Origin of the sequence: Actinoplanes sp. NPDC026670 (assembly GCF_040638175.1) — a bacterium.
Taxonomy (GTDB): domain Bacteria; phylum Actinomycetota; class Actinomycetes; order Mycobacteriales; family Micromonosporaceae; genus Actinoplanes.
The window spans coordinates 170,359-285,701 of the sequence record NZ_JBEZXU010000004.1; the positions used below are offsets into that span (position 1 = coordinate 170,359).

Here is a 115,343-nt window from a genome sequence, read left to right on the forward strand (position 1 = left end):
CCTGGACCGAGACGTCGCGGCTGCTCTGGGACGCCTCACGACCGGCCAGCACGGCGCGGCCACGGTTCCAGAAGGCGGCGATCACGAGCAGGACGATCGAGGTGATGAGCATCGCCCAGGCCTCGGCGCGGCGGTAGTCGAGGCTGTCGGTGCGCTCGTCGAGCATCGTCGACATCTCCTTGAGCAGGACCGTGGCCAGCGCCTTGAGCGCGTTGGTCAGGGTGCTCTGCGCGGTCACCAGGATGGAGACGTCCGGGGTGTTGCCGAGGTTCGCGCCACGGTTGGCGGCCTCGACTCCGCGGCGGAACGCGTCCAGGTTGTTGACCGTGTTGCTGGCGAGGGTCGAACTGTCGGTGTCCTCGGCCGCGGCCTGGAGGTGGTCGGTCAGCTCGGCGACCGCCTCCTGGACGGCCAGGATCTCGGCGCCGAACTGGACCGCGAGCGCCGCGCGCTGGTTGTTCTTGGCGGCGGCGAGCATGTTCGCCAGGTCGCCCATCCGGCTGACGTGGGTGACCGCCTCCGGCATGTCGACCGTGATGGTCTCCTGGAGGTACCAGATGTCGCTCTGCTGGTCCTGGTTGAGCTTCGAGTTCTCGCGAACCTCGTTGTAGAGCTCCAGAGCGAGGTCACCGACCTCGACGTGCGCCTGGTAGACGTCCTCGGCCGTGCCGCTGACGCCGGGCAGGCGACCGATCTTCTCCTTGAGGCCGGCCCAGCGGCTGGTGGTCTCCAGGTCGCCGCCGAGGTTCTCGTCGACACCCTGCACTCGCGCGACGGCGGCGGTCAGCGAGGCCGGCTCCTGGGTGACACCCTGGAGCGCCGACGACTGCGACTCGGCGAGCGCGCTGATCAGTGGCGCCAGCTCGGCGAGGTATTCGACTCCCTTGAGTTTGAGAGCCGTCTCGTCCCGCTGAGTGGTGTTCTCGTTCAGGACGCGCAGAAACAGGACTGCGGTCGGCAGCACGACGAGAACCGTCAGCACCACCGCGAGGGCGGAGCGTAAACGGGATCGCCGGCTCTTCACCGAGACTGACATTGCTTTAGTCCTCCGCCATGCACACGCGATGGGCCAGTGGGGGGCTACGGACAGTAGCCATGCGGGCGCACCGATCCGGGTCAATCTATCCGAGAAATCCTCAGAAAACCCCTTTCCAAGGGTCAGAGTTCGCTCGGCTGATCGGGGGATACGCGGTACTCCCGACTTCGCTGTACGAGCGGCCACGCTGCAAGTCCACGCGGTTTTCGGGCAAAGTCAGGGGTGCCGCGGGAGATCGTATCCGCCGCCCCGGCGGGACGTGAATATGAGTTCTACTTCGGATTTGTTACGTCTCGGCGTCTTTGCATTGACCGAACGTGCCTGCGCGATTGCTCTGCGGAATTTATCGACGCAGAGTAGTTAAGCGAATACAAAAATACGGGCCTCTCCGACCGGTTTCGGTACGGAGAGACCCGTATGACTCAAATCCTGGCCAGTGCCTTACGAAGCGGATCCAGGCCGAGCGAGCCGAGGTTCAGCGCGTCGCGGTGGAACGTCTTGAGGTCGAAATCACTTCCTTTGCGGGCCTTTGCCTCGTCCCGGGCCTGCAACCAGATGCGCTCACCGACCTTGTACGACGGCGCCTGCCCGGGCCAGCCCAGGTACCGCTTCCACTCGAACCGCAGGACATCCTCCTGCATCCGGCTGTGCGCCCGGAGGAACTCCCAGCCCAGCTCCGGCGTCCATCGTTCGCCCGGGTGGAAACCGAACGGATTGTCACGCGGGATCTCCAGCTCCAGGTGCATGCCGATGTCGACGATCACCCGAGCCGCCCGCAACGACTGGCCGTCGAGCATGCCCAGCCGGTCACCCGGATCACCCAGGTAGCCGAGCTCGTCCATCAGGCGCTCGGCGTACAACGCCCAGCCCTCGCCGTGCCCGGACGACCAGCAGAGCAGCCGCTGCCAGCGGTTCAGGGTGTCCGCCCGGAGCAGGGTCTGGCTGATCTGGAGGTGATGGCCGGGCACACCCTCGTGGTAGACGGTGGTGACCTCACGCCACGTGGAGAACAGCTGCTGCGACTCGGGCACCGCCCACCACATCCGGCCGGGCCGGGAGAAGTCCTCGCTCGGCCCGGTGTAGTAGATGCCGCCGTCACTGGTCGGGGTGAGGCAGCACTCCAGTTTCTGGGCCGGCGGCTCGATGTCGAAGTGCGTGCCGTTCAGCTCGGTGATCGCCCGGTCGGAGAGCGCCTGCATCCAGTCCCGGAACGCCTCCTTGCCCTTGATCGAGCGGGCCGGGTCGGCGTCCAGCGCGGCCACCGCCTCGTCGATCGAGGCGCCCGGCCCGACGATCTGCGCCGACACCGCCCGCATCTCCCGCTCCAGGCGGTCCAGCTCGGCGAAGCCCCAGAGGTACGTCTCCTGCAGGTCCACCTTCGCGCCGAGGAAGTACTGCGAGGCCAGGGTGTACCGGTCCAGGCCGGCGGCCTCCTTCTCGCGCCCGAGCGGAGCGAGCTCGTCACGCAGGAAGGCGCCGAACGCGACGGTCGCGGCGGTGGCCGCCTCGGCACCGGCCCGTAGCTCGGCGGCGAGCGCGCCGGAGGCCTGAAGCCGGCCGGCGAGCGCGTTGAAGAAGTCGTCGCGGGCCGGATCGGTCCACGCGTCGCACTGATCGGCCACCGCCGCCAGCTGCTGACGTGCGCTGACCCGGCCCTCCGCGGCACCCTCCAGCAGGGTCCGCCGGTACTGCTCCAGCGCGCGGGGGAACGCGTTCAGCCGGGCGGCGATGTTGGCCACCGCCTCCTCACCCTCGGTCGGCATCACGTCGAGCACGATCCGCAGCTCGTGCAGCCCGCTGGTGATGACGCTGACATCGGTGCTGACGTAGCCCGCGTCGTGCTGGGCCAGCTGAAGCCCGAGGCGCTCCATCATGGCGTCCTTGGCGACCTGTTCGGACTCGTGCTCCGGCTCGATCACGTCGAGCTCGTTGACGGTCCGCCGGATCAGCTCGGCCTGTGCCGCGAAGCCCTCCGGTGAGAGGTCGTCGGTCTTGTCGTCGTAGCCGGTTATGCCGGCTGAGGTGGCGCCCGTCGGATTCAGGGCGGCCCAGTCGTCGACGTAGCGGTTCGCGAGTTCGTCAATTCGTCCCACGGTTGCCGACCCTACGGGACGTCACCGGTGTGACGCGGTCCACCGGGTGAGGCGTTCGGCGGTCCACGTGTTCACGATCCGGTCGGCCGGGACACCGCACAGCGCGGCCCGCTCGCAGCCGAAATCCAGCCAGTCCAGCTGGCCGGGGGCGTGCGCGTCGGTGTCGACGGTGAACAGGCAGCCGGCCTCGCGGGCCACGGTGAGCATCCGCTTCGGTGGATCGAGCCGGTCCGGCCGCGAGTTGATCTCGATGGCCTTGCCGTGCTCCAGAACCGCCGCGATCACCTTCTCCAGATCGAAGTCGCTCGGTGGCCTGGTCCGGGCCTTCCGGTGGGCGGCGTCGCCCTCGCCGGGCGCCGACACCTTGCGGCCGGTCATGTGCCCGAGCACGTCCAGGTGCGGGTTGGCGATCGCGGTGACCATCCGCCTGGTCATCCGGGCCGAGTCGTCGCGCAGCTTGCTGTGCACCGACCCGACCACCAGGTCCAGCCGGGCCAGCAGCTCGTCCTCCTGATCCAGGCCGCCGTCGTCGAGGATGTCCACCTCGATGCCGGTCAGGATGCGGAAGCCGTCGGGCAGCGCCGCGTTCAGCCGGTCCACGTGGTCGAGCTGTCTGCGCAGCCGGTCGGCGGTCAGCCCGCGGGCCACGGTCAGCCGCGGTGAATGGTCGGTCAGCACGAAGTACTCGTGCCCGAGGTCAGCCGCGGCCAGCGCCATCTCCTCGATCGGCGAGCCGCCGTCGGACCAGTCGGAGTGCACGTGACAGTCGCCGCGCAGGGCGGCCCGGATCGCGGCCGCCTCGGCCGGCAGATCGGCGCCCTCGGTCGCGGTGATCCGGCGCAGGTAGACCGGCTCCTCACCGGCCAGCGACTCGGTCACGCAGCGGGCCGTCACATCGCCGACGCCCGCCAGTTTCGCCAGGGTGCCGGCCTCCGCGCGGGCGACCAGCTCGTCGTGCGGCGTCTTCGCGATCGTGGCGGCCGCCGACCGGAACGCGCGCACCCGGTAGGTCGCCTCGTTGGCCCGCTCCAGCAGGAACGCGATGCGACGTAGGTCAGTGACCGGATCACGCGACGAGGCCATGCGGCCAAGCCTAGGCGTCAGCGGCCGAAGGCGTACGCATCCTTGCGGGCCTCGACGAATCTCCGCGCCTCGTTGCCGCTGGCCGTGATGTAGTTCCACGGGGATCGCGTGACGTGATCGCCGATCAGGTCGAAGACCCGGGCCGCCCAGCCGTACTCCCCGGCCATGAACAGGGTCATCGCGAGACCGTTGGCCCGGCCCGGCCAGCCGAACACCGGCCGGAAGGCCGCGTTCAGCACCGAATGCTGGGCCGCGACGACCAGGTCCCGGCGCGCCGCCGCGCTCCGGATGTGCGCTTCGTCCTCACCGGAGGGCAGCCTCGCCCAGTACTCCAGGTGGGCGTCGACCATCAGGGTCGCCAGCAGCCCGCCCGGCGTGGACCGGGCGAGCGCCTCGTGGGCGAAGGCGAACATCTCGCCGTGACTGCCGGACCACTTCTCGCAGAGGAACTGGAGCCGCTGCCGATGGGCGATCAGATGCTCCGGCGCGTACTTGACGACGGCGTCGAACCGGGCCGCCGCCTCGTCCCGCCCGACCTGGGAGCCGCGGGCCGAGGTGGTCAGCCAGGTCCAGGCGGTGGTGTCCGAGGGGTCCCGTTCGGTGACCTGCTTGAGACACTTCTCGGCGAACGCCAGCCGCTCGAAGAAGCCGGCGAACTGATCCGCCGACGTGTCCTTCGCATACGCCCCGCCGCGGGCCTCCCACGCCCAGGCGACCGCGTGGCAGCCCTGGATCAGCAGCGGCAGCGTCGACCCGGGCTCGTCGGCGACCCACCGGCCGATCCAGTCCTGCACGCCGGGGACCTCGCTCGCGAACTCCATCAGGTACGCGCGCCCGTCCGGGTCGGGCAGTGACGCGAAGACACCCCGGACCGTCTCCCGGTCCTGGGCGCCCAGCGCGGTGATCAGTGCACGGGCCCGCGGGTCACCATGCGTGGGGTCGATGTCCGGCACCCGCGAGAACGGCCACATGTGTTGATCTTATTGGTCTTGCCCAGCGGATATCGAGATCGGTACCTTCCGACGGCCGCCCGATCGGGCGGCCACACGGGGGAGGAAACGAACGGTCATGTCAACCGCGCTGCGCGCCGCCGTCTCGGTGGCCATGCTGGTCGGGTTCTATGTGCTCGGCCTGCTCCAACTGGCCCTGGTCGGCTGGCTGATCTACGAGATCTGGGCCCACTCGCACAGCGCCGGAGCGGCCAAGCTGAGCTGGCTGCTGCTGGCCGCGGTCGGTGCGGTGCTGGTCGGCCTGTGGAAGGCGATCCGGGCGCAGCCGGGCGAGCCGGAGGGTCTGCTCCTCGGCCCGGAACAGGCGCCCGACCTGTGGCGGACGGTCCGCGAGATGGCCGCCGAGGCGGGCACCCGGGCACCCGACGAGATCCGTCTCGTCCCCGAGGTCAACGCCGCGGTCAGCGAGGACACCAAGGCACTCGGCCTGATCGCCGGCACCCGGCGGCTCTACCTCGGCATGCCGCTGCTCCAGACCTTCACCGTCGACCAGCTGCGCTCGGTGATCGCGCACGAGCTCGGCCACTACTCCGGTTCGCACACCAGGCTCTCCGCGGTCGCGTACCGGGGCCGGGCCGCCATGCACGAGACGCTCAGCCGGGTCGGCAAGTGGAACGTGTTCGGCTGGGTGTTCAAGGGCTACGGGATGCTCTACCTGCTGGTCAGCAACGCGGTGACCCGGCGGCAGGAGTTCGAGGCCGACCAGGTGTCGGTACGGGTCGCCGGTGTCGAGGCGGCGGTCAGCGCCATGCGCGAGCTGCCGGTCGTCGACACGGCCTGGGACTTCTACTTCGGACGATACGTCGCGTACGGCTGGGAGCACGGGTACGCCCCGGACGACATCTTCGGCGGGTTCGGGCAGCTCTACGCGGCGCGTACCGAGGAACTGGCCCGGCTGCGTGACGAGGAGCCGGACAGCGAGACCTCTCGCTGGGACACCCACCCGGCGATCGGCGTGCGGATCGAGGCCATGCGGGCCCTGCCGCCGGTGCAGCACGCGCCCGACCGGCGTCCCGCCTCGTCCCTGCTGCACCTGGACGGCGCCGGGCTCGCCCTCCAGGCGGCTGTCGTCGACTTCGGGCCGCGGACCGTGCTGCCCTGGGCCGACTTCACCGCCGCGTCGATCATCGCGGTCCAGCAGCGCCGCGCCGACCAGGTGTTCCGTTCGGCCGCCCGGCTCCTCGGCGTCCAGGAGGCCGGCCTGGCCGACATCTTCGACCTGGTAGCGGCCGACCGGCTGGGTGAACTGACCGCCGACCTGATGGACGACCTGATCACCTTGGCCGCGGTGCGTTCCGGCGCGGCCCGCTGGCAGCACTCCTGGTCGGCGCCGGCCCGGCTCACCGACGTGCACGGGCAGCCGGTCGACTACGCCGAGATCGCCAAACTGGCCGTCTCCCCGGCGACCGTCGGCGAGGCCCGGCAGCGGCTGGCCGCGATCGGCATCCACGTCGAGGCGGCCCGGGTGGTCGAGACCAAGGCCACCGCGAGCGGCTCCGACGTGATCGGCGCGATGGCCAACGTACGCATCGACGAGCAGGAGCACGACCTGATCCTGCTGGACCGGGGCTTCCTCTTCGTGCCGGCGCCGAACAGCACCAGCGAGGGCGAGCAGCGACTGCACCAGCTGCTGTCCAACAACGACCCGGCGGTCCTGGCCCAGCACTACCGGTTCGTCCCGTACGAGGAGGTCACCGGCGCCCGGATCACCAAGGCCGTCCCGATCAACGCCGAACTGGACCTGCACGGCGGCGCCACGGTGTCCATCAAGGAGCGCTGGTCCAGCGATCAGCTCGGCAAGAGCCGCGACACACTGGAAGCCGTGCTGAACCGGATCAATGGACGGGCGGAATAGTTTGCGGACCATCGATTGGGTCAACGGGGCCGTCGAGATCATCGATCAGACGGCCCTGCCGGGCGAGGAACGGGTGCTGCGACTGCACACCGTGGGGGAGCTGATCGCGGCGATCCAGTCGCTGGCGGTGCGCGGCGCGCCGGCACTGGGGGTGGCCGGGGCCTTCGGGGTCGCGCTGGCCGCCCGGATCCACGTCGACGATCCGGCGGCGCTCGCGGTGGCCGTACAGAAAGTCGAAACCGCACGCCCGACGGCGGTCAACCTGGCCCGCGGCGCGCTGCGGGCCGCCGCCCTGATCCCGCACGGGCCGGAGGCCGTCCTGGCCGAGGCGTGCGCCGTGCGGGACGAGGAGATCGCCGCGTCGGCGGCGATGGCCGGGCTGGGCGCGGACCTGATCGGTGAGCTGTGCGGGGCTCGCCCCCGGCTGCTCACCCACTGCAACACCGGGGCGCTGGCCGCGGTGACCGTCGGCACCGCCCTCGGTGTGGTCGGCGAGCTGCACCAGCGCGGCCGGCTGGCCGGGGTGATCGCCAGCGAGACCCGGCCGCTGCTCCAGGGCGCCCGGCTCACCTCGTGGGAGCTGACCCGCTGGGGCATCGAGCACCGGGTCGCGGTCGACTCGGCCGGCCCGTTCCTGATGGCCCGGGGCGAGGTCGACGCGGTGATCCTCGGCGCCGACCGGATCTGCGCCAACGGCGACGTGATCAACAAGATCGGGACGTACTCGCACGCTCTCGGCGCGCGGCGAGCAGGCATCCCGTTCGTGGTGGTCGCGCCGGAGTCCACAGTCGATCACGACACGCCGTCGGGCGCGCACGTGGAGATCGAGGACCGCGGCTCGGCCGAGGTCACCGCCTGGAGCGAGGCGGTGAACCCGGCCTTCGACATCACCCCGTTCGACCTGGTCACGGCGATCGTCACGGACCGCCGGGTGATCCGGGTCGACCGGGGCGAAAAGCCTTAAGCCTTCTTCCAGGGCTTCATCCAGGGCGACTCCGGCCAGCCTTCGGCGGCGGCCATCAGCGGGTACGCGGTGGCGCCGTCGACGGTCTCCCGGATGACGTCGGCGTGCCCCGCGTGCCGTGCGGTCTCCTGGACCAGGTGCAGCAGCACCCAGCGCAGCGACCAGAAGTCGTGCTCCTTGGGGTTCCACGGCACCGAGTGGTCGATCGGCACCTGGTGGTCGAGGTCGTCGATGTCGCGGACCGTCTTCTCGGTCGCCTCGGCCACCCGGTCGTACATTGCGAACAGGTCCTCGACGGTCTCGTCCTCGGCGAGCACGAAGTTGCGCTCGTACGCGCCGTAGTCGATCGGCTGTTGCTCGCCGCGTACCGTCGCCAGCCAGCCCTCCTCGGTGCTGGCGACGTGCTTGATCAGGCCGGCCACGCTGAGGGCGCTGGCGCTCGGCGTCGCCCGCAGCTGCTCGGGCGTCAGCCCGTACGCGGTCAGCTTGATCACGTAGCGCATCTGGGCGAGGTAGGCGAGCAGACCGTCCTGCTCGTCGGTGACGGGGCGGACCTGACCGGGCATCGGAGACTCCCTGTGGCTGGTGTCGTGAACACCGCTAACGCTAGGGAAGGAAGCGGTCAGTTTCTGGCCGCTTTACGACAACCCGGCCGGTTTTCACCTCGGTCACCCATCCGCCTGATCGGCCCAGGTGCAACAAGTCCGGAATGTCCGCTGGGATGGTCTCCGGGCGGCCGGGGGTGGCCGGCCACGCGCGCCGCGCCTCGGACGGCCGCCGCAGGTAGCCGGTCATCGCGCCGATCGGCTCGGGCCCCTCCAGGACGGCCTCCAGCTGCCGAAGCTCGCCGATGAGCCGATGCAACTCCCGCTGAACCGCCCTCCCGTTGCCACCACACATCGCCGCGGTCAGCTCCGGACGGGTCGCGGCCACCCGGGTGCCGTCCCGGAACGATCCGGCCGCCAGCGTTCCGGCCAGCGGATTCGACAGCAGCTGCTCGGCCAGGACGGCGGCGAACAGGTGCGGCACGTGACTGATCTGCGCCACCGCGGTGTCGTGCTCGGCCGCGGTCACCGGAACCACCCGCGCACCCATCCTGGTGAACAATCCGGCCAGCAGCAGCCAGTCGTCGAGGTCGGTCCCGTCCGGCTCCAGGCACAACACCCAGGCACAACCCCCGAACAACCCGGCCTCGGCCGCCGCGAACCCGGACGTCTCCTTACCGGCCATCGGATGCCCGCCGACGAACCGCCGACCCGCCAACAGGTCCCTGACGGGACCCTTCACCGACGTCACATCGGTCACCAGGCCGTCATATCCGTCCAGGTCAGCGACCACTTCCGGCAAAATCGGCAGCGGTACGGCCAGAGCCGCCACGACACTGCCGGCAACCGTCTCGCGAACCGACCCGCCGACCTCGAACCCGGCTGCCCGGGCCAGCTCACGGGTGGCCGGATCGGCGTCGAAGCCCACCACGTCGTGGCCGGCCGCGCCGAGCGCCCGCAGCAGAGACCCACCGATCAGGCCGAGCCCGATGACCGCAATACGCACGGCCCCGACTCTAGGCCTTGCAGTCGTTCTCCTTCGCCCAGGTGGCGACCGTGGCGACCGGGCTCTTCTGGCCACCCTTACGCCACGACGCGAGATAGGTGTACGGCCAGACCACCCCGCGCCGCACCTTCCAGTCACCGGTCTTCGCGCACGGCGGTGAGATGCCGTAGTGCAGGTGACAGACCCCGCTGGAGTTGCCGGTCTTGCCGGTCTTGCCGAGCAACTGCCCGCCCTTGACCCGGACCCCGGGCTTGATGCCGGACTGGACCCGGCTCAGGTGCGACCCGTAGTAGCGGACCCCGTCGTCACCCTCGATCGACACCGAGAGGCCCCCGTTGTTCGGCCCGTCCGGGTTCCCCTCGACATACCGGTCGGTGAGGCTGATCTCCAGGACCGTGCCGCTCGTGGTGGCCACGAAGTCCTCGCCACAGTTCACGAAGATGTCGGTCGCCGGGTACTTCGAGTGCGTGTTGCTCCAGTCCACGTTCGACGCGTCGACCGGGAAGACGTACTTCACCGAGGCCGCCTTGGTCGACTCGGACGCGCTCGGCGTCGGCTTCGCCTTGGCCGACGCGGCGGCGCTCGGGCTCGCCGGGACGGACGGCGCCGGAGCGGCGCTCGTCGCGGCCGACTCGGTGGTCGAGGACTGCGCGGCCGGATCCACGAACTTCGGGGTCGCGGCCGGGTCGGCCGACCCACCGGCGCCGCCGCAGCCGGCGAGGCAGACGGCCGCGATCGTCAGACCGGAGAGGGTACGGAGTAAACGCACCGCGCCATCCTGGCAGAAGACCGGAGATCGCGCAGACCTGACGATGGCTAGGCTGGGCAGGGCGAGTCCGTACGAGCACGCAGAGGTGGGAGTGAGATGGCAGACCGTCAGGTTTCCTGGCCCGCGGCCGCACCGCCGCCTCCGGGTTACGTGCCGCCCCGCGACCTGCCGCCGCCGCCGATCTTCACCGGTCTGCCGCCGCGGCCCGTCTACCGTGAGCCACACCCGGTCGCGGCCGGGCCGGTGGTCAGCGGCCTGGCTGCGACGACCCTGTGGTTCGTGCTGTTCGGCAGCCTCGGCAGCGGTCTCGGGTCCTACGCGTGGTGGACCATCGGCGCGGCCCTCGCCGCCTGGGGTGTCTCCGTGGTCCTGACCCTCCTCGGCGACCGTGGTGTGGCGGTCGGTGTGGCAGTGGCGAGCGGGGTCGCGCTGTCCCTCGCGATGTTCTTCGTCACCCTCGACTGGATCACCACCCTCGACTGGCCGTTGTGGTGATTTTCGCCACCCGACGTGCCCTTTTGGTAGCCCTGAGCAGTGGGTCTGCCGACATGCTCATCGACCCTTGACTAACGCCGCGCGGCTGACGCACTCTCGGTCGCATGGCCCCCTCGCCACAACGGCTGGACCCGGATCGCAGCCGTCGCCGCCTCGAGCTGCTGGCCGCTCTGGCCCAGGCGAAATCGACACGTGAGTCGATACCATCGCCCCGGCTGCGCGGTCTCCGGCTCCGCGAGTTGATCGCGACTCGCCGCCGCCCGGTGAACTGACTTCAGTTCCGTCAAGGCGTGGCGCGATGCGCCCGCCGCCGCACCCGCTACCGTCAGGCGCTGAGAGACAAAAGTCGTGTTGGGGGAAATCGTGTCGATTTTCGCTGCCGCCGTCGCCCGCAGCAAGAACGGTTGGACGGCGTCGGAGCTGGACCTTTCGGGCCTGGCCGACATCGACGAGGTGGTGGACGCGCTCCGGGATACCGAGCCGGACGCCGACCTCGCGTTGTTGTTCGTCGAGAGCGACGACGAGTACCTCGCCATCCTGCGCCTGGACGAGGGTGAGGACCTGCGGGTCTTCGGCTCGGACTCGGGGTTCGCCGAGGAGTCACGGATCGGTTCCGTGCTGCTCGGCGAGATCGAGGCGCCGGCCCTCGGGCTGGACGAATTGGCCGAGGGCCAGTACGAGGGACAGGACGAGGGAGACGACGAGGAGAAGCCGGTCGACCCGGACGCCGACCCGATCGGTGATGCCGAGTTGCTCGGTGACCTGGGCCTCAACGCCCAGCGGCTGCTCGCCCTCTGCGGTATGGAGGGGATGCTGCCGTCCGACGTCACCGCCGAGATCTGCCAGAAGATCGGCTGTGGCGACGAGATGGAGGAGCTGCGCGAGGCGTGATACGCCGCTTGCAGCATGAGGAGTGGATGCGGCGGGCGCTCGCCGTCGCGTCCACCTCACCCGAGGACGTCCCGGTGGGGGCGATCATCCTCGGACCCGACGGCGCCGAACTGGCCGCCGCCGGGAACGAACGTGAACTCACCGGTGACCCGACCGGACACGCCGAGGTGCTGGCGATCCGGCGGGCCGCCGCGCGCCTGGGCTCGTGGCGCCTCGCGGACTGCACTCTCGTGGTGACCCTGGAGCCGTGCACGATGTGCGCCGGGGCGCTGGTCCTGGCCCGGATCTCGACGCTGGTCTTCGGCGCCTGGGAGCCCAAGACGGGCGCGGTCGGCTCCCTCTGGGACGTCGTCCGCGACACCCGCCTCAACCACCGCCCCGAGGTCTACGCCGGCGTCCTCGAACCCGAGTGCGCCGCCCTGATGCGCGACTTCTTCCGCTGACCCGTCAGGCGTCGGCGATTGCGGTGTTCAGGCCGATTTTGACCATGTTGGAGAAGCCCTGTTCGCGCTGCGCGGAGTCCATCGCCTCGCCGCGCTTGATGTGGTCGCTGACGGTGAGGATGGTCAGGGCCTTGGCCTTGTAGCGGGCGGCGATCGTGTAGATCGCGGCGGACTCCATCTCGACCGCCAGGACGCCGTAGTCGGCGAGGCTGTCGTAGAGGTCGGGCCGGTCGGTGTAGAAGGCGTCGGCGGCCAGGATCGGTCCGACCCGGATCGGGGTGCCCAGGGCCTCGGCCGCCTCCACCGCGGTGCGCAGCAGGCCGAAATCGGCCACCGGCGCGTAGTCGACCAGGCCGTCGAAGCGGGTCCGGTTCATGTTGGAGTCGGTGGCCGAGCCGATCGCGGCGATCACGTCGCCCAGGTTCAGGTCCATGGCGAGGGCGCCACAGGAGCCGATGCGGATCACCGACTTCACGCCGTACTCGTTGATCAGCTCGTGGGTGTAGATGGAGGCCGACGGCATGCCCATGCCGGAGCCCTGCACCGAGACCCGGACGCCCTGCCAGGTGCCGGTGAAACCGAGCATCCCGCGGACCTGGGTGTAGCAGACCGCGTCCTCCAGGAACGTCTCGGCGATCCACTTGGCCCGCATCGGGTCGCCGGGCAGCAGCACCCGCTCGGCGATGTCGCCCGGCTTGCCGCCGATGTGCACGCTCATGTCTTTCCTCCGAAATCTTCGTCGACGCGTCGATCTTGCCAGGTCAGCGGCGTCGCGCTGGGTTATGGGTGACCCCGCGACAAAGCCGTTGAGGCGTCCGGTAACGTACTTCCCGGTGGTGTGTCCGAGTGGCCTAAGGAGCACGCCTCGAAAGCGTGTGAGGGTTTACGCCCTCCGCGGGTTCAAATCCCGCCGCCACCGCCATGCGAGAGCCCGATCCGACCGGATCGGGCTCTCTGGTTTTCTGCCCTGCGGGCTGTTACTGTCCGTGCCCGTCGGCCGGGTCATCCGAGCGCCGGAGCGGAGCCTCGTCCGTTCGGGTGTTCTCCATGATCAGCGCCACGGATGTAACGGTGGTGTTTCGTCCCAGGTCACGGCCAGGAATCACGCTGTGTAGCCGAATGCGGACGGCCCTAATACGTAGGGTGTTGCGCAAGTCACGCGAGCCAAATACACCGGATCAGACAATGTGGTTCCGACCGGGCGTCGAGAAACTTTCGCAGAATCGCCCTACGCAGATCCGTCGATGTCTGTCCTAGATTTGACATGTGAGAGTTGAGCATCACTGGTGGAATGGCGACGTCCGGCTCGCGCGCCGGGACGTCTACGTCCGCACCGACGGCGCGCTCTGGGAGGTCGAGGCCCAGATGGGCGGCCCCGAGGGCAAGTCGAAGGTGCAGCAGTGCCCCGGCAAGGCATCAGCGATGATCCTGGCCGACGCGTGGCGTGGTCCACGCTGGCGGTGGCGCGAACTCTGAGGTCGCGCCAGGAGCCCCCCTTCGGCTGCGCCGCAAATGCTTGACCGATCCCGGCCAGCCTCTGACGACCCGGACCCCTTGTGGGTCCGGGTCGTTCGCGTTGCCTGACACACGCGCTGTCCGATGTGCGGAGATGGTCGGGATCTAGGCTGAATATCCATCGCACGGGTAGGAAGCCGATCATCATGCACGCAACAGTCACCGACCACCGGGCCGAAGTCGCGGTACTGCACCTCGGCGGCGAGCTCGACGCCGACACCGCGGGTCAGTTGCATGCCACTCTGGCCGGTCTCCTGGAGAGACCCGTACCCCGGATCGTGGTCGATCTGACCGCTCTCAAGTTCTGCGACTCGATCGGGCTCAGCGCCTTCATCGTCAGCAAGCAGGTGATCGCGTCGCGTGGTGGCTGGCTGAGCTTCGCCGGCGCCAACCCGTTCCTGACCCAGCTTCTGGAGACGGTCGGGCTGGGCCGCTACTTCGCGATCTTTCCCGAGGTCGACGACGCGATAGCGGCCGCCCGAATCTAGACCGATACGGTACCGTCGCCACCTTCCGTCATACCGATCACGGTTGATATCCTCCGCGTCTAATTTGATCAACGGGGGAAGCCGTGAGGCTTTGGAGCGCCGCTCTGATGAGCGGCCTGATGATCGCGGCCGGGTTGCCCAGCGCCGCGTACGCCACCACACCGACAACCGCAGTCGCCGCAGCGGTGACCTGTGGCGGTGAGCTCGCTCTCGGGACACCTGCCACCTGCGACGAGATCACCGGCAAGACCCACCACCTCTACACCTTCCGCACCACGATCGCGGACGAGCGGATCCTCACCCAGTTCAACTCCACAGGCGACAGCACCCAGGCGTCGGTTCAGGGCGAGTCCTGCTTCCTCGGCCCCTACGCCTCCGAGTGTGTGATCGCCGAACCGGGCGTCCACACCATCGACGTGCGGCTGTACTCGGGTTCGGGCACCGCGTCGTACGGCATCGGGGTCGAATCCCGCAGCCTGCCGTCCAGTTGCACCACGCTGGACCCGGCCACCTTCACCGTCGACGGTCCACTGCGTGACGGGAGACTGGCCCGCGGCGCGGCCGGTGACTGCTACCGATTCGCCGGTACGGCCGGCCTGCGCCTGGACGTCGAGACCCAGGTCACCCCGGCCACCGAGGGGGCGGCCGCCTCGCTCGAAGGCTGGATCGAGGACCCGGCCGGCGAGCGTGTCTGCCCGATTCAGTGGGGCGGCGGCTCGTGCTCGCTGACCAGCGACGGCACCCACACGATCTTCCTCGCCGACAACTACGGCGGCGCGGTCGACTACCGGTTCCGGCTGGTCCGTACCGACGTGCCGCTCGGCTGCGGCACTCTGCGCCAGGCCGGATTCGGTGTGCCCGCCGCCGATCAGGTGGCCGAGGGCGAGGTTCCGGCCAACGGTTTCGACTGCTGGACGGTCACCGCCACAGCCGGGCTGAAGCGGATCCAGACGACCGACGGCGGCCAGCTGAACTGGCAGGTCAGCAACGCCTCCGGGGTCGTGTGCAGCGAGTGGGGCGACCCGTGTGACCTGGCCGAGGCCGGCACCTACACGCTCTGGCTGCGCAACACCGACTGGCAGGCCCGCGAGTACCGGGCGTCCATGATCGACATTTCCGGTGGTACCGGTTGTGCCGCGCCGGTCGGCACCGGCTGGGACCAGCCGACCGTCACGGCGCCCGCGTCGGGCGGACTCGGCGCGGTCTGCCAGCCGTTCACCGCGGCGCCCGGCGACCGGATCGTCACCTACGTGTCCGGCGGCGGCGCGTTCTGGGTCACCGACCGGACCGGTAAGGACATCTGCGCCGACCAGCGCTACGACGACCTCGCCGGCTGCGCGCTGCCCGGCGACGGGCCGTACCGGCTCGTGGTCCTGGCCGACGGCGACCGGGAACCGACGATCCAGATCCGTGGCCTCTCGACGCTCGCCGGCTGCCAGGTGATCACGCCGGGGACGTACGGCGCCGGACCAGCCGGGGCGCTCGACGCCAACCGCTGCCGTGTCCTCGACGTGCCCACCGCGGGCCGGCACCTGGTCCGGGTCGTCGACGACGAGAACTACGAGACCTGGTCGGCGATCTACAGCGCGGACGGCTCGCGGCTCTGCGACGCCGGATACCTCTGCGACTTCCCGAAGGCCGGCCGGTACCCGCTGATCGTCGGCGGGGCCGAGGGCAGCAGCGTGGTGGACAGCGAACACGCCGTCGTGTTCACGGCACCGACGGCGAGTGGCTGCGTGCGCGTCGGCGACCAGGGCTACGCCACGGGCGCGGTGCTCGGCTCGTTCGCCGTCGCCGGCGAGACCGACTGCCTCGAACTGGACAGCACGGCCGGCGCCACCATCGGCGTCACCCTGCCGCCCCGGGTCACCGGAGCTGCCCGGCCGGAATGGACCTTGATCAACGGAGACGGTACGAACCTCTGCTCCAACGGTTGCACGCTGACCGGCCCGGCGCCGTACCGGATCCTGCTCAACGCCCCCGAGGACTCGGCCGCCGGCGACTACCGGGCGGTCGTGCAGCGGGTCGACCGGGTCAGCGGCTGTGCCGTCCTGCCGCAGGGCGCGATCGGGAACACCGTCGGGGCGGTCACGACGTTCGCCGCAGACCGGTTCACCACCTGCTACAGCATCCCGGCGAACCAGCACAGCACCGCCGAGACCATCGGGTACGCGCCGGTCACCGGGCACGACGGGTGGGCCAACATCAGCGTCCGCGACGACAGCGGCAAGCAGGTCTGTGGCAGTGGGCTCTGGGCGTCGGCGCAGCTGGTGCGGTGCCGGTTCGAGAGCGGGAAGGCGTACACCGTGCTGCTGACCGCGGCCGCCACCGACTTCCAGTACCGGATCAGCCGCAAGGACACCAGCCCGGCCGGGGCGAAGTGTCAGACCCCGGCGAACACCGTGCTCGGTGGCCCGGCCGTGGCCGGTGACCTGCGGACCGACGAGGATCTGCACTGCTACCGGGTCACTGCGGCGGCCGCCGACAGCTACTGGCTGGGCGTACGCAGCACCGGGCTCGCGGCCCGCTACTGGATCACCGACGCGGCCGGCAACGACCGCTGCTCCGGATATGTGGTGCCGTGCCGGGCCAGCGGGTCCACCAGCTACCAGATCTTCGTGTGGCCGGCCGTGGACGGGCAGACTGTTCCGTACCGGGTGGACACCTGGCGGCTCACCAGTGGCGGGCAGCCCGTGGTGCAGTGCCCCGCGGTCAATGCGGCGCCGGCTTTCGGGCCGATCAGCGGGACCCTGAGCGATCAGCGGACCGCGGTCTGTGTGGCGGTGCCGGTGAACCGTAATTCTGTGTTCAAGGCGGCGATCAGCAACACCGGCGGGGGTACCGAGACGCCGGAGCCGTACTACTTCCAGACCCGGACCGACGGTGGGATCACCGGCTGCTCGTATGCCGAGGGTGGCCGCGGATGCCAGGTCAGCCTGCCATACGACAACCCGTCCGGGATGGCGCTGTTCGTGCTCGCCCCGGAGACCACGGACAGCGACCTTCCGTTCCGGGCCGACATCAAGTGCGACTACGACGCGTGCGTCCCGGGATACTCGCTCGGTTGGGCGACGCCGGCTTCGATGCCGAACAGCGGTCCCGTCACGCTGACCCTCCGGGGCTCCGCGTTCGCCGCCACCGACACCGTGACGTTCACCCGTAGCGGTTCGGCGTCGATCCCGGCGGTGGTGAAGAGCGTGACGGACGGCATCGCCATGACCGTCACGGCCGACCTCACCGACGCGACGCCGGGAGCATGGAACATCGTGGCGCGGTCGGCGAGCGGATCGGGCGCCACCCTCACCGGCGGGCTCACCGTCACCGCCGGGTCGCTGCGGGCGACCCGGGCGCCGTCGATCACCGGGACCATCCGGGTCGGGTCCACCGTCCGGGCGGCCGCTGGGAGCTGGACTCCGGCGCCCACCTCGTGGTCGTACCAGTGGGCGGCCAACGGGGTCGCGATCAAGGGGGCGACCGGGTCGGCGTACCAGATCCCCGCCTCTATCCGGGGGAAACGCCTCACGGTGACCGTTGTGGCCAAGCGGGCGAATCGGGGTGATACCGCGGCATCCTCGGCTGCGGTGACCGTCGGATACGGCGCGGCGCCGAAGGCGACCGCCCGGCCGAAGATCAAGGGCACGGTCAAGGCCGGGAAGACCGTCAAGGTCTCGGTGGGCGCGTGGTCGCCGCAGGCGACGTCTTATCGGTACGAGTGGCGCGTCAACGGCAAGCTCGTGGCCGTGACGTCCGCGCTGAAGCTGAAGGCGGCCTGGGCCGGCAAGAAGTTGACGCTGACCGTGGTCGCGAAGCGCACCGGGCACTACGACGGCCGTGCGACGAGCGTCGCCGTCAAGATCAAGAAGTAGAAGTAGGCGAGGGCCGGCTCCGATCGGGAGCCGGCCCTCGCCCGCACTGTTTTCGTTCCCGAGAATAGACCTGGCCCACAGAGGGTCGATCAGCGGGGCACAACGAGTGAAGGCGCTCAGTTCTCCAGGGCGCCCATCGACGGCGGGCAGCCGCGGCAGACCGCCGTGTAGGTGACCGTGATCAACCGTTCGCCGGGCGGCAGTGATCCGCCTGTCGATCCCGTGACCTCCACCGGGCTGAGCTGGTTGTTCTGCTGGCCGTTGCCGAGCTGACCGCTGGTGCCGTAACCCCAGCAGTAGGTCTTGCCGTTGTTGCCCAGTCCGCAGGAGTGGCTGTTGCCCGAGGTCAGCTTGGTGAGAAGCACGCCTCCAGGAACGTTGACGGCGCTGGGCGTTCTCAGGAGAGCGTTGTTGCCGTTGCCCAGTTGACCGAAGATGCCGGCGCCCCAGCAGTAGGTTCCGTTGTCGTTGCCCAGTGCGCAGGTGTGGTCGTAACCGGATTGGACGTCGGTGAAGATCACGCCGGTGGGTTCGTTGACGGCCACCGGACTCGACTGATTCGAGTCGTTGCCGATGCCGAGCTGGCCGTGTTCATTCAAACCCCAGCAGTAGGTCTTGGAGTCGTTCCCGCGATCGCAGGTGTTCGAACCGCCGGCGATGGGGTCGGTGAAGAGAACGCCCGAAGGGGCCGCCACCGCAGTCGGAGTCGACCGGTCCGCGGTTGACCCGTTACCTATCGTTCCGTCGCCGCCGTAACCCCAGCAGTAGGTCTTGCCGTTGTTGCCGAGCGCACAGGTGTGACCCAAGCCGGCGGTGATCCGGGTGAAGATCACGCCCGCTGGCAGGTCCACCACTGTCGGAATCGATTTCTCGACAAGGGTTCCGTCACCCAGCTGGCCGAAGTTGTTCTGGCCCCAGCAGTAGGTTTTGGAGTCGTTTCCCAACGCGCAGGTGTGATTGCGGCCGGCATCCAGTTGCGTGAAGATCACCCCCGACGGGACGGAGACCGGCCCCGGAACCGGCCGGCTGCTGTTACCGCCGTCGCCCAGCTGAGCAGGGCCACCCTGGCCCCAGCAGTAGGCCATGGAGTTGTTGCCGAGCGCGCATGTGTGGGACTCGCCGGCGGCGATCTGGGTGAAGATCACACCGGGTGGGCGATGGACCGACACCGGATTCATGCGGTCGAAAGTGGTGCCGTCCCCCAGCTGGCCGAAGCCACCGGCGCCCCAGCAGTAGGTGTTGGAATCGTTGGCCAGCCCACACGTATGGGCGCCACCGGCGGACAACTGCGTGAACTGCGGGTTGAACGGTGTGGTGGTGGTAGACGCCTCCACGACCTCGACCGGGGTGGACTGGTCGGCCATCTGGTTGTTGCCCAGCCGGCCATGCTGCCCGTTGCCCCAGCAGTAGATGTTGTTGTACGGGTTGGCCAACCCGCACGCGTGATCCATGCCGGGGCTGACCCGGTAGAAGTTCCAGTTTCCGGCCGGGGCGTCGATGGCGACCGGAGTGAGACGCTGGGAGAGGCCGCTCCAGCCCCAGCACCACGGCCTGCCGTCGCTGCCCATCGCGCAGCTCTGGGACCAGTTGGCCGTGACGTCGGTGAGGGTCGTCCCGCTCGGTACGTTGACCTCGGTGGGAGTCATCCGGTCGTTGGTGTCACCGGTGCCGAGCTGGCCGCTCGAGTTCCATCCCCAGCAGTAGGGTTTCGCTTCGTTGCTGACGGCACAGGTGTGGCCGTTGCCGGTGGCGATGCTGTGGAACGTCACCCCGGAAGGCACGCTGACCTCGGTCGGGTTCGACTGATCCGCTGTCGAGCCGTTGCCGAGTGCTCCGGAGTCGCCGGCGCCCCAGCACCAGGTCCGGGCATCACTGCTGAGCCCGCAGGTGTGTGCGCGTCCGGTGCTGATCTTCATGAAGAACGTGCCGGCCGGGTTGTTGACCTGCACCGGAGTCGATTGGTTGGCGGTGGTTCCGTTGCCGAGCTGACCGTCCTCGTTCGATCCCCAGCAGTAGGTGTGCGAGTCGTTGGCGAGCGCGCACGTGTGGAAACCGGTGGAGCTGATCTCCATGAAGATCGCCCCGCCCGGATTGGTCACCGCAACCGGAGTCAGCTGATCGGCGTTGCTGCCGTTGCCCATCTGACCGAGGTGGCCGGCGCCCCAGCAGTAGACCTTGGAGTCGTTGCCCATCGCACACGTGTGGCTGATGCCGGCGGCGATCTTCGAGAACTGCACGCCGATCGGCATCTGGACCGGGGTCGCTGCTGATCGGTCCATGGTGCTGCCGTTACCCAGCGCACCCGAGGCGCCGGCCCCCCAGCAGAACGCCTGACCGCTGGCTTTCACCGCGCATGAATGGTTGCTTCCGGCGGCCAGTTGCGTGAACTGGGCCATCGCGATCTGAGCTGTGGCAGCCGTCGCGGACACCACTGCCAGCATCGCCGCTAGGGGTATCGCCGCCGCCACCATCGAGGTAATCCGTTTCGACACACCACAGACCGCACCATGACCCCGTAGTGTCTACCGGCCTTGACCTGGGTGTTCACACCTTTAGGTGCTGTTCGCCGAAAGCGCTGCACACCGCCCGCCGACATGCCGCACCGGTCTACGGACTGAAGGCCGGACCCTTAGGGTCCGGCCTTCAACGCATGGATGCGCATCCTGTGAACGCGGGCTTCGCCCCTGAGCTTGAGCTGTCACGTCGCGGACGCGTCGTCGAGCGCGACGCCTCCCCGCGGCTTGTCGTCCGTGGCTCAGGGCTCGCCGCTCGCCGCTCACCGCTCACGGATCTTGCACGAATGTTCACCCTCGCGCTTGTCGCGCTTGCACGTCGGGTAAACGCGGGCGAACGAGACTGGAACTGATAGGTTCTCCGTCGAGTTCGCCCCGTTAAATCGCGGACCACGTCGTCGAGCGCGAGCGGTGTTTCCCGTTCATCTGTACAAGATTCTTGTCACGGAGGCTCTGGAGTGCTCGGACGACCTGATGATAAGCGAGCCCGGTAGCTGCTTCGACGCTGGCTCGTGATGTTTCAGCTCGGCGGACCACTTCAAACACCGCACGCTCATTGGCGGTCAGGTCGATGGGCGGCGACATTGTTTTGCCTGGCACTGGTTGGTCAAAGAGACTGGCTTCTTCAGTACGGGTTCCGATCAGGCGGTAGACGGTTGTCCCTCGCGTACCGGACTGTTCGATCAGCCTACGGTCGACTAGGTCCCGGAGATCACGGCTTGCCGCCCGGCTGTCCCGAACGCCGGTCGACGCGCGATAGCTGCTGTTGTTGAGAGCGATGCCGTTGCGCATCATCACCAGTGCGGTCATCTGGGCTCTCGTCAGGGGGTATCCATCGAGAGATCCCAGCCAGTTCAGGGCCTCTTCGTCCAGCAACGTGTGATTGGGAAACTCGGCGGAGAAGGAGGCTATATCATCGGCGAAACTGGGCGGCTCCATCCCTGCGTCAGTCAACGCCAGAAGCATTCGCGCGATGCCGGTTCCACGGTTCTCGCAGACCATATGACCGTCTCCGAAAGGTGTGTCCTCCAGAATCTTCAAGAGCGCCTTGTTGCGAGAGGACGTGACCGTGGTGACGCCTAGGGACCTGACATCGACAGGACCATACAGGCCACCGGGATTCCGGATCAGGAGGCGGTCGGGGTACATCTCGACTTGGACCTGAGTTCCCCTGGCAAATTCCGAGTAATCCCGGTGGACGAGCGCGTTGATCAGGGCTTCTCGGAGAACCTCCTCGGGATATTCCCATTCTTCGGTACGGAAGATTCCAGATATGATGCTGCGTCGTCGCATGTTGCGTTTCAGAAGACGAATGCATTCGGCGACCATGAAGGGGATGGAACCGTCAATCGATCTGTTCTCCGTGAAGCGCTCGCCGGAGCTGCCGAGAAGCCCGGCTTCGGAGGACGGATAAACGACGAAGGTGATGTCGAGTTGAGGCTCGAAGGTTTGTGGGTACAGGCCGAAAACGAGCAGGCCCGCGAGGGTGGGGACGGTCTGATCCCCCTGCGAGGTCAGAACGTTGAGCATCATCAAGGCACGCTCGTCGTCGACTCTGCGGAAGATTTCGCTCCTGGTGTCGCGGATTCGCCGAAGGAACGCGTTGACTAGTTCTGAGTCCAGATCGTCAACGTTCGCGCCTGGGACGGGCGACAGGTCGTGCTTCTGCTCGCGTCGGTTGGACAGCAGCACGCCGACCTCGTAGTCGGTAAGCTTCCTGTCGCCGTCGCTCACCCGGATGCGGGAACCCGCCCACGGGCCGAGGGAACGCTTGTGACATGGCCGCTGATCTCTGGGCGATTGCGGCACCTCGCAGACGACGACGATCTCGTCATCGATGGTGACGGAATAGATCTGTGCCCGTACCGGAGGCTCCATCTCGGAGCAGATTGCGGACAACTGCGATTCCTGGGCGCCGGCATCTGCCACGCCGCTGATCCGGAAGTCGTCCTTCTCATCGATCCCCAGGAGGATGCAACCGCCGGCCGCGTTTGCGAAGGCGCTGATCGTCTCCCAGATACTTGCGGGAAGCCCTCCGCGGGCTCGCTTCACCTCGCAGATCGACGTGTCGTTCCCGATGCTGCGGAGGCTGCTTACGAGGTCGATGATGCTGTCAGCGTTAACAGAGGCCTCCGAGTGCTCATCGACCAACCACCTGGAGCCGATCGTCCAGCGTTCCTGTACCACCTTCGTTGTACAGGATTGTTCTACAGCGTGCTACAGGCGAGTCGTAGTTCTACACGTTGGCGCGAGGAGGTATGCGTCCGCGGGCGTGACGCTGCGGCCGGCCGGGGCTCGCATTGACGCATGTTGGGTATCGCGAGCGAGCGAGCGAGCGATGATCAACTGAGACGGGCACAGCAAGAAGGCCGGACCCGATGGGTCCGGCCTTGTCGCGTCTGCCCACGTGAGGGCTGGCGGAGGATACGAGATTCGAACTCGTGAGGGTGTTAACCCAACACGCTTTCCAAGCGTGCGCCCTAGGCCTCTAGGCGAATCCTCCGTGCGCCAGAATACAGACTCTTTCGGTGGGCTCGCCCGCGGGGAGGGGGTCCGCACGCGGCTCGGTGCCGCCAGGTAGGCTCTCGGGTAGCCCCTCGTGCGGCGTCATCCTGTGAACCTCCCCAGGGCCGGAAGGCAGCAAGGATAAGCGGGCTCTGGCGGGTGCACGGGGGGTCCTTCAGTTTCCGGGTCACTTCCGGGGCACGGCGTTTGTTCTTGTCAGACCCTCGACGGAGAATGACGCGGTCGTTCAGGAGGTGGCAGGAGTGGCACTCGCCCTCTATCGCAAGTACCGGCCGCGCACCTTCGCCGAGATCATCGGCCAGGAGCACGTCACCGAGCCGCTGTCGCAGGCGCTGCGCAGCGGGCGTCTCAACCACGCCTATCTCTTCTCCGGGCCACGTGGCTGCGGCAAGACGTCCAGCGCGCGCATCCTGGCCCGCTCGCTCAACTGTGAGCAGGGGCCGACACCCGACCCGTGCGGCGTCTGCCTGTCCTGCCGATCGCTGGCCAACGACGGCGCCGGCTCGATCGACGTCATCGAGATCGACGCGGCCAGCCACGGTGGTGTCGACGATGCCCGTGAGCTGCGGGAGAAGGCGTTCTTCGCGCCCGCCAACAGCCGCTACAAGATCTACGTCATCGACGAGGCGCACATGGTCTCGTCGGCCGGCTTCAACGCGCTGCTCAAGCTCGTCGAGGAGCCGCCGGACTATGTGAAGTTCATCTTCGCCACCACCGAGCCCGACAAGGTCCTCGGCACCATCCGCTCCCGGACCCATCACTACCCGTTCCGGCTCATCCCGCCGGCGGTTCTTCGGCCGTACCTTCAGCAGCTCACCGAAGCCGAGGGCGTCACCGTCGAGCCGTCGGTGTTCCCGCTGGTGGTGCGAGCCGGCGGCGGCAGCGCCCGGGACAGCCTGTCGATCCTCGACCAGCTGATCGCCGGCTCCGGGCCGGACGGGGTCACCTATTCGCGTGCGGTCGGCCTGCTCGGTGTCACCGACGTCACCCTGATCGACGAGATGTGCGACGCCATCGCGACAGGTGACGGCGCCGCGGCGTACGCGACCATCGACCGGGTCGCCGAAGCCGGGCACGAACCGCGCCGTTTCGCCTCTGACCTGCTCGAACGCTTCCGTGATCTGATCATCCTCCAGCAGGTTCCGGACGCGGTCGCCAAGGGCTTGATCGACGGCCCGGCCGACCAGCTGGAGATGATGGCCGGGCAGGCCGCCCGGCTGGGCGCGGCCACGCTGTCCCGCTGCGGGGACATCCTGCACAACGGCCTGATCGAGATGCGCGGCACGACCGCGCCGCGCCTCCTGCTCGAGCTGGTCACCGCCCGCATGCTGCTCCCGGGCGCCGACGCATCCGCGTCGGCCCTGCTACAGCGTCTGGAGAGGCTAGAGCATTCGGGTGTACGGGGTGAGCGCCCCGCCGCTGACAACGCCGTCGACGCGCCCCCGCCGACGATCGGCGCGACCGAGAACGGTGCCGGCGGTGGAGCCGTAGGCGGATCCGGAGCAGCCGGTGGCGGTGGAGCCGCTGGGGGTGGAGCCGGTGGCGGTGGGAAGGCCGCGGCGATGGCTGCGGCCGCCGCTGCCCGGGGTGGTTCCGCGCGCCCGGCCGGCGGTGGTTCCGCACGTCCGGTTTCACCGGCCGCCCCAGCCCCAGCCCCGGCTGCCCAAGCCCCAGCGGCCTCGGCTCCGGCCGAAGCGGTGCCGTCCGCTTCTGAGTCCGCGCTGCAGTCCGGCCCCGGGGTGCCTTCCGACGCCCTGACATCCGCCTCGGGAGCGCCGTCTGGTCCTGCGGCGTCCGGTCCGGAGTCGCCGTCCGGGTCCGGGGCGGCGCCTGTTGGGCGCGGTGAGCCGGACTGGAATCAGGTCGCTGACGGCGGCCATCCGGAACCCGGCGACTACGACGACGAGCCGCCGCCCTGGGACGACGAGCCGGTGGACGAGGCGCCGTCCCAGCCGGAGCGCCGCCCGGCCGATCCTCAGCCGGCCGGTTCCGTCGACCCCCGGGACGAGCGGATCCGCGCCGCATGGCACACCCTCGGCCAGCAACAGCCGAAGGTCAAAGCCATGCAGGAGTACGGCATCGGCATCCGCGACGTCGAGGGCGACACGGTCGTGTTCGCCGCACCGACTCAGGCGCTCGTGGACCGATTCCTGAACTGGCGCGAGGCGATCACCACGGAGTTCCGGAAGTCCCCGGGCGGCGACTGGCGGATCCGCTGCGAGGTCGGCGAGGCCGGCCCGCCCCGGGGCCCCGCGCGCGCCGGCGAAGGCCGCGACCAGTCGGCGGGTCGTCGCGTGTCCGGCGGTTCCGAACGGCCGGCCCCGCAGGCGGGCACGGCGGCCACCGCACCGGAACGCAACTCGGGCCGCACCGAGTCACGCCCGTCACGGCCACAGCGGCCCCCGGCGGCCGACGCCGACGAGGATTGGCCGGCGGCGGCCCGTCCTCCCACAGCACCGAGCCGTACCGACCGGTCCGGCTCCACTCACGCCTCCGGATCACCGGGGACATCCGACACGGATGACACCGGCCGGCCCGGCTTTACCCGGCCGGGTGGCTCGCCCGTGCCTGTGGAGAACGAATCCGCCTGGCCGGAAGCTGCCGGTAGTTCGCGGGTTGCGCCGGCGAGCGCTGATGCCGCGCGGCCGGTTGGCTCGCGGGCTGTTTCCGCGGACGACGATTCGGGCTGGCCGGATCCGGTCCGGCCCGGTGGCTCCGCCGACGCGGAGTCGGCCTGGCCTGAGCCAGCTCGGCCGGGCGGTCCCGGGGGCGCAGCGGTCGGTAGCGACGATTCGGCGTGGCCTGAGCCTGTTCGGCCTGGTGGTGCGGCTTCCGCATCAGTCGGTGCGGGGGCTGGATGGCCCGAGCCTGCACGGCCGGGGTCGGCGGCTACCAGCGCGTCGAGTGCCACAGCGGGGGGCCACGGGGATTCCTCGGCAGACAGTTGGCCGGAGCCGGCCCGACCCGGCGGCGGATCGGTAGCTGCGAACGGAAGCGCGGGCGCCGGCTCGGCGGTGGTCGTTGGCGGAGTGTCAGCCGGGCTGCCGACTTCCGGCGCCGGTTCGGCCGGCGGGCTCGGCGGAGGTTCCGCGTTCGGCGGGGCGGCCGTTTCGACATCGCCGCCGAGTGCTGGTCCGCTGGGTGATGGTCCGCGCGGTCTCAGCCCGTCGGGTGCTGACGCTCGGAGTGCTGGTTCTCCGAACATTGCCTCGCCGAGCGCTGGTTCTGTGGGCGGGGGTGCAGCCGCAGCAGCCGCCGCCGCTCGGAGCGCTGCTGCTCCGGCGGCAGCACCGGTAACCCCTGCTGCGCCTGCCTCACCAGCGGTGCCGGCCCGGTCGGCTGCGATGGAGGCGGCGCGGGCAGCTGCGCGTACCGGCGTCGAAGGGGCGAGTGGAGCGGCCGCCGCGCGGGCCGCATTGGCCAACGCCCGCGGTGGTGGGGCCGCGCCCCCGGCGGGTCGTGCGGCGCCGGGTCGCCCGGCCGGAGCCGGAGGCGGCGCGGCGCGTTCCTGGTCCGACGCCCCACCGGTGGAGGAAGCCCCCTTCGACCCGGAGTACGACGGCCCGGCCGCCGCTTACGAGGGGTTCGACCCGGGCGACGAGCCACTCGACGAGGTGATCGACGAGAAGACCGCCCGCCAGAGCAGCGAAGAGCAGGCGATACAGCTGCTCCGCGAGGCGTTCGGGGCAGAGAAGATCGCCGAGCTCTAACCCGGGGCCAGCCGGCCAGCCGGCCAAGGCTCGCGTGGTGTCGTGTGGTTCGGATCGCGCCGCAGGTCGCCACGGTGTTGGGGTGCCGGAGTTGCGTGGTGTCCTGTGGTTCGGATCGCGCCGCTGGTCGGCACGGTGTTGGGGTGCGGGTGTTGCGTGGTGATCTGTGGTTCGGATCGCGCCGTAGGTCGGCACGGTTTTGGGTGCGGGAGCTGCGGATTGCGTCGTCGGCCGGCCGCGCGCGGTCGGGTGGGCGGGGTTGTCGTGGCGTCGGGGTGGGCATGGAGTGGGCGGCGGCTACGCTGGCGGCGGTAACTTCGACCGCCGCGCCGTATCGACGGTGGACAACGAACCGATTAGATGAGGAGCGGTGCCATGCGGCCCGGTGCACAGCCGAACATGCAGCAGCTCATGAAGCAGGCGCAGAAGATGCAGGAGCAGGTCGCTCGGGCGCAGGCCGAGCTGGCCGAGGCCGAGCTGACCGCGAGCGCCGGCAACGGCCTGGTGACCGTCGTGATCACCGGTCTGGGTGAGTTCAAGTCGGTCAAGATCGACCCGAAGGTGGTCGACGCGGACGACGTGGAGACGCTGGAGGACCTGGTGCTCGCCGCGATTCACAGCGCCGCCGAGGCGCAGCGTGAGCTGGCCGAGACGAAGATGGGCCCGGCGACCGGCGGCTTCTCCCTGCCGGGGTTCTGATCCCGTGTATGAAGGCGCCATCCAGGACCTGATCGATGAGCTGGGCCGGCTGCCGGGCGTTGGCCCGAAGTCGGCGCAGCGCATCGCCTTTCACGTCCTCTCCGCGGACCCGGCCGACGTGAACCGGCTGGCCACCGCGCTGCGCAAGGTCAAGGACCTGGTGCGTTTCTGTACGACCTGCTTCAACGTGGCCGAGTCGGAGCAGTGCCGGATCTGCCGCGATCCACGCCGTACCAACGAGGTGTTGTGTGTCGTGGAGGAGCCGAAGGATGTCGTGGCGATCGAGCGCACCGGTGAGTTCCGGGGGCGCTATCACGTGCTCGGCGGGGCGATCAACCCGCTCGAAGGCATCGGGCCCGACAATCTGAAGATCCGTGAGCTGCTGTTCCGGGTCGGGACGGGTGAGGTCAAGGAGCTGATCCTGGCCACCGACCCGAACACCGAGGGCGAGGCCACGGCGACCTACCTGGCGTTGCTGATCAAGCCGATGGGTCTCACGGTGACCCGGCTGGCCAGTGGTCTGCCGGTCGGCGGTGACCTGGAGTACGCGGACGAGATCACGCTGGGTCGCGCTTTCGAGGGGCGGCGCGCCGTCTGAGCGCTCTGTGTTGGGGTGGTTGCGTTACGAAGCAGCCCTGTAACAACACGATTGGATACCAACGGCTCCCCGGAAACTTACCGGGCCGTTAATGTCCGTCGCATCGGTGGCACACTCCACCGCGTTGACCACCCCCACAAGGCAGAGGTGAAGCACGATGCGTCCATCGAGGCGGAGGGCCGCGATCGCGGTTGCCGCAGTCGCCGTTCTGGCAGCTTCCGGCTGCGCCGAGAGTGAGCGTGACGGAGGTGGCAACACCGCAGTCAAGGACTCGCTGGTCTTCGGTGTTGCCGGCGACCCGAAGGTCCTTGACCCGAGCTTCGCCAGCGACGGTGAGTCGCTGCGTGTCGCCCGGCAGATCTTCGAGACCCTGGTGCGCCCAGAGGAGGGCGGCACCAAGCCGTCGCCCGGTCTGGCGGAGAGCTGGACCCCGGATGCGGCCGGCACCACCTGGACGTTCAAGCTCCGGTCCGGCGTGAAGTTCCACGACGGCACCGACTTCAACGCTGAGGCCGTCTGTGTCAACTTCGACCGCTGGTACAACTCGACCGGTCTGATGCAGAGCCCCGACGTCACGCCGTACTGGCAGGACGTGATGGGTGGCTTCGCCAAGAACGAGAGCGCGGAGCTGCCGCCGAGCCTCTTCAAGTCCTGTGCGGCCAAGGACGCGACGACGGTCGACCTGACCTTCACCCGCGTCTCCAGCAAGATCCCGTCGGCGCTCATGCTGCCGTCGTTCTCGATCCACAGCCCGGCCGCCCTCAAGCAGTACGAGGCGTCGACCGTGGCCGGCACCGCCGACGACATCAAGTACCCGTCGTACGCGCTGGAGCACCCGACCGGCACCGGGCCGTTCAAGTTCAAGACCTGGGACCTGCCGAACAAGTCGCTGACCATCGAGCGCAACGACGCCTACTGGGGCGACAAGGCGAAGCTGAAGACGGTCATCTTCAAGACCATCTCCGACGAGAACGCCCGTAAGCAGGCGCTGCGTTCCGGCGACATCCAGGGCTACGACCTGGTGGGCCCGGCGGACGTCGAGCCGCTGAAGACGGAGGGCTTCAACGTCCTGACCCGTCCGGCGTTCAACATCCTCTACCTGGCGATCAACCAGAAGGGCAACCCGGCGCTGGCCAAGCCCGAGGTGCGCCAGGCGATCTCCTACGCGATCAACCGGCAGGCCCTGGTCGACTCGAAGCTGCCCCCGGGCGCCAAGGTCGCCAGCCAGTTCATGCCGGACACGGTCGAGGGCTGGAACGCTGACGTCAAGAAGTACGACTACAACGTCGAGGAAGCCAAGAAGCTGCTGGCCGCGGCCGGCGCGAGCAACCTGAAGCTGAAGTTCCACTACCCGACCGAGGTCACCCGGCCGTACATGCCGAACCCGAAGGACCTGTTCGAGCTGGTCTCGGCGGACCTGAAGGCGGTCGGCATCGAGGTCGAGGCGATTCCGCTGAAGTGGAGCCCGGACTACCTGAACGCCACCACCTCGGGTAGCAACCACGACCTGCACTTCCTCGGCTGGACCGGCGACTACGGCGACGCCTACAACTTCATCGGCACCATGTTCGACCGGCAGAAGGACGAGTGGGGCTTCAACAACCCGGCTCTCTTCGCCCAGTTCAAGGACGCCGACACGACCGCCGACCAGGCGGCCCGTGTGGAGAAGTACAAGGCTCTGAACGCCGCGATCGCGGAGTTCGCTCCGGGTGTGCCGATCTCGCACTCGCCGCCGGCCATCGTCTTCGGTAAGGGCCTCACCGGCATCACGCCGAGCCCGCTGACCGACGAGCGGTTCGTCGGGGCCACCTTCTCCTAAGTCGTAGCCGCAACCCGGCATCTCCCTATTGCTCTACCGGCGGGCGGGCGTCATACCCTGACGCTCGCCCGCTGTCGACCTCCCACCTTACGAGGCGGCCTTGATTCGGTTCATCGTGCGACGCCTGCTACAGCTGATTCCGACGCTGTTCGGTCTGTCGATCCTTCTGTTCATCTGGTTGCGCCGCCTGCCCGGCGGCCCCGAGACCGCGATCCTCGGTGAGCGCGGCACCCCGGAGCTGCGTGCGCAGATCCGGAAGAACCTGGGCTTGGACGAGCCGCTGCTGATCCAGTACGGCCGGTTCATGAAGCGCATGCTCAAGCTCGACCTGGGCACCTCGATCTCGACGAAGCGCGAGGTCATGACGGAGTTCCTGGAACGTTTCCCGGGGACCGTCGAGCTCACCATCACCGCGATGATCATCGCGATCGGTGTGGGCATCCCGCTGGGCTATCTCGCCGCCCGCCGCCGTGGCAGCTTTCTGGACAGCGCCTCGGTGGGTGGCTCCCTGATCGGCATCTGCGTTCCGGTGTTCTTCCTGGCGTACGTGCTGAAGTCGATCTTCTCGGAGAACCTGCACCTGTTCCCGTCGAGTGGCCGGCAGGACCCGACACTCGGCGCCACGCGGGTCACCAACTTCTTCGTCCTGGACGGACTGATGACCCGGGAATGGGATGCCGCGCTCGACGCACTCTGGCACCTGATCCTGCCCGGCATCGCCCTGGCCAGCATCCCGCTCGCGATCATCGTCCGGATCACCCGGGCCAGCGTGCTGGAGGTGCTGAGCGAGGACTACGTCCGGACCGCCCAATCGAAGGGCCTGACCGAGCGTACGGTCCGCGGCCGGCACATCCTGCGTAACGCGATGCTGCCGATCGTCACGGTGATCGGCCTGCTCACCGGTGGTCTGCTCTCCGGCGCGGTGCTGACCGAGACGGTGTTCGCGTTCAGTGGCATCGGAGCGTTCCTGTACGAGGCGATCAGCAACCGTGACTATCCGGTTCTGATGGGCTTCATCATGATCATTGCGGTCTTCTACGTCCTGGTGAATCTGCTGGTCGACGTGTCGTACAGCCTGATCGACCCGAGGGTGAGGGTTCGATGAGCACCAAGACCGACAAGATCGACGCGCTGGGCGAGCTGTCCGCGGTCAAGCAGGACGAGCACGGCGTCAGCCTGTGGACGGAAGCGTTCCGCCGGGTTCGCCGCAACCCGAGCGCCCTCGTCGGAACCGGCATTCTGCTGCTCTTCGTCCTGGTGGCGATCATCGGGCCGATGCTGGCGCCGTACTCGCCGACCGACACGATGGGCATCCGGGAAGGCGTGATCAAGCCCGGCTCCATTCCGGGGCCGTCGGCCGAGCACTGGTTCGGTTACGACCACCAGGGCCGTGACGAGTTCAGCCGGATGCTGGTCGGCGCCCGGCAGACGCTGCTGGTCGGCGTCATCTCCACCCTGATCGGCCTCACCGTCGGCGCGCTGATCGGTGGTGTCGCCGGTGCCGCCGCGGGCCTCGGTGGCCGGGTCGGCCGGGCTGTCGACTCGGTGCTGATGCGTATCGTCGACATGCTGCTGGCGCTGCCCAGCCTGCTGCTGGCGGTCAGCATCGCGGCCCTGCTCGGCGCCAGCCTCACCACCGTGATGATCGCGGTCGGTGTGGTCTCGGTGCCGATCTTCGCGCGACTGCTGCGCGGCGCCATGGTCGCCCAGTCCGGTGGCGACTACGTGCTCGCGGCCACCTCGCTCGGTGTGAAGCGGCGGCGGATCGCGCTCACCCACATCGTGCCGAACTCGCTGGCCCCGGTGATCGTGCAGGCGACGCTGACGCTGGCCACCGCGATCATCGAGGCGGCGGCGCTGTCCTTCCTCGGCCTGGGCAACCCGGACTCGTCGACTCCCGAGTGGGGCCTGATGCTCGCCGACGCCCAGCCGTACCTGGACGCCCGGCCCGGTCTGGCGATCTATCCGGCGATCGGCATCATCATCACCGCGCTCGGATTCACCCTGCTCGGTGAGGCGTTGCGCGAGGCCCTCGACCCGAAACTGCGGAAGTGAGGCCGCGATGCCACTGCTAGACGTCAAGGATCTGTCCGTCACGTTCGAACGGCGCGGTCAGCGCACCGTACGGGCCGTCGACGGGGTGTCGTTCTCGGTCGAGGCCGGTGAGGTCGTCGGCCTGGTCGGTGAATCCGGCTGCGGCAAGAGTGTCACCTCGCTGGCCCTGATGGGCCTGCTGCCGAAGCAACGCGGCGTGAAGATCGGCGGCTCGGCGATGTTCGCCGACACCGACCTGCTCAAGACCGATGAGCGGTCGATGCGGGACATCCGCGGCCGGGACATCGCGATGATCTTCCAGGACCCGCTGTCCTCGCTGAACCCGGTCGTGCCGATCGGCGTCCAGGTGACCGAGGTGCTCACCCGGCACCGCGGCCTGACCGGTGAGAAGGCCCGCACCGAGGCCACCGACCTGCTCAACCGGGTCGGTATCCCGGACCCGTCGCGGCGGCTCAAGGAATACCCGCACCAGCTCTCCGGCGGCATGCGGCAGCGGGCGCTGATCGCCATGGCGGTCGCCTGCCGGCCGAAACTGCTGATCGCCGACGAGCCGACCACCGCGCTCGACGTGACCATTCAGGCGCAGATCCTGGAACTGCTGCGCGGCCTGGTCCGCGACTCCGGGACCGCGCTCGTCATGATCACGCACGACCTCGGTGTGGTGGCCGGCATGTGCGACACGGTCAACGTGCTCTACGCCGGCCGGGTCGTCGAGTCGGCCCGTCGCAAGCCGCTGTTCGCCGAGCCGCGGCACCCGTACACCACGGGACTGCTCGGTTCGGTTCCGCGCCTCGACTCGGGCAAGGGCGAACGGCTGCACGCGATCCGTGGTTCGGTGCGCGACGTCCTGCCGTGGCCGGACGGGTGCGCCTTCGCGCCGCGCTGCGACAGGCGCGTCGACGCCTGTGTCGGGGAGCCTCCGGCGCTGGTCGAGGGCATGCACCGGCACGCGTACCGCTGTGTCAATCCCGAGTCGCGGACCGTGGAGGTGTCGTCGTGACCGAGGTGCTGGTCGAGGTCGACGACCTCAAAGTGCATTTCCCGATCAAGCGCGGCGTCTTCCTGGACCGGGTGGTCGGGCACGTCAAGGCGGTCGACGGTGTCGACCTGCGGATCGAGAAGGGCCAGACGTACGGGCTGGTCGGCGAATCCGGCTGCGGCAAGTCCACCCTGGGCCGTGCGTTGCTCCAGCTCACCCCGCCGACCGGTGGGCGGGTGAACTTCGACGGCACGGAACTGACCACGCTGCCGGCCAACCAGCTGCGGACGATGCGCCGGCGCATGCAGATGATCTTCCAGGACCCGATGTCCAGTCTGGACCCGCGGCAGAACGTCGAGTCGATCCTCACCGAGGGCCTGCACGCGCACGGCCTCGGCGGCAACCGGGCCGAGCGCCGGAAGATCATCGCGAAGTCGCTCGACGCGGTCGGCCTGCCGCAGTGGGCGCTGTCCCGCTACCCGCACGAGTTCTCCGGCGGTCAGCGGCAGCGCATCGGCATCGCCCGGGCCGTGGTGCTCAACCCGGACCTGATCGTCGCCGACGAGCCGGTCTCGGCACTGGACGTCTCCATCCAGGCGCAGGTGATCAACCTGCTGGAGGAGCTCCAGGAGGAACTCGGCCTCACCTACCTGGTGATCGCCCACGACCTCGCGGTGGTCCGGCACATCTCGGACACGGTCGGCGTCATGTACCTGGGCGCCCTCGTCGAGGAGGCGCCGAGCGACGACCTCTACCGTCAGCCGCTGCACCCGTACACCCGGGCGTTGATGTCGGCAGTTCCGGTGCCCGACCCGGAGGTCGAGGACCGGCGCGAGCGCATCCTGCTCGCCGGCGACCTGCCGTCACCGGCGAACCCGCCGTCCGGCTGCCGTTTCCACACGCGGTGCCCGTGGGCGCAGCCGACCAAGTGCCGCGACGAGCGGCCCGGCCTGCGGATCATCGGTACCGGCACGCACCGGGTGGCCTGCCACTGGGCCGAGCAGATCGAGTCCGGCGAGATCCGGCCGCACGCGGTGAAGGCCGAGGTCATCGCGGACGGCGCCGGGGCGAAGGACGCCCACGGCGCCCTCCACTCCGCGTTGGAGACGCCCGGCGGTCCGGTGGTCTGAGAAACCCTTTCTGTGGTACGCGAAGAGGCCGCTCCCTGGTCGGGGGCGGCCTCTCTCGGTTCCGTTCTCAGAACATGAACAGCGGCCGGTCCGACTGCCGGAGGTACTCGCAGCCGACCCCGATGTCGGCGCCGGACGTCTCGGTGAACAGGATGCAGTTGTCGCCGAGCGAGGACCCGTCGGCGCCGCCGTCGACGGTGTCGATGCCGTCGCTGTGACCGGCGTCCAGGTAGTCGTCGCCGGCCTCGCCGTAGAGCTGGTCCCGGCCCTCGTTACCCTCGGCGGCGTCGTTGCCGGCGCCGCCGCGGATCACGTCGTCGCCCGAGCCGCCGGCGAACTTGTTGGCCGAGCCGTTGCCGGTGAGCCGGTCGTTGCCGCTGCCGCCGCGCACGTCCTCGACGTCCCAGCCGACCGTGTCGCGTTCCCCGGCCTGGCCGTCGTCCCGGGCGACACCGTCGAGATCCACGGTGACCGCCCGCGTGCGGTCCTGGTAGTCGACGAAGTCCTCGCCGGTGCCGCCGAACAGCACATCGGCGCCGGTCTCGGCGTAGAGCCGGTCGTCGCCGGCGCCACCCTCCAGCCGGTTGTCGCCCGGCCCGCCCAGCAGGATGTCGTTGCCGCCGAGGCCCAGCAGAGTGTCGTTGCCCAGGCCGCCCTGCAACTCGTCGGGACCGTTGGTGCCGGCCAGACGGTCGTTGCCGTAACCGCCCCAGATCCGGTCGATGCCGGTGAGGGTGTCGCGTTCGCCGTTGGCCCCGTCGTCGCCGGAGACGCCGTCGGAGTCCGCGCTGATCGGCTTGCGGCGGTTGGAGTAGTCGGCGAGATCGCTGCCCGCGCCGCCGGAGATCAGGTCGCGGTCCGAGTACGGCAGCGGGTAGTCGTCCGCCCCCTGGTCCCACTCCTGGTAGAAGTAGTCGTCACCGGCGCCGCCGTATTCGCGGTCGTTCCCGGCGCTGCCGACGAGTTGGTCGTTGCCGTCTCCGCCGGCGAGCGCGTCGTTGCCCCACTCACCGTTCAGGTTGTCGTTGCCGGCCTCGCCCCAGAGCCGGTCCGCGTCGTCGCCGCCGTCCAGCGTGTCGGCCCCGGCCCGGCCGTAGAGACGGTCCGCGCCGCCGGCACCGATCAGCCGGTCGGCTCGGGGGCCGCCGACCAGGGTGTCGTTGCCGTCGCCACCGTTGGCGGTGATCGCCAGGTCGGTGCGGTTGGTCACCGAGTCGTTCTTGGCGCCGAGGTAGAGCAGGACCCGGGTGGGCGTTCTCGCCGTTGTGCAGCGGACCCGGGTCTTGTCTCCCTTGACCGCCTTGCAGCCTTTGCCGGCTTTGACCGCCACCCGGTCGTCGATCGTGACGATGTTGCCGGAGCGGGTCATGACGACCCGGTTGACCTGCCCGGAACCGGCGACGAACTTGACCCGGGTGGAATCCACAACGGACGCGACACCCGTCGCCGCGGCCTGCGCCGGGACCCCGAAAGCGAACGTCGCGGTCAGCGCGGCGGTGCCGGCGCCGAGTATTCGAGATGTACGAGTCACAGTGGATCCTTCCCCCGTGCGGTGCTGATGATCGTAGATCCTCGTCGCAACGGAGGCGTTTCGTCCAGCGGCGGTGACCATCGCATTCAGCCCGGCGGTCGCGTTGCGGCCGTGCGCCGTCGCGGTGTCGCGGTGTAGGTGGGGAGCAGTGGTTTCCGGTGCGGCCCACGGCGTACCGAACAAGGGGTTATGACCAGGGGATCTCTGGAGATCGATGGAAACGTAGACCGTCGCGGACCCATCTCGGGCCGTAGGCGCCCAGGCGGGCCCGGAACGAGGGCCAGTCGTGGGTGGCCCGCGGTGACCAGCCGATCTCGGCGATGGCGACCAGGCGGGGGAAAGCCAGGAATTCGATGTCGTCCTCGGTGCGCAGCGTCTCCGACCAGAGGGGCGCCTCGACGCCGAGGATGCTCGCCTCGGGGATGCCGGGCAGCAGGGTCGCCGGATCCCAGCCGTAGGCGGTGCTCACCTCGATCGCTCCGGCCCAGTCGAGGCCGCCGGGGGTGAGGCGGTCGTACTCCATGTCGAGGTAGGTGCGGTTCGCCGGCGACATGATCAGTTTTGCGCCGGCGGCGACCGCGGTGGCGACCGACGGGTGGTTGCGTTCCCGGCCCCAGAATTGCAGGACCGATCGGGCGGCCGCCGGTGACTGGCCGATCTCGTGCCAGCCGTAGGGGATCTTGCCGTACTTCTCGACGAGCGGCAGCACCCGGCGCTGGAATGCCAGGTAGCTGCCGTGCGGTGTGGCGAACGACTCGTCGCCGCCGATGTGCAGGTACGGCCCGGGTGTCATCTCGGCCAGTTCACGAATGACGTCCTCGACGAACCGGTAGGTGATCTCCTCGCGCACGCAGAGGGTGCTGTAGCCGACCCGCATGTCGGTACGCGGCCGCGGCGCCACCCGGTCACAGGTCAGCTCGGGATACGCGGTCTGGGCGGCGTTCACGTGACCGGGCATGTCGATCTCCGGGACGATCGTGACGTTCCGGTCGGCGGCGTAGCGGACCAGGTCCCGGTAGTCCTGCTTGGTGAGGAAACCGCCGCCGTCTCCACCCACCCCGGTGCCCGGCGCGCCACCCACCTCGGTCAGCCTCGGCCACGCGTCGATCTGGATGCGCCAGCCCTGGTCGTCACTCAGATGCAGGTGCAGGTGGTTGATCTTGAAGCGGGCGATCCGGTCGATGTGGGTACGGATCTCGCCCGGGCTGTGGAAGTGACGGGCCAGGTCGAGCATGGTGCCCCGATACGCGTACCGCGGCCGGTCGTTGATCGTCCCACCCGGAATGATCCACTTTGCTCGCCGCGGTGAGTCCGCCTCGATCGCCGCCGGCAGCAGCTGACGTAGCGTCTGCACCCCGTTGAAGAGGCCGGCCCGTTCGGTGGCCAGCAACTCGACGCCGTCCCGGCGGACGGTCAGGCGATAACCTTCCGCGCCGTGCCCCGGCTCCCGCCCGAGCCGGATCGAGTTCTCCGCCGGTCCCGTGCTGATCGGCAGGGCGAAACCGGTCGCCGGCCGCAGGATCGCGGCGAGCTGCCCGCCGATGTCGGCGTCCCCGGTGATTGTGGTGCCCGACGTGATCCGGAAGTCGTCGCCCGGATCCGGTGTCGCCTCGGCCACCGCCGGAAGGACGCTGGTCAGGGCGATCGGCGTGCGCTCCGGGGACGGACCGGCCGAAGTGGACGCCGTGACCAGAGGCAGGGCCATGACCAGGGCTACGGCCAGACGGGAGACACGCACCCGCCCGACCGTAGCCACATCGGTCCAGCGATCAGAGCTCGCAGTTGGTCAGCACATCGTTCGTCGCACGCTCGCAGGTGTCACCGGTCGTGCCGTTGGCGCCGCCGTCCAAACGGTCCGATGTCCCACCGTCCGGCCCGCCGTAGAGGCCGTCGTCGCCGGCGCCACCCCACAGCCGGTCCCGGCCCTCGTTGCCGATCAGGGCGTCGTCGCCGCCACCGCCGACCAGGGTGTCGTCGCCCCGCGACCCGTACAGGACGTTACGGGCGCTGTTGCCGGCCAGCCAGTCGTTGCCGTCACCGCCCTGGATGTTCTCCACGTCGGTGCTGATCGTGTCGCCCTCACCGCGGGACCCGTCGTCCCCCTTGACGCCGTCGTTGTCCGCGGCCACCGCACGTTCGCGGGAGATGTAGACGACCTCGTCCTCGTCGGGGCCGCCGACGAACAGGTCGGCGTCGGGCAGATCCGGGTCGTAGGTCTGGTGGAAGTTGTCCACCCCGGGCCCGCCGTACTCGCGGTCGTTGCCGTCCATGCCGAACAGGCGGTCATGACCGTTGCCGCCGGACAGGGCGTCGTTGCCGCGGTCCCCGAAGAGCGTGTCGTCACCGTCGCCGGCCCACAGCCGGTCGTTGCCCTCGTCACCGATCAGGTCGTCGTTGCCGCCGTTGCCGTGCAACTGGTCCGCCCCGATGCCGCCGTAGAGCAGGTCGGAGCGCGGGCCGCCGTAGAGCTTGTCGTTGCCGGTGCCGCCGCTGGCCGTCATCCCCAGGCCGGTGCGGTTGACGACGGTGTCGTTGCGGTCGTAGGTGTAGACGCGGACCCGGGTGGGCGCCTTCGTGGTCGTACACCTGACCTTGGTCTTGTCGCCCTTGACCGCCTTGCAGCCCTTGCCGGCGGTGATCGCGACCCGGTCGTCGATCGTGATCGTGTTGCCGGAGCGGGTCAGCAGGACCGAGTTCTGCTTGCCGTTGGCCGCCTTGTACTGCACCTTCGTGACTTCCACGACCGAGGCGACCCGGGTCGTGGCGGCGCCGGCCGGAGCGGCGATCAGCGCGGTGGAGGCGATGGTGGTCAGGGTGAGCGCGGTGTGGAGCCGCCAGCGTGGACGTGACACCGGATCATCCTGCGACAGGCCTAGATGAGGATCAATCAGCCGTCCGGGCGGTGGAGGAGGCCGACGGCGATCGCGTGCACCGCGTCCAGGTCGGCCGGGTCGGTCAGCTTCACCCGGCCGCCGGTCACCGCGTACCACTCCTCGGCGTCCTTGTACTGCACGGACAGCACCGCCTCGCCGGCCTCGGAGAGCTCGGTACGCAAGGTGAGATTGCCGGTGACGACGCCCACCTCGTCGGTCATCACGCCGCCCGGCCCCGGAACGATGTCGGTGGTCTTGCTCATCAGCAGGTCCCCAGCATGTCGGTGAGAGCTTCCTTCTCCTTCTGCGTGACAGTCAGTTTCCAGTAGCTCTTCACCTCAATCCAATCCTTGGCGTACGTGCACCAGGCGTCCCTCGCCGGCGGCTTCCAGGTGGACGGGTCCTGGTCGCCCTTCGACCGGTTCGAGGAGGCGGAGACGGCGAACAGTTGCGGCCGGTCCAGGTCGTTGGCGAAGTCGCCGCGTTTGTCGTTGGTCCACTTGTCGGCGCCGGAACGCCAGGCGGCCGCGAGCGGAACCATGTGGTCGATGTCGACCTGGGTCGGCACGTCCAGCGTCTTGCCGTCGTACCAGCTGTCCCAGATGCCGTCGACGACGTTGCAGCCGGAGAGCTTGACCTGGTCACCGTCACGTTTGAGCACGGTGTCGCGGACGTCGCAGTTCTCGCCGGCGCTACGCCAGTGCGGGAACTTCTCCCGGCTGTAGCCCTTCATCGAACCGGACGCGGCGACGATCAGGGTGTCGAGGGCACTTCCGTCCCCACCGGAACTCGGCGGAGTGCCGGGATCACCGGCGGACGTCACCTCACAGCCGGAGGCGACGACGAGAGTCATGAACAGGGCGAGAACTGAGCTACGTGGGGCCACGTAGCTCAGTCTCGTACCGGATCTTGCAGTGCGCCAATCAGCGGGCGCGGTTGATCGCGCTCGTCACCGCTTTGATGGACGCGCTGACGATGTTGGCGTCGATGCCGACCCCCCAGACGGTGAACTCACCGACCTCCACCTCGACATACGCCGCCGCCTGCGCGTCCCCACCGGAGGTCAGCGCGTGCTCGTTGTAGTCGAGTACCCGGGCGGTGATCCCCAGCGGGGCGATCGCCTGCACGAACGCGTCGATCGGGCCGTTACCGACCCCGACCAGCGGCCGCCGCACACCGCGGTGGAACACCTGCGCGTCGATCTCCACCTTGCCGTCGACCGTGGCGGTGCTGTAGCTCTCCAGCTTGAAAGCGGTCGCCACCTGGTGCTCGACCAGGTACTCGTTGGCGAAGAAGTCCCACATCTGCTGCGGGGAGACCTCGCCGCCGTCCTCGTCGGTGTGCTGCTGCACCACCCCGGAGAACTCGATCTGCAGCCGCCGCGGCAGGTCCAGCTTGTGCTCTTCCTTCATGATGTACGCCACGCCGCCCTTACCGGACTGCGAGTTGACCCGGATGACCGCCTCGTAGGTGCGGCCCACGTCCTTCGGGTCGATCGGCAGGTACGGCACACCCCAGGTGAACTCGTCGATCTCGGTGCCCGCGGCGTCGGCGTCGGCCTGGAGCGCCACGAAGCCCTTCTTGATCGCGTCCTGGTGGGAGCCGGAGAACGCGGTGTAGACCAGGTCGCCCGCGTACGGGTGACGCTCGTGCACCGGCAGCTGGTTGCAGTACTCGACGGTCCGCTTGATCTCGTCGATGTTCGAGAAGTCCACCTGCGGGTCGATGCCCTGGGAGAACAGGTTCAGCCCCAGCGTCACCAGGTCCACGTTGCCGGTCCGCTCGCCGTTGCCGAACAGGCAGCCCTCGATCCGGTCGGCGCCGGCCAGCAGGCCCAGCTCGGCGGCCGCCACCCCGGTGCCCCGGTCGTTGTGCGGGTGCAGGCTCAGGATGACGCTCTCGCGCCGCGGCAGGTTGCGGTGCATCCACTCGATCGAGTCGGCGTACACGTTCGGCGTGGCCATCTCGACGGTCGCCGGCAGGTTGATGATCAGCGGCCGGTCCGGGGTCGGGTCGATCACGTCGATCACGGCCGAGCAGATCTCCAGCGCGTACTCCAGCTCGGTGCCGGTGTACGACTCGGGCGAGTACTCGTAGAAGATCTCGGTGTCCGGGGTGTGGATCTCGGCATACTTCTGGCAGAGCCGCGCGCCGGTCGTCGCGATGTCGGTGATGCCGTCCCTGTCCAGGCCGAACACCACACGCCGCTGCAGCGTCGAGGTCGAGTTGTAGAAGTGCACGATGGCGCGCTTGGCGCCCCGGATCGACTCGAAGGTGCGGTCGATCAGGTGCTCACGGCACTGCACCAGCACCTGGATGGTGACGTCGTCCGGGATCAGGTCCTGCTCGATCAGCTGCCGTACGAAATCGAAGTCGGTCTGGCTCGCCGCCGGGAAGCCGACCTCGATCTCCTTGTAGCCCATCTTCACCAGCAGCATGAACATCCGCCGCTTGCGTTCCGGGGACATCGGGTCGATCAGGGCCTGGTTGCCGTCACGCAGGTCGACCGCGCACCAGCGGGGCGCCTTCTCGGTCACCCGGGCCGGCCACTGACGGTCGGGCAGATCAACGGCGAATTGTTTCTGGTACGACTCGTAGCGCTGGAAAGGCATGGCGCTGGGACGCTGAGTGTCAAAAACGGACATGTGGGACTGCTCCAGTCAAGAGAAAGACGAGCAGGCGGCGCGCGTCACCTCCGCGACGAGGTGCCGGCCTGGGATGGGGCCTCGTCGCGGCAGCGAAGGAGAAGGGTCACCTGCCACATGTCGCAAGCCACGTTACGTCATCGAAATCGGATCAGCTAACCGAACGCCCGGATCGTGGGAACACTCAGGACGGGGCGACCAGACTCGGCTCGGGTGCCGGGGCCGGCGCGTTCTGCCCCATCGGCTCGCCCGCCACCTCCGGGCCGGGCAGCTGCACCGACTTCGGCCCGGCCACCGAACGGACCAGCTTGAGCAGGCCGAAATCGACCCGCGCGCCGGTCAGCAGGCCGTCCGCGGAGTAGCAGTAGATGCCGACGTCGACCGGCTGGTCCAGGGCCGCGGTCACCGAGTCGACCGCGTAACAGGCGCCGTCCACACCGGCCAGCTGCTGCACCGGGGAGACCGCCAGCGGCGCCTTGCGGTCGGTGAAGACCGGCAGCCACTGCCGGAACAGGCGCTGGACGCGGGGGTCATACCGGCGGGGCACTTTGTCGCCCTTCTCGGCCACCCGGATGCACGTCGGGCTGACCGGCGCGCTCGGAGTGCTCAGAGTGCACTGGTAGAGACCGGCCGGCACCCTGATGATCGTCACGCCCGCGGTGCCGCCCAGCGCGCCCGCCGGGATGTCGACCCGCCACGTGCCGTCGTCGGCCACCGCGGCCACGATCTCCCGGCTGGAGCCGCCCGACTCCAGGGTGTAGAGCGCGGCGTACCGGCGGTCCAGAGCGAGCGCGGCCAGGCCGGCGAACGCGCTCCGGGCCTCGGGCGCCTCGGCGGCGGAAGCCGAGACGGAGGGTGTGCCGGGAGCGGGCTCCGGCGTGGCGTCACTGACCCCGCACCCGGCCAGACCGGCCGTCAGCAGCGCGACGGGCAACGCGGAGGGAAGGCGCATCGCGACATTCTCGCCCCACTCGGCGCGCCGCCCGTGACACGCAAGCCTGTGAGTCACCGGCGTGTCGCGCGTGACGATGGCCGGATTCTGGGATCGCCTGTCGAGGGCGTGCCGATGCGCGGCTAGTGTGGTGGCGACTGCCCTGACCGGCGTCGTTGTTCCGTATCGCCGAAGGAATGGTTTCGCCGTGGCTCTAGTGGTGCAGAAGTACGGTGGTTCGTCGGTAGCGAACGCTGAACGCATCAAGCGGGTGGCCGAGCGCATCGTCGCCGCCCGGAAAGCCGGCGACGACGTCGTGGTCGTCGTCTCGGCGATGGGCGACACCACTGATGAGCTGCTCGATCTGGCCAACCAGGTGAGCCCGCTGCCACCCGGCCGCGAGCTGGACATGCTGCTCACCGCCGGCGAGCGGATCTCGATGGCGTTGCTCGCCATGGCGATCCACAACCTGGGGTATGAGGCGCGGTCCTACACCGGCTCCCAGGCCGGCGTGCTCACCACCTCGGTGCACGGCAAGGCCCGGATCATCGACGTCACCCCCGGCCGCCTGCGGACCGCGCTGGACGAGGGCGCCATCGCCATCGTCGCCGGCTTCCAGGGCGTGTCGCAGGACACCAAGGACATCACGACGCTCGGCCGCGGCGGCTCGGACACCACGGCGGTCGCCCTGGCCGCCGCGCTGCACGCGGACGTCTGCGAGATCTACACCGATGTGGACGGCGTCTTCACCGCCGACCCGCGGATCGTGCCCGACGCCAAGCACATCAAGAAGATCACCTACGAGGAGATGCTCGACCTCGCCGCCGGCGGGGCGAAGGTGCTGATGTTGCGATGCGTGGAGTACGCGCGGCGGTTCAATGTGCCGATCCACGTACGCTCTTCGTACTCGAACAAAGAAGGCACGCTAGTCACCGGCTCGATGGAGGACCCTGACGTGGAGAACGCACTGATCACCGGGGTCGCGCACGAGCGCAGCGATGCCAAGATCACGATCGTCGGCGTGCCCGACGAGCCCGGCGCGGCCGGCCGCATCTTCGAGACGGTCGCCAAGGCCGAGATCAACATCGACATGATCGTGCAGAACGTGTCGACCGAGGGCACCGGCCGCACCGACATCTCGTTCACCCTGCCGAAGGCCGACGGCCAGACCGCGATGAACGCGCTCGACAAGATCAAGGGCCAGGTCAAGTTCAAGAGCCTGCTCTTCGACGACCACATCGGCAAGGTCTCCCTGGTCGGCGCGGGCATGCGCTCGCACCCGGGTGTCGCCGCCGAGTTCTTCGCCACCATCGGCGCCGCCGGCGTCAACATCGAGATGATCTCCACCTCGGAGATCCGGGTCTCGGTCGTCTGCCGTGACACCGACCTCGACACCGCGGTCCGTGCCGTGCACGCCGCGTTCGAGCTCGGCAGTAACGAGGAAGCCGTCGTCTACGGCGGTACCGGCCGGTAACCCGGGCGATGGCGCAGCCCACGCTCGCCGTCGTCGGAGCCACCGGCTCCGTCGGTACCGTCATGCTCGAATTGCTCTCGTCCCGGCGCAACGTCTGGGGCGAGATCAGGCTGCTCGCCTCGGCCCGCTCCGCCGGTAAGTCGCTGACCTGCCGCGGCGAGCGCCTGGAGGTCCGCGAGCTGACCGCCGACTCCTTCGACGGTGTCGACGTGGCGATGTTTGACGTCCCCGATGCGGTCTCCGAGCAGTGGGCGCCGACCGCGGTCGCCCGCGGCACGGTCGTCGTCGACAATTCGTCGGCCTTCCGGATGCGCCCCGACGTGCCCCTGGTTGTGCCCGAGGTCAACCGCGAGGACGCCGCACACCGCCCAGCCGGCATCGTGTCGAGCGCCAACTGCACGGTCGCCGCCATGATCATCGCGGTGGCGCCGCTGCACTACGAGTACGGCCTGCGCGAACTCGTCCTGGCCTCCTACCAGTCCGCGTCGGGCGCCGGCCAGATCGGCGTCGACACCCTGCACGACCAGCTGACCAAGGTGGCCGGCGACCGCCTGCTCGGCTCCCGCCCCGGAAACGTGCGCCAGGCCGTCGGCGACGACCTCGGCCCCTTCCCGGCCCCGCTGGCGCTCAACGTGGTCCCCTGGTCCGGCGACTTCGCCGACAACGGCTGGTCCTCCGAGGAGCTGAAACTCCGCAACGAATCCCGCAAGATCCTCGCCCTGCCGGCCCTGAAGGTCTCCGCCACCTGCGTCCGGGTCCCGGTCGTCACCGGCCACTCGGTGGCCGTACACGCCGTCTTCGCCTCCGAGGTGACCGCGGCCGGGGCCCGCCAGGTCCTGCGCAACGCCCCGGGCGTCATCCTCGTCGACGATCCGGAGGCCGGCGAGTTCCCCATGCCCATCGACGCCGTCGGCACCGACCCGTCCTGGGTGGGCCGCATCCGCCGGGCCATGGACGACCCACGCGCCCTGTCGCTCTTCATAACCGGCGACAACATGCGAAAGGGCGCAGCCCTGAACACGGTTCAGATCGCCGAACTCATCGCCGCCGAAATCGCCAAGCGAACCGCCTGACGGCCCTTCCGGTCTCCGGCCACGGCCTGATAGGCGTGCCTTTCCGGTCTGCCACGCCTTTCTGGTACGAGTCGGCCGGCCCCGTCAGACCATCCCGTACCCGAGCTACGACGCGACGTCTCCGCTGTTCCAGACCGAAAGGCGAGCGCCGGGCCAGCGCCGTTGGTCACCGCCCCACGCGCAGTGTGGTGAGTTGCGGCGCGAATCGAGCCGCAACTCACCACGCTGCCGGTTGCTGGCTGCCGCGTGGTGAGCTGTGGTCTGAATCGAGCCGCAGGTTGCCACGTAGCCGGGTGGCCGTCGGCTGTCGCGTATCGGCCGGCCCCCGTGACGGACGTCGCGTCGTAGCTGGGTGGGGGTCAGGCGGCGGCGTCGAGTTCGGCTCGGGTCAGGAGAGCGCGCAGCGTGATGCCTTCGGCGGCGAGGGCCTGAGCGCCGCCCTCCTGGCGGTCGATGACGCACAGGGCGTGGTCCACGTGGGCGCCGAGTTTGCGCAGGTCGTTGGTGGAGAGGACGACCTGGCCGCCGGAGGTGACGACGTCCTCGACGATCAGGACGCGACGGCCGGCCACCTCGGCGCCTTCAGCCAGGCGGGCGGTGCCGTACTGCTTGGCCTGCTTGCGGACGAATGCGGTGGGGAGCTTCGCGTGCCGGGCCAGCGCGGTGACCACGGCGATGCCGCCCATCTCCAGGCCGGCGAGGACCTCGGTGCCCTCGGGGATGAGGACGGCGAGGCGTTCGGCGAGCTGGTCGAGCAGGACCGGGTCGGCCTCGAACTGGTACTTGTCGAAGTATTCGGTGGCGGTGCGGCCGGAGCGGAGCGTGAATTCACCGGTGAGGCGGCTCACGCTGCGGACCTGACGGGCGAGGTCGATGGAGTCAGTCACAAGGTCTCAGCTTGTCAGGTGGGCTGGGCGCACCCGACGGCACCCCTGGACTCGATCTCGGAAAGGCCGCAGAACGGTCACTCGTTGGCGTACTTGATCTCCACACTAAGGCACACTATGACCTGTTTAGGGTAATTTTCGCCTACTTAGTGGCTTGTGCTCTGGAAGGATAGTTCTGTGACGCCCTTCGCGATGCTCTTCCTGCTCGCCCTCGCCGGATCGTCATGCTTCGCCCTCGGCCGTGCCCTGGGCCGTGGTGAGCGGTACGAACGCGGCTATCGCGAGGGCTTCCGCGACGGCGAGACCGGCTCCCTGGCCCGCGCCACCCGGCTCATGCAACTCAACGAGCGCCCCTCCATCGCCCCCGTCGTCGAGTCGATGATCGGCCCGTACGCGGTGCCGCAGCAGATGGTTCCGCGGACGGTGGGACCGCAGATGGCCCTGTAGGGGGCGTGGATGTGAAAGGCCCGGCATCCGAGATGCCGGGCCTTTCGTGCAACTGCTGGTCGGGGTGGCGGGATTTGAACCCACGGCCTCTTCGTCCCGAACGAAGCGCGCTACCAAGCTGCGCCACACCCCGCTGCTGCGAGATAAATACTAGCGGAGGCCCCGGGGGCCTCCACAACCGGTATCCCCGAACAGCAAAACCGCAGGTCAGCGAGGAATCAGGGTGAGCAGGGAAGCCTCCGGACGGCAGGCGAAGCGGATCGGCGCGGTCGGGTGGGTGCCGAGACCGGCCGAGACGTGCAGCCAGGCGTCCGAGCCGGGCCAACGGTGCAGGCCCTTCGCCATCGAGGTGGGCAGGTCGCAGTTGGTGGTGAGGGCGCCCACGCCCGGCACGCACACCTGACCGCCGTGTGTGTGGCCGGCCAGCAGGAGGGCGAAGCCGTCGGCGGCCATCGCGTCCAGGACCCGGGCGGCGGGGGTGTGCGTGACGCCGAGGTGCAGGTCGGCGCCGGCGCTGATCGGGCCGGCCACCGACGGGTAGTCGTCGCGCTCGATGTGCGGATCGTCGACGCCGGCCAGCTCGATCGAGCGGCCGCCGGCTTTCAGGACGGTCCGCGCATTGTTCAGATCCGCCCAGCCGGCGTCGACCAGGGCGGCGCGCAGCTCGTCGGTGGGCAGGTCGACGCCCTGCACATACTCCCGGTCGGGCATCAGATATTGCAGCGGGTTCTTCCAGACCGGGCCGCGGTAGTCGTTGGAGCCGAACACGAACGCGCCGGGCACCGGCAGCAACGGGTCGAGGGCGCGCAGCACGCCGGGGACCGACTCCGGGTCGGACATGTTGTCGCCGGTGACGATCACCAGATCCGGGTCGGTGCCGCCCAGCCCGGCCACCCAATCCTGCTTGCGCCGCTGGTCAGGCATCATGTGCAGGTCCGAGATGTGCAGGATGCGCAGCGGCTCCGCGTCCGGTTCGAGCACCGGGACGTCGAAGCGCCGGAGGGTGAACATGTTGCGCTCGACGAGGGCCGCGTAGGCCAGCGTCGCGGCGCCGACGGCGGACAGAGCGGCGAAGGCCGAAATAAGGGAGCGCTTACGCATGCCCGCAAGGGTAGTTTCTCCGCCATGGGAACGCTGAAAGACCGCCTGAACGAGGACCTGCACACGGCCATGAAGGCCCGGGACGAGCTGATCACGTCGACACTGCGGATGGCCCTGTCCGCCGTCCGGACCGCCGAGGTCGCCGGCGACGAGGCCCGTGAGCTGTCCGACGACGAGGTGCTGGCCGTTCTGACCAAGGAGGCGAAGAAGCGCCGCGAGGCGGCGACGGCGTTCGCCGGGGCGGGGCGGGCCGACCAGGCGGCGAAGGAGACGGCCGAGGGCGAGGTCCTCGACCGCTACCTGCCGAAGCAGCTCACCGATGCGGAGATCGCCGAGATCGTGACGCAGGCGCTGACAGCCGGCGGATTCAGCGGCAAGGCGCAGATGGGTCCGGCCATGAAGGCCGCTCAGGCGGCCGTCGCCGGGCGTGCGGAAGGCGGTCGGGTCGCCGCTGAGGTGCGGCGCCAGCTTGCCTGACAAAACCCCATTAGCGGTACGGAAAACGGGCGGGAGAGTCGATCTCCCGCCCGTTTCCGGTGCTGTGGCTAGTTGGGCCGGCCTGGCCCACCTGGTGTGCCTGGTCCGCCGCTGGTGCCCGGTGTGGGCGTCGTCGGTTTCCCGTTGCTGATCTGCAGGACCACCGCGCCGCCCTTGATCGTCCGGCCGGACGGGTCGGTGCCGGCGACGGTGCCCTTCGGGCAGTCGGAGTCGACCTCGGCGCCCCGCGTGACATGGAAGCCCAGGTCCTCGAGGCGGTTGGTGGCCGACCCGACCGAGTCGCACTCCACGTTCGGGATGGAGCGCTGCTCACCGAACACGATCTTGGTGCTGCCCGGCTTCTTGAACTGCTGCTTCTCCTTGCCCTCCATGTACTCCTTGACGGTGTACTGGACGGTGGGGTTGATGACGCCGTGCTTCATCTGGTCCCGGTGGTCCGGCCAGTCCGGGTTGGCCATGTAGCCGGCCACGACGATCTTCGTGGTGCCGACGATCAGCGACGCGGTCTTCTCGGCGTCGGTGGTGCCGGACTTGCCGAAGACCGGGTGGCCCACGATGCCGCGGGTGTCCGGAGCGGTGGCGCCGCCGCAGGAGCCGAGCTGGGCCGAGTCACCGACCGGGCACCGTGCCGCGTCCAGGGCGGCCCGCGCCACGTCCTTGGTGGTGGCCTGGTTGCAGAACGGCTTGCCGACGTCGATCTTCTGGCCGTCCTGCGTGCTGATCTGCTCGATCGGGGTGGGCGAGCAGTACTTGCCGTCGCCGGCGAGGGTCGCGTACGCGTTCGCCATGTCGAGCGGGGTGGAGGCGGTGACGCCCAGCGAGAAGGCGCCGAACTGGTTGGCGCCGCCCTTCTCGGTGGTCATCTCGGCCTCTTTCGGCTGCCGGAACTGCACGCCGAACCGCTTGGCGACCGCGATGACCTTCGCCGCGCCGACCCGCTCCTGGAGCGGGATGAAGTACGTGTTGATCGAGTTTGCGAACGCGGACCACATGTTGTAGACCTTGCCGCCGCCGCCACCGGCGTTCTTCGGGCAGTAGAAGTGCCCGTTACAGGTCGCCGGGCCGGGGCCCACCACATAGCCGGAGACGTACTGCTTCTCGGCCAGGATGGGATAGCTCAGCGGATAGTTGTTCTCCAGGGCCGCGATGATCGGGAAGATCTTGAACACCGAGCCGGCCTGGTAACCGGCGATGTCGCCACCACCGCTCATCAGCGGGTTCGTCGTGTTCGGGGCCGAACCCCGGATCTTCAGCTTCGCCTTCGCCGGGTCGGACGAGATCTTGTTCTGCGGGTGATCCGGGTCGTCGAGCTTGAACTTACGGTTCGTGGCGAGCAGGCGCACCTTGCCGGTGGACGGCTCGATGCCGGCCAGCAACAGCGCGTTCTGGCTGTTGTCGGACTGGCGCTCGGAGATCTCCCGGCGGGCGCCTGCCTGGCCCTTGAGGTCGAGGGTGGTGACCACCCGGTAGCCGCCGCTCTTGAGCCGCCGCTCCCGGTCGTAGCTGGTCGCGCCGAACGACTCCTGCTCCAGCCACCAGCGGTAGAAGAAGTCGCAGAAGAAGCCCCAGTTGTTCTTCGCCACCCAGGCGCAACCCCGGCCGACCTGCTTGACCTTGGTCGGGACCGGCTCCTTCTTCGCCTTCTCGGCTTCCTCGGCGGTGACCGCGCCCATCTCGACCATGGCCGGGATGATGTAGACGTTGCGGCGGTCGGTGATCAGCTCGTGACCGCTCGGCGTGGTGGGGTTGAAGCTGGACGGCGCCTTCACCATGCCGGCGAGCATGGCCGACTCGGCGACGGTCAGGTCCTTCGGCTTCTTGTTGAAGTAGACGTGACTCGCGGCGAAGATGCCGTAGGTCTGGTTACCGAACGGCGCGATGTTGAGGTAGCGCTCCAGGATCTGGTCCTTGGAGAGCTGCTTCGAGATCTGCAGCGCGTACTTCATTTCGGTGATCTTGCGCTTCGGGCTGTCCTCGGTGGCGTCGATCACCTCCTGCGGGTTGGTGGCCGAGTAGGCCAGCGACATCCGCACGTACTGCATGGTGAGGGTCGAGGCGCCCTGCTGTGTGCCGCCCTGGTTGTTGCTGACGAACGCGCGCGCGACGCCCTTGAGGTCGACGCCGTTGTGCTCGTAGAACTTGCGGTCCTCCGCGGCCAGGATGGCGGCCTGCATGTTCTTCGAGATGTCCTTCAGCGGGACGTCGCTGCGGAACTCGTCGTAGAACACCGCGATCTGGGTCTTGCCGTCCGAGGCGTAGACCCGGGTGATCTGCGGGGAGCTGAATTCCTTGAGCTCACTGGGCAGACCCGCGAACGTCTGGCCGCCGGCCTTGGCCGCCAGCCCGGTCATCGCCGCGGCGGGGAACGCCGCGGCGGCCACGACTACGCCCGCAAGCAGGCCGCAGACCAGTAGAGAGGTCGCGTTCGTGAAGATGTTGTGATCGCGTCTGCGAAACCAGGAGGTCACCCGAGCAGGGTACGCGAAGCATGCACGCGACCGCCTGTCCGGAAGCACCACTCCGCCCGATACGAGTGTGACCTGTCACCCTTCTCGGCGGACCGTTTTCCCGCTTCTGCACCAAAGATACCCCCGTTCGGCCCCCCTCGCTTTGCCGGTATGCCCGGAACTACCGGCCTATACGTATTTGAGGGACAACGTTGCGTAATCACCCAACTACAGAGCATGATGGTGCGGCGAGACACGGACGCCGATGCGGCACGGGGGAACAGGGGCCGCCCGGCGTCAGGGGGTGAAACAAGGGGGGACGTTTACCGTGGGGATGATCAGCGACTGGCCCAGCATGGCGGCGTGTCAGAGTGGCGACCCTGACGCGTTGTTCGTGCAGGGCGCCGAGCAGAACGTGGCGAAGCGGATCTGCCGCAGCTGCCCGGTCCGCTACGAGTGCCTCGCCGACGCCCTGGACAACCGCATCGAGTTCGGCGTCTGGGGAGGCATGACGGAACGGGAACGGCGAGCCCTGCTCCGCCGTCACCCGCATGTGGCGAGCTGGCGGAAGATGTTCGAGGCCGCACTTCGTGAGAAGGGCGCCGACAAGGTGCTCGTCTCCACCCGCTGATCAGGCGAGGTTCCGCCTGGCCGGGGAAACTGCCGGTCAGGCGAGCAGCGCTCCGATCGTTCGCAGCCCGTCGACGTCGTGGACGTCGGCGGGCTGTGCTGTGACCGACGTCGTCGGCACGGCCGGGAACGCCCCGGTGAACCCGGTCGCGACCGCCGCCTCCCGCTCGGCCTGGCGCAGCAGCGCGGCGTGGATCCGCAGCACGTCGGCGGTCATCGGGTGGTCGCCCAGCTCGTCCAGCCGGTCGGCGGCGGCCTCGCTGTCGGCGGCGCTCAGCCCGGCCAGGTCGGTGTGGTGCATCCGGTTCAGCACCAGGCCGGCCAGTGGCATCCGCTCGGCCACCAGACGCTCCGCGAAATACGCCGCCTCCCGGATGGCGTCCCGCTCCGGCGCGGCGACCAGCAGGAACGCGGTCTGCGGGTCCTGCAGGATCCGGTACGTCTGGTCGGCCCGTTGACGGAAACCGCCGAACATCGAGTCGAGCGCCGCGACGAAGCCCGACAGGTCGGTCAGCAGCTGCGCGCCGAGAATTTTCTGCACGGTCTTCGAGAACAGTCCGAACGACGCGGTGACCAGGCTGAACACGCTGCGCCCACCGGTCCGGGCGGGTGCCAGCAGCATCCGCAGCATCCGGCCGTCGAGGAACCGGGACAGCCGGGCCGGCGCGTCCAGGAAGTCCAGCGCCGACCGGGACGGCGGAGTGTCCACCACGATCAGGTCCCACTCGTCGCCGGCCCGCAGCTGACCCAGCTTCTCCATCGCCATGTACTCCTGCGTGCCCGAGAAGGTCGAGCTCATGGCCTGGTAGAACGGGTTCGCGAAGATCTCCTGAGCGCGTTTCGGGGTGGTGTGCTGCTCGACCACCTCGTCGAAGGTGCGCTTCATGTCCAGCATCATGGCGTGCAGCTCGCCGCCGGCCCGCTCCGCGACGATGCCCTTGACCTGCCGGGGTGTGTTGTCCAGCTCGGTCAGGCCCATCGACTGGGCGAGCCGCTTGGCCGGGTCGATGGTGAGCACCACCGTGCGGCGGCCGTGCACCTCGGCGGCCCGCAGGCCGAGAGCCGCGGCCGTGGTTGTCTTGCCCACTCCGCCGGCCCCGCAGCAGACCACGATGCGGATGGACGGGTCGGCCAGCAGACCGTCGACGTCGAGCCGTGGAGCCGTCAATTCAGCCACCATTTCAGCGTAGTGCGTCTTGATCGGACGCCGGCCGGATCACGATCGCATCAGGAGCGCGGCCAGCTCGTCGAGCGCGCCGCGGTCGACACCGTCGGGCAGCAGCGGCAGCTCCACCAGTGGCCGGCCCAGCTCGGCCAGCTCCAGCCGCAGCGACTCCTCCAGCTCGCGCCGGGTCAGGTGCGCCTGGGCCTCGGTGGCCAGCTGGCTCACCGTGGCCGGGGCGGCCGCCAGCCCGGCCGCGGTCAGGCCCCGCTTGATCTCCGCCTTGGTGACCTTGCCGCCGGCCAGCAGCGGCGGCCGGGCGCCGTTGACCACCACCCGGCCCACCGGGATGTGCAGCGCGGACAGCTCGGTGATCGCGTCCAGCGTCTCCTGGACCGGCATCTCCTCGAGCAGCGTGACCACGTGCACCGCGGTCATCGGGGAACGCAGCAGCGACGCCACGCCCTCGCTCTGCGTCTTGATCGGGCCGACCTTGACCAGCCGGGCGGTCTCCTCGGTCACGTTCAGGAAGCGGCCCACCCGGCCGGTCGGCGGCGCGTCGAGCACCACCGCGTCATAGACCCGGCTGCCGTCGCGCGAGCGGGTGGTGGCCTCCTTCACCTTGCCGGTGAGAAGAACGTCACGCAGACCCGGGGCGATGGTGGTGGCGAAGTCGATGGCGCCGACCTTGCGCAGCGCCCGCCCGGCCGCACCGAGCTTGTAGAACATGGCGAGGTATTCGAGGAGGGCCTCCTCGGGGTCCACGGCCAGCGCCCGGACCTCACCGCCCCCGGTCGTCTGCGCGACCCGCCGCTCCGCATAGGGCAGCGGCTCCAGGCCGAACAGCTGGGCGATGCCCTGCCGGCCCTCCACCTCGACGAGCAGCGTGCGCCGGCCACCGGCGGCCAGCCCCAGCGCCAGGGCCGCAGCCACGGTGCTCTTGCCGGTGCCGCCCTTGCCGGTCACCACGTGCAGCCGCTCCGGCCAGTTGCGGTGTTCGCCCATACGTCCCACGTTACGGGCACGTGTCAGGCGGACGGGCATCCGTCAGCCTGCGACCTCGCACACCAGCCAGCCGGTCTTGCGCACGACGGTGAACCGCAGATCCTGGGTGGCGGTCCGCTCGTCCTCGGTCGACATCATCACCCGGACGTCGACCCGGGCCCGCTCGTCGTCCCGCTCGGCCACGGCCGGCTCGTCCCAGCGGAAGACCGGGCCCTGATAACCGTCGGCGTACGAGCTGATCTGCTCCACCCGGGTGACGAGTTTCGCCTCGTCCCGGGATTTGCCGCAGACCAGATCGCGGGTGGCGGTCGCGTCCTGCTGTGTGTAGACCGCGGTGAGGAACCGGTTGACCGCGGTGGTCGGGTCCGGTGAGCCGGGCGTGTCGGCGTCCCGGAGCAGGTAGAAGGCGGAGACCGCGCCGCCGCCGCAGAGCGCCAGGGTGGCCACGAACGCCATCGAGAGGAACATCGTCGCGCGCCGCCGCGGGTCGATCCCGGGCAGCCGCCCGATCGCCGGGCCCACCCAGATCGGCTCCGGCTGCGGCTGGATCTCGGCCGGCGGCGAGTGCTGGTAGGCCAGGTGTTCCGGGGGCGGATGACGCCACTCACCCGGTTTCTCGTGCTGGGCGTGCCACGGCCCGGTCGGCGGTGGCTGATGCCACACGGCGGGCGGGATCACCTCGGCCGGCACCACCGGATGCTCGGCGGTGTCGTGGTCCGGCACCGGCGCCATCTCGGTGGTGTGTTCCATCCCGGCCGGAGCCGTGAGATGCGGGGGCTCCGGCGGGATCGGGTCCTCGGGCGGGATCGGCGACGGCGGCTCCGGCTCGGGCGTCGGAGGTGGCTCCGGATGCCCGCCCGGCTCGTTCTGCGTCACGTCGCCCTCCGCTCATCGCACCTGGTGATGGTATGTGCGCTCTGCGTACACAACTCCGCTCAGCCTAACCAACCAGCCGGTCGCCCGCGTCCTAAGCTGTGCCGGTATCCGACGAACAGGAGAGCGCAAGCCATGCAGAAGTGGGAGTACGTGACCGTGCCCCTGCTGGTCCACGCGACCAAGCAGATCCTCGACAACTGGGGCGAGGACGGCTGGGAGCTCGTCCAGGTCGTCCCGGGGCCGAACCCGGAGCAGCTCGTCGCCTACCTGAAGCGGCCCAAGTCGTGACCACCCCGATCGCGGGTGAGGGCGGTGTGGACGCGTACGCGAAGCTGACCGAGCTGGGCCTGACCCTGCCGACGGTGGTCGCGCCGGTCGGGTCCTACGTGCCGGCCGTCCAGTCCGGCAACTACGTCTACACCTCCGGTCAGCTCCCGTTCGTCGACGGCAAGCTGCCGCAGACCGGCAAGGTCGGCGACGAGGTCACCGTCGAGGAGGCGGCCGGCCTGGCCCGGCTGTGCGCCCTCAACGCGCTCGCCGCGATCGACGCCCTGGTCGGTCTCGGACGTGTCGTGAAGATCGTCAAGGTGGTCGGCTTCGTCGCGTCGGCGCCCGGGTTCACCGCCCAGCCGGCCGTGATCAACGGCGCGTCCGACCTGTTCGGCGCGGTCCTCGGCGAGCAGGGCCGGCACGCCCGCAGCGCGGTCGGCGTGGCCGAACTGCCGCTCGGCGCCCCGGTCGAGGTCGAGGTCATCGCCGAGGTGGCGTGATCTTGCGGTGATTCGGGCGTATTTGCTCACCGTTGGTGACCGGATCGGACATCGTGTCTCGGTCATGGTCGCCCGACCGACGTACGATTCGGGTCATGGGGGCTGCTGAGCCCGAGTCGGCCGAGGTCGACCGGCTACCGGGTTGGGTGACGCTGCTGCTGGCGCCCAACCCGGGGCCGATGACGCTGGACGGCACCAACACCTGGATCCTGCGGGCGCCCGGCGCCGAGCGGGCCGTCGTCGTGGACCCCGGTCCGCTGGACGAGGGCCATCTGAAACGGATCGTCGAGCACGGCCCGATCGGGAGCATCCTGATCACACACGGTCATCACGATCATGTCGAGGGTGCCGCCCGGCTCTCCGAGTTGCTCGGCGGCGCTCCGGTGCGGGCCGGCTCACCTGTGCACTGCCTGGGCGGTGAGCCGTTCGACCCGCGGGAGTCCCTGGACGGGAACGGGCTGGAAATACGGGTGCTGGAGACTCCGGGTCACACCAGCGACTCGGTGTCCTTCTTCGTCGAGTTCGGGGACGAGTCCGTGATGTTCACCGGTGACACCATGCTCGGCCGTGGCACCACGGTGGTCGCCCCGCCCGACGGCGATCTCGGGGCCTACCTGAGTAGCCTGGAGCTGCTCAGCGCGTACCCAAGGGCGTTGATGTTGCCGGGCCACGGACCGGCCCGCAGCGACACCGCCGAGCGTGCCCGCTTCTATCTGAATCATCGCCGGGAGCGCCTGGCGCAGGTGACGGCCGCCATGGCGGCCGGCGCCGAGACGCCGGCCGCCGTCGTCGACCTGGTCTATCCGGATCTCGACCCGGCCCTGCGGTTCGCCGCCGAGTGGTCCGCGGCGGCGCAGCTCGAATATCTGCGCCGGGAGCAGCCGTGACCTGCCCGGTCTGCGGGACCGTCCCGGTTCCCGGCGCCCGCTTCTGTCATCACTGTGGCGCCGGGCTGCCGGCCGCCGCCCTGCTGCCGGCCGCCGAGCGGCGCATCGTCACGGTGCTCTTCGGTGACCTCTCCGACTTCACCTCGTTCTCCGAGGACCTCGATCCGGAACGGGTCGGCGCGGTCACCGACCGCGTGCTGGCCTCGCTGGCCGGGGCGGTCAAGACGTTCGGCGGGCACGTCGACAAGCTGACCGGCGACGGCATCATGGCGGTCTTCGGCGCGCCGGTGGCCCATGAGGACGACGCCGAGCGCGCGGTCCGGGCCGCCCTGAGCATGCAGCGCGCGGTCCGCCGGGTGCTCGACGACGAGCGCGGCGGCGGGGCGCCACTCGGCCTGCGCATCGGGCTGAACACCGGCGAGGTGGTCGCCGGCGTGCAGGCCGGTATCGAGTACACGGTGATCGGTGACACGGTCAACACCGCGGCGCGGCTGGCCGACGCCGCCGCGATCGGCACGGTCTACGCCGGCGAGCGGACCAGCGGGGGCACTCGGCACGTCGCCTCCTGGCGGCAGCTGCGGCCACTGCGCCTCAAGGGCAAACGCGAGCCGGTTCCGACGTACGAGCTGCTGGGTCTGCACGACGCCCCGGGCACCCGGTCCGGCCTCGGCGACGAGGCGCCGTTCGTGGGCCGGGAGGCCGAGCTGGGCCGGATCTCCGGCCGGCTGGCCGAGGCGATCGACACCGGCATCCCCAAGATCCTGGTGATGACCGCCGAGGCCGGCATCGGCAAGTCCCGGTTCGCCGGCGAGGTCAAGCGCCTGGCCATCGGTTACTCCGGCCAGGGCCAGGCGGCCCGGGTGCTGCGGGTGCGCTGCCGGGCCTTCGGCGAGCGCCGGCGGTACGCCCCACTGGCCGACCTGGTCCGCAAGGCCGCCGGCCTGCCCAAGGACGTGGTCACCGCGGTCGCGCGCACGGTCGCCGACGAGCGGCTGCGCAAACTGGCCGGCCGGCTCAACGTGACGCTCGACAACGACCGGTTGCTGGTGCTGCTCGGCTACGGCGAGGCCCCGGACCGGACGGTGGGGCCGACCGCGCCCGCCGACCGCCCGGCCAGCGCCCGCCGGATCGACGCCGAGGCCATCTCGATCGCCGTCGCCGACCTGCTCAACGCGCTCGCCGCCGAGGAGCCGCTGGTGGTGATCGTGGACGATCTGCACGACGCCACCGACACCACCCTGGAGGCGATCGGCCTCACCCTGACCCAGCTGGACGGCCCGGTCGTGGCGCTGCTGCTCGGCCGCCCCGAGCTGGTGCGGACCGCGGGCGCGATGACCCGGCTCGCCGACGCCGAGGTGCACAGCCTGCCCCCGCTGCGCGGCGCCGACGCGTCCCGGCTGCTCACCTCCTATCTGCACGGCGGCAAACTGCCCCCGGCCGACACCGACCGGCTGCTCGCCACCGCCCAGGGCAACCCGTTCTACCTGGCCGAGATGGTCACCCTGCTGATGGAGCGGGGCGCGCTCACCCCGGCGGTCGGCGCCAACGCGGCCGGCCGCTGGCAGCTGGCCGCCGGTTCGCTCGGCAGCCGCCTGCTCTCCCGTGACCTGGCCGCGGTCCTCGCCGCCCGCATCGACGCGCTCTCCCCGGAGCCGCGATCGGTGCTGCGGGACGCCTCGGTGGCCGGGACGACGGTGCCCAGCGGTGTGCTGGAGGCGCTCCAGGAGCGGCGGGCGGTCGCCGACACCAGACCCGGCGTGGTCGTCGCGGTCGAGCTGGAACGCGCCGTCGACGAGCTGCTCCAGCGCCGCATGCTGCACCGTTCACGGTCCGGCGGCTACCAGTTCAGCACCCCGCTGATGCGCGAGGCGGCGTATGCCGGGATCGGCAAGGGCGACCTGGCCGAGCGGCACGCGTACCTGGCCTCCTGGGCGGCGCCGGAGAGTGTGGCCGAGCCCGGCAACGACGGCGCGGTCCGGCTCAATCTGACCGGCGGCGAGCGGGACGCGTTCATCGCCATCCACGCCGAGCACGCGGTCGAGCTGGCCGACGCGGTGCGGCTGCGGCCGGACGCGCCGGCCCGCGATGTGGCCCCGCTCGGCGTCGCGGCGCTCGGCCGGCTGGCCCGGCGGGCCCTGGCCGACATCGAGCCGGCCGCCGCCATCGAGTATGCGGAACGCGCCACCGCCCTGGCCAAGGGCGACCTCCCGCTCCCCGACCAGCTGGTGCTGGCCCGCGCGCAGCTGCGTCTGGGCCGGGCCGAACTGGCCCTGGCCCTGGGCGAGAAGATCGCGGTGGCCGCCGCCGAGGAGCCGGTCTGCAAGGCCGAGGCGATGATCGTGGTGGGCCGTGCCTACGAGGCGCTCGGTGACACCGGCCGGGCGGTCACCTCCTGGCAGGAGGCGCTCGACGTGGCGACCGGGGCCCAGCTGCTGCCGGAGCGGGCCAACGCGATGCGCCGGCTCGGCATGGCCGACTTCCTGAACGGGCGGCTCAGCCAGGCCAGCAGCCGGTTCGCGGCGGCGTACCAGGTGACGCTCGCGGCCGGGGACCGGCACGGGCAGGCCTGGGCGTTGCAGAGCCTGGCCTGGGTGACCACCACCCGCGGCGACTTCGCCGGCACCGACGCGGTGCTCGGCCGGGCCGCGCGGCTCTTCGCCGAGCTCGGTGACCCGGTCGGGCGGGCCTGGCTGCGGGGCACCACGGCGTTCGCCAGGCTGCTGGCCGGCCGGTTGCAGGAGGCCCGGCGGCTGGCCCGGCTGTTCCTGCCGTTCGGGGACCGGGTCGGTGAGGGCTGGGCGGTCGGCACGCTGCGGGTCGTCGAGGCGTACGCGGCGGCCGAACTCGGCGATCTCGGCGCGGCCGACGGTCAGGCGCGCCGGGCGTACCGGGAGTTCCTGGAGGTCTCCGACGACTGGGGCTGCGGGCTGGCACTGGTGGTGCGGGGGGCGATCGCCCGCGGGCTGAACGAGCTGGACCACGCCACCGACCTGCTCACCGACGCGCTCGGTTACGCCGACCGGACCGGGCATCCGCTGCTGCTCGGGATGGCCGGGACGCTGCGCGGGTTCGTCGCCCTGCAACGAGGCGACCTGGAGACCGCCGAGGCCGACGCGCGCCGGGTGATGACCGCGGTCGAGCCGCACAATCCGCTGGCGCCGGCTCAGGTCGGCCCGCGGGTGCTGCTGGCCGAGGCGCGGACCAGGGCCGGGGACGCGTCGACGGCGGTCGGGCTGCTCGCGCCGATCGCCAGTGACACGTCCACGCCGTCGCTGCTCTTCTCCCGGCGGCACGCGCTGGCGTCCTACGCTTCGGCGCTGCTCGCCGACGGCCGGGTGGACACCGCGCTCACCTGGGCCGAGCGGGCGGCCGCCGCGCCGGCCGAGGATGTACGCAGCAGTGTGATCTCCGCCATGGTCCGGGCCCGGGTGCTCGCCGCCGCCGATCGTTGCGAGGAAGCAAGGGCTGCAGCGGACGAAGCGGTGCGATTGGCGCACTCCACCGAGCAGTCGAGCGAGCGGGCGGCCGCCGAGGAGCTGCGGAAAACCCTTGCGATGACGGTTGTCGAGGAAACTGTCGCGTACGCGTCTGACGTGCCCGGATGATCTTCCGGCGGACTGGCGTATTTTCTATTCCGTGACGGAGACTCCGCCTGGTGCCCTGCCCGTACCGTACGTGCCAGGCATGTCCGGATTGTCGGTCATGGCGCGGGGTGGTTATGCCACCGTGTATCGCGCCACCCAGGATTCGGTCGGGCGCGACGTCGCCATCAAGATGGAGAACCGGACCCTCGACAACCCGCGCGACCAGGCCCGCTTTCTACGTGAGGCGCGGGCGGCCGGGCGCATGTCGTCGCACCCGCACGTGGTCGACCTGTTCGACGTCGGCGTCACGGTCGACCAGCACCCCTACCTGATCATGGAGTTGTGCGACGGGTCGTACCTCGATCGCATGCGGGTCGCGCCGCTCAACCCGGTCGAGGCCCGCGACGTCGGCATCAAGATCGCCGACGCGCTGGTGCACTCGCACGCCAACGGGGTGCTGCACCGCGACGTCAAACCGGCGAACATCCTCTACTCCGAGTTCAACGCGGCGGTCCTCGCCGACTTCGGCCTGGCCGTCCTCGGCGAGATGCGCGACTCGTCGGTGACCCTCGAGGTGCTCACCCCGGCCTACGCGCCGCCGGAGATGTTCCGCCACGACACCCCGTCCGGGGCCGCCGACGTCTACGCGCTCTGCGCCACCCTCTACGCGGTGATGAGCGGCCGGCCGCCGCGCTGGGCGACCAACCGCAGCCCCAGCCTGCTCACCCTGATGGATCTCTTCCACCAGCCGATCCCCGACCTGCCGACGGCCCCGCGGGCGCTGACCGACGTGCTGCGGTATGGGATGAACAACGATCCCGGCGCCCGGCCGACCGCCGAGCAGCTCCGCGACCTGCTCAACAACCTGCACCTGGACCCGAGCACCCCGCAGCCGCCGCCGACCGTCTACCGCTCGGCGTCGACCAGTCACGTGCCGCCGCCCCGGCCGCGGCCGATCCCGCCGAGCACACCGACGCTCGACGAGACCCCGACGGTCCAGCACGATCCGGGCCGCAAGGGCTTCTTCCAGAAATGGTTCGGCAGCTAGAGGGCCCCAGCCTCCCGGCCCCGCCTCTCCGCGATCTTGGTGAGTTCCACGGCGCGGGAGTCTTCTGCGCAACCACCGCAGCTTTCGGCGGACAGCCCTCAGACGGATGACGTCTCCTCCGCCGGCGCCGCGTCCGCTGGCAACGCCCCCGCCGGCACCGAGTCCGCTGGCAGCGAGTCCGCCGGCACCGAGTCCGCTGGCAACGCGTCCGCCGGCACCGAGTCCGCTGGCAGCGCGTCCGCCGGCAACGGCTTGTCGCCCGCGGATCTTGCACGACTTTTCACGCTGGCGCCGATCTTGCAGCCCTTTCCGTGTCCCGACGGGAAGAAAGCTGCAAGGTCTCCCCGGCCTAGTGGACCTTGCACGATAAATCACGCCCAGACGTGAAGAACCATGCAAGATCGCCGTGAAGATGGAGAAACGTGCAAGATCGCTATGAGGGTGGGGAAACGTGCAAGATCGCCGTGAAGGGTGGAGAACCGTGCAAGATCTACGAGGTTGGTTGAGGCGGAATCCTCTGCGAGCACGAGATTCCGGCCCGGTGTCCCGGTCGCCTGCGTGACCGGCGCGACAGTCCACAGGTCGGCGCGAAATCATCGCACGGCAGAAGAAGGACCGACCCCGGATGCGGCGAAAGCCCTGGAGAGGCCTTCACAGGTGCGCCCGAGGTCAAGCGGCGAAAGCCCCCGAAGAGGCCTCACAGGATTGACCCCGGACACGGCGAAAGCCTTGAAGGGGCTTCACCGGTGCGCCCGAGGTCAAAGCGGCGAAAGCCCTGCGGGAGGGCTTCACCGGTGCGCCTGAAGTCGACAAGATTGCGTAAGGGTGCGGCTGGTGATCACCTGGCGGTCAGTTTGACTGTGCTGCTGGTTCCGGTGGCGTTGTAGCCGCCACCGGAGACGACGACCCGTAGGTTCCAGGTGCCGCGTTTGAAAGCCCGGCTGAACGTGTACGCCCCGGCGCCGGTGGTCTTCGTGCTGGTGATGGTGATCCAGCGCGAACCCTTCCGGTACTGCAACGTCACCTTCACGCCGGCGCGGGCCGGTTTGGCCGTACCCGAAATCTTGATCTTCTGGTTGGCCTTGGGTCTTGTCGTGCTCGCCTTGGCCGTGACCGCATAGCGGACCGAGAGCCAGGCGCCGGCCGACGTGGCCGGCCACAGTCCGGCCGAGCCGGCGTGCCGGACCCGGATGGCGCTGGTCGTCGCGGACCTGGCGGTGGCCCGCCAGACGCCCTTGCTGTCGGTCTTGACCGTGGCGAACCGGCTCCACGTGGTCTTGCCGGCCGGGCGGTGTTCGACGATGACCGTGGCGTCGGCGACCGGGCTGTTGCCGCGCAGCACCCGGCCGCTGACCAGCGACGTCTGGCCGTAGGTGACCGCTGCCGGGGCGGCGCTGATCGGCAGGCCGGGCGGGGTCAGGGTGACGGTCCGCTCCAGGCCGTCGCCGATCGAGCTGGTCGCGCGGACGCCGATGGTGTACGTCCGGCGGGTGTCCAGTCCGGTGAGGGTCAGCGACCGGGCCTGCCAGTCGTCGAGCCTCGTCTCGGCGCCGCCCGGCAGGACCCGGACCACGTAGCCGCTGGGGAACGCGTCCTCGGGGCCGTAGGCCGGCCGTTCCCAGGTCAGCTTCGCGGTGCCGGTGTCGCCACCGATGACCGTCACGTTCGGCGGGTAGCCGGGCAGCCTGGCCGGGTACACCTCCCACGGGATCGAAGCCGTCGCCACGTTGCCGTCGGCGTCGACGGCGGTCAGCACCACGGTCCCGGAACCCATGCCGGTCGGCTTCCCGCTGACTGCGGCGACGAACCGGCCGGACTGGCCGCTCGGCGTGGTCACCCGCAGGGTCAGTCCGTCGGGCAGGCCGGTGGCGGTCACCTCGAGCGGGTGGTAGATGTCCGGCAGGTAGTCCGGGTCCTCGACGAAGGTCGCGCCGAAGTTCATGTACGAGTAGCCGCCGAACGGCTCCGTGACCTTCGGGGACACGTCCACGACGAGCGGCGGCCCCTTGATCGACCAGAGCATCGTCTGGGCGGCGGAGCGGTTCCCGTCCGAGTCGGTCGCGAAGATGGAGCTGACGTAGCGCGCCCTGGTGTCGGGTGTTCCGCTGATCAGTCCGTCGGCGCTGATCGTCACGCCGGACGGCAGGTTGGTGGCGCCGAACGTGATCGGCTGATGCTGCGGGTCACGGGCCGCCAACTGGATCCGCACCGGCTCGCCGAGCTGCGGGCTCGGGGTGCTGTCCGCGAACGGCAGGAGTTCCGGGGCGCCGTACGGCGTCTGCGAGTCGTCGACCCCGGCCGCCAGCCAGGCCGCGTCGACCGTGCGCTGCTCGGTGCTGTCCGCTCCGTACAGGTCGGCCGCGGCACGCAGGGTCGCCTCCCGGGCGCCCGCGTAGTCGGTGTTGGAGACCATGTAGGCGCTGAGCGCGTGGAACCAGATCCGGGCGGCCTTGTCGTTGCCGATCCCGGTGACCGGTCCGGCCTGGCCGCACGGGGTGCTCTCGCCCCACTGCGAGGCGCCGCTGCCGACCGCCAGGTTGTAGAAGAACTTGTTGCCGATCCCCGACGAGTAGTGCACGTTGAGGCCCTTGACGGCAGGTGTCCAGCAGGAGGCGGACTTGCCGTCCAGACTCGGCTCGTCCATCCGGCGCAGGGCCGGATCGCGGACCAGGGTGCGCTCGCCGATCAGATAGTCCGGAGCGTCGACCGGGTTGTTCGCGGAGAACTCGACGAGGGTGCCGAAGATGTCGCTGTTCGACTCGTTGAGCCCGCCGGACTCGCCGGCGTAGACGAAGTTCGCAGTCTGGTCGGTGAGGCCGTGTGCCAATTCGTGGGCCACGATGTCGATCGTGGTGAACGGCTCCTCGCCCGGCTCGCCGTCACCGAAGAACATGCAGTCGCAGTCGTCGCGCCACGAGGCGTTGCCGTAGTCGACGCCGCGATGGACGTAGGCCGTCACGCCCTTGCCGTCGTCGGCGAGTCCACTGCGCCCGAACGTCTCCTTCAGATAATCCCAGGTCTCGGCCATGCCGTAGAGCACGTCGACGGCAACGGTGGCCCGGTCGGCACGTGTGCCGTCGCCCCAGACGTCGTCGGTGTCGGAGAACTCGGCGAACTTGCCGATCGAGAAGTCGTGCCAGCCGTTCAGGCCGTCGTGGACGGTGTTGCCGCCGCGGTCCGGGTCGACCAGGGCGTAGGTGCCGTCGTCGCGGCGGGTGGTGCTCAGTTGCACGTCGCCGACGTGCAAACCGTGCCCGGTGCCGGCGGTGTGCACGGTGTCGTAGGCGAGGCGGACCTTTCCGGTGGTGGCGTCGACGATCACGACCCGGGTCGCGCCGGTGACCTCCCACGCCAGCGCCGGCTTGCCGTCGAGGGCGTCGACGACCTGGCGCGCCTCCACCGCCCCGGTCAGGCCGGCCACGTCGACCGCCCGGCTCCGGCTCACCTTCGCGGTGTCCGGGACGTCGATCAGCTGGTCCTGTGCCACTGTCGCGTCGATGAACCGGCCGTCGGCGTCCGAGTGGACCACGAAGTCACCACCGAGGACCGGCAGGCCGTCGTGGGTGCGGTTGAACCGGACGTGCCGATCACCGTCGGCCTCGACCACGGCGTCGACGGCCTGGTATTTCTCGCCCGGTGCGGACTTCACGGCAGTGTCGTTGCGACTCACCGCGGCACGGGCCTGGTCGACGGTTGCGGAGCGGGTGACCGCAGGCGTCGGCGACACTGTCGCGGCGACCGGCTGCCCGGGCTCGTCGGCCCTGTCGTTCTCCCTGGTGACCGCGCATCCGCCACCGGTCAGAGCCAGTGCCGCGGTGGCCGCGATCAGGGCACGGCGATGCCGCGATGTCATCCTCATGCTCCCCCGTCAATATAGAAGACGGTGGAACGATACCGGATCGACGCTATCGATGCATGTCCGTTTATTCCGGATCGAGGACGGCGAGCAGTTCGCCGGTGTCCACTTCGGCCCCCGGCTGCACCGGCAGTGACGAGACCACCCCGGCCGACGGCGCGTGCACCGGATGCTCCAGCTTCATCGCCTCCAGCGTGAGCAGCAGCTCACCGGCTCGGACCCGCTGACCTGGCACGACCAGGATCCGGCGAACCGCCCCCGGGAGCGGCGCGATCAGTGAGCTCTCCGCGGCCTCCGGAGCGGGCAGCGGGAACCGGGAGATCTCCCGGAGCGCGACCGACCCCTCTGGACTGTCCACATACGAGACGTCGCCGACCCGGTGCACATGCACCGCCATCCGGATGCCCTGCACGTTGAGGACGACCCGGCCGGCGTCGGCCGACACCACGACCACCGCCGGGTGCTCGTCGGCGACCGGTGCCTGGCCCAGCCCGGCCAGATCCAGCTCCTCCGGGTCGACCGCACGGACCCACCAGCCGGCCAGGTCACCACGGCGGTTCATCCGGTAGCCGACCTCGACCGGGCCGGTCGGTCCGTCGTACACCGCCGTCTGGGAGATCGATGGAACGTTGCGCCAGCCGGACGGCAGCGAGTTGAGGACCGGCGCCGACGCGCGCCGCGCCGCGGCGCCCGCGAGGGCGGCGGCCAGGCAGGAGAGACGCACGGCGTCGACCGAGGAGAGCAGCGGCGCGAAGACCTCCGGATGCCGGTCCAGGAATCCGGTGTCCAGGTCGCCGGCGCGGAACGCGTGGTGCCGCAACACCCGGACCAACAGGTCGCGGTTGGAGACGACCCCATGCAGATGGGTACGGGCCAGCGCCGACGCGATCATCCGGGCGGCCTCCTGACGGCTCGGCGCCCAGGCCACCAGCTTCGCCAGCATCGGATCGTGGTGCATCCCGATCACCGAACCGTCCGCGACCCCGGCGTCCAGGCGCAGGCCGGGCTGGGGGAGCGGCCGGAACCAGCCGGCGATGTCCGGAACCGCGAACCGGTGCAGGGTGCCGGCCGCCGGCAGCCACGCGTAGGCCGGGTCCTCAGCACAGATCCGCACCTCGATGGCGTGCCCGCGGATCGGCGGCGGGCCCGGCATCGGCACGCTGCCGCCCTCGGCCACCAGCAGTTGAAGGCGGACCATGTCGTACCCGGAGACACACTCGGTGACCGCGTGATCGGCCTGCAGGGTCGGGGTGAGCTCCATGAACCAGAAATCGCCCTGCGCGTCGAGCAGGAACTCGACCGCGCCCGACCCGACGTAACCGAGCGCCCGCACCGCGATGATCGCGGCCCGGCACAGGTCCTCACGCAGGCCGGGGTCGACCGCCGGGGACGGGCTCTCCTCGATGATCTTCTGGTAGCGGCGCTGGACCGAGCACTCCCGCTCGCCGAACGGCACGACCGCGCCCTGGGCGTCGGCCATGATCGGCACCTCGATGTGGCGGGCGTTGCTGACGTACGGCTCGCAGAACACCTCCCCGCCGACCTCGCGGCGCGTCGAGGCGATCGCCTCGGCCAGCGTGTTCGCGTCCCGGACGACCCGGATGCCGTGCCCGCCGGTGCCGGTCGCCGGTTTGATCAGCACCGGGAACGCGGGCACCTGCTCCGGGTCGGTGAAGGTCGGCAGAACCGGCACCTGCGCCTCGGCGACCAGCTTCTTCGTCTCGATCTTGTCGGCCAGCGTGCGCAGGGTGGCCGGCGGCGGCCCGGCCCAGATCATCCCGGCGTCGACCACGGCCTGGGCGAAGTCCGGATCCTCGGCGAGCAGACCGATCCCCGGATGTACGGCGTTGGCCCCGGCCCGTTGTGCGGCCGCGATCAGCGCCTCGGTCTGGAGGTAGGTCGCCGACGGAGTGTTGCCCGGCAGATGAACCGCGTAGTCCGCCTCGATGACGTGCGGCGCGTCGGTGTCGACGTCGGAGTAGACGGCCACCGTCTCGATGCCGACCAGCCTGCATGTGGCGAACACCCGGCGGGCGACCTCTCCACGGTCGGCCACCAGAAGTCGTCGGATCACTGGTCTACCTTTCAAGATCGGAACGCGCCGACGTGTCCGGCGCCCACCACGGCCGCGCTGTGCACCGCGGAGAGACAGAGGCCGAGGACGGTACGGGTGTCGCGTGGGTCGATGACGCCGTCGTCGGCTCGGCTCGTGTCGGCAGACGGCCAGCTGAACCGGAACCGGGGCTCGTCGGTGCGCTCGCCGGTCACGTCGCCGACCGTGAGAACCAGGTGCGGGACAGTCGATCGGGCTATCGCGTGCGCCATCGGGGCGTCGTGCCTGGTGTCGTGCTCCTCCTCGGCGGGCGTGCCGATGTGCCGCAGGAACAGCACCGGGGTCGCCGTGGTGTTCGCCATGTGCAGGAAGTGGACGACCTTCTGCGCCTCGGCCGCCGAACACGACCGGACCGGGCCGGCCAGCACTCCCAGCGGGTATCCGTGCAGCTCACCCCACCCGGCCACCATCGCAGCGCCGTGGCCCGGCTTGAACTCGTCGAAGTCGCTGTCGTCGAGCAGCCGGGCGAACACCTCGCGTGGCTCGAACGCGGCCGGCTCGGCGGCGGCCAGGGTGAGCAGGCCCTCCGGTCCGTGCCGGGGTGGGAGCGGGCGGCGGGTCCGTGGCTGTGGCCCGAGCTTGCGCCAGTTCAGCCGGCGGACGCACTGCCGGGCCAGGCGCAGCCCGTCCCGTTCGTCCTCGGCGAGCTGGTCGGCGGGTCCGGTCGGGCCGGCCGGCACCACCGGGGTGGCCCGCACGTCCACGCTCGCGTGACCGTTTATCGGCTGCGGGTGGATCGTCAGCACCTTCGCGTGACCGCGTACCCGGATCGTGTAGTCGGAGAGCGCCGGCAGATAGGCGGCGTCGCCGGTGGTGGCGCCGAAGACCACGCAGATCGACGGGACCAGGTCGGGTGGGAACAGTCCGCCGGCCGAGCCGCTGTCACCGGCCGACTCGACCAGGTTGATCAGGGGCAGCCGGTTCATCGTGGCGATCGCGGTGGCCCGCCGGATCTTCTCGGCGGTGTACGGGTTGACCGCCCCCTCGTCGACCGTCGGATCGTTCGCGACCACGACACACTCGACGCCCTCGACCACACCGACCCCGGTGACCACACTGGCACCGACCGGGTACTCCGAGCCCCACGCCGCGACCGGGCACAGCTCCAGGAACGGGCTGTCCTGGTCGAGCAGCATCTCGATGCGTTCCCGGGGCAGGAGCTTGCCTCGCGCGTGGTGCCGGGTCACGTACTTCTCGCCGCCCCCGGCCCGGGCGTCGTCGAGAGCGGACTCCAGCGCGGCGAGGCGTTCCAGGGTGGTCCCGCGCCCCTCCAGATAGGCGGGGTCACGCGGGTCCAGCGTGGTGTCGAGCACGGTCATCTCGCCACACCCCTGCCTGCCTTCAATGCCGCGCCCTCTCCTGTCCGTACCGATGCCTCTCGGCCACCTCCGTAACGAGTGGCCGAGGTGATGCGACACGGACCGGTGGAACAGCACGACTAAGGGGCTGTCCGGTGAAGGACAGCCCCTTGTGAAGCGAAGGTCAGACGCGCGCGCGGCGCGCCAGGCGCTCCGGGTCGAGGATGATCACGCTCTTGCCGTCGAGGCGGAGCCAGGCCCGCGAGGCGAAGTCGGCGAGCGCCTTGTTGACCGTCTCCCGCGAGGCGCCGACCAGCTGGGCCAGCTCCTCCTGGGTGAGGTCATGGGTCACCCGCAGGACGCCGCCGTCACGGGTGCCGAAGCGGCCCGCCATCTGGAGCAGGTTCTTCGCGACGCGACCGGGCACGTCGGTGAAGATCAGATCGGCGAGCGCATCGTTGGTGCGGCGCAGCCGACGGGCCAGGACGCGGAGCAGCTGCTCGGCGATCTCCGGCCGGTTGTTCAGCCACGGGCGCAACGACGACTTCTTCAACCGGGCCAGGCGGCTGTCGGTCACCGCGGTGGCGGTGGCCGTACGCGGCCCGGGGTCGAAAAGGGAAAGCTCACCGAGCATGTCGGAGGGCCCCATGATGGAAACGAGGTTCTGCCGGCCGTCAGCGGCTCGGCGACCGAGCTTGATCTTGCCGGACAGAACGATATACAGGCTGTCGCCGGCCTCGCCCTCGTTGAAGACCACGTCGCCCTTGCGGACTTCGATCGTGTCCATCTCCTTGGCGAGCGCCTCAGCGGCTTCCGGGTCTACACCCTGAAAGATTCCGCTCCGGGCCAGTACCTCATCCATCGCCGCACCTTTCGAAAACGCGCAACGTCTGCGCTCGATCAGTCTAGGCGCACGCGGGCGGGAAACGGGCGGCCACCCCTTGATCCAGATACTGGACGGTAACCAGAAATGCTCTGACCGCTAGTGACAATTCAGCGGTCCGGGCATATCAGGACAGGCCTTTCGTCTGTCGATCCCGCTTGCGGGACGACGGTATCGTCCTCGTCGATGAATTCGCACCCCCGGACCCGCCATAAAAACCGGCCCCTCCTGACGGCCGGTATTGCTACTTTCGTCCTCTTTAGTGGTGCTTTGGGGGGATGCGGGCTCGTCGGTGGCGACTCCGATCCGGTCTGGAATCCACCCGCTTCGTCGCAGCCCGCGGCCGGCGTCAGTGGAAAACCCGTGCAGGAGTCCACGACCGTCGAGTCGATCAGCCTCTCCGCGACCGGCGACATCATCATGGGCGACGCGCCCAACAAGCTGCCGGCCAACGACGGCGAGGGCTTCTTCGACTCGGTGACCGAGGCCCTGAAGTCCGATTTCGTCATGGGCAACCTGGAACAGCCGCTCACCGGCGACACCGGCACCTCCAAGTGCGGCTCGCCGAAACGGCCCAACTGCTTCGCCTTCCGGTCGCCGCCGAAGTACGCCGACCACCTCAAGGAGGCCGGGTTCCAGCTGCTCAACACGGCCAACAACCACTCCAAGGACTACGGGACGCAGGGCTACCAGAACACCGTCGACGCCCTGGAAGCGGCCGGGCTGGAGCACACCGGGGCCGAGGACCAGATCACCGTGGTCGAGGTCAAAGGGGTCAAGGTCGCGGTGGTCGGCTTCTCGCCGTACGCGGGCGCCAACAACCTGAACGACCTGGACGCGGCCGCGACCGTCGTCGCCAAGGCCAAGGACGAGGCCGATCTCGTCGTGGTCCAGGTGCACATGGGGGCCGAGGGCTCCGACAAGACACATGTGAAACCGGGCAACGAGCTGTTCTTCGGCGAGAACCGGGGCGACCCGATCAAGTTCAGCCACACCGTCATCGACGCCGGGGCCGACCTGGTCGTCGGGCACGGACCACACGTGCTCCGGGGCATGGAGTTCTACAAGGGCAAGCTGATCGCGTACAGCCTCGGGAATTTCGCCGGCGGCGGCCGCACCCTGTCACGCAACGGCGTCCTCAAGTACTCCGGCGTGCTGCACGTGTCGCTCACCAAGGACGGTGAGTACGTGGAGGGCCGGTTCGTCTCCACCTACCTCAACGACGCCGGCGTGCCGACCTGGGAAAAGGGCGACGACCGTGGGCGCAAGATGGTCGCCGAGTTGTCCGAGGCCGACTTCGACGACACCGCGGCGGTCATCGGGACCGACGGCAGCATCAAGCCGTCGGCGTGAGCGGCCGACGTACTCTTTACCGGTGACCCGACCCCGCACCGCGACACTCGCGCCCCAGCGCTTCGCGGGCGAGACGGAGCTGGGCCGTAAGCGCCGGGCCCGCAAGATGGCCCGGGTGCTCGCCGAGACCCATCCCGACGCGCACTGCGAGCTCGACTTCACCAACCCGCTCGAGCTCGCCGTCGCGACGATCCTGTCCGCGCAGACCACCGACGTGCGGGTCAACCAGGTCACCCCGGAGCTGTTCCGGCGCTACCGGACGGCGGCCGACTACGCCGCCGCCGACCGTGCCGAGATGGAGACGCTGCTCCGGCCCACCGGCTTCTTCCGGGCCAAGACCAACTCGCTGATCGGGCTCGGCCAGGCGCTCCTCGACCGGCATCGTGGTGAGGTCCCGCGCAAGCTCGATCAGCTGGTCAAACTGCCGGGGATCGGGCGCAAGACGGCCAATGTGGTGCTCGGCAACGCGTTTGGCGTTCCCGGCATCACCGTCGACACCCACTTCCGGCGGCTCACCAACCGCTTCGGCTGGGTCGACGAGCAGGACGAGGTGAAGATCGAGTTCGCCGTCGCCGGCATGATCGAGAAACGCGACTGGACCATGCTGTCGCATCGGGTGATCTTCCACGGGCGGCGGGTCTGTCACTCGCGGACACCTGCGTGCGGGGCGTGCACGTTGTCGAGCATGTGCCCGTCGTATGGGACCGGGCCGACCGAGGCGGCGCCGGCGGCGAAACTGCTGAAGGGTCCGCGGGCGCGCGATCTGGCGGCGGCTGCCGGGGTGGATCCCGATCTGGTCCCGGCCGCTGAGGTCGTGGCCTCGGAGGAGCCGGTCGTGGCCCCGGAGGAGCTGTGAGACGGCTTCTTCCGGCCGTTCTGGCCGGCCTTGCGCTGGCCGGGTGCACCGCCTCCGTCGAGGAGCCGGAGGTGCCGTCACCGTTCGCGGCCTGTGACGGCCTCACCGGCGGGACGGTTTCCGAAATTCCCGACATCTCACTCCGGTGCTTCACCGGCGGCGCCGAGGTGCGGCTGCGTGACCTGCGCGGCCCCGCAGTGATCAACGTCTGGGGCTCCTGGTGCGGCCCGTGCCGCGAGGAGCTTCCGGTCATGCAGGGCCTCGCCGACCGCGCCGACGGCCGGTTCACCGTCATCGGCGTCGACACCCGCGACGACCGTGCCAAAGCCGCCGACTTCGCCACCGACCGGAGTGTCACCTTTCCGACCCTCTTCGATCCGGAGCAGCGGTTCATCGGTGGGCTCGGTGTGACCATGCTGCCCGCCACCGTCTTCATCAACGCCGATGGGGAGATGTATGTGCATCGCAACGCCATGGACGTCGATCAGTTGATCGAACAGGTGCGGAAACAGTTCGGCGTTACGGTGGCCCGATGAGCCGGGGTGAGGTGCTGGGGCGGCCGGACGGACTGCCCGACTGGTTCGAGCCACTGCTCACCAGGGTCGCCGAGTGCCGCAGCGAAGACTTCACCATGCTGCGCCGCCCGGTCGGAGCCGGCGGCCGGTCCAGCGCCGTCCTGGTCCTGATCGGTGAGGACGAGGACCGTCCCGGCCACCCCGACCTGCTGATCCTTCAGCGGGCCGCGACCATGCGCAACCACGCCGGCCAGCCCGCGTTCCCGGGCGGCGCCACCGACCCGGACGACGCCGACGCCCCGGCCACCGCCCTGCGCGAGGCCAACGAGGAGGTCGGTCTCGACCCCGCCTCGGCCGAGGTGCTGGCGCTGCTGCCGGACCTGTGGATCCCGGTGAGCGGATTCGTGGTTAGCCCGGTTCTCGCCTGGTGGCGAAAGCCACATCCGGTGCATCCGTTGCAGCCGGCCGAGGTCGCGCACGTCGACAGACTGCCGATCAGTGAACTGGCCGACCCTGCAAACCGTATCCGGGTGCGACATCCGAGCGGCTGGATCGGGCCCGCGTTCCAGGTCCGGGGGCTGCTCGTCTGGGGTTTCACGGCTGGGGTGATCGCTGCGTTGCTGGACATGGCCGGTTGGGCGCTGCCCTGGGAGCCGGGCCGCATAGTCGAACTTCCGGACGCCACCGCCCCCGTTCCGGCCGCCCGCGGCGGTGCGCCGGATGAGGTGGTGCCGTGAGATGGACCCCGACTTCTACGCTGAGTGAGTGCCCGTGGTCGATATTTTCCTGATCGTGGTCATGGTGCTGTTCGCGATCAGCGGATACCGCCAGGGCTTCGTCATCGGCGCGCTGTCGCTCGGTGGCTTCTTCAGCGGTGTGCTCATCGGTCTGCAACTCGGTCCGCTGCTGGCCCGCCAGTTCGAGAACGGCACGGTGCGGCTGGTCGTCGCGCTCGGCGTCATCCTCGTCCTCGCGGTTCTCGGCCAGACCCTGGCCGGCTGGCTCGGCACCAACCTGCGGCAGGTCATCCAGAGCAAGCCCGTGCAGTACCTCGACGACGCCGGCGGCGCGCTCGTCTCGGTGATCGCGGTCCTCTTCGCGGCCTGGCTGGTCGCCGTCCCGTTCGGCTCGACGCCGTTCCCGGCGATCAACGCGGCGGTCCGGGACAGCGCGATCCTCGGCGGGGTCACCGAGCTCGTGCCCGAGGAGGTGCGGGCCCTCTCCTCCGGGCTGCGCGACACGCTCGACACCAACGGTTTCCCGGACGTCTTCGGCGGCCTCGCCCGGACCCAGGCCCGCGAGGTGGCCGCCCCCGACCCGGCCCTGGCCGGCTCCAAGGTCGTCAAGGACTCGAAGAGCTCCGTCCTCAAGATCCTCGGCTCGGCGCCGAGCTGCTCCCGCCGCATCGAGGGCACCGGTTTCGTCTACGCCACCGAACGTGTGATGACCAACGCGCACGTGGTCGCCGGAACCCGCGAGGTGGTGGTGGAGAGCGACGGCCGCCAGATCGAGGGCAAGGTCGTCGTCTACGACCCCAAGCGTGACCTGGCCGTTCTCTACGTGCCGGGTCTCAAGGCCCCGGTGATGAACTTCGCCCGCAAGGAAGCCGCGACCGGCGCCAGCGCCATCGTCCTCGGCTACCCGCAGGACGGCCCGTACAACGCGCAGTCCGCCCGGGTCCGTGACGTCGGCGACATCACCGGCCCGGACATCTACGAATCGGGCGACGTCACCCGTGACATCTACACGATCAAGTCGCTGGTCCGCAGCGGCAACTCAGGCGGCCCGCTGATCGACCCCAACGGCGACGTCCTGGGCGTGATCTTCGCCGCGGCGGCCGACGACAAGAACGTCGGCTTCGCCTTGACGGCCGACGAGGCATCGTCGGTGGCCCAGACCGGCCGGGCAAACACCCGAGAGGTCCGAACAGGCGAATGCGCCTAAACCCCCCATATTGTACGGCCACAACTCCCACAACCGCCCCCACACCCTAAAGCGGTAACGCCTTAAGACCCTCCACGCCCAGCCGCGACAACACGCACCCGGATGTGCGAAGTGGGGCTGTCAGCCTGTGGTTGCGGCGAAGCGGCGGATGGTGATTGCGGCGGCGATTGCTGACAGCAGGAACAGGGCGATCGCTATCCAGCGGGCCGTCGGGGAATCGGCCGGCTCGGGCTTGGCCGGGGCGGCCCACCCGCCGACGTTGCCACCCGGTACCGCCGGGGCGACGCCCGTCGGCTCGACGCTCTGCTGCGGCGCCGACTGGGCCTGGCCGGACGCCGGCGCGCTGCCGAACCGTGCGATCCCCGGCGACGGGGTGTTGTCGAGCGGATTGCCGGTGACGAACGGCACGTCGGCGGTCAGCGCCTTCACCGGGTCCAGGAGACCGAAGCCGAACTCCGGGTCCCGCCCGGGCTCGCCACGGTCCGAAGCGGTCCGGATGATCCGGTTGACCACCTCGGGCGCGGACATGTCGGGCCACCGGGACCGGATCAGCGCTGCCGTCGCGGCCACCATCGGCGCGGCGAAACTCGTGCCCTGCACCCGCCAGTAGCCGTCCGGACGGGCCCCGACCAGGTCGGTTGCGGGCGCCGTCACCACGGTCTCCTTACCCCGGATGGAGCCGGTCCAGAGCCCTTCGCCGTCACGTTCGGTGCCGCCGACCGCGATCACACCGGGTTCGCGAGCCGGATACCAGACCCCGTAGTTGGAGGTCTTCGTCGTGCTCGTGCCGGTCGCGTTGCCTGTGCACGCGACGACCACGACGTCCTTGGCGAACGCGTAGTCGATGGCGGCCGCGAGTGTCGGGCTGGAGCCACTGCCGCCGAGCGACATGTTGATCACCTTGGCGCCGTTGTCGACCGCCCAGCGCACACCTTTGGCCACGATCAGCGCGTCGTCGTAGCGGTTGTCCTCGTCGAGCACCCGTACCGGAAGAATCTTGGCTTTGGGAGCGATGCCGACGACGCCGGCCTGATCGTCGTTGCGGCCCGCGATGATCGCCGAGACCGTCGTGCCGTGGCCGACCGGATCGCTCTCGCCGGAGTCGGTCTTGCGGTCGACCAGGTCGATGCCGGGCAGCACCTGACCCTCCAGGTCGACGTGGTGGGCGTCGACGCCCGAGTCGAGGACCGCGACCGTGACGCCGGCGCCGTCCGAATAATTCCACGCGTCGGTGAGGTGCAGCGCGTCCAGCTGCCACTGGTCGGCCCGGACGTTGTCACCGTTGAGGACCGGCTCGGCCAGCGGCGGGGCCGCGGTGGCGCCGGCTGGGACGCCGAACACGAGAAGGCCGGCCAGCGCGGCCGCCCCGAGGCGCCGGCCGCGGCTCGAGGCCGCGGAACTGCGGAGGGTGCCACCCCACGCGGCCGGTCCGGCCGGGTTTCGATGCTCACTTGTCACGGGTCGGCGTCGCCATTCTGAAGACGGTCGGTCGTGGCTTCGGTCAATCGCTTCGGGGTCGGTCGGGCGCGTCGTCAGTCGATGGAGGGAGATTACTCCCTCGTACCGGCGTGTCGCTGTGGTCCGTCCCGCTCAATCGCACCGGTTGTCTGTCCATTTACCGCGATCGACGAAGGGTGGCCGTCAGTCACGGAACGGTGGCACGTGCGCGACCTGGATCAGGCGGGTCCCCTCACGGCGCGTGATGAGGCGTCCGCGACCCGGTGGCAGAGGGTACGGCTTGACGTTCCCGATGAGCGCGCCTTCGTCAGGCGAACCGGACATCACCAGGCCGGGCGCCGACAACTCGCGCAACCGCTGGATCACCGGCTCGTAGAGCGCCCGCCCGGCCCCGCCGGAGCGCCGGGTCAGCACCACGTGCAGGCCGATGTCCCGGGCCTGTGGCAGGTACTCGACGAGCGGCGTCAGCGGGTTGGTCGGCCCGGCCACCACCAGGTCGTAGTCGTCGACCAGGACGAACAGCTCCGGCCCGGTCCACCAGGAGCGTTCCCGCAGTTCACGGGCGGTCACGTCGGGTCCGGGCAGGCGCCGCTGCATGTACCCGGCGGCGGACAGGATCAGATCCTGCGTCTGCTGGGCCTGCATGCCGTACCCGATGCGGTGTTCGGATTCCGGCAGGTCCATCAGGCTGCGCCGATAGTCGACCAGGATGATCCGGCACTCCTCCGGCCGGAACCGCCTGGTCAGTGTGGTGGCGATCGACCGCAGGAACGACGTCTTGCCGGACTCGGCGTCGCCGAACAGCAGGAAGTGCGGGTCGGAGGCGAAGTCGATCTCGACGGGTCGCAGGTCGGCCTCGGCGATGCCGATCGGGATCCGCAGGCCGCTGCCGCGGTCCACTTCCAGAGAGGTGTACGGCACAGCCGCCGGCAACAGGCGCACCCGCGGGGCGGGCTGCCCGTCCCAGGCCGTCGCGATCGACTTGACCAGCGCCGGAGTGTCGCCGATCGAGCTGACCTCGGGCCGGACCGTGAGCAGGTGCAGGCCCTTGGCCCGGTCGGACGGGTGCGGGATCATGCCGCGCCCGGGCGCCTCATCAGGCACCGACTCGGCCGCGCGCCGGGCGATGATCGAGTCCGACGGGTCGCCGAGCCGCAGTTCGAGCCGTGAGCCGAAGAGGTCGCGCATGGCGGGCCGGAAGTCCATCCAGCGGGAGGTCGCGGCCACCAGGTGGATGCCGTACGACAGGCCGCGGGTGGCCAGGTCGGTGAGGACCGGCTCCAGCTCCTCGAACTCCTTGCGAACCGTGCTCCAGCCGTCGACCACGATGAACACGTCGCCGAACGGATCGTTGCCACCGCCCGCACGTCGGCTGCGGTAGGCCGCCATCGACTCGACCCCCAGCTCGGCGAACCGGGCCTCCCGCTCGGCGAGCAGGGTCATCATCTCGCCGACGGTACGGCGTACCCCCTCCGCCTCCAGCCGGGCGAACACCCCGCCCACGTGCGGCAGGTCGCGCAACGTGCCGAGACCGCCACCGCCGAAGTCCATGCAGTAGATCTGCACCTCGGCCGGGGTGTGGGTGAGCGCCAGCCCGCACACCAGGGTGCGCAGCGCCGTCGACTTGCCGCTCTGCGTGCCACCGACCACCGCCACGTGCCCGGCCGCGCCGGCGAGCTGGAGCCACATGACGTCGCGGACCTGCTCACGTGGCTTGTCGATGACCGCGATCGGCACCTGGAGGCGGTTGTGCAGCGCCGGGTTGGTGAAGGTCAGCCCACGACCGGGCGTGACCCCGACCGGGCCGAGCAGCTCGTCGAGGAGCGCCGACTCGTCCAGCGGCGGCAGCCACACCTGGTGCGCCGGCGGCCCCTGCCCGATCATCCGCTCGATCATCACGTCGGCCAGTTTCGGCCCGTCGTCGTCGGCCTGCTGCACCTGTTTCGGCGCGGACGCCGGCGCCGCCACGTGCTGGGTGGTCCACGGCAGCACCTGGACCCCACCCAGGTCGGCGCGGCCACCCGATCGGCCGGCCCGGCGCACCGGACCACCCACGTAGGCGGCCTTGAACCGGATCAGCGGCTCGGTGCCGAACTTCATGTAGCCGTTACCGGGGGAGCGGGGCAGCTCGAACGCGTCCGGCACACCGAGCACGGCCCGCGACTCCAGGGCCGAGAAGGTCCGAAGCCCGATCCGGTACGACAGGTGCGTGTCCAGACCACGCAGCCGCCCGTCCTCGAGCCGCTGGCTGGCCAGCAGCAGGTGCACGCCGAGCGACCGCCCGAGCCGGCCGATCTGGAGGAAGATGTCGATGAAGTGCGGCCGTTTCTCCAGCATCTCGGTGAACTCGTCACAGACCACGAACAGCGTCGGCAGCGGCGCGAGCGGCGCCCCACCGGCACGGGCCTTCTCGTAGTCGAACTGTCCCGCGTAGTTGCCGGCCTTGCGCAGCAGCTCCTGCCGCCGGCTCAGCTCGCCCTCCAGCGCGTCGGCCATCCGGTCGACCAGGGGCAGCGCGTCCTCCAGGTTGGTGACCAGAGCGGCGGTGTGCGGCAGCCGGTCACAGGCGGCGAACGCGGCGCCACCCTTGAAGTCGATCAGGACGAAGTTGAGGATCTCCGACGAGTGGGTGGCCGCCAGTGCCAGCACCAGCGTGCGCAGCAGCTCCGACTTGCCGGAACCGGTCGCGCCGACGAGCAGGCCGTGCGGACCCATGCCCTCCTGCGCCGACTCCTTCAGGTCCAGTTCGACGGGCATGCCGTCGTCACTGACGCCGATCGGCACCCGCAGCCGGTCCCGGTGCAGGCGGGCCGGCCAGCCGCGGCTCACCGAGAAGTTCTCCGGATCGGGGATGCCGAGCAGCTCCGGCAGGCCGGTCTCGGTCGCGGCCGGGGTGTTGCCACCGGCATCGGGCGCGGTCGCCAGCCGCAGCGGCGCCAGCCGGCGGGCCACCGCCTCGGCCTCGTCGACGGTCAGCCCGTCGGCCCGGCCCGCCTCGCTCTCGTGATCCATCGTCCAGGTGCCGAGCACCCCGTCGGTACGGACTTCGAGCACCAGCGACGACCGGTCCAGCAGCCGGGGCGGCATGGTGTCCAGGTCGAGCACGGTCAGGCCGTCCAGGGCGTCGTCCAGCCGGGTGGTGGCCGGCTCCGCGCCGTCGACCACGACCAGCACGTGCGGGGTGCTCCCGCCGCCGCCACCGGGATGGAACCGCGGCCGGGACCCGATCACCTGCTCCAGCAGCGCGGCCAGGCTCGGCTCGTCACCGGCCACCAGCCGGACCGGGCCGAGCGCATCGGTGAGCGCCGGATGCTGGGCGTGCGGCAGCCACTTCACCCACTCCCAGTAGGCCCGGGCGTCCCGGCCGGCGCAGACCGCGATCACCAGGTCCTCCGGGGCGTGGAAGACGGCGAGCTGGGTCAGCACCGCCCGGACCAGCGCCCGCGGCCCCTCGGCGCCTGGCGCGTCACCACGCACGTACACCCGGGCGAAACCGCGCAGCGACATCGCCACCGGCAGGTCGGGCACCACCGAGTACGCGTCGAGGAACCGGCGCAGCGCACCGGCGGTCATCGGCTCCAGCTCGTCCAGCGGCCGGGTCACCGGCGGGACCAGCGGCGTCGCCAGCGTCTGCGGGCCCAGCCCGACCCGTACCACTCCGAAATCGGGGTCGCCGGGACGGCGCTCCCACACCCGGTGGCTGTCGGCGGTCGACCACAGCCGCTCCGGATCCGGATGCCGGTAGAGAAGTCCCAGCCGCTGCATCCGTGCGGTCTCCCGGACCCGTTTGCGCAGCGAGGCCAGATGCCGCAGATATTCGCGGCGGGCGGCCATCATCTCGGCCTTGCGCGGCGCACCCGAGGCACCGAACGAGGTCATCATCATGGCCAGCGAGGAAACCCCGAAAAGACCACCGATGACGTACGAGTACGCGCCCCCGCGCCCCTGACCCATCATCATCGCCATGGCCATTGTGCCGCCCAGCATCGGCAGCGCCATCAGCCACTGCTGCCAGCGCGAACCGGCGGCCTCGGGGATCTCCGGCGGCGGCTCGACGGTCAGCTGCCCCTCCGGGATCTCCGGAGCCGGTCGACGGGCCGCCCGCTTGATCATCACGGTGCCCATCCCGCCCCCTTGAACTCCGGCTCCGGCCGCCCCGCCAGATCTCGGGACTTCACGACCGGCCCACTCTAGGTAAAGTTCCGTCGATCCCGCAGCCTCGTCCCGGGCGATGTGCACAACCTCCGGTCCAGGCTGTGGACGAACGGAAGGACTACCAGGTGAGCGTCGGTCTGGCCCGCGTGACCATCAGCGCGCCGCAACGGCGGGTCGACGTGGCCCTCCCCGAGCAGGTGCCCCTGGCCGAACTTCTGCCGGAGGTGCTCCGGCACGCCGGCGAGGGCCTCGCCGACGAGGGCGAGCGGCACGGCGGATGGGTGCTGCGGCGCGGCGACGGCGTCGCCCTGGCGACCGCTCAAGGCCTTCATCCCCAGGGTGTACGCGACGGCGAGGTGCTCCACCTGGTCCCGGCCGGTGAGGAGTGGCCGGAGCTCGAATACGACGACGTGGTCGAGGCCATCGCCGAAGGGGCCCGGCGGCGCGGAGGCGTGTGGACCCCGGCCGCCAGCCGTACCGCCACCCTGGCCGCGGCCGCCGTGCCGCTCGGACTCGGCATCCCGGCTCTGCTCGCGGCCGGCTCCGGCGGGGTGCCCGGGGTGGTCGGGCTCGGCGTTGCGATCCTTCTCACTCTCGTCGGGACGGTCGCCTCCCGGGCGTACGGGGACGCCCGCGCCGGCATCGCGCTCGGCGGATACGCGCTGCCCTACGCCTTCGCCGGCGGCGCCCTTCTGATCACCTCGTACGGAACCGGCGGCGTCCTCGCCCCGGTGCCGTGGATGGGCGGGCCGGAACTGCTCGCCGGCTCGGTCGCGGTGCTGCTCGTATCGGCGCTCGCCGGCGCCGGAGTGGCCGCTGGCACCCGGTTCTTCACCGCCGGCGTGACGGTCGGGCTGCTCGGGGCGATCACCGCGGCCACCGGGCTGTTCACCACCGCCGCCGGTGGCGCCGCGATCCTGATCTCGGCGCTGGTCTGCGGGATCGGCATGCTGCCGCTGCTCGCGGTGCGGTTCGGGCGGACACCACTGCCGCCGATCGCTCTGCCCCCGGGCGCCGAGTCGGTCACCGACGAGACACCACGGGGCGGGGCCGACCCGGTTCGCCGGCTGCCCGAACGCGGTGCTGTGTTCGCTTCGGTGGCCCGTACCGATGAGCTTCTGGCCGGCATGCTCCTCGGCCACGCTGTGCTGGCCGTCGGCGCCTTCGCCGTGCTCGCCACCGCCGGGACGCTCGCGTCCCGTGCGTTGATCGCGGTCAGTTCGCTCGCGCTGCTGCTGCGTTCGCGTCTCTTCGTCACCCGCCGCCATCGGGTGCCGGTGCTCGCCGCCGGCCTCGCCGGTGGTGCCGCCCTCGGTGTCGACCTGCTCACCGGCGCCGGCGACGCCCTGCCCGTGGTGATCGCCGGGGCCGTCCTGGTGGCGCTGGTCACCGTCGTCGCCGGGGCCCGGTACGCGGATCGGCCGCCGTCGCCCTACCTGGGCCGGGCCGCCGACATCGTGGACGCCCTGATCGTCGTCTCGGTCATCCCGGTCGCGTGTGCGGTGACCGGCCTCTACAGCGCCGTCTCCGGCCTGACCTGATCTGCTCGTGATACGACCGCACCTGCGAGGCCCAGGGCCCCGCAGGTGCGGTCGTCAGCGGTTCGCGGGAGCTTGCGGTCAGTGCTCGCCGTGCTCGCCCTCGGCCTGGGCGGCTTCCTCACGCTTGAAGGAGGCGCGGATCTCGGCCTCGGCCTCGATCCGGCCGACCCAGGTCGCGCCCTCGACCGACTTGCCCGGCTCCAGGTCCTTGTAGACCTGGAAGAAGTGCTGGATCTCCAGGCGGTCGAACTCGCCCAGGTGGTGGATGTCGCGCAGGTGCTCCTGACGCGGGTCCTCGAACGGAACGCAGATGACCTTGTCGTCGCGGCCCTTCTCGTCGGTCATCCGGTACATCCCGATCGCGCGGGCCCGTACCAGGCAGCCGGGGAAGGTCGGCTCCTGGATGAGCACCAGAGCGTCCAGAGGGTCGCCGTCCTGCCCGAGGGTGCCCTCGATGTAGCCGTAGTCCGCGGGATACTGTGTCGCGGTGAAGAGGGTCCGGTCCAGCCGGATACGTCCGGTCTTGTGGTCCACCTCGTACTTGTTGCGCTGCCCCTTGGGGATCTCAACCAAGACGTCGAAATCCATTATTCGCTCCCCTTTTGCTTGCCCGCTTGAATAGACCGGTGGTCCGCCGGGCGGGGAAGCGGGGCGTGGAAGCAGGGCCCGCAGGATCCGCGCGCAACGGTGTGCCGGATGTCGCTAGTCTCCCCTAAGTCTGACGCCACGGGCGAGGAGGGGCGTGTGACGAGGCAAGATTCACATGACGGTCCGGAGGAACACGGCGTGTCGGGTTCGCAACCGACCCCGGAAGAGGCTAGGCGAACGACCGATTCGTCACCCTCAACCTCGACATTGCCTGACAATTCGGGCAACGTGGATGAGGTGCGCCCGGATGTGACTTCGTCGCCCGGTGGTGTAGCCGTCCCTCCGTCGATGGGTGACGCCCGCCGCCCTTTCCCGTGGCAGCAGGACGATCCGTCCCCGTCTGCCCCGCCTGAGCCCGCAGTCATCCCGGCCACCGACACCGGCGCACCTTCGGCGCCCTCATCGGCCGCAGCTCCTTCCGCGCCCGGTGCCACTGCGGCGCCGGCGCCCGCGGCTGACACCGTTTCTACCGGGCCTGCGCCTGGTGGAACCGATGCTTTGCCGAAGGTTCAGCCTTCCGCGGTCAGCCCTGTTCAAGGCCCGGCCTCCACCTCTCCGTCGCCTTCGACTGGGGCGGCTGCCGGATCGCAGGCGCCGGCGGCCGGACAGGCTGCCGCTTCGAGTCGGCCGGTTCCGGGGCGGCTTCCGCTGACCTTCCTTCCAGGAGTGGTGCCCGGCTCGGTGCCCCCGGCAGTTTCGCAGCCACTGACCCCGACTTCCGCTGCACAAAAGCCCATATCGTCAGAAACGGGCCATGCGCAGTCGGCTGCGCCGGAGCAGGCGACGCCTCCGGCAAAGCCCGGCCCGGCGGCCCCGACTCCACCCGGCTCTGCCGCCGCGCCGTCATCTCCCTCAGCATCGTCATCTGCTGCCGCGCCTTCGCCTGCCTCCGCACCGGTGTCTGCATCCGCATCTGCCTCCGCGCCTGTGTCTGCATCCGCGCCTGTGTCTGGGGCGGCGTCTGTGCCGGGCGCGGCGATCGGGCCGGGGGAGTCGTCGGCGTCTCAGCAGACGCCGCGGCCGATTCCTGGTCAGCGGTCTCCGGCGCGTGGCAGTGCTTCGGTTCAGGGGGCCGTGTCCCCGGTCTCCGCTCCTGGTCTGGCCGGTCCGGCAGGTGCTGGAGCGGCGGGTCCGGCCGGGTTCGGGACTGGAAGTGCATCCGGACCGGGTGTCTTCTCCTCGCCGGTCGTCGGATCCGGGCCCTACCCGGCGAGTGGGCCGGGTCCGGTCGGGAACTGGCCTGGCGCGCGTCCGGGGCAGGGCACATCGCGTGGGGCCTGGGCTGCGGGACCACCCGGACCGGTTGGGACGGCTGCGTCCGGATCGGGTCCTGCCGGGTCCGGCGGGCAGGGTGGAGGCAACGTTCCGGGCGGTGCCGAGAATCCTGCTCAGAGCACACCCCCCGCCCGTCCGGCTGAGTCCGGCGCGGGGACTGCTTCCGGTACCGACCAGGGCCGGACCGCTGGCGGCTCGGGTGTCGTTCCGGGCCGGCCGACGGACCTCAGCAACCAGAGCACCCCTTCCCGGCCCGTCGCGAAGCCGGCCAGCCAGGCTTCGCCACCGAACCGCGTCGTCGACCAGAGCGCCCAGGCCGCCGGCCCGAGCAAACCGCCGCCTCCAGACGGCGAAGGCACCACAACAGCCCAGACACCCCCGGGCGCTGCGCCGGGCCAGGACACCGCGCCCGGTCAGGGCGCTGGCAAGACCCCGGGCCAGGCCGTCGGAGCTACACCCCGCCAGGCCGCAGGTACTGCGCCAGGTCAGGCCGACAAGGATGCTGCGACGGGTCGGTCTGCGGGCCAGACCGCTGGTGGTGCTGCCGTATCTGGCCAGCCTGCCAAGGGTCAGGCGCCGGCCGAGCCGTCCACGGGTGTTGCTCCGGGTCAGTCTGCTGGTGGTGCCGTATCTGGTCAGCTCGCTAAGGGTCAGGCGGCGGCCGAGCCGCCCAAGAGCGCTGCCCCGGGTCAGCCTGTTGAGGGTGCCGCGTCGGGTGAGACATCGGCGCAGACCGCTAAAGGTGCTGCGACGGACCCGGCGGTAAAGGGTGCTGCGACGGGACCGGCTGCTCGGGGCGAGGCGACGGCCCAACCTCCGAAGGCCGTTTCGCCGGGCAGGCCTGTCGAGAGTGCCGCGTCTGGCCAGGCCCAAGCTGCTCAAGATGCGGCAGCGAGTCCGGCCGCTGAAGGCGTTGCATCGGGCTCGGCGTCTAAAGGCGTTACCGCTGGCCAGGGTGCTGCGACGGCACCGGCCGCCAAGGGGGCTGCTGCGGCCCCCACTGCCAAGGGTCCGGCGTCGGGGCAAGCAGCGGTCGAAGGTTCCAAGAGTGTCGGGTCGAGCCCGGCTGCGAAGGGTTCGGCGTCGGGGCAAGCCGCGGTCCGAGGGGCCACGGAGGCTGCGCAAGGCCAGGCTGCCAAGGGTGCTGCTCCGGGACAAGCTGCTGCTCCGGGACAAGCTACGTCGGCTGCCCAAGGAAGCGCGCCTGGCCCGGCCGGGACGCGCGGTGCGCCTGGTCAGGGTGCGAAGAGCGGTTCGTCTGGCCAGGCGGCGGTGCCCGGTGGTGGTTCGGGTCGGGCCGCGGTTCAAGGTGGTGCGACCGGGGGCGGTCAGACCTCCACGCGGGACAAATCGGGTGCCGGTCAGAGGGGCGGCGCTGAGCAGCAGGGCAAGACGGTTGACCCGGACCAGACCGCGACCATCGACACGTCCGCGGCCCAGGGGCGGACGGCGAGCCCTGGCTCGGTGGATCCGGATCGGACCGCGAGTCTTCAGCGTCCGGCGGCCCCGAAGCCTCCGACGGGCCAGCAGCCTCCGGCAGGCGCGCAGCAGGCTGTCGACCCGGATCGCACGGCGAGTCTCCAGCAGCCGAATCGGTCCGCGAGTCAGCAACGGCCGGTGGATCCGGATCGGACCGCGAGCCTTCCGCGCCCGGCGGACCTGAAGCCTCCGGCGAGTCCGCAGCGACCCGTGGATCTGAGTCGTCCGGCGGATCTGAATCGCCCGGCGGGTCCGCAGCAACCTGTGGATCCGAATCGTCCGGAGAGCCGGAAACAGCCGGCGAGTCCGCAACAACCTGTCGACCCGGAACGGACTGCCAGTCTCCAGCGGCCGGCGAATCCACCGCAGCCTGTCGATATGGATCGCACCGTCAGTCTCCAGCGGCCGGTCGACCCGGACCGCACCATCAACCTCGGGCCGGCCGCAGCAGCTGCTGCCGCTCAGCATGCTGGGCAGCAGGAGGCGAAACCGGGTACCGGCACGTCTGGTACGAGCGCTGCCGGGCCGGCGCCGGCGAAGGGAAGCGCGCCGGGCGGCCCTACGGCGGCCAAGGGCGCGGCGCAGGTCAGCGTTCCGCCGGCGACGGGAACCGCCCCGGGCGGCCCAGCGGCGGGCGCTGCCCAGGTCGGCGGCCCGGCAGCGGCCGGGACCGCACCGATCACACCAACTACACCGACCGCGAGTGGCGCTGCGAAGGTGGGCGGCCGTACGGCAGCGAAGGGCGCGGCGCAGGTCGGCGGCCCGGCTGCGGCGAAAGCGGCGGTGGCTGGCAGTGCGGCGGTGGCCGGTAGTGCGGCTTCGGCGGCGAAAGCGGCTGTGCCGGGCGTCGGGCCGGGGAAGGCGGCTGAGGCCGGGCAGTACGGGCGGGCCACGGTAGCCCCGAATACGGCCAGGGCGAGTGTGCCCACGGCTCCACCCGTCGTGAAACCGGGCGACGCGGTGACTCCGGCCGATGGGAGAACGGGGCGCGGTTCCCGTACCAAATTGGTGGTCGGGGTTTTGGTCTTGGCGGTCTTGGCCGCCGCGGTCGGCATCGTTGTTCGGCCCGGGCCGGTCGACGGATGGCTCGACGCCCTGACCGGAGAGCCGGCCCGGACGACGCCCGCACCGGCCCCGACCACGCCCGAACCGACGCCGACGCCGGTTCTGGTCGCGGCCGAGGCGGACGGCTCGGTGCCGGACGTGGCCGCGGTCAAGGCGGCGCTGGACCCGCTGGTGAATGCGAAAGCGCTCGGCCCCACCGTGCACATCCAGGTGCTTGATGTGGCGAGCGACACAATTCTCTACGAGCGCAACCCGACGAAACCGACCACGCCCGCCTCGACCACGAAGGTGCTGACCGCCGCGACCGTGCTGGCCGCGCGGGGGGCGGCCTACCGGCTGGAGACCCGCGTCGTGGCCGGAAGCGCCCCTGGTGAGGTGGTGATCGTCGGCGGTGGCGACGCGACGATGGCCGTCTTCGAGGACGACAAGGACCTGTTCCCGGGCGCGGCCCGGCTGGACGACCTGGCCGCGCAGGTGAAGAAGGCGCTCGGCGGTGTCAAACCGACCCGGGTGCTGGTGGACACCACCCTGTTCGAGGGGCCGGAGACGGCGCCGGGCTGGGACAGCTGGGACGTGTCGCCGGGTGGCCAGGTGGCCCGGATCCAGTCGCTGATGACGAACGCCGGCCGGATCGAGCCGGTGCACAACGAGTTCGGTGGGGACCCGCGGTTCGCCGATCCGGCGCTGTCGGCGGGCAAGCTGTTCGCGAAGATGATCGCCGCCCCGCAGGGATCGGTGAAGCGGGGCACGGCGCCGGGCCGGGCCGTCGACGCGCCGCCGTCGGCCGAGCCGGGCGGGACCTGGACGCCCGGCGCCGAGCTGGGCCGGGTGCAGTCGCCGCCGCTGGTGCAGGTGGTCGACTGGATGCTGCAGCAGAGTGACAACGTGCTGGCCGAGGTGCTGGGCCGGCAGGTGGCGCTGGCCGCCGGCAAGGAGGCGAGCTTCGCCGGTGCGGCCGAGGCGATGGCCGAGAAGCTGGCCGAGCTGGGACTGCCGTCCGACCAGGCGAAGCTGTTCGACGCGAGCGGCCTCTCCAACCGCAACGGCATCACCCCGGAACTGCTGGTGGAGACGCTGGAGCTGGCCGCCGGCGGGGCACAGCCGGCGCTCGGCAACATCTTCAACGGACTGCCGGTGGCCGGTTGGTCCGGAACCCTGGAGACGCGCTTCGCCACACCCAGCGCCAACGCCACCGCGCAGGGTGTCGTACGGGCCAAGACCGGCTCCCTGAGCGGCGTGAACACGCTGGCCGGAGTGCTGGTGACCAGGGATCGGCGGGTGCTCGTCTTCGCGATAATGGCCAAGGGTGGCCCGGACGCCACTGCGGCCCGGGCGGCGATCGACAAGGTGGCGGCCAGATTGGTGGACTGCGGCTGCTGAGTCCACGCCGATCCGGGGTTTCACCTGAGTGCGGTCTGGAACCGCGCGGGTACGGTGGGCTGCATGGCGCAGTTCGTTGACTGGGATCTGGCCGCCGCAACTGCTGGCGCGCTGTCCAAATCCGGGCCCGCGGTCTCCTTCGAGGAGGCCACTCAGGTGGTGTCCGAGCTGCGGGCGCTGACCGACGAGGCGGCGGTGCACGTCGCGGCGTACACCGGCTTGACCTCGCAGACCGAGGTCCCGCCGGTCCGGGTGGTGGACCGCCGGGATTGGGCGAAGGTGAACATCGCCGGCCTGCAACGGGTGATCGGCCCGCTGGTCACCCGGCTGTCCGGTGACAAGGAGCCGAGCCCGCTGGTCGACGCGATCGGCTCCCGGGTGACGGGTGTGCAGGCCGGGACGGTGCTGGCGTATCTGTCCGGCCGGGTCCTCGGGCAGTATGAGGTGTTCTCCGGCGACCCCGGGCAGCTGCTGCTGAACGCGCCGAACATCGTCGAGGTCGAGCGCAAGATCGACGCCGATCCCCGGGATTTCCGGCTCTGGGTCTGCCTGCACGAGGTGACCCACCGGACGCAGTTCACCGCGGTCCCGTGGATGCGTGGCTACTTCCTCGGCGAGGTGCAGGCGTTCGTCGACGCGTCACAGGGTGGTGAGCACGTGCTGGAGCGGCTGCGCCGTGGCGTGGCGACGCTCTCCGAGGCGCTGCGCGACGAGGAGAGCCGGGTGTCCGTGCTGGACATCGTGCAGACCCCGGCCCAGCGGGCCGTGCTGGACCGGCTGACCGCGCTGATGACGCTGCTGGAGGGGCACGCCGAGTTCGTCATGGACGGGGTGGGTCCCGAGGTGATCCCGACGGTCGAGTCGATCCGGGCCAAGTTCAACCGGCGCCGCGAGAGCGGAAACCCCCTGGAGAAGGCGTTGCGCCGGGTGCTCGGCATCGAGGTGAAGATGCGGCAGTATGCGGAGGGCCGCAAGTTCGTCCACGGTGTGCACGAGCGGGTCGGCATGGCCGGCTTCAACAAGATCTTCGAGTCCCCGCTGACGCTGCCCCGCCTGGAGGAGCTCGGCGACCCGGACGCCTGGGTGGCGAGGGTGCACAGCTGACCATGGCCAGGATCCCGCCGCCGGTGGCGGCAGTGCGCATGGCGGTGCGCCGGGGCCTGGCCGACCTTCCCGGGGATGCCCTGATCCTGGTGGCCTGCTCGGGTGGAGCCGATTCTCTGGCACTCGCTTCGGCGGCCCAGTTCTGTGGCCGCCGCGTCGGCCTGGTCACGGTCGACCACGGTCTGCAGGAGGGTTCGGACCGGCGTGCCCGGTCGGTGGCCGCGTGGGCGCGTGACGCCGGCCTGGACCCGGTGCGGATCGACACCGTCTCGGTGGCCGGCCTGCCCGGCGGGCCGGAGGCGGCCGCTCGCACCGCGCGGTATGAGGCGTTGAGCGCGGCGGCGGCCGACCTGGGCGCGGCTGCGGTGCTGCTCGGGCACACCCGCGACGACCAGGCCGAGACGGTGCTGCTGGCGATGGCCCGGGGCGCCGGGCCGCGCGGGCTGTCCGGGATGCCGGCCCGCCGTGGGGTCTTCCGGCGGCCGCTGCTCGAGGTGGCCCGGGCCGACACTCGGAAGGCCTGTGCCGCCCTCGGCCTCGCGCCCTGGGAGGACCCACACAACACCGATCCGGCGTACGCACGCTCGCGCGTCCGTGCCTCGGCGCTGCCGGCCCTGGTCGACGCGCTGGGCCCGGCCGTGCTGCCCAACCTGGCCCGGACCGCGGCGCTGGTCGCGGCGGACAATGCGGCCCTGGACGAGTTGTCCGCGCAGGCGCTGGAGTCGGCCCGGTCGGTGGCCGGGCTGTCGGTGCCGGTGCTGGCCGCGATGCTGCCCGCGATCCGGGGCCGGGCGCTGCACCGCTGGGCACGGGAGCTGGGGGCGCCCGGCGGGGCTCTGGCCTACGGCCATGTGGTCGCCCTGGACGCGCTGGTGACCGACTGGCACGGGCAGGGACCTGTGTTTCTGCCCGCAGGAATAGGTGTCGCACGCCGTTCGGAGGACCTCGTTCGGGTGGTTCCGGCCGATATCAGGTGAGGTATCCGGTTCGGATAGTGGCCCCGTTCGCTGAACGGTAACTTCGATACGGCAGGCTTAGGCCCATGGCTGATGGCTCTTGGTACGACACCGACATCGACCACGTGATCATCTCGGAGCAACAGATCCGGGAGAAGATCGACGAACTGGCCAAGCAGGTGTCCGTGGACCACACTGACGCCGACGGCGGCATCCTGCTCGTCTGCGTGCTGAAGGGCGCGGTCATGTTCATGGCCGACTTCGCCCGCGCGCTGGGCAAGCACGGCCCCTCGACCGAGATGGAGTTCATGGCCGTCTCGTCGTATGGGCAGGGGACGACCTCGTCGGGCGTGGTGCGGATCCTGAAGGACCTGGACCGGGACATCACCGGCCGGCACGTGCTCGTCGTCGAGGACATCGTGGACTCCGGACTGACCCTCTCCTGGCTGATGAAGTACCTGGAGTCGCGCCAGCCGGCCAGCGTTGAGGTGGTGGCGCTGTTCCGTAAGCCGGACGCGGTCAAGGTGCAGGTCCCGGTTCGCTACGTGGGTTTCGACATCCCGAACGAGTTCGTGGTCGGTTACGGCCTGGACTTCGCCGAGAGGTACCGGGAGCTGCCCTACGTGGGCGTTCTCAAGCCCGAGGTGTACGCCCGTAGCTGAACCGCTTTCTCAGCGTGTTCTCAGTAATGGTTCATTATGGGCGTTTTTGCACCTGAACCGCCCTGATTTAACCGGGCGTACGCGTAGTTCGCCCTGCGGGCTCACGGGTTCGTAATCGGTACCTACGGTGTACGGTCGAGTGACCGATGGCGTGGTGTCACGAGCGCCGGAGGGGCTGGGGCCGGAAACGGCCTCGGCAGCCGCCGGTGGGCGGTGACGTTGAGGTGACCAGGACGGCCGATCAGGAGGGTCCGGGCGCTTGGCGCCCGACAACAGTATGGAACGTACGCGTTTCTTCCGCCGCCCGGTGGTCTGGATCATTCTGGTGATCATCGGCGTACTCGGGCTGAGCATGCTCTTCACCAGTGGTCCGAGCTACCAGAGGGTCGAGACATCGGTCGCGCTTGACCGTTTGAACAGGGACGGCATCACCAAGGTCGTCCTCAAGGACAAGGAGCAGACGCTCCAGATCGATCTCGCCAACCCCGAGACGTTCGACGGCAAGTCCACCAAGCAGATCGAAGCTCAGTATCCGTATGAGCTCACCGACGAGATCTTCGCGAAAGCCGAGCAGGCCCGGAACAGCAAGTTCGTCACGGGCACGGTCGACGCCACGGTCTCCGGTGACAACATCCTGCTGAGCATTCTGATCAACCTGCTGCCGATCGCGATCCTCGTGGTCCTGCTGCTGCTGTTCATGTCGCAGATGCAGGGCGGCGGCTCCCGGGTGCTCAACTTCGGCAAGTCCAAGGCGAAGATGATCACCAAGGACACGCCGAAGACCACGTTCGCCGACGTGGCGGGCGCCGACGAGGCCGTCGAGGAGCTCCAGGAGATCAAGGACTTCCTGCAGAACCCGACGAAGTACCAGGCCCTCGGCGCCAAGATCCCGAAGGGCGTGCTGCTCTTCGGCTCCCCCGGTACCGGTAAGACGCTGCTGGCCCGTGCGGTCGCCGGCGAAGCCGGTGTGCCGTTCTACTCGATCTCCGGCTCCGACTTCGTCGAGATGTTCGTCGGCGTCGGCGCCAGCCGGGTCCGCGACCTCTTCGAGCAGGCCAAGTCGAACGCTCCGGCGATCGTCTTCGTCGACGAGATCGACGCCGTCGGCCGGCACCGTGGCGCCGGCATGGGCGGTGGCCACGACGAGCGTGAGCAGACCCTCAACCAGCTGCTCGTCGAGATGGACGGCTTCGACACCAAGGGCGGCGTGATCCTGATCGCGGCCACCAACCGGCCCGACATCCTCGACCCGGCCCTGCTCCGCCCCGGCCGTTTCGACAGGCAGATCCCGGTCGACAACCCGGACATGGAGGGCCGCAAGGCGATCCTGCGGGTGCACGCCAAGGGCAAGCCGTTCACGCCAGACGTCGACCTCGACTCGGTGGCCCGCCGCACGCCCGGTTTCTCCGGCGCCGACCTGGCCAACGTGATCAACGAGGCTGCGCTGCTGACCGCCCGGCACGAGAAGCGGGCGATCTCCAACGAGTACCTCGAAGAGGCGATCGACCGGGTCATCGCCGGCCCCGAGCGCCGTACCCGGGCGATGAGCGACAAGGAAAAGAAGATCACCGCGTACCACGAGGGTGGACACGCGCTGGTCGCCTACGCTCTGCCGCACTCCGCCCCGGTGCACAAGGTGACGATCCTGCCGCGCGGCCGCTCGCTCGGTCACACGCTGGTCCTGCCGACCGAGGACAAGTACACGCAGACCCGGGCCGAGATGATCGACACCCTGGCGTACGCGCTGGGTGGCCGGGCCGCCGAGGAGCTCGTCTTCCACGAGCCGACCACCGGCGCCGGCAACGACATCGAGAAGGCGACCAACCTCGCCAAGGCCATGGTCACGCAGTACGGCATGAGCTCCAAGCTGGGCGCCGTGAAGTACGGCACCACCGGCGACGAGCCGTTCATGGGCCGCAGCATGGGTCACGACAAGGCGTACTCGGACGCGGTCGCCGCCGACATCGACGGCGAGGTCCGGGCCCTGATCGAGCTCGCGCACGACGAGGCCTGGGAGATCCTGGTCGAGTACCGCGACGTGCTCGACAACATGGTCCTCGAGCTGATGGAGAAGGAGACCATCACGCAGGAGGACATGAACCGGATCTGTGCCCGGGTGGCCAAGCGCCCGCCGATGTCGCCGTTCAACGGCTTCGGCAAGCGCCTGCCGTCCGAGGCGCCGCCCGTGGTCACCCCGGCCGAGCGGGAGAAGCTGAAGGCGCAGGCCGAGGCCGACGGTCAAATCGCGGTCGGGCACAACCCGAATGCGAACGGTTCGGAAAGCAGCAACTGATCAACTTGTCGGACGAACTCGACTATCTCGCCGCCCGTCTGGTCGACGGCAAGCTCACCGGCACACCGGTCGAGCAGGCCGTCGACCTCGGGCGGATCGAGAAAGCGGTCCGGGAGATCCTCATCGCCGTCGGTGAGGACCCGGACCGGGACGGGCTCCAGCGGACCCCGGCCCGGGTCGCCCGCGCCTACGCCGAGCTGTTCGCCGGGCTCCGGGTCGACCCGGCCAGCGTCCTCACCACCACGTTCGAAGCCGACCACGAAGAACTCGTCCTGGTCCGCGACATCGAACTGCACAGCATGTGCGAGCACCATCTGCTGCCGTTCAAGGGCGTGGCGCACATCGGCTACATCCCCGGCACCGACGGCCGGATCACCGGGCTGTCGAAACTGGCCCGGCTCGTCGAGGTCTTCGCCCGCCGCCCGCAGGTCCAGGAACGCCTCACCTCACAGATCGCCGACCTGCTGATGGAGCGGCTCGGCGCCCGCGGCGCGATCGTCGTCCTGGAGTGCGAGCACCTCTGCATGGAGATGCGCGGCATCCGCAAGGCCGGCGCCCGTACCGTGACGAGCGCCGTCCGCGGTGGCTTCCAGACCGACGGCAAGGTCCGCGCCGAAGTGATGGCGCTGATAAACGCCCGTTGAGGGGCGTTTAGATCGTGCTGCGGAACTGGTTGGCCGAGTCGACCGCCGCGTGGGTGAGCTGCACTGCCTCGTCCAGCCTGGTCCGCGCCTGCTCCAGCTGCGCGATGGCGGCCGCCGCGGCCGGATGGAACGAGCCCACCGCAGTCACCCGCAACCGGGTCAGCGCCTCGTCCAGCTGATCGGACACGACCTTGATCCCGGCGACGGCCCGCTGCGCGCCGTCCACCGTGGCCGCCACGTTGACCTTGACCTCTTCGACGTTCGCCACCGCGTCCCCCTCAGAAAAGCGCTTCGAGACCGGTGCCGGCACAGGTCAGCAGCACCGGCGTCAGACACGTGATCAGGCCCAGCACCGGCGTCCGGTCGACCTTGACCCCGTCACCGCCGTAGACGAAACCGATCGTCGCCCAACCCAGCCCGAACGCCAGCAACGGCATGCTCAGCCCGCACAGCAGCGCCGGCGTCGACGGCGACCCGGACGGCGCCACCACGAACAGCAGCACCTGCACCAGCAGCACCGCGGCCGCGAACGGCCCATAGACCACCAGGTTGCGCGCCCGCGGCCGGTGCGGCCCGGCCGGGCCCGGCCCGACGAAGGCATTGTCCGCGGCATCCGCGGTGGCCCGGGCCGCACGCAGCGCCGACAGCACGGCCGGCGGGCCACCGGCCACCCGGTCCATCGCCTCGGCCTGGTCCGCCGGGTGCGGCATCAGATCATTTTCCGGTACGCGGAAGTCGCGTGCCAGCCGCGCTCGTTGCGGGGCCAGCCGTGCCCGTACCGACGAAAGCTCCTGCCGGGCGGCCGCGACAGTCGCGGCATGCTCGCCGGCCACCGAACTCGCCGCGCGCCGCACCGAGTCCAGTTCCTGGGCGGCGGCCAGGTACTCCGCCCAGGGGGCCGACGTGGGTGGCCCCGTCTGCACCGGGATCACCCCGTGCTGCTCGGCCTGCTCCGTCACGGCTCGTCACTCTCCGGGTCTACGAACGGGACCACGGTCACCGTGCGGTCGGCATGCCTGTCGTGCAGCAGCGCCCGGTTCGCCCGGGGCTGCCAGTCCACCGGCCGGCCCAGCTGCAGCGAGACGTCGGCCTGCGGCACATTCAGGAAGAGCAGGCCGGCCACATCCTCCCGGCCCATGCTCCCGCCGGTCTCCTCACTGAACCGGCGCACCCCACGCCACCACGACAGCAGATGCGCGCCACGGCTCGGGCCCTCCCGCAACAACTGCCGCAGACCCCCCAGAGTCCCCGGAGGCGCCGCGTCCATCCCGAACACCACCAGATACCCGGGACGGTCCGCGGTGAGCTCAGCGGCCAAACCAGCGGCGTCCACGGCCTCGACGTCCTGCCGGTGCCCGATCTCGGCGGCCAGCGCGGCCGCCCGGGCGTCACCCTCGGCCACCAGCGACGCGATGACGAACCGGGCCGACCGCGGCGGATGACACGCGGCGACACTGCGGGCCGCCGCGTCCAGCGCCTCCGCGCCCGCCGTCTGCGAACCCAGGATCGCCAGATGCCGGCCCGGCGACGAGTCCAGCGGGAACGTCGCGGTCGACAGCGCCACGTCGATCACCCGGCCCACCATCGCGGCCGGTCGAGGCACCCGGCCGGCCAGCGCCGCCCGATAGGTCGGGTCGTCGGCCAGATGCTGCTGCGCATACCCCGCGAAGATCTTCGGCGGCTGTGACTCCTGGTCCCGGCTGCCCCACAGCCGGTGCCGCAGGTCGCTGAGCAGCGCCTGGTCGGCATGCGGATCGGGGAACCGGACCACCCGCTCGTGACCGCGGGTCGCACCCCGGGGACCACCCAGGCCACCAGCGGTGTTGACCACCGCGCTGCCCATCGGCAGGCCGGCCGCCGAGTCGTTCGTCGGCTCCAGCACATCACCGCCACCGGGCAGGGCGATCCGCACCGGGAACTGACCGAAGATCGAGTCGCGTTTCGCATACAGCGCCTCGACACCGAGCACCGTCTGGCTGGCCAGGATCAGGTGTATCCCATACGACCGGCCCTTGCGGGCCAGCGACTCCAGCAGCGCCACCGCCTCGGCGGCCATCGGATCGTTGCCGGCCAGCAGCACCTGGAACTCGTCGATCACGCACAGGACCCGGGGCAGTGGACGGCCCCGGCCCTCCTCCGCGGCGACCGCACGAAGATCGGCGAAACGCGACACCCCGGCCCGCTTGTACGCCAGCGAGCGGCGGCCCATCTCAGCGTCCAGCTCACGCAGAACGGCCAGACCATACTCCCGGTCGGACTCGACCCCGACCGCCCGCGCGTGCGGCAGCCACGTCCGGTCCCGCTGGGTCGGCACGAACTCGGAGAACGACACGCCCTCCTTGAAATCCAGCAGGTAGAGCGCCAGCTCATCAGGGCTGTACCGGGCGCCCAGCCCATACAGCACGTTGATCAGGAAAGCCGTCTTGCCGGCGCCCGACCGGCCACCGAGCATCCAGTGCGGAGTCAGGTCGTTGAAGCGCAGCACCAGCGGCACGTCACCGTGATGACCCACCACCGTCTCCACACCCGCCGCCGCGTCCTGCGACCACAGCTCCTCGCCCGGCTCCGGCAGCAGATCGGAGAGCGTCACCCGGGACGCCTCAGCCGAATCGGCCGCCAGATCCCGGCAGACCGCGTCGATCAGATGCGGTGGCGGATCCTCGTCCAGGAACACCGGCGCGTTCAGCCACGCGGTCTCCGGCGCCGACCCGAACGTGCCACCGGGCGGATCGCCGACGATCGCATACGGATTACGCACCGAGATCGCCGTCGTCCGCGGCAGCGGCGCCTGTGTCGTCTCGGCGGTCAGCGGAGGCGGCGGCCAACCGGCCACCACCAGGTGCAACCCGGAATCGGGCCCCTGCTGGGCCAGCGCCGCGATCCGCCGCAGCTCCTCACCCTCGGTCATCTCCGGCAGGCTCGCGATCACCACCAGCAGAACCCGGTCACGCCGGGCCCGCCGCCCCGCCCCGGCCCGTGCCGGGCGCAGCCATTTCTCCGCCTCGGACAACACATCACGCAGACCCTGCCGGTCGGTGGCCGGCGGCGACATCAGACCGGCGTCGGACAGCTCCTCGAACGGCTCGAACACGGCGCCGCCACCGACCCCGTCCACCGCGCGCACCAGCAGCGAACCCGCCGGAGCACTCGCCAGCAGACGCAGCAGCAACGACCGGAGCACACCGAACACCCGTGGGTCGGTGGCCGTGGCGTCGATCGTCAGGTGGCCCGTGCCGAGCAGCGGCACCACCGCCGGGAACCGCACATCGTCCAGCGGCTGCGCCAGACCCACCCGCACGAACTGCGGAATCGTCGTCCCGCCGAGCGGCGCCACCGCCGACAACGCGTCGAGCGTCGAACCCAGCCAGCCCGGCGCCAGCTGCGCCGCGGCCGCCCGCAACCGGTCGGCCAGACGATGCTGCTCACGCGGGTCGGCGGCGGCCGGCGCGAACGCCTCCAGCGCGACCGAGGCAGCATCCGCCGTCGCCACGGCCTGCCGGTGCAAAGCAGCGGCCTGCCGGACCCGCAGAGTCGAATCCGCCACTGCCGTCACCTCCTGTCCGCGGAATAAAACCTATCCCAGACCCGTCCGGGCACCGCGTTGCGTCCCCGGTGCGACTTTCGTGCCGGACCCGCTCGCATCCGTCCAATCTCGACTCCCGAAGAAACGTTGCGTGCCGGTTTGAACTCGGAGCGTGCAACAGCGGTATTCGCAGGTACCGCTACCGTGCGAGGGAGGCCGAGGTGAACGTCACCCAGGAGTACGACGAGCACGCCCGATCCACCCGGGAGACGGACTACATCGCCTCCTTCGGGGAAGGCGCCGACGGACTCGTCCGGATCGAACTCGACGGCGAGGGCCGGCTGTGGGACGTCGTCCTCGACCCTCAGGTCACCGAACTCACCGTCGACGAGCTCCGCACCGCCCTCTTCGACGCGATCACCGGCGCGCAGGCCGGGCAGCCCGGTTTCGAAGCATCCGTCGCCGACGTCAACACCGCGGCCGAACGGCGCTTCGCGGAGATCTCCCAGGCCCTGCACGACCTCTCCCGGCGGGCGGCACGGCGATGAACGTACGCGTGAAGCTCGATCCGCAGATCGTGGCGGCCGCCGGCAGCGCCCTCGCCGGGATCGCCCAGCGGATGGCCGACGACCTCGGCGCCCTGGAGACCACCGTCGCCGGACCGGACAGCCCGTGGGGCGCCGACGAGAGCGGCAGCATGTTCGCCCTCGCCTACCAGTCCGTGCTCGGGCACGCCCTCCAGGCCCTCGGCAGCCACGTCCAGCAGCTCGGCGAGGCCGCCCTCGACCTGCACACCCAGGCCCGGTCGATCGCCGCCGTCGACGCAGAAGCCGCCGCCGGACTGACCGGGGGCCCGTCATGACCATCGAGCTGCCCGCTGAGCTCACCGAGCCGCTGTCCTGGCTCGGGCTCAGTTGGCCGCAGGCCGACGAGGACCGCCTGCACGCCGACGGTCTCGCCTGGATCGAACACGCCACCCGGCTGCGCCGGCACGCCGCCGAAGCCGACACCGCCGCCCGCCGGGTCTGGCTGGAGAACGAGGGCGCCTCCGTCGACGCCTTCGAACAGTGGTGGAACGGCGAGGACGGCCCCGGCCGGCACCTCGACGACGCCGCGACCGCGGTCGAGCTCATCGGCGCCGGGCTCATCGCGATGGCCGGCGTCACCGTCGCGCTCAAGACCGCCTACATCGCCCAGCTCACCCTCCTCGCCTTCCAGGTCGGACAGGCCGTCGCCACCGCGGCGGTGTCGGCCGGCGCCACCCTCGGCGAGATCCCGATCTTCATCGCCGCCAGCCGGGTCGCCTGCCGCCAGCTCGTCCACAAGGCGCTCCAGGTGGTCGAAGGTGAGATCGCGGACATGTTCGGTCAGGCGGCGACGCTGCTGCGAACCGCCGGGACCAAGGCCGCCGCCCAGCACGCCGGACAGCTCGCCAAGCACTTCGGGCAGAACTCGGAATTCCACCGGTTGATGCGCGAGGTCGAACGGGCCGACGTCCGCAGCCCGTTCAACGGCGCCAACTTCTACTCCGGGAAGCTGGAGGACGGAACCCGGATGCGGGAGATCGCCGAGAAGTACACGGACGGAGTCACCAAGGTCACGCTGGAGCAGACACCCGGCGGCTCGAGGTTCGACGACATGCTTCTCTTCGAGAATCATTCGCCGATCAGGTCCGATCAGGCCGAGGACATCTGGGGACGGCTTTCCGAGAGGTACGCCGAAAGCGCTCAGGGCGAGGTGACGGCCTGGTCGCACAACCCGCGGGTGAACAGCATCTGGAACACCGTCGAGAAACCGGCCTTGGAACGGAATCCGGCGGTGACGAATATTAGTGTCATCGATCCCGAGGCGTGACTTCGAACGGAGACCGGATGGGCGTCGAGGACATCCACAGCCAGGAGGCACGGACCGACACGGGCGTGGTGTTGCGCAGTGTCGACCGGGAGACACTGCGCGCCGACTATCAGGGACGCAGCATGGTTCTGCCGGTGGACCGAGGTGTCGGAAGCCACGGCATATACCTGCCTGCCGTCCCCTCCTGGGATGACGGTGAGCCGATCCCGGCGGTGGATCTCGCCGTGATCAAGGACGCTGTGGTCGAGGTTCTCCGGCACTGGGGCTCGGAGACCGAGTTCATCACGCTGAGCCGAGGCTGACGGTGGCCTCCGCGACATGTCGATCATGGACCGGTCCGGTGGACGAACTAATGTCGTACACATGGGACCGCGAGAGCCTGAGACGTCACCGGCGCCCCGGGCCGACGGTGAGACTGTGAGCAAGCCGGTGTCACGGCCGCTGGGGAGTCTTCCGGGCGCGCGCCGGGGCCGATTCCAGAGCCGTCGGGCCCGGCTGGCGCTGGCGCTGACCGGTGGGCTTCTCGCCCTGCTGTGTGTGGGCGGTGTGGGCGCCTTCTACGTCCTCTACGACGAGGCCACCGAGATCAAGCGGGACACGCCCGGTGCGGTGGTCACCAACTTCCTGGGCGCATACCTCTCCAACCGAAATGATCAAGAAGCCGCGCTCTACCAGTGCAAATCGGGTAGCGATCTCTCCGCCTTACAGGCCTACCGCGACGACACGGCCCGCCGGGAGAAGGAGTTCTCGGTCGGCATCACGATGACGTGGCGAATCGTGAGTGTCACCACCGACGGAGCGAGCGGCGTCGCGAAGGTGGACGTGAGCCGTCGCATCTCGGACGGATCGGGCCGGGACGGAAGCTCATGGGACCTGACGGTGGAGGACCAGGACGGCTGGCGTGTCTGCGTAGCGACCCGGACGGAGTGACGAGGTTACTCGACCCAGAGCAGGTGGGCCGGTACTTCGAGCGTCCGGGGGAGTTTGCCACTCCAGCCCCACCGGTACCAGTCGAGCTCCTGTGCCACCCGGACGCTGACGGTTCCGTCGTCACTCACATGTGACTCGGTCACCGCTCGGAGATCGCGCCGTTCGTTGCCGTCGTCGAGGATCTGCGTCACCCGGCGACCGGTGAGCGTGTCGGCGTCGATCGCGGAGACCGGCGGCCGGCGGGGCGGTTCGTCGAGCGAGACCAACTGGTTCACCTTCGCGCCGGGGGTCGTGGTGCCGGGGAATCCCAGTTCCTCGACCCAGACCCGCTCGACCGGGACCAGCGCGGCGAAGACCTCGGTGCGTTCGGCCTCGGCGCGGTACCACTCCGCCTCCGGCATCACCGGGACGTAGGTGCGGCTGCCCTGTATCACCTTCTCGTCGGCGCGGAGATCACCGCGCCAGCCGTGGCCGGGCAGTCCGACGAGAACACGACGGCCGCGCAGATCGCCGGCCATGGTCGCGGGCGTGGGCACTATCGGGCGTGGTGAGTCCAGCGCTCCGTCACGCCGGCCGCTGAATGGGTCCGGCATAGATCCGCTGCTCATCCCTCGTTCCCCAACGGGGCGCCCTGCCCCTGCATGAACCGGACCGGATCGACCGCGCCGGCGCTCGACCGGTCATTGCCCAGGTGCACCTCGAAGTGCAGGTGCGGGCCGGACGAGTTGCCGCTGCTGCCGACGCGCCCGATCTGTTCGCCCGCCACGACCTGCTGATTCTTTCGCACGAAGGGCTGTTGCACCATGTGACAGTAGCGTGTCATCACGTTACCCGCATGGACGATCTCGACCATCCACCCGCAGCCGCCCTTGCCCGGGTAGCCGTCCACATTGCAGGTCTTCCGGCCGCGGAAGTCCTCGTCGCACTTGACCACCGACACCGTGCCGCTGGCCACCGCGTAGATCGGCCGGTACTTGTCCACGCTGATGTCGACGCCCTGGTGGCTGGGCCGAGAGGCGGTCCGGAATCCCGAACCGACCGGCCCCTTCAGCGGAATGGTCCAGCCCGACGCCGCGATCGCCCCGGACACCGAGCACTGAAGGGTCACCGAGTCGCCCACGGCGTTGGCGGCCCCGTTGGCGAGGAGGTTGACGATCTGCGTCGCCAGCGGCTCGTGCTTGGCGTAGGCATCGGGATAGGCGCTGATCTGCACCGACTGAGCGGCCCTGGTGAGGGCCATCTTCTCCCAGCCCTGGATCGTCTTGAGCTTCGAGTAGAACTTGGTGCTCGCGTAGACCGGGTCCCGGACCTGCTTCGGCGTTCCCCAGCCGGAGCTGGGCCGCTGCTGGAAGAGACCGAGCGAGTCGTGGTCGTTCTTTGCGCCGAGATCACCGAGGTTGTTCAGGCCGGACTCCTGCATCGCGGTCGCCACCGCGATCACCCAGGCCCGTGGCGGCAGGCCCATGTCCGCCCCGACGTTGATGATGATCGCCGCGTTGCGGATCTGTCCCCCGTCATAGGGGCTGATCTCCGGCAATTGCGAGTCCGGGTCGAGAGCCCCGCCCTTTCCGCAGGCCAGCGAGGCGTTGATGAAGCGGTCGTCGCTGTCACTGCGCAGCCCGTTCCAGACCAGGATGGTGAGGCTGCCGCCGCAGCACAACAGGGCCAGTGTGACGACCGCGGCGACCAGCAGGACCACCTTGCGCGGCCGCCGGAGGCTCATGCCGGTTCCCAGTCGATGCCGTCGACCAGCCAGGCGCCGTCCGGGGCCACCATCCGAAGCCCCAGTTTGCCGTTGTCCATGGTCACGGTCGCGTTCACCAGCGAGTCGCTGACCGCGACCAGGCTGGGTTTACCGACCACCCGATCGGCCGGGACCGCGGCGGGATCCACGCCGCGCAACTGCTCGGTCAGGTTCTGCGTGGCGTTCGGCTGGAGGCGGCTCAGCCATTTCTTCGCGGTGATGTCGCTGTGGTCGACCCAGGCGGAGGCGAACGCATAGGCCACCGCCTCCGGCTGCGCCCGCCCCGGCTTGGTCTTCGGGGTGGGTGGTGGATCGGACGAGGCGACGCTGTCGTTGTCCGACGGGTCGATGCTGATCGCCGGTGCCGGGCTGCTCTTCCCCAGCGGCGCGGCGGCCTGCCCGTCCGAGAACAGCCGTCCGATCCCGACGACCGCCAGCACGATCGCGCCGAGGACGATGGCGACTCCCCAACGGGACCGGAAGATCCCGTTCAGGGTGCGTGTGATCAGCCCAGACATGCCACTCACCGGGCCTCGGAGCGCACCCGCGGGCTGGCCGGCTCCTCACTCGTCGCCCCGGTTTCGGGCCGGTAGATCGAGTAGGAGGTCGGCCGCTCGGACACATCCGGCTCGGTCCAGTCGGAACCACCGCGGGTCCGGGTCGATTTGGCCGGTCCCTTTTCGGACGCGACGGGGACGGGCTCGTTGTCCCGCACGGTCTCGTTGCCGTCCGGACGGGTCGGGGTGGCGACCGGAACGACCTCGGCCTCGCGGCGCGACGTCGTCGAGGAGTCCTCGATACGTGCCTCCGGACGCAGGCTGCGCTGTTCGAACTGGCCCTTGCCGAACGTCGGCTCACGGGTGCCGCCACCTTCGGCGACCTCCAGCTTCGCCGCTTCACGCATGTCGCGGAAGAAGCGCCGGTGCCAGGATCCACCGGACGCGATGGTGGCCGCGCCGTCCTTGCCGCCGAGCTGGGTGATCCGGCGGTACGGCCGGAGCAGCAGCCATCCGACCACACCACAGAGCCAGACCAGCACCACCTGGAGCCAGCCGGCCAGGCTCGCCGTGTTCATGATCAGGTCGACGGCGAACAGGTAGATCGCCGCGCCGGTACCGAAGATGGCGATGTTGAAGACTGCGGCTACCACCGCGTTACCCAACCGCCGGACGCCGCCGCTCGCAGGTCGCAGCAGGCCAATGGTGCCCAGGATCGGTGCTGCGATGACCGCCCACCGGAAGACCAGGAAGCCGAGAAGGACCAGGAGGGAGGCGGTGATGTCGAACATCGCATACATGAACGCCGCCAGCATCGCGATGAAACCGGCGCCGACACGCTCCATCCCCTTGGAGCCCTGAAGGTACTCGTAGGCCTCCGGGTCCTCGGCCTTGATCTGCTCGGCGACCTTCATCCACTGGGTCTGCTTGAGGTCGATCAAGGGCTGGCGGGAGTCCGTGATCTGACGGATCTGCTGGACCTCGTCCCAGCTGAAGGACCGGGCGTCGTAGAGGGCCTGGCCGTACTTCTTGGCGGTCTCGCTGTCGGCAGAGCCGAGGACCCCGCGCAGCCAGTTCCGGTAGAGCATGGTCTCGGTCGCGGTGTCACTGGCGCGGACCGCAGGCGGGCGTTTGTCCTCGCAGGCCTCCGGCCCGAGGGCGCACTCGCCGACCTGCTCCTTGGGCTGTGGCCCGACGGCATCGTGGACGACGCTGAGTGAGGTGATCAGGCTCTGGTCGGCGATCTTGGCGGACTGCACCGGCCACGCCGCGATGGCGGTGACCACGACCATGATGAAGATCGCCCAGCCGGCCGTGGTCGTCGCGGCGCCCATCTCCGCCTGCCGGGAACGCCACAGCAGATAGAGGCCGACCACGGCGAGCGTGACCACACCGAAGACGGTGAACACCTTCTGGTAGACGGCTTTGGTGGCCTGGTCGACCAGCGGGTCGGCCCAGCCCCAGAGGGTCTCCGGGTTCCAGGCACGTTCCCGGAGGGCGTTCGAGGCACCGATCACCGCGGTGGCGATCATGAATTCGCCGTTGGCGATGGTGGTCTCGAACTTCTGATCCGCGTCGACGATCGTCGACGCGCAGCCACCCTCCAGGTCATAGGTGACGAAGTTGTAGCCGGCGTAGCCGTAGTCGCTGTAAAGACCGGGGAAGCTGTTCTTGGTGGAGGACGCGGGCCGCTCGGCGAACCAGCCGGCGAGGCCGGAGTCGGGGGTGCTCGGCGTCGGCGGGTTGAGGCAGCCGACCCGAGTGTCGACCACTTCGGCTAGGCGGTCCACGCATGCCTTGAAGTCGGACTGCCACTCCTCGACGCTGCACGCGCCGCCCGGCACCTGAGCCCGCGGCCCGGCCACCGCCACCCCCGGAGAAGCGACCGCCCACGCTATCGACGCCACCACCAGCACGAGCAACGCCGTGAGAAACGCCAGCCCCCGCCGCACCATCTCAAACCTCCAGGTCGGACGGAAGTGACACAGCCGTCGTCGGCGGCGCCACGCCCGGTGTCGTGTCCAGGTGTTCGAGCAGTCCGTCGACGTACGACACGTCGACGCGCACCTTCTGGACCCGGCCGTCCACGTCCCGCATCACGAACTCTCGGAAGCCGAGCCGGTGCTGGGAGGCGGAGTCGACCTGGGAGAGGGAGGCGAGCGTCGCCTCGTACCCGTCGTGGACGGGCACCCGCAGCAGCCGCAGGGCCTCGGAGGCGATCTCCTGGTCCTCGGCGATCCGGCCGACGAAGACGGTGGAGACCAGGTTCTGCACATCGAGGCCGAGGATGTCGCGCGGGTTCTGGGAGGCCACCAGGGCCGCCAGGTTCCATTTACGGGAGTCGCGGGCGAGCCGGACGAGGAAGGACCGGCCGGAACGCCAGCCCTCCATGAAGTGCGCCTCGTCCAGGCCGACCATCTTGCGGGAGGACATCGAGCCGCCGTAGCAGCGCCGGACCGCGAGCCGGTGTGCGGTGTGCAGCATCGGCAGGGCCAGGGACTCCTCGGCCGACCAGTACTCCCGCTCGATCCTGAGGTCGGGCAGCCGCAGGCCGGCCATGGTGATGACGGTGAGGGCCGCGTCGGCGCCGAGCAGGTGCTGCGGCGGGTGCCCGAAGAAGAGCAGCGCCAGCGGCATCTCGGCGGTGTCGAGGAGCAGGTTGGCGAGTTCCTTGCCCTCGTCGTCGTCCAGCGCCTGGAGGGTACGCACCACATCGTCCAGCGTGGACGACTCCTCGGCCGGCACCTGCCGGACCGCGTGGCGCAGCAGGGTGGCGGTGGACGCCTCCTTGGCGACCTGTGGCGGCACCAGCATCGAGCAGATGTCCTGCACGAGCATCCGGCGTTCGGCCCGGGCGTTGGAGACCGCGATCTCGTACTCCCGGTCGCCGGCCGGACCGGTCGGGAACTCGGACCGCACAGGGGTCGGGATGAGCGAGTACGGCGCGAGGGTCCCCTGCTCGGAGCCGGTCAGGTTGAGCACCCGGCTGTACGGCCGCAGCTCAGGCATCTGGCAGAGGCGGGCGAGCGGGCCGGACGGGTCGAGCAGGGTCACCTGGACACCGCGGCGGGCGTTCAGGTAGCCGAGCGCGCCCATCAGGGTCGACTTGCCACCGCCGGGTTCGGCCACGAACACACCGAGCCCGGAGCGCTCGCGCACCTCCATCGGGAAGTGCAGGTCGAGGAAGACCGGCCGGCGGCAGGTGCCCGCGGTCCGCCCGATCAGGTCACCGCGCCGGTCGCCGACGTTGGACGCCGCCTGGGGCAGGGCCGCGGCGAGCAGTTTGACGGGCATCCGGCGGACGTACCCGGTGTTGGCGATCGGCTCGCCCGGGATGAACTCGCGGGCCAGCTGGTCCTGGTTCTTCGGGTGCTGGAGGGAGATCCGCAGTTCCCGGGAGTAGAGCTGGATGAGCCGCCGGGCGCGTTCGAGGCATTCCTCGCGGGTGGCGCCGCCGACCGCGATCCGGTGCCAGCCGTGCGCACGGGCGGAGTCGGTCGGCAGGCCGGTGGTCATCTCGTCGCCGATCACCAGTGCCCGTTTGGCGAGGCGCTCCAGCTCGGGCGGGGCGTCGATGCCGTGCTCGGCGTAGTCGAGCTGCTGGGACCGGATCATCCGGAGCCGGTGTTCGAGGTTCTTGAACGAGCCGGTGGCGCCGAGGATGTCGATCCGGGAGGAGAGCTCCATCGGCCACGGGAGCCGCTCGTGGAAGTGCATCCACGGCTCGTGCTTCTCCGGGATCTCCAGCGGCTCCATCCGGCCGACGGACAGCACGGCGACGTGCCGTTCCTCGCCGGTCATCCGGTTGACGAGCTTCACCGTCGAGCCGTACGGCGTCCGGTAGCGCTCGACGGCCTCGGTGAGGGCGAGCAGGTCGCCTGTCTCCCAGTGCCCGTTGCTGACCGGGGAGAGCAGTCCGGGCGGGGCCATGCCGAGCGCCACCGACCGGTAGAGCAGCCACTCCAGCTCCTGCGGGGTGACCCGCCGGCCGCGCATGCCGAACGCGTTGAGCACCTCGTCGAACTGCTCGACGGTCCGGCCGAGCTTGCGGCGCTCGCCGTCGGAGGTGCCCTTGCCGAACGCGCGCAGGATCCGCTCGGTGAACGTGTCGCCGAGCGAGCGCCTGGCGAACGTGACGCCGAGGAACGTCTGCCCCTCGGCGTGGTTGACCGAGAGCAGGTGCCGCTGGGCCGCGACCAGGTGGTCGGACCAGGAGGTGGCGCCGTGCACGTCGGCCAGTGGCCGGGGGGTGAACGAGTCGACGGTGCGGGCCCACTCGTCGGCCGGGAAGGGCCGGGTGGTGCGACGCAGGTGCAGCCGGAACCCGGCGAGCCCCGCATACTGCTCGGAGATGGCGCTGAGCAGCGCCTCCCGCTCGGCGTCGGGCCGGAACGCCCAGCGCACCTCGGGCAGGTAGTACCAGGCGGTGACGGTGCTCTGGGTGAACGTCAGGTGCCCGGCGATCTCGCTGATGGCCAGCTCGACGGACGGGTCACGGTCGTTGAACTTGAGCTTCTGCGGCCGCAGTGGGGCCGCTTTCGGCTCCTTCTTCTCCTTGCGCCGGGCCGGCGCCTTCTCCGGGCGCCGGGCCGGGGCGCGCTCCGGCGGCGCGACCGGCAGTGGCGGAGCGGCGGCCGGCACCGGGAGCGGCACCGGCGACTGGATCGGCGCGGGCTGCTGCCAGAGGGCCGGTGGCTGGGCGGCGGGCGCGTGGGTGACCGGCGGTGGCGGTGGCCACTCCTCGAAGTCGCTCCACTCGTCGTCGTCCGGGACCACGGGATCCGGAACGACGGGATCCGGAACGACGGTGTGACCATTCGTCAGGGGGAGGTCCAGCGCCGGCGGGGCGACCGGATCACTCGTACGGGGAACCGCCGCTCCACCGAACAGGTCCAGGAACGGCGAGTCGATGTCCATACTGGAGTCGACGGTGGTGGCGCGCGGCCGGAGCGGCTGCGGGGCCTGGAAGACACCCACTCCACCGTGGCCGGGGGTGGCGACGAGTTCGTCCGCTTCGTCGAGCGAATCAGGCGAGGAGTAGTTGTCCGAACGCACACCGTTACTCTGCCTGCCCGGGGACGAGGCGTCCGCCCGGGGATGCCCGTGCGGATACGTTTCGGTCATGCGTGGACCTCACCTGCGCGGACGACCTGGCAACTGGTCATACCAACTCCTCCCGAACCCGGATGCGAGTGGCGACAAGCCTGGGATCGCGCTGCTCCACGGCGGGCTCGCGGGTGCGGCGCCAGTCGGTGAGCGCGGTGCGGATGACGACGCGGGCCGGCCGGTCCGGGTCGACATGCCGGAACACGTAGGACGTCGACACCATGGCGAGGGCGATCTCCCAGGCCGGGAAGGGGTCGAAGTCGAGCGTGAGCGCATAGTGGATGGCCATGAAGACGGGCACCAGGACCACGAACATCCCGTACTGCGCATAGGGCAGATGGACGGGCAGTGTGTAACCGGGCGGGCCGAGGTAGACCAGGCGCGCCCGGTAGATGTCGTCGTCGGTCCGGAGCCGCATCTCAGGTGAAGATCAGATCGATGATCGACTCGCCGAAGACGAACAGCGCTGTGGCGCCGGCGATGAACGCCAAGCCTACGATCGCGATCGCCGAACTGGTGAGGACCTTCGAGACCTCGCCCTTGCTGGCTCGGCCGATGAAGATCACACCGAGGACCGCGAGCAGGATCGGCGCGATGTTGGTGGCGAAGAACTCGACGATCCCTGAGGTGTTGATTTTTCCTGCCGGCTCGGCCGCCAGGATGATGAGATCGGTGGCGATCATCGGTAAACCTCCCCGTGTCCGGTATGGGGGGTACGGACACGCTGCAGTTGTGAAGCCGTACGGCAACGCCCATATGGTGCTACCTCTGACTCACCGCGTCGAGTGAGCCGTTCGGGCACTGCCATGCTCGTCTCTGCTCTCTTCGGTCACTTCATGATGCCCAGATCCGAAGAGTACGGCCCGTACTTGCGAGCAACAAGCGCCCGTTTCGTTACCCAAGGTGAAGGAGTGCGTGATTCACAGTCACCTGGCATCGTACGCCTGTTCGAATCACTGCTGCCCCGTACCCTTCACCTGTGTCCAATTCGCCGACAGACGCGCAGCTCACGGGGGCTGACCTGCTACGTGTGGATCACCCGGTCGTGATGGGTGTCCTCAACGTGACGCCGGACTCTTTCTCTGACGGTGGTAGATACACCGACGTCGACGCCGCGGTTCAGCACGGCGTCCACCTTTTTCGCGAAGGCGCGCACGTCATCGACGTGGGTGGGGAGTCGACCCGGCCGGGCGCCGAGCGGGTCGATGCGAGAACCGAGATCGACCGGGTGGTTCCGGTGATCCAGCAGTTGTTCGCCCAGGGCGTACCGGTGAGTATCGACACCACTCGTGCGGCCGTCGCCGAGGCGGCGCTCGCGGCCGGCGCCGCGGTGATCAACGACGTCTCCGGCGGCCTCGCCGACCCCGGCATGGCGTCCGTCGCCGCCGCGGCCGGCTGCCCCTGGATCCTCATGCACTGGCGCGGCCACTCCCGCGACATGCAGAAACTCGCCGTCTACCAGGACGTGGTGGCCGAGGTCCGGGACGAGTTGCGGGCCCGCGCCGACGCGGCGATCGCGGCCGGCGTCGACCCGCGCATGATCGTCCTCGACCCGGGTCTCGGCTTCGCCAAACAGCCCGAGCACAACTGGGCGCTCAGCGCCAACCTCGACGTGCTCATCGGCCTCGGTTTCCCGGTCCTCTTCGCGGCCAGCCGCAAGACCTATCTGGGACGGCTGCTGGCCGGTCCGGACGGCACGCCACGCCCGGTCGGCGGCCGCGAGGCGGCCACCCTCGCCACCTCACTTCTCGCGGTCGCCTCCGGCGCCTGGGGCGTCCGCGTCCATGAGGTCGGTGCGACAGCCGACGCCCTCGCCGTCTGGCGGGCGACAGGTTCACCCCATTTCTCGGGTACGCCGTGAGCCGCCCCCGACCGCAACCCACCCCGCCCGCCCCGACGGGTCCGCCACGCGCGGCCACGACCCTCGGCCGGACCACCCACATACACGGGGAGAGCTGATGCCCGGACGACTCACGCTGGACGACCTGCGTGCCATGGGCGGAGAACGGCCCGGCCGGATCACGCTGACCGGTCTGCGGGCCCGGGGCAACCACGGCGTCTACGACTTCGAACGCGAGCAGGGCCAGGACTTCGTCGTGGACGTCACGCTGGACCTGGACCTGGGCCCGGCGTCCCGCAGCGACGACGTCGCCGACACCGTCCACTACGGCGAACTGGCCACCGCCCTGGTCGGCGTGCTCACCGGCGAGCCGGTCAACCTGCTGGAACGCCTGGCCGACCGCCTTCTGGACGTCTGCCTGGCCGACGAGCGGGTCGCGTCGGCCGAGGTCACCGTGCACAAGCCGCAGGCCCCGATCCCGCACGAGTTCGCCGACGTGGCGGTCACCCTGCGCCGGAGCCGGCCATGAGCGACCAGTGGGAGCTCGTCATCGAGCTCAGCCGCGGAGAACGGCCGTGACCACGGCGGTGCTGTCGATCGGGAGCAACCTCGGCGACTCCTTCGCCCACCTGCGGGCTGCCGTGCGACAGCTGGGCGCGGCCGTCGTACACGTCTCCGGGGTCTATGCGACGCCGCCCTGGGGAGACAGCGCGCAACCGCCGTACCTCAATGCCGTGGTCTTGACCGAGGATCCGACCGCGACCGCCCGGGATTGGCTGACCCGCGCCCAGGCCTGCGAGGCAGCCGGGGGTCGCGTCCGCGACCCGGACCGGCGCTTCGGGCCGCGCACCCTCGATGTGGACGTCATCGCGGTCTGGGACGACGGCGTGCCGGTGCTCGACGACGACCCCGAGCTGACCCTGCCGCACCCGCGCGCCCACCTGCGGGCGTTCGTGCTGGTGCCGTGGCATGCCGTGCGGCCGGACGCGGAACTGCCCGGCCACGGCCCGATCGCCGCGCTGCTGACCACACCGGAGGTGGCGGCCGACGTCGCCGGTGTCACACCCCGCCCGGAGCTGTCGTTAGAGTCGATGGAGTGAGCGTCAACCCGGACCACGGCTCCCCGCGCAACACCGATCCCTCGCTGCGGCCGACGCGCATGTCGACGCTCGTGGTGGCCGCTCTCGCGGCCGCCGCGGTGGCCTGGCTGCTGATCTCCACCAACGACCTCTTCTACCGGATCACCCCGCTGCCGTGGACCGGCGCCGGGGTGCTCGGCGTGCTGGCGATCGCCGAGGCCTACCTGGCGCAGAACACCGCGGCCCGGATCCAGCGCAAGCCCGGCGCGCTCCCGGTCCAGCCGCTGGCGGTCGCCCGGTTCGCCGCCCTGGCCAAGGCGTCCTCACTGGTCGGCGCCCTGTCCGCGGGGTTCTCCGGCGGGCTGCTGATCTGGCTGCTGCTGGAGCCGACCAAGGAGGCCGGGTCCAACGTGCCGACCGCGGCCACCACCCTCGTCACCGCGATCGCCCTGGTCGCGGCCGCGCTCTGGCTGGAGCGGGCCTGCCGGGTCCCGGATCGCCCGGACCGCGAGGACGACGGATCGGACCGGCCGACGCCCCGGCGGTGACGTCGCATTCTGTTGACGATCTTCGAACTGTTTTCAGCGCTGAACTGAGCAGGTCTCGTTTCCGTATGCTTTGCGGCGGGCGGGTATGTGCCTGGAGTAGCGTGCGCCTCGGACCGCTCGTGGAGGCGTAAGGAGGCGCGGACCATGGCGTACGACGACACCACCTTCCGCCGGCCCGGTGACGAGAAGACCGACACCGATCCGGCCGCCTACCGGCGACGGGTGCAGTACGACGACACCGCCGGCACCACGCTCGACCAGTCCCTGCGCGCCCCGGTGGCCGGCGCGGCCCCCACGGCCGAGGAGGACGGGCGCGACCGGCTCGGCATCCACCTCGGCTGGGAGGTCATGCTCCTGGTCGTCGCCGCGGTCCTCGGTTTCCTGCTCCAGCGCGAGGACTCGGCCGCCCTCCAGCGCCCCGCCCTCGACGCGCTGCTCGTCACCGGCGCCGCGATCGGGCTGCTCACCCTCGGCGCCGGCCTCACCCTGCGGGCCGGCGTGCCGAACCTCGCGCTCGGCCCGATCGCCCTGGCCGCCGCCATGCAGTACGCCGAGAACAGCGACAAGGGCCTGGCCCAGGCCGTGGTCCCGGCGCTGATCATCGCGGCCGCCGGTGGCCTCGCGGTCGGACTGATCGTCACGGTGCTGCACGTGCCCGCCTGGGCCGCCACCCTGGCCGCCTCGTTCGGCGTGATCGTCTACATCCAGCTGCGCACGGCGCCGGTCGAGGTGCAGGGCGACTGGGACCCGACGAGCCAGGCGTTCGTGCTGTTCGGCGCGTTCGCGGCGCTCGCCGTCCTGGGCGCGGCGGTCGGAGCGCTCGCGCCGGTGCGCCGATTCCTCGGCCGGATGCGGCCGACCGGCGACCCGGCCCAGCGCCGGGGCACCGCCGCCGCGGTCCCGGCGCTGCTCACCCTGGTCGTGTCGACGCTGTTCGCGACGGGTGCCGGAGTGCTGATCGCAGCCACCGCGGACGGGCCGATCGTCCCGGCCACCGGCTTCGAGTGGACCGGCATCGCGATGGGCCTGGCCCTGCTCGCCGGCACCAGCGCCTACGGCCGTCGGGGCGGCATCTTCGGCACTCTGTTCGCGGTCACCGCGCTCACCCTGTTCCTGCGCTACGAGGAGATCCGCGACCTGGACATCGCGTTGTTCGCGATCGCCGGGAGCGTCTTCGTCGCCGGTCTGGTGGTGACCCGCTTCGTCGAGTCGTACGGCAGCCCGTACGCGTCCCGGGTCGGCGAGGACTGGAACGCGGCCCCGTCCAACGGCGCGAACTGGTCGCCGACCCTGCCCGAGACCTGGAACACGCCGGCCACCCCGGCGCCGCGCAGCGACCGTTGGGACGACGGCCCGTGGGGCGCCAACCGCTGAAAGTATGCTTTCGGGCATGACCTCGCCCAGCTTCGCCGAACTGGACGCCCTGACCACCGAGACGCTTCGGGAGCAGGCCTTCGCGAAAGCCCGCGCCCAGAGAGACGTCAAGTTCTTTTGGCAGGTGCTGCGGCACCTGCCGGACGCGGGTGACGCCGCCGCCCTGGACGGCGCGCCCAACTCCATCGGGCCGACCGTCGACGAGGCCGTCGCTCTGTGGCGCGAGTTCGAGGGCCGCGACCTCGGCGCCCAGGAGCCGCTGCTGCGGGCCGCGTTCATCGACTATCTGAGCAGGTAATCACCGTCATCGTTTGAAAGCCGTGCCCGGCTGGGAAAAAGCTGGGAATGGCTCTCGGAAACAGATACAAGACCGCACCCGGTGCGGGCACCATCGCCGCGCTCATACTCGTCCTCGTCTTCGGCAGCCCCTGGTATCGGGACTGGGCGCTGGACAACACGAACCCGGACACCGCGGGCGGCTGGTGGCTTCGGCTGCTGGGCTGGCCCGCCTGGAGTTTCGACACCGACGACTCGCTGCGTGACGTGATCGTCGGCGACCTCAAGGCGATCCTGCTGGTCGTCCTGACGTTCCTCTTCCTCTACCTGCTGCCCGGCTCCCAACTGGCCCGGGCCCGCGGCACGATCAGCCAGTTCCTGGCCGGCTGGGCCGCGTACATCTTCGCGGGCGCGTTCGCCGCGCTCCTGGCCACACTGTTCCTCACCAACCCGTCGCTGCTCGGCGCGTTCAACGCGGCCGGGTCCGGCGCCGGGTACGGCTTCTTCGTCGGCTGGATCGTCGGCCTGGTCTCCCTCGGCGGCTGGCGCGGCACCCGCTGAGCCGTGGGGATCCCCCTGGGGGTCCCCACGTCACCGGCCGAATGTGCCGTACCACGTTCGGCTGTTTTGTCAGAGACGTGGTCTCGGTAACATCTGCGGCCATGCCGGAACGGGACACCCAATCGGGACACAGCGCGCGACTGCTCCGTGGCCTCGTCTGGGCGGGCGTCGTCCTCGCCCCGATCGCGGCCGCCGTGGTGCTGATCGGCGGTGACTCCAACACGGTCCGGTTCGCGGTCCTGCTGATGGCGGTGAGCGTCGTGCTGATCGGCGCGTCGGTGCTGATCCGGGCCGATCCGATGCTGCTCCGGATGGACGTCGAGGACCGGGTGGCCGAGGAGGTCGACGGGCTGCGCCGGCAGTTGCGGGCCGAGTTCGCCACGGCCGCGCCGGCTGCTCCCGAAGCCGACCCGCGGCCGCCGCTGCCGGTGCGCAACACCGGTGGTGGCCGGGCCCAGGTCGCACCGCCGCCGGTTCAGCCCGCCTTCACTCCGCCGCCCGGCCGGCCCACGTTCGTGCATCAGCCGGAGCCGCCCGCGGTCCGGCACGAGCCGGAGCCGGAGTACCAGTACGACGAGGCCGGCTACGGGTACGACGACCAGGTCACCGGGTACCAGCAGGAGGGCTACCAGCAGGACGGGTACCAGGACGGGTATCAGCAGGAGGGGTACCAGGACGGGTATCAGGACGGGTACCAGGACGAGTACCAGGACGAGTACCAGGACGACGGCTATCAGCAGCCGGTCCCGGCTCCGGCCCGTGCGTCCGGTGGCCGGGCCTCGGTCCCCGGCATCGTCCAGCCGGTCTCCCCGGCCCAGTCCCAGGGTTTCGCGGCGACGTCGCAGGGCTTCGCGGCGCAGGGCACGACCTCGCAGGGCTTCGCAGCCCAGGGCACGACCTCGCAGGGTTTCGCGGCGCAGGGTGCGCCCGCCGGGCGGGCCAGTGCCGCCGTTCCGGTGGGCAGTGCCTCGGTCCCGGCCGGCAGTGCCGCCGTTCCGGTCGGCAGCGCCTCGGTACCGGTGGGCAGCGCCTCGGTTCCGGCCGCCGGCGCCGCTCCGGTGGCCCGGGCCGCCGCGGTCCCGCCGCCCCCGATCGGCCAGCCGGTGCCCCGCCCCCGCGCCGCCGCGTCGGTCCCCGGCACGATGCCACCCGGACCGAACGGCATGATGGCGCCCCCACAGGCCAGGGCAGCGGTCCGTCCCGGCGGCACCCAGTACGGCCGCCCGGAGGCCCCGGACGACGATCTCGGAGCCACGAACGGCTACGCGGGCGGCAACGATCACACGGGCGGCAACGACTACTCCGGCGGTAACGACTACGCGGGTGGCAACGATTACGCGGGCGGTAGCGACTACTCCGGTGGTAACGACTACGCGGGCGGTAACGACTACTCCGGCGGCAACGACCCGGAGACGAGTGCCGCGTACAAGGCCCGCCGCCACCGCCCGTCCGCCAACGACACCAACGTGGGCACCCTCGCCGACTTCGCCAACTACCCCGGATACGACAGCGGCCAGAACAACTGGTGACCGGCTATTTGTCGATGTCGCCGACGACGAAGAACATCGAACCGAGGATCGCGATCAGATCCGGCACCAGACAGCCCGGGATGAGCGTGGCCAGCGCCTGCACATTGGCGTACGACGCGGTCCGCAGTTTGAGCCGCCACGGCGTCTTCTCACCCCGCGACACCAGGTAGTAGCCGTTCACACCGAGCGGGTTCTCGGTCCACGTGTAGGTGTGCCCCTCGGGCGCCTTGACCACCTTGGGCAGGCGCACGTTCACCGGGCCGCCGGTGCGGTCCACCCGGTCCAGGCACTCGTCGATCAGGTCGAGCGACACCAGCACCTGCTCCAGCAGCACCTCGAACCGGGCGTGACAGTCGCCTGACGTCCGGGTCACCACCGGCACGTCGATCTGGTCATAGAAGAGGTAGGGCTCGTCCCGGCGTACATCGAAATCCAGACCGCTCGCCCGGGCCACCGGACCGGAGGCGCCGTAGGCCGCCGCATCGGCCGCGCTGAGCACGCCGACGCCGACCGTGCGGGCCATGAAGATGTCGTTGCGCCGGATCACGTTGTCGATGTCCGGCATCCGCCGCCGGACCGCGGCGACCGCCTGGCGGGCCCGTTTCGTCCAGCCGGCCGGGATCTCCTCCTTGAGACCGCCGACCCGGTTGAACATGTAGTGGATCCGGCCGCCGGACACCTCCTCCATCACCGCCTGGAGGGTCTCGCGCTCACGGAACGCGTAGAACATCGGCGTGATCGCGCCGATCTCCAGCGGGTAGGAGCCGAGGAACATCAGGTGGTTGAGCACCCGGTTCAGCTCGGCGAGGACCATCCGCAGCCAGGTGGCCCGCTCCGGCACCTCGATGCCCATCAGCCGCTCGACGCCGAGGACCACACCGAGCTCGTTGGAGAACGCGGACAGCCAGTCGTGCCGGTTGGCCAGCATGATGATCTGCCGGTAGTCGCGCACCTCGAACAGTTTCTCGGCGCCGCGGTGCATGTAGCCGACGATCGGCTCGCAGGCGACCACCCGCTCGCCGTCCAGGGTGAGCTTGAGCCGGAGCACACCGTGTGTGGACGGGTGCTGCGGGCCGATGTTGAGCACCATGTCGGCGGTGTCCAGCCCGGCACCGGTGCCGACGGTCATCTCCCGCAGCGCGTCACTCACCAGAGCATCGTGCCACGGTCGGTGAGGCCGATGGTGTGGCAGAGCCACCAGTGGCTGCCGAGTCCGTTCGGATCGGTCAGTTCGGCGGCCGCGCCGGCCGTCCCGAGCGCACGCAGATAACCCGCCGGATCGGTACGGGCCAGTTCCAGCGGTGGCCGCGAACCGTCCACACCGAGCGCCCGGAGCGCCTCCCGCTGCCGGACCATCCGATAGGGAACCCCGGCCGCGGCGGCCACCGAGTCCATCGCCACGTGCGCGGTGACGTCACAGCCGCCGTCCGGCACCGGGATCACCTGCCGCCCCTGCCGGAACCCGGTGAGCGTCCCGAGCACCGGCCGGTCCGCCTTCAGGTGCCCGTAATCCACACAGAGCGCCGCGCCACGCCGGACCGAACCGACCGCGTCCGCCCAGGCGGTGTCCCGTGGCCAGCCGATCTCGATCCGGCCCAGCCCCGGCCACCAGCGGCTGGTCCAGAACCGGTCGGCCGGGTCGGCCTCGGCGCCCAGCGTCTCGGTCCCGGTGGCCCGGTCCACCAGCACCTTCCGCAGCCGTCCGTGCTCGTCGGTCTCGACGATGTCGAGTGGAACGTTGTCCAGCCACTCGGTGGCCAGCAGCAGCCCGGTGATCTCCGCGGGCACGTCCGGCCGCCAGCGCACCGCCGGATCCAGCCCGGCCGGGCGCGGCGCGACCTCTACCGCGGTGGCCCGGATCCGCCCGGCCAGGGCCGTCGGCAGCGACGCCAGCAGTGCGGTGATCAGCTCGCCGCGCCCCGCTCCGACGTCGACCAGATCGAACACCCGCGGGTGCCCGAGGACGGTGTCGACCCGTTCGACCAGCCGGGCGAGCGCCCCGGCGAACAGCGGTGACGCGTGCACGCTGGTCCGGAAGTGTTCAGCCGGCCCCTCGTGCTCCCGCACGAAGAAACCACCGCCGCCGTACAGCGCCGTCTGCATCGCCAGCCGCCATCCGACACCCATTCCGTCACCCTAGGCCGCTGGTACGCCGTGCGCCGCCGCCGGCCACACCACACCTCCCGTGGCACACCACGCGACGCGGCCGGCCGGTCCGGCCCGACAGCGCGACCGCCGGGCATATGCGGTGGCCAAGACCGCCAGCCGTCGCTCACGCGCCTTTCGGCACTGCCTTTCCCGTGGTGAGCGACGGCCGGCGGTCTCGGCCGTCGCTCACGCGCCTTTCCGTACCGACTTTTCCGCCGTAGGCGACGGCTGGCGGTCTGGGCTCAGCCACTCGGGGTGGGCGGCCGATCGGGAAGTACCCGGTGCGGTACTTCACAGGTGCTTGTCACGGGCGTGTTAAAACGGCGCATACTGGCGCTCGACCGGTACCCCTGCAACGAGGACTGGATCCTGATGAACGCTTTGACTGTCGGCGTCGTGGGCGCCGGCCGGGTCGGTGCCGTGCTCGGTGCGGCGCTCAACGCGGCCGGGCATCACGTGATCGCCGCCGCGGCCGTCTCCGCCGCCTCCCGGGAACGGGCCGCCCGCCTCCTGCCGGACGCCGCGATCCTCCCGGCCGACGAGGTCGCCCGCGCCGCCACCGATCTGCTGCTGCTGGCCGTTCCCGACGACACCCTGGCCGCCGTGGTCGCCGGGCTCGACCGGACCGGCGCGCTCCGGAACGGTCAGGTGGTGGCCCACACCTCCGGGGCTCACGGACTCGCCGTCCTGGGCGATGTGAACGGCATGGCCCTGCATCCCGCGATGACCTTCACCGGCGCGGACACCGACCTGGCCCGGCTGCCCGGCATCGCGTGGGGCGTGACCGCTCCGGACCGGGCGTTCGCCACCCGGCTCGTCGCCGACCTGGGCGGGGTGCCCGAGTGGGTGGCCGAGGAGTCCCGCCCGGTCTATCACGCGGCTCTGGCGCACGGCGCGAA

Annotated in this window: 94 protein-coding genes, 3 tRNA genes, 1 other RNA gene and 1 pseudogene (2 of these 99 only partly in view); 55 read left to right on the forward strand and 44 right to left on the reverse strand. The window is 70.1% G+C overall.

The features are described 5' to 3' along the window. The 4 genes from AB0E94_RS05865 to AB0E94_RS05880 form a co-directional block, all read right to left on the reverse strand. A protein-coding gene (locus AB0E94_RS05865; protein ID WP_360323046.1) for a hypothetical protein crosses the window boundary here: on the reverse strand, nucleotides 1-985 show its 5' portion. 62 nt of this gene lie to the left of the window's left edge; only the first 985 of its 1,047 coding nucleotides appear in the window; its start codon is at nucleotides 983-985; the stop codon falls past the left edge of the window. 473 nt (nucleotides 986-1,458) lie between these two features. Next, nucleotides 1,459-3,129, reverse strand: coding sequence for a DUF885 domain-containing protein (locus AB0E94_RS05870; protein ID WP_360323048.1), 1,671 nt, complete (start codon nucleotides 3,127-3,129; stop codon nucleotides 1,459-1,461). 21 nt (nucleotides 3,130-3,150) lie between these two features. After that, nucleotides 3,151-4,212: a PHP domain-containing protein gene (locus tag AB0E94_RS05875; RefSeq protein WP_360323050.1), complete on the reverse strand. Its 1,062-nt coding sequence runs from the start codon at nucleotides 4,210-4,212 to the stop codon at nucleotides 3,151-3,153. Between the two features lie 17 nt (nucleotides 4,213-4,229). Then, nucleotides 4,230-5,183: a DUF4034 domain-containing protein gene (locus tag AB0E94_RS05880; RefSeq protein ID WP_360323052.1), complete on the reverse strand. Its 954-nt coding sequence runs from the start codon at nucleotides 5,181-5,183 to the stop codon at nucleotides 4,230-4,232. A 97-nt stretch (nucleotides 5,184-5,280) separates the two neighbouring features. Here AB0E94_RS05880 and AB0E94_RS05885 point away from each other — a divergent pair, with 97 nt between their 5' ends. Both AB0E94_RS05885 and mtnA read left to right on the forward strand, forming a co-directional pair. Beyond that, entirely contained in the window at nucleotides 5,281-7,077 is a 1,797-nt protein-coding gene (locus AB0E94_RS05885; RefSeq protein WP_360323054.1) for a M48 family metallopeptidase, read from the forward strand. 1 nt (nucleotide 7,078) lies between these two features. Then, nucleotides 7,079-8,041, forward strand: a complete 963-nt coding sequence (gene mtnA, locus AB0E94_RS05890) for an S-methyl-5-thioribose-1-phosphate isomerase (protein WP_360323056.1) — start codon at nucleotides 7,079-7,081, stop codon at nucleotides 8,039-8,041. On the opposite strand, the gene AB0E94_RS05895 is transcribed toward mtnA, so the two are convergent. The 3 genes from AB0E94_RS05895 to AB0E94_RS05905 are packed head-to-tail and all read right to left on the reverse strand — an operon-like array spanning nucleotide 8,038 to nucleotide 10,361. Further along, nucleotides 8,038-8,607 (reverse strand): DinB family protein, encoded by a 570-nt coding sequence (locus AB0E94_RS05895; protein WP_360323058.1) that lies wholly within the window; start codon nucleotides 8,605-8,607, stop codon nucleotides 8,038-8,040. The two genes, mtnA and AB0E94_RS05895, sit on opposite strands and share 4 nt — an antisense overlap. Nucleotides 8,608-8,647: 40 nt before the next feature. Then, nucleotides 8,648-9,592, reverse strand: coding sequence for a prephenate dehydrogenase/arogenate dehydrogenase family protein (locus tag AB0E94_RS05900; RefSeq protein ID WP_360323060.1), 945 nt, complete (start codon nucleotides 9,590-9,592; stop codon nucleotides 8,648-8,650). A gap of 10 nt (nucleotides 9,593-9,602) precedes the next feature. Continuing rightward, nucleotides 9,603-10,361, reverse strand: coding sequence for a M23 family metallopeptidase (locus AB0E94_RS05905; RefSeq protein WP_360323062.1), 759 nt, complete (start codon nucleotides 10,359-10,361; stop codon nucleotides 9,603-9,605). A gap of 96 nt (nucleotides 10,362-10,457) precedes the next feature. On the opposite strand from AB0E94_RS05905, the gene AB0E94_RS05910 reads away from it, so the two are divergent. The 4 genes from AB0E94_RS05910 to tadA all read left to right on the forward strand — a co-directional run bounded on the left by AB0E94_RS05910 (nucleotide 10,458) and on the right by tadA (nucleotide 12,190). Further along, the gene (locus AB0E94_RS05910; protein WP_360323064.1) at nucleotides 10,458-10,856 is read left to right on the forward strand and encodes a hypothetical protein; all 399 of its coding nucleotides are present in this window, start codon (nucleotides 10,458-10,460) and stop codon (nucleotides 10,854-10,856) included. 104 nt (nucleotides 10,857-10,960) lie between these two features. Beyond that, nucleotides 10,961-11,128, forward strand: coding sequence for a hypothetical protein (locus tag AB0E94_RS05915; RefSeq protein WP_360323066.1), 168 nt, complete (start codon nucleotides 10,961-10,963; stop codon nucleotides 11,126-11,128). 91 nt (nucleotides 11,129-11,219) lie between these two features. Next, entirely contained in the window at nucleotides 11,220-11,747 is a 528-nt protein-coding gene (locus AB0E94_RS05920) for a tRNA adenosine deaminase-associated protein (RefSeq protein ID WP_360323068.1), read from the forward strand. After that, entirely contained in the window at nucleotides 11,744-12,190 is a 447-nt protein-coding gene (gene tadA, locus AB0E94_RS05925) for a tRNA adenosine(34) deaminase TadA (RefSeq protein ID WP_360323073.1), read from the forward strand. The genes AB0E94_RS05920 and tadA overlap by 4 nt, the downstream gene beginning before the upstream one ends. Nucleotides 12,191-12,194: 4 nt before the next feature. Here the strand turns inward: tadA and deoD are convergent, their stop codons facing one another. Beyond that, complete coding sequence (gene deoD / locus AB0E94_RS05930; protein WP_360323075.1) at nucleotides 12,195-12,908, reverse strand: purine-nucleoside phosphorylase; 714 nt, start codon at nucleotides 12,906-12,908, stop codon at nucleotides 12,195-12,197. A 114-nt stretch (nucleotides 12,909-13,022) separates the two neighbouring features. Between deoD and AB0E94_RS05935 the strand changes: the two genes are divergently transcribed. The 4 genes from AB0E94_RS05935 to AB0E94_RS05950 all read left to right on the forward strand — a co-directional run bounded on the left by AB0E94_RS05935 (nucleotide 13,023) and on the right by AB0E94_RS05950 (nucleotide 18,059). Beyond that, nucleotides 13,023-13,112 (forward strand) — tRNA-Ser (locus tag AB0E94_RS05935). A 344-nt stretch (nucleotides 13,113-13,456) separates the two neighbouring features. Then, nucleotides 13,457-13,666, forward strand: a complete 210-nt coding sequence (locus tag AB0E94_RS05940) for a hypothetical protein (protein WP_183224254.1) — start codon at nucleotides 13,457-13,459, stop codon at nucleotides 13,664-13,666. A 185-nt stretch (nucleotides 13,667-13,851) separates the two neighbouring features. Then, nucleotides 13,852-14,193 (forward strand): STAS domain-containing protein, encoded by a 342-nt coding sequence (locus tag AB0E94_RS05945; RefSeq protein ID WP_360323078.1) that lies wholly within the window; start codon nucleotides 13,852-13,854, stop codon nucleotides 14,191-14,193. 83 nt (nucleotides 14,194-14,276) lie between these two features. After that, nucleotides 14,277-18,059, forward strand: a complete 3,783-nt coding sequence (locus AB0E94_RS05950; RefSeq protein ID WP_360323080.1) for a hypothetical protein — start codon at nucleotides 14,277-14,279, stop codon at nucleotides 18,057-18,059. A 116-nt stretch (nucleotides 18,060-18,175) separates the two neighbouring features. On the opposite strand, the gene AB0E94_RS05955 is transcribed toward AB0E94_RS05950, so the two are convergent. The 3 genes from AB0E94_RS05955 to AB0E94_RS05965 all read right to left on the reverse strand — a co-directional run bounded on the left by AB0E94_RS05955 (nucleotide 18,176) and on the right by AB0E94_RS05965 (nucleotide 23,075). Continuing rightward, nucleotides 18,176-20,551 carry a hypothetical protein gene (locus AB0E94_RS05955; protein ID WP_360323082.1) on the reverse strand — a complete coding sequence of 792 codons (2,376 nt, stop codon included), beginning with the start codon at nucleotides 20,549-20,551 and terminating at the stop codon, nucleotides 18,176-18,178. A gap of 399 nt (nucleotides 20,552-20,950) precedes the next feature. Next, nucleotides 20,951-22,723: an ATP-binding protein gene (locus AB0E94_RS05960; protein WP_360323084.1), complete on the reverse strand. Its 1,773-nt coding sequence runs from the start codon at nucleotides 22,721-22,723 to the stop codon at nucleotides 20,951-20,953. Between the two features lie 264 nt (nucleotides 22,724-22,987). Further along, nucleotides 22,988-23,075: transfer RNA gene (locus AB0E94_RS05965), tRNA-Ser, on the reverse strand. A gap of 85 nt (nucleotides 23,076-23,160) precedes the next feature. Here AB0E94_RS05965 and ffs point away from each other — a divergent pair. The 9 genes from ffs to AB0E94_RS06010 all read left to right on the forward strand — a co-directional run bounded on the left by ffs (nucleotide 23,161) and on the right by AB0E94_RS06010 (nucleotide 34,088). Continuing rightward, nucleotides 23,161-23,256: signal recognition particle sRNA small type (gene ffs / locus AB0E94_RS05970), an RNA gene on the forward strand. A gap of 84 nt (nucleotides 23,257-23,340) precedes the next feature. Beyond that, the gene (locus tag AB0E94_RS05975; protein ID WP_360323086.1) at nucleotides 23,341-26,808 is read left to right on the forward strand and encodes a DNA polymerase III subunit gamma and tau; all 3,468 of its coding nucleotides are present in this window, start codon (nucleotides 23,341-23,343) and stop codon (nucleotides 26,806-26,808) included. Nucleotides 26,809-27,168: 360 nt separating this feature from the next. Further along, the gene (locus AB0E94_RS05980) at nucleotides 27,169-27,507 is read left to right on the forward strand and encodes a YbaB/EbfC family nucleoid-associated protein (protein WP_360323088.1); all 339 of its coding nucleotides are present in this window, start codon (nucleotides 27,169-27,171) and stop codon (nucleotides 27,505-27,507) included. A gap of 4 nt (nucleotides 27,508-27,511) precedes the next feature. After that, nucleotides 27,512-28,105, forward strand: a complete 594-nt coding sequence (gene recR / locus AB0E94_RS05985) for a recombination mediator RecR (protein WP_360323090.1) — start codon at nucleotides 27,512-27,514, stop codon at nucleotides 28,103-28,105. Nucleotides 28,106-28,262: 157 nt separating this feature from the next. After that, nucleotides 28,263-29,924, forward strand: coding sequence for an ABC transporter substrate-binding protein (locus AB0E94_RS05990; protein WP_360323092.1), 1,662 nt, complete (start codon nucleotides 28,263-28,265; stop codon nucleotides 29,922-29,924). A 100-nt stretch (nucleotides 29,925-30,024) separates the two neighbouring features. Beyond that, nucleotides 30,025-31,029 carry an ABC transporter permease gene (locus AB0E94_RS05995; protein WP_360323094.1) on the forward strand — a complete coding sequence of 335 codons (1,005 nt, stop codon included), beginning with the start codon at nucleotides 30,025-30,027 and terminating at the stop codon, nucleotides 31,027-31,029. Beyond that, complete coding sequence (locus AB0E94_RS06000) at nucleotides 31,026-31,979, forward strand: ABC transporter permease (protein WP_360323096.1); 954 nt, start codon at nucleotides 31,026-31,028, stop codon at nucleotides 31,977-31,979. The genes AB0E94_RS05995 and AB0E94_RS06000 overlap by 4 nt, the downstream gene beginning before the upstream one ends. A 7-nt stretch (nucleotides 31,980-31,986) precedes the next feature. After that, nucleotides 31,987-32,979: an ABC transporter ATP-binding protein gene (locus tag AB0E94_RS06005; RefSeq protein WP_360323098.1), complete on the forward strand. Its 993-nt coding sequence runs from the start codon at nucleotides 31,987-31,989 to the stop codon at nucleotides 32,977-32,979. Continuing rightward, nucleotides 32,976-34,088 (forward strand): oligopeptide/dipeptide ABC transporter ATP-binding protein, encoded by a 1,113-nt coding sequence (locus AB0E94_RS06010; protein WP_360323100.1) that lies wholly within the window; start codon nucleotides 32,976-32,978, stop codon nucleotides 34,086-34,088. The genes AB0E94_RS06005 and AB0E94_RS06010 overlap by 4 nt, the downstream gene beginning before the upstream one ends. A 67-nt stretch (nucleotides 34,089-34,155) precedes the next feature. Here AB0E94_RS06010 and AB0E94_RS06015 read toward each other — a convergent pair whose 3' ends face one another. The 7 genes and pseudogenes from AB0E94_RS06015 to AB0E94_RS06045 all read right to left on the reverse strand — a co-directional run bounded on the left by AB0E94_RS06015 (nucleotide 34,156) and on the right by AB0E94_RS06045 (nucleotide 42,089). Then, nucleotides 34,156-35,619, reverse strand: a complete 1,464-nt coding sequence (locus AB0E94_RS06015) for a calcium-binding protein (RefSeq protein WP_360323102.1) — start codon at nucleotides 35,617-35,619, stop codon at nucleotides 34,156-34,158. A 187-nt stretch (nucleotides 35,620-35,806) separates the two neighbouring features. Next, nucleotides 35,807-37,357 (reverse strand): beta-N-acetylhexosaminidase, encoded by a 1,551-nt coding sequence (locus AB0E94_RS06020; protein ID WP_360323104.1) that lies wholly within the window; start codon nucleotides 37,355-37,357, stop codon nucleotides 35,807-35,809. A 31-nt stretch (nucleotides 37,358-37,388) separates the two neighbouring features. Continuing rightward, entirely contained in the window at nucleotides 37,389-38,471 is a 1,083-nt protein-coding gene (locus tag AB0E94_RS06025; protein WP_360323106.1) for a calcium-binding protein, read from the reverse strand. A gap of 35 nt (nucleotides 38,472-38,506) precedes the next feature. Beyond that, a pseudogene (locus AB0E94_RS06030) lies at nucleotides 38,507-38,752 on the reverse strand (hypothetical protein); the annotation flags it as partial. A gap of 2 nt (nucleotides 38,753-38,754) precedes the next feature. Further along, complete coding sequence (locus AB0E94_RS06035) at nucleotides 38,755-39,345, reverse strand: HNH endonuclease family protein (protein WP_360323260.1); 591 nt, start codon at nucleotides 39,343-39,345, stop codon at nucleotides 38,755-38,757. Nucleotides 39,346-39,415: 70 nt separating this feature from the next. Then, nucleotides 39,416-41,137: a 2-isopropylmalate synthase gene (leuA, locus tag AB0E94_RS06040; protein ID WP_360323108.1), complete on the reverse strand. Its 1,722-nt coding sequence runs from the start codon at nucleotides 41,135-41,137 to the stop codon at nucleotides 39,416-39,418. A 184-nt stretch (nucleotides 41,138-41,321) separates the two neighbouring features. Beyond that, nucleotides 41,322-42,089, reverse strand: coding sequence for a hypothetical protein (locus AB0E94_RS06045; RefSeq protein ID WP_360323110.1), 768 nt, complete (start codon nucleotides 42,087-42,089; stop codon nucleotides 41,322-41,324). Nucleotides 42,090-42,276: 187 nt separating this feature from the next. On the opposite strand from AB0E94_RS06045, the gene AB0E94_RS06050 reads away from it, so the two are divergent. Together AB0E94_RS06050 and AB0E94_RS06055 are read left to right on the forward strand one after the other, a co-directional pair. After that, entirely contained in the window at nucleotides 42,277-43,542 is a 1,266-nt protein-coding gene (locus AB0E94_RS06050; RefSeq protein WP_360323112.1) for an aspartate kinase, read from the forward strand. Between the two features lie 8 nt (nucleotides 43,543-43,550). Next, entirely contained in the window at nucleotides 43,551-44,615 is a 1,065-nt protein-coding gene (locus AB0E94_RS06055) for an aspartate-semialdehyde dehydrogenase (RefSeq protein WP_360323114.1), read from the forward strand. A gap of 359 nt (nucleotides 44,616-44,974) precedes the next feature. Here AB0E94_RS06055 and pyrE read toward each other — a convergent pair whose 3' ends face one another. After that, complete coding sequence (gene pyrE / locus AB0E94_RS06060; protein ID WP_093619391.1) at nucleotides 44,975-45,502, reverse strand: orotate phosphoribosyltransferase; 528 nt, start codon at nucleotides 45,500-45,502, stop codon at nucleotides 44,975-44,977. Between the two features lie 177 nt (nucleotides 45,503-45,679). Here pyrE and AB0E94_RS06065 point away from each other — a divergent pair, with 177 nt between their 5' ends. Further along, a complete protein-coding gene (locus tag AB0E94_RS06065) occupies nucleotides 45,680-45,949 on the forward strand; it encodes a hypothetical protein (RefSeq protein WP_360323116.1) in 270 nt (89 codons plus the stop codon). A gap of 56 nt (nucleotides 45,950-46,005) precedes the next feature. Here AB0E94_RS06065 and AB0E94_RS06070 read toward each other — a convergent pair. Then, nucleotides 46,006-46,082, reverse strand: a tRNA-Pro gene (locus tag AB0E94_RS06070). 74 nt (nucleotides 46,083-46,156) lie between these two features. Continuing rightward, nucleotides 46,157-47,050, reverse strand: a complete 894-nt coding sequence (locus AB0E94_RS06075; RefSeq protein ID WP_360323118.1) for a metallophosphoesterase — start codon at nucleotides 47,048-47,050, stop codon at nucleotides 46,157-46,159. A 24-nt stretch (nucleotides 47,051-47,074) separates the two neighbouring features. On the opposite strand from AB0E94_RS06075, the gene AB0E94_RS06080 reads away from it, so the two are divergent. Beyond that, nucleotides 47,075-47,527: a GatB/YqeY domain-containing protein gene (locus tag AB0E94_RS06080; RefSeq protein WP_360323120.1), complete on the forward strand. Its 453-nt coding sequence runs from the start codon at nucleotides 47,075-47,077 to the stop codon at nucleotides 47,525-47,527. A gap of 68 nt (nucleotides 47,528-47,595) precedes the next feature. Here AB0E94_RS06080 and AB0E94_RS06085 read toward each other — a convergent pair whose 3' ends face one another. After that, complete coding sequence (locus AB0E94_RS06085) at nucleotides 47,596-50,016, reverse strand: transglycosylase domain-containing protein (RefSeq protein ID WP_360323122.1); 2,421 nt, start codon at nucleotides 50,014-50,016, stop codon at nucleotides 47,596-47,598. A 307-nt stretch (nucleotides 50,017-50,323) separates the two neighbouring features. On the opposite strand from AB0E94_RS06085, the gene AB0E94_RS06090 reads away from it, so the two are divergent. Beyond that, the gene (locus AB0E94_RS06090) at nucleotides 50,324-50,626 is read left to right on the forward strand and encodes a WhiB family transcriptional regulator (protein ID WP_041832981.1); all 303 of its coding nucleotides are present in this window, start codon (nucleotides 50,324-50,326) and stop codon (nucleotides 50,624-50,626) included. Nucleotides 50,627-50,662: 36 nt separating this feature from the next. Here AB0E94_RS06090 and AB0E94_RS06095 read toward each other — a convergent pair whose 3' ends face one another. Genes AB0E94_RS06095 through AB0E94_RS06105 form a run of 3 tightly spaced genes read right to left on the reverse strand, consistent with a single transcriptional unit; the run spans nucleotide 50,663 to nucleotide 53,668 of the window. Continuing rightward, nucleotides 50,663-51,805, reverse strand: coding sequence for an ArsA family ATPase (locus AB0E94_RS06095; RefSeq protein WP_360323124.1), 1,143 nt, complete (start codon nucleotides 51,803-51,805; stop codon nucleotides 50,663-50,665). Between the two features lie 36 nt (nucleotides 51,806-51,841). After that, a complete protein-coding gene (locus AB0E94_RS06100; protein ID WP_360323126.1) occupies nucleotides 51,842-52,792 on the reverse strand; it encodes an ArsA-related P-loop ATPase in 951 nt (316 codons plus the stop codon). A gap of 42 nt (nucleotides 52,793-52,834) precedes the next feature. Beyond that, nucleotides 52,835-53,668, reverse strand: a complete 834-nt coding sequence (locus AB0E94_RS06105; RefSeq protein WP_360323128.1) for a hypothetical protein — start codon at nucleotides 53,666-53,668, stop codon at nucleotides 52,835-52,837. 132 nt (nucleotides 53,669-53,800) lie between these two features. Between AB0E94_RS06105 and AB0E94_RS06110 the strand changes: the two genes are divergently transcribed. The 5 genes from AB0E94_RS06110 to AB0E94_RS06130 all read left to right on the forward strand — a co-directional run bounded on the left by AB0E94_RS06110 (nucleotide 53,801) and on the right by AB0E94_RS06130 (nucleotide 59,957). After that, complete coding sequence (locus AB0E94_RS06110; protein WP_093619400.1) at nucleotides 53,801-53,956, forward strand: DUF4177 domain-containing protein; 156 nt, start codon at nucleotides 53,801-53,803, stop codon at nucleotides 53,954-53,956. Next, entirely contained in the window at nucleotides 53,953-54,438 is a 486-nt protein-coding gene (locus AB0E94_RS06115; protein WP_360323130.1) for a RidA family protein, read from the forward strand. Before AB0E94_RS06110 ends, AB0E94_RS06115 begins: the two co-directional genes overlap by 4 nt. Nucleotides 54,439-54,533: 95 nt before the next feature. Next, a complete protein-coding gene (locus AB0E94_RS06120) occupies nucleotides 54,534-55,325 on the forward strand; it encodes an MBL fold metallo-hydrolase (protein ID WP_360323132.1) in 792 nt (263 codons plus the stop codon). Further along, a complete protein-coding gene (locus AB0E94_RS06125) occupies nucleotides 55,322-58,930 on the forward strand; it encodes an adenylate/guanylate cyclase domain-containing protein (protein WP_360323134.1) in 3,609 nt (1,202 codons plus the stop codon). Before AB0E94_RS06120 ends, AB0E94_RS06125 begins: the two co-directional genes overlap by 4 nt. Nucleotides 58,931-58,961: 31 nt before the next feature. Further along, on the forward strand, nucleotides 58,962-59,957 hold the full coding sequence (locus AB0E94_RS06130) for a serine/threonine-protein kinase (protein WP_360323136.1): 996 nt from the start codon (nucleotides 58,962-58,964) through the stop codon (nucleotides 59,955-59,957). Between the two features lie 838 nt (nucleotides 59,958-60,795). Here the strand turns inward: AB0E94_RS06130 and AB0E94_RS06135 are convergent. The 4 genes from AB0E94_RS06135 to AB0E94_RS06150 all read right to left on the reverse strand — a co-directional run bounded on the left by AB0E94_RS06135 (nucleotide 60,796) and on the right by AB0E94_RS06150 (nucleotide 68,086). Then, complete coding sequence (locus AB0E94_RS06135) at nucleotides 60,796-63,810, reverse strand: M4 family metallopeptidase (RefSeq protein WP_360323138.1); 3,015 nt, start codon at nucleotides 63,808-63,810, stop codon at nucleotides 60,796-60,798. Between the two features lie 70 nt (nucleotides 63,811-63,880). Continuing rightward, nucleotides 63,881-65,887, reverse strand: coding sequence for a biotin carboxylase N-terminal domain-containing protein (locus tag AB0E94_RS06140; protein WP_360323140.1), 2,007 nt, complete (start codon nucleotides 65,885-65,887; stop codon nucleotides 63,881-63,883). An 11-nt stretch (nucleotides 65,888-65,898) separates the two neighbouring features. Next, nucleotides 65,899-67,245, reverse strand: a complete 1,347-nt coding sequence (locus AB0E94_RS06145) for a carboxyl transferase domain-containing protein (protein ID WP_360323142.1) — start codon at nucleotides 67,243-67,245, stop codon at nucleotides 65,899-65,901. 163 nt (nucleotides 67,246-67,408) lie between these two features. Beyond that, nucleotides 67,409-68,086, reverse strand: coding sequence for a Crp/Fnr family transcriptional regulator (locus AB0E94_RS06150; RefSeq protein WP_014447921.1), 678 nt, complete (start codon nucleotides 68,084-68,086; stop codon nucleotides 67,409-67,411). A 207-nt stretch (nucleotides 68,087-68,293) separates the two neighbouring features. Between AB0E94_RS06150 and AB0E94_RS06155 the strand changes: the two genes are divergently transcribed. The 5 genes from AB0E94_RS06155 to AB0E94_RS06175 are packed head-to-tail and all read left to right on the forward strand — an operon-like array spanning nucleotide 68,294 to nucleotide 72,775. Next, complete coding sequence (locus AB0E94_RS06155) at nucleotides 68,294-69,460, forward strand: CapA family protein (protein WP_360323144.1); 1,167 nt, start codon at nucleotides 68,294-68,296, stop codon at nucleotides 69,458-69,460. Between the two features lie 22 nt (nucleotides 69,461-69,482). Further along, complete coding sequence (gene nth / locus AB0E94_RS06160) at nucleotides 69,483-70,316, forward strand: endonuclease III (RefSeq protein WP_360323146.1); 834 nt, start codon at nucleotides 69,483-69,485, stop codon at nucleotides 70,314-70,316. Continuing rightward, nucleotides 70,313-70,852, forward strand: a complete 540-nt coding sequence (locus tag AB0E94_RS06165; protein WP_360323148.1) for a TlpA disulfide reductase family protein — start codon at nucleotides 70,313-70,315, stop codon at nucleotides 70,850-70,852. Before nth ends, AB0E94_RS06165 begins: the two co-directional genes overlap by 4 nt. Next, nucleotides 70,849-71,568, forward strand: coding sequence for a CoA pyrophosphatase (locus tag AB0E94_RS06170; protein WP_360323150.1), 720 nt, complete (start codon nucleotides 70,849-70,851; stop codon nucleotides 71,566-71,568). The genes AB0E94_RS06165 and AB0E94_RS06170 overlap by 4 nt, the downstream gene beginning before the upstream one ends. A gap of 28 nt (nucleotides 71,569-71,596) precedes the next feature. Further along, complete coding sequence (locus tag AB0E94_RS06175; RefSeq protein ID WP_360323152.1) at nucleotides 71,597-72,775, forward strand: MarP family serine protease; 1,179 nt, start codon at nucleotides 71,597-71,599, stop codon at nucleotides 72,773-72,775. A 120-nt stretch (nucleotides 72,776-72,895) separates the two neighbouring features. On the opposite strand, the gene mycP is transcribed toward AB0E94_RS06175, so the two are convergent. Together mycP and eccCa are read right to left on the reverse strand one after the other, a co-directional pair. After that, on the reverse strand, nucleotides 72,896-74,116 hold the full coding sequence (gene mycP, locus AB0E94_RS06180; RefSeq protein ID WP_360323262.1) for a type VII secretion-associated serine protease mycosin: 1,221 nt from the start codon (nucleotides 74,114-74,116) through the stop codon (nucleotides 72,896-72,898). Nucleotides 74,117-74,416: 300 nt separating this feature from the next. Beyond that, entirely contained in the window at nucleotides 74,417-78,358 is a 3,942-nt protein-coding gene (gene eccCa / locus AB0E94_RS06185) for a type VII secretion protein EccCa (RefSeq protein WP_360323154.1), read from the reverse strand. Nucleotides 78,359-78,513: 155 nt separating this feature from the next. Between eccCa and eccD the strand changes: the two genes are divergently transcribed. Then, nucleotides 78,514-79,929 (forward strand): type VII secretion integral membrane protein EccD, encoded by a 1,416-nt coding sequence (gene eccD, locus AB0E94_RS06190; RefSeq protein WP_360323264.1) that lies wholly within the window; start codon nucleotides 78,514-78,516, stop codon nucleotides 79,927-79,929. 78 nt (nucleotides 79,930-80,007) lie between these two features. On the opposite strand, the gene AB0E94_RS06195 is transcribed toward eccD, so the two are convergent. Next, nucleotides 80,008-80,517, reverse strand: coding sequence for an inorganic diphosphatase (locus AB0E94_RS06195; RefSeq protein WP_317789739.1), 510 nt, complete (start codon nucleotides 80,515-80,517; stop codon nucleotides 80,008-80,010). A 3,840-nt stretch (nucleotides 80,518-84,357) separates the two neighbouring features. On the opposite strand from AB0E94_RS06195, the gene dacB reads away from it, so the two are divergent. The 6 genes from dacB to folE all read left to right on the forward strand — a co-directional run bounded on the left by dacB (nucleotide 84,358) and on the right by folE (nucleotide 91,435). Next, complete coding sequence (gene dacB, locus AB0E94_RS06200; protein WP_360323157.1) at nucleotides 84,358-85,776, forward strand: D-alanyl-D-alanine carboxypeptidase/D-alanyl-D-alanine-endopeptidase; 1,419 nt, start codon at nucleotides 84,358-84,360, stop codon at nucleotides 85,774-85,776. A 63-nt stretch (nucleotides 85,777-85,839) separates the two neighbouring features. Continuing rightward, nucleotides 85,840-86,880 carry a zinc-dependent metalloprotease gene (locus AB0E94_RS06205; protein WP_360323159.1) on the forward strand — a complete coding sequence of 347 codons (1,041 nt, stop codon included), beginning with the start codon at nucleotides 85,840-85,842 and terminating at the stop codon, nucleotides 86,878-86,880. Between the two features lie 2 nt (nucleotides 86,881-86,882). Beyond that, nucleotides 86,883-87,857 carry a tRNA lysidine(34) synthetase TilS gene (gene tilS / locus AB0E94_RS06210; protein WP_360323161.1) on the forward strand — a complete coding sequence of 325 codons (975 nt, stop codon included), beginning with the start codon at nucleotides 86,883-86,885 and terminating at the stop codon, nucleotides 87,855-87,857. 65 nt (nucleotides 87,858-87,922) lie between these two features. After that, the gene (hpt, locus tag AB0E94_RS06215) at nucleotides 87,923-88,498 is read left to right on the forward strand and encodes a hypoxanthine phosphoribosyltransferase (protein ID WP_360323163.1); all 576 of its coding nucleotides are present in this window, start codon (nucleotides 87,923-87,925) and stop codon (nucleotides 88,496-88,498) included. A 277-nt stretch (nucleotides 88,499-88,775) separates the two neighbouring features. After that, a complete protein-coding gene (ftsH, locus tag AB0E94_RS06220; protein ID WP_360323165.1) occupies nucleotides 88,776-90,791 on the forward strand; it encodes an ATP-dependent zinc metalloprotease FtsH in 2,016 nt (671 codons plus the stop codon). A 5-nt stretch (nucleotides 90,792-90,796) separates the two neighbouring features. Then, nucleotides 90,797-91,435: a GTP cyclohydrolase I FolE gene (gene folE, locus AB0E94_RS06225; protein ID WP_360323167.1), complete on the forward strand. Its 639-nt coding sequence runs from the start codon at nucleotides 90,797-90,799 to the stop codon at nucleotides 91,433-91,435. A gap of 7 nt (nucleotides 91,436-91,442) precedes the next feature. Here the strand turns inward: folE and AB0E94_RS06230 are convergent, their stop codons facing one another. The 3 genes from AB0E94_RS06230 to AB0E94_RS06240 are packed head-to-tail and all read right to left on the reverse strand — an operon-like array spanning nucleotide 91,443 to nucleotide 94,988. Then, nucleotides 91,443-91,703, reverse strand: coding sequence for a hypothetical protein (locus AB0E94_RS06230; RefSeq protein ID WP_360323169.1), 261 nt, complete (start codon nucleotides 91,701-91,703; stop codon nucleotides 91,443-91,445). 10 nt (nucleotides 91,704-91,713) lie between these two features. After that, nucleotides 91,714-92,394, reverse strand: a complete 681-nt coding sequence (locus tag AB0E94_RS06235) for a hypothetical protein (protein ID WP_360323171.1) — start codon at nucleotides 92,392-92,394, stop codon at nucleotides 91,714-91,716. Next, nucleotides 92,391-94,988, reverse strand: a complete 2,598-nt coding sequence (locus AB0E94_RS06240; protein ID WP_360323172.1) for an FtsK/SpoIIIE domain-containing protein — start codon at nucleotides 94,986-94,988, stop codon at nucleotides 92,391-92,393. Before AB0E94_RS06240 ends, AB0E94_RS06235 begins: the two co-directional genes overlap by 4 nt. 191 nt (nucleotides 94,989-95,179) lie before the next feature. On the opposite strand from AB0E94_RS06240, the gene AB0E94_RS06245 reads away from it, so the two are divergent. The 5 genes from AB0E94_RS06245 (at nucleotide 95,180) to AB0E94_RS06265 (ending at nucleotide 97,742) form a co-directional block, all read left to right on the forward strand. Then, nucleotides 95,180-95,506: a hypothetical protein gene (locus AB0E94_RS06245; RefSeq protein ID WP_360323174.1), complete on the forward strand. Its 327-nt coding sequence runs from the start codon at nucleotides 95,180-95,182 to the stop codon at nucleotides 95,504-95,506. 8 nt (nucleotides 95,507-95,514) lie between these two features. Next, nucleotides 95,515-95,820 (forward strand): hypothetical protein, encoded by a 306-nt coding sequence (locus tag AB0E94_RS06250; RefSeq protein ID WP_360323176.1) that lies wholly within the window; start codon nucleotides 95,515-95,517, stop codon nucleotides 95,818-95,820. Then, a complete protein-coding gene (locus AB0E94_RS06255; protein WP_360323178.1) occupies nucleotides 95,817-96,812 on the forward strand; it encodes a hypothetical protein in 996 nt (331 codons plus the stop codon). Before AB0E94_RS06250 ends, AB0E94_RS06255 begins: the two co-directional genes overlap by 4 nt. Beyond that, complete coding sequence (locus tag AB0E94_RS06260; protein WP_360323180.1) at nucleotides 96,809-97,114, forward strand: hypothetical protein; 306 nt, start codon at nucleotides 96,809-96,811, stop codon at nucleotides 97,112-97,114. The genes AB0E94_RS06255 and AB0E94_RS06260 overlap by 4 nt, the downstream gene beginning before the upstream one ends. Before the next feature lie 115 nt (nucleotides 97,115-97,229). Next, on the forward strand, nucleotides 97,230-97,742 hold the full coding sequence (locus AB0E94_RS06265; RefSeq protein WP_360323182.1) for a hypothetical protein: 513 nt from the start codon (nucleotides 97,230-97,232) through the stop codon (nucleotides 97,740-97,742). Nucleotides 97,743-97,747: 5 nt separating this feature from the next. Here the strand turns inward: AB0E94_RS06265 and AB0E94_RS06270 are convergent, their stop codons facing one another. The 7 genes from AB0E94_RS06270 to AB0E94_RS06300 are packed head-to-tail and all read right to left on the reverse strand — an operon-like array spanning nucleotide 97,748 to nucleotide 105,772. Further along, nucleotides 97,748-98,335, reverse strand: coding sequence for a hypothetical protein (locus tag AB0E94_RS06270; protein WP_360323184.1), 588 nt, complete (start codon nucleotides 98,333-98,335; stop codon nucleotides 97,748-97,750). Between the two features lie 11 nt (nucleotides 98,336-98,346). Continuing rightward, entirely contained in the window at nucleotides 98,347-99,465 is a 1,119-nt protein-coding gene (locus AB0E94_RS06275; protein WP_360323186.1) for a M23 family metallopeptidase, read from the reverse strand. Then, nucleotides 99,462-100,004, reverse strand: coding sequence for a hypothetical protein (locus AB0E94_RS06280; protein ID WP_360323188.1), 543 nt, complete (start codon nucleotides 100,002-100,004; stop codon nucleotides 99,462-99,464). Before AB0E94_RS06280 ends, AB0E94_RS06275 begins: the two co-directional genes overlap by 4 nt. Nucleotides 100,005-100,009: 5 nt before the next feature. Next, nucleotides 100,010-101,938, reverse strand: coding sequence for an MFS transporter (locus tag AB0E94_RS06285; protein ID WP_360323190.1), 1,929 nt, complete (start codon nucleotides 101,936-101,938; stop codon nucleotides 100,010-100,012). A 1-nt stretch (nucleotide 101,939) separates the two neighbouring features. Next, nucleotides 101,940-105,107, reverse strand: a complete 3,168-nt coding sequence (locus tag AB0E94_RS06290) for an ATP-binding protein (protein ID WP_360323192.1) — start codon at nucleotides 105,105-105,107, stop codon at nucleotides 101,940-101,942. A gap of 37 nt (nucleotides 105,108-105,144) precedes the next feature. Beyond that, nucleotides 105,145-105,507, reverse strand: a complete 363-nt coding sequence (locus AB0E94_RS06295; protein ID WP_360323194.1) for a hypothetical protein — start codon at nucleotides 105,505-105,507, stop codon at nucleotides 105,145-105,147. 1 nt (nucleotide 105,508) lies between these two features. Then, entirely contained in the window at nucleotides 105,509-105,772 is a 264-nt protein-coding gene (locus AB0E94_RS06300) for a hypothetical protein (RefSeq protein ID WP_360323196.1), read from the reverse strand. Nucleotides 105,773-106,137: 365 nt separating this feature from the next. On the opposite strand from AB0E94_RS06300, the gene folP reads away from it, so the two are divergent. The 8 genes from folP (at nucleotide 106,138) to AB0E94_RS06340 (ending at nucleotide 112,296) form a co-directional block, all read left to right on the forward strand. After that, nucleotides 106,138-106,950, forward strand: a complete 813-nt coding sequence (gene folP, locus AB0E94_RS06305) for a dihydropteroate synthase (protein WP_360323266.1) — start codon at nucleotides 106,138-106,140, stop codon at nucleotides 106,948-106,950. Nucleotides 106,951-107,047: 97 nt separating this feature from the next. After that, nucleotides 107,048-107,458 carry a dihydroneopterin aldolase gene (folB, locus tag AB0E94_RS06310; protein WP_360323198.1) on the forward strand — a complete coding sequence of 137 codons (411 nt, stop codon included), beginning with the start codon at nucleotides 107,048-107,050 and terminating at the stop codon, nucleotides 107,456-107,458. Nucleotides 107,459-107,504: 46 nt separating this feature from the next. Beyond that, the gene (gene folK, locus AB0E94_RS06315) at nucleotides 107,505-108,029 is read left to right on the forward strand and encodes a 2-amino-4-hydroxy-6-hydroxymethyldihydropteridine diphosphokinase (RefSeq protein WP_360323200.1); all 525 of its coding nucleotides are present in this window, start codon (nucleotides 107,505-107,507) and stop codon (nucleotides 108,027-108,029) included. After that, the gene (locus AB0E94_RS06320) at nucleotides 108,026-108,556 is read left to right on the forward strand and encodes a DUF3180 domain-containing protein (RefSeq protein ID WP_360323202.1); all 531 of its coding nucleotides are present in this window, start codon (nucleotides 108,026-108,028) and stop codon (nucleotides 108,554-108,556) included. The genes folK and AB0E94_RS06320 overlap by 4 nt, the downstream gene beginning before the upstream one ends. A 144-nt stretch (nucleotides 108,557-108,700) precedes the next feature. Continuing rightward, nucleotides 108,701-109,930, forward strand: a complete 1,230-nt coding sequence (locus AB0E94_RS06325) for an ABC transporter permease (protein WP_360323204.1) — start codon at nucleotides 108,701-108,703, stop codon at nucleotides 109,928-109,930. A 4-nt stretch (nucleotides 109,931-109,934) separates the two neighbouring features. Further along, the gene (locus tag AB0E94_RS06330; protein ID WP_360323206.1) at nucleotides 109,935-110,228 is read left to right on the forward strand and encodes a hypothetical protein; all 294 of its coding nucleotides are present in this window, start codon (nucleotides 109,935-109,937) and stop codon (nucleotides 110,226-110,228) included. A gap of 47 nt (nucleotides 110,229-110,275) precedes the next feature. Further along, complete coding sequence (locus tag AB0E94_RS06335) at nucleotides 110,276-110,767, forward strand: hypothetical protein (protein ID WP_360323208.1); 492 nt, start codon at nucleotides 110,276-110,278, stop codon at nucleotides 110,765-110,767. A 101-nt stretch (nucleotides 110,768-110,868) separates the two neighbouring features. Next, nucleotides 110,869-112,296, forward strand: coding sequence for a hypothetical protein (locus tag AB0E94_RS06340; RefSeq protein ID WP_360323210.1), 1,428 nt, complete (start codon nucleotides 110,869-110,871; stop codon nucleotides 112,294-112,296). Nucleotides 112,297-112,300: 4 nt separating this feature from the next. On the opposite strand, the gene AB0E94_RS06345 is transcribed toward AB0E94_RS06340, so the two are convergent. Further along, nucleotides 112,301-113,425 (reverse strand): NADH-quinone oxidoreductase subunit D, encoded by a 1,125-nt coding sequence (locus AB0E94_RS06345; protein WP_360323268.1) that lies wholly within the window; start codon nucleotides 113,423-113,425, stop codon nucleotides 112,301-112,303. A 17-nt stretch (nucleotides 113,426-113,442) separates the two neighbouring features. Continuing rightward, nucleotides 113,443-114,423, reverse strand: a complete 981-nt coding sequence (locus AB0E94_RS06350) for an SAM-dependent methyltransferase (RefSeq protein ID WP_360323212.1) — start codon at nucleotides 114,421-114,423, stop codon at nucleotides 113,443-113,445. A gap of 393 nt (nucleotides 114,424-114,816) precedes the next feature. Between AB0E94_RS06350 and AB0E94_RS06355 the strand changes: the two genes are divergently transcribed. Then, nucleotides 114,817-115,343: the 5' portion of a Rossmann-like and DUF2520 domain-containing protein gene (locus tag AB0E94_RS06355; protein WP_360323214.1), read on the forward strand. Its footprint extends 340 nt past the window's final position; the window shows 527 of its 867 coding nt (coding positions 1-527); its start codon is at nucleotides 114,817-114,819; its stop codon lies off the right edge, out of view.

Bases quoted from the DNA above. Each gene is read 5' to 3' on its own strand.
- AB0E94_RS05880 (WP_360323052.1), bottom strand. From the start codon at position 5,183: ATGTGGCCGTTCTCGCGGGTGCCGGACATCGACCCCACGCATGGTGAC.
- AB0E94_RS06145 (WP_360323142.1), bottom strand. From the start codon at position 67,245: ATGACCGTGCTCGACACCACGCTGGACCCGCGTGACCCCGCCTATCTG.
- AB0E94_RS06035 (WP_360323260.1), bottom strand. From the start codon at position 39,345: ATGACTCTCGTCGTCGCCTCCGGCTGTGAGGTGACGTCCGCCGGTGAT.
- AB0E94_RS06110 (WP_093619400.1), top strand. From the start codon at position 53,801: ATGCAGAAGTGGGAGTACGTGACCGTGCCCCTGCTGGTCCACGCGACC.
- AB0E94_RS06335 (WP_360323208.1), top strand. From the start codon at position 110,276: ATGGCTCTCGGAAACAGATACAAGACCGCACCCGGTGCGGGCACCATC.
- AB0E94_RS06340 (WP_360323210.1), top strand. From the start codon at position 110,869: ATGCCGGAACGGGACACCCAATCGGGACACAGCGCGCGACTGCTCCGT.
- AB0E94_RS06005 (WP_360323098.1), top strand. From the start codon at position 31,987: ATGCCACTGCTAGACGTCAAGGATCTGTCCGTCACGTTCGAACGGCGC.
- AB0E94_RS06120 (WP_360323132.1), top strand. From the start codon at position 54,534: ATGGGGGCTGCTGAGCCCGAGTCGGCCGAGGTCGACCGGCTACCGGGT.
- AB0E94_RS06330 (WP_360323206.1), top strand. From the start codon at position 109,935: ATGCTTTCGGGCATGACCTCGCCCAGCTTCGCCGAACTGGACGCCCTG.
- AB0E94_RS06095 (WP_360323124.1), bottom strand. From the start codon at position 51,805: ATGGTGGCTGAATTGACGGCTCCACGGCTCGACGTCGACGGTCTGCTG.
- deoD (WP_360323075.1), bottom strand. From the start codon at position 12,908: ATGAGCGTGCACATCGGCGGCAAGCCGGGCGACATCGCCGAGCGGGTG.
- AB0E94_RS06275 (WP_360323186.1), bottom strand. From the start codon at position 99,465: ATGAGCCTCCGGCGGCCGCGCAAGGTGGTCCTGCTGGTCGCCGCGGTC.
- AB0E94_RS06285 (WP_360323190.1), bottom strand. From the start codon at position 101,938: ATGGTGCGGCGGGGGCTGGCGTTTCTCACGGCGTTGCTCGTGCTGGTG.
- AB0E94_RS06280 (WP_360323188.1), bottom strand. From the start codon at position 100,004: ATGTCTGGGCTGATCACACGCACCCTGAACGGGATCTTCCGGTCCCGT.
- folP (WP_360323266.1), top strand. From the start codon at position 106,138: ATGGGTGTCCTCAACGTGACGCCGGACTCTTTCTCTGACGGTGGTAGA.
- AB0E94_RS05945 (WP_360323078.1), top strand. From the start codon at position 13,852: ATGCACGCAACAGTCACCGACCACCGGGCCGAAGTCGCGGTACTGCAC.
- AB0E94_RS05990 (WP_360323092.1), top strand. From the start codon at position 28,263: ATGCGTCCATCGAGGCGGAGGGCCGCGATCGCGGTTGCCGCAGTCGCC.
- AB0E94_RS06295 (WP_360323194.1), bottom strand. From the start codon at position 105,507: ATGCGGCTCCGGACCGACGACGACATCTACCGGGCGCGCCTGGTCTAC.
- ftsH (WP_360323165.1), top strand. From the start codon at position 88,776: ATGGAACGTACGCGTTTCTTCCGCCGCCCGGTGGTCTGGATCATTCTG.
- AB0E94_RS05875 (WP_360323050.1), bottom strand. From the start codon at position 4,212: ATGGCCTCGTCGCGTGATCCGGTCACTGACCTACGTCGCATCGCGTTC.
- AB0E94_RS06350 (WP_360323212.1), bottom strand. From the start codon at position 114,423: ATGGGTGTCGGATGGCGGCTGGCGATGCAGACGGCGCTGTACGGCGGC.
- AB0E94_RS06300 (WP_360323196.1), bottom strand. From the start codon at position 105,772: ATGATCGCCACCGATCTCATCATCCTGGCGGCCGAGCCGGCAGGAAAA.
- AB0E94_RS06325 (WP_360323204.1), top strand. From the start codon at position 108,701: ATGGCGTACGACGACACCACCTTCCGCCGGCCCGGTGACGAGAAGACC.
- AB0E94_RS06045 (WP_360323110.1), bottom strand. From the start codon at position 42,089: ATGCGCCTTCCCTCCGCGTTGCCCGTCGCGCTGCTGACGGCCGGTCTG.
- AB0E94_RS06080 (WP_360323120.1), top strand. From the start codon at position 47,075: ATGGGAACGCTGAAAGACCGCCTGAACGAGGACCTGCACACGGCCATG.
- folB (WP_360323198.1), top strand. From the start codon at position 107,048: ATGCCCGGACGACTCACGCTGGACGACCTGCGTGCCATGGGCGGAGAA.
- AB0E94_RS06345 (WP_360323268.1), bottom strand. From the start codon at position 113,425: ATGACCGTCGGCACCGGTGCCGGGCTGGACACCGCCGACATGGTGCTC.
- AB0E94_RS06205 (WP_360323159.1), top strand. From the start codon at position 85,840: ATGGCGCAGTTCGTTGACTGGGATCTGGCCGCCGCAACTGCTGGCGCG.
- AB0E94_RS06255 (WP_360323178.1), top strand. From the start codon at position 95,817: ATGACCATCGAGCTGCCCGCTGAGCTCACCGAGCCGCTGTCCTGGCTC.
- AB0E94_RS06055 (WP_360323114.1), top strand. From the start codon at position 43,551: ATGGCGCAGCCCACGCTCGCCGTCGTCGGAGCCACCGGCTCCGTCGGT.
- AB0E94_RS05895 (WP_360323058.1), bottom strand. From the start codon at position 8,607: ATGCCCGGTCAGGTCCGCCCCGTCACCGACGAGCAGGACGGTCTGCTC.
- AB0E94_RS05910 (WP_360323064.1), top strand. From the start codon at position 10,458: ATGGCAGACCGTCAGGTTTCCTGGCCCGCGGCCGCACCGCCGCCTCCG.
- AB0E94_RS06170 (WP_360323150.1), top strand. From the start codon at position 70,849: ATGAGCCGGGGTGAGGTGCTGGGGCGGCCGGACGGACTGCCCGACTGG.
- eccCa (WP_360323154.1), bottom strand. From the start codon at position 78,358: ATGGGCACCGTGATGATCAAGCGGGCGGCCCGTCGACCGGCTCCGGAG.
- AB0E94_RS06135 (WP_360323138.1), bottom strand. From the start codon at position 63,810: ATGACATCGCGGCATCGCCGTGCCCTGATCGCGGCCACCGCGGCACTG.
- hpt (WP_360323163.1), top strand. From the start codon at position 87,923: ATGGCTGATGGCTCTTGGTACGACACCGACATCGACCACGTGATCATC.
- AB0E94_RS05980 (WP_360323088.1), top strand. From the start codon at position 27,169: ATGAGGAGCGGTGCCATGCGGCCCGGTGCACAGCCGAACATGCAGCAG.
- AB0E94_RS05885 (WP_360323054.1), top strand. From the start codon at position 5,281: ATGTCAACCGCGCTGCGCGCCGCCGTCTCGGTGGCCATGCTGGTCGGG.
- AB0E94_RS05915 (WP_360323066.1), top strand. From the start codon at position 10,961: ATGGCCCCCTCGCCACAACGGCTGGACCCGGATCGCAGCCGTCGCCGC.
- tilS (WP_360323161.1), top strand. From the start codon at position 86,883: ATGGCCAGGATCCCGCCGCCGGTGGCGGCAGTGCGCATGGCGGTGCGC.
- AB0E94_RS06270 (WP_360323184.1), bottom strand. From the start codon at position 98,335: ATGCCGGACCCATTCAGCGGCCGGCGTGACGGAGCGCTGGACTCACCA.
- AB0E94_RS06195 (WP_317789739.1), bottom strand. From the start codon at position 80,517: ATGGATTTCGACGTCTTGGTTGAGATCCCCAAGGGGCAGCGCAACAAG.
- AB0E94_RS06290 (WP_360323192.1), bottom strand. From the start codon at position 105,107: ATGACCGAAACGTATCCGCACGGGCATCCCCGGGCGGACGCCTCGTCC.
- AB0E94_RS06100 (WP_360323126.1), bottom strand. From the start codon at position 52,792: ATGGGCGAACACCGCAACTGGCCGGAGCGGCTGCACGTGGTGACCGGC.
- AB0E94_RS06155 (WP_360323144.1), top strand. From the start codon at position 68,294: ATGAATTCGCACCCCCGGACCCGCCATAAAAACCGGCCCCTCCTGACG.
- AB0E94_RS06150 (WP_014447921.1), bottom strand. From the start codon at position 68,086: ATGGATGAGGTACTGGCCCGGAGCGGAATCTTTCAGGGTGTAGACCCG.
- leuA (WP_360323108.1), bottom strand. From the start codon at position 41,137: ATGTCCGTTTTTGACACTCAGCGTCCCAGCGCCATGCCTTTCCAGCGC.
- AB0E94_RS06000 (WP_360323096.1), top strand. From the start codon at position 31,026: ATGAGCACCAAGACCGACAAGATCGACGCGCTGGGCGAGCTGTCCGCG.
- AB0E94_RS06075 (WP_360323118.1), bottom strand. From the start codon at position 47,050: ATGCGTAAGCGCTCCCTTATTTCGGCCTTCGCCGCTCTGTCCGCCGTC.